Here is a 115,343-nt window from a genome sequence, read left to right on the forward strand (position 1 = left end):
GTAATGCCGTTTTGAAGCTGATATGGTACATGATATTTCTGAGCCAGAATTTCCTGGGCCTTTTGATATATGGATTCTTCTATTATTGCTTCATGTTTTCCATTGCATACAATCCATTCGTCAACAGGTCTGGTATATGTGTCTCTCTTTTTTCCGTATTCTTTTGACTTGCGTATGCATTTTTTCTTCCAGACAACTTTCCCAATGTAAATTGGATTTTTAATAAAATTAGTTATGGTGGATTTTTCCCACTTGACACCTGTATATGATTTTATACCTAGTTGGTTAAGCTCATTTGCAATTTTACTGCAGCCCATGTTTTCATTTATGTACCAGTTAAATATCATTTTAACAACCTCTGCTTGTTCTGCATTTGGTGTTAATGTTCTGGTATTTTTATCGATTCTTAAAATATCATATCCATATGGTGGTCTTGTTGCAATATAATTTCCTTCTTCAACCGAATTAATTCTACCACGCTGCATTCGCCTGTTAATCATTTTGTATTCTTTACGACTCATAAAGGCTTCAAATTCACTATATTCCTCATCAAATTCATCATTTAGGTCATATATTTTTTTAGGTGTAATTATTTTAGTGTTAGATTTTTTAAAGGCCTTTAAAATAAGTCCCTGCTCTTCCATGTCACCACGTCCGAGTCTTTGAATATCCATTACAAGAACACCGTCACAGGCACCGGATTCTACATCTTTTAATGTAGCAAGCATCGCAGGCCTGAAGAATAATTCTTCTCCGGATACAAGCTCTTCATGAATATTTAAAATTGTAAACCCATTTTCTTTTGCATATCTTAATAGGGCTTTACGGTGTCTGGCAAGGGTTTCACCATTTCCTAATGTTTTTTCCAGTTCTTCATCAGATCTTGATTTCCTCAGGTAGATATCAACTATCATTTAAGCACATTCCCTTCCTTTAAGTACCCTGATTTTATTTGATCAGTTTAAATATCCTTACTTCCAGTTTATACAGTTAAAACAATATATAGACTTATAACGACGGCTGAAATAATCATTGAATAATGTACAAACAATTCAAAATAGGTATATAGTGGAGGTGAATTCCAGTGGCGATAGCTGTAATTATCCCACCAAAGATAACACCTGAAGAAAACGAGAAAAGAATTAAAGAACTGGAGAGAGTTTTATCAAACATTTTTAAATATGAGATAGGTATCTCCTTCACTAACAGTAAAAAAAGTCATTCTACATAACAAATTATTTTTATAGAGTTTAAAAAGTATACAACCTGAAGAAGTCAATGAAATAACATTAATAGACTTAATCAGTAATGACTCCGAGTCCGTAGTTGACGAGGTTGAATTGAAAATGCAGGTTAAAAAGCTGTACAGTAAAATGAAAGGTACTTTGAAAAACAGAGAAAAGGTAGTCTTGGAATTAAGATATGGACTTCTTAACGGTTCAAGTAAAACCCAGAGAGAGATAGCTAAAATGTTGGGAATCTCCAGATCCTACGTATCAAGAATTGAAAAGAAAGCAATAAAAAAATTAAGCAAAGAGCTAAAACCAGAGGGCTGCCATTAATGGCAGCCTTTTGGATGTAACGATAGCAATAACCAAATATCACGGCTCAATTAGAAAATATAAGTTTGTATACTGGTATTCAAAAGTTGCATATAATAGTTTTCAGAGTTAGAATATATGTGAAAAATGTCGAAAATTGATTATATTACAAAAGGCCGTGATAATACTTTGTATACCAAAAAGGATTTATTACGCCTCTTTTTTCCTGCTCTTACCGAACAGTTTCTTTCTACGGCAATAGGTGTAGTAAACACTATGATGGTAAGCGGATTAGGGGCATTTGCAGTATCAGCAGTGGGAATAGTCGATTCTATCAACTTTGTAGTTATGAATCTGTTTGTGGCTGTGTCCACAGGTGCCACAGTTACTATAGCACAGCATTTGGGAGCATCAAAGAGGGAAGACGCTTCAAAGACTGCGGCTCAGGCAATTACGGCTGTCCTTTTAATGTCTACAATAGCAGGACTTGGTCTATACATATTCGGAAACCAGGTAATAAATTTCCTTTTTGGAGATGCCGAAAATACTGTTAAATTGGCTGCCAGAACATACATGATTTGTTCAGCTATATCGTATCCCATACTGGGACTCTTTGACGTATGTACAGGTATATCAAGGGCAAGTAATAATTTCAGGGCATCAATGTTTGCGGTTGTTGCATCAAATTTGGTTAATTTTATGGTTGGAGCCCTGTTGATTTTTGTATTTGATTTGGGGGTACTGGGAGCTGGAATTGGCCTAATTTGTGCCCGACTAACGGGAGCAATCATTGTGGGATATTCGTTATTCAAGTCACATCATTTGGATATTTTTCACAGTTCATTCAGAATAACTTCAAAAATATTAAAGCCTGTTTTATATATAGGGCTTCCGGCAGGGATAGACAGTCTTGTCTTTAACGGAGGAAAACTTCTGGTGCAAACAATAGTGGCATCCCTTGGAACCGCCGCACTTGCTGCAAACAGTATTGCAAGCTCTACAAACTCGCTACTTAACATACCCGGGAATGCAATAACAATAGTAGCGGTGACAGTTGTAGGCCACTATGCCGGAGCAGGATTAAAAGAGGATTTAAACAAGATTATAAAAAAACTCATGGTTTATACAATGGTGCTGCTGGGCGCTGTTTCCCTGGCATTTTTCCCGTTTGTACACCATTTTCTGAAACTTTATTCACCTGCACCGGATGTGGCAAGCCTTGCATTGCATATAACATATCTTACACTTATATGTATACCGATTTTCTGGCCAGCTGCCTTTCTCCTGCCGGCATGTCTGAGAAGTACAAGGGATGTGGTATTTGTAACGGTTATTTCTATAATGAGCATGTGGGTTATAAGGGTTTTCGGGGGATATATGTTAGTAAGGTTTACAGGCCTTGGACTTATGGGAATATGGGTAGCATGGTGCTTTGACTGGGTAACAAGGGGAATTCCGTTTCTGGGAAGAGTAGCTGCAAGGCGATATGAGAAATATTTACCAAAAACAGATAATGAGGTATCTTCTTAAAAAAATCATTAAAAAGATTGATAAATATTTTTCAATGTGTTATACTATCAAACGGCAAAATACACACGCATTTTTAAGTTAAGGTGTCGGACAGGTTCCGATGAGACATGAATGCGGAGGTATTAACTTTAACGGAGGTGTTTATATTATGGCAGTTATTTCAATGAAACAACTTTTGGAGGCAGGTGTTCACTTTGGTCACCAGACTAGAAGATGGAACCCTAAGATGGCAGAATATATCTTTACAGAGCGTAACGGTATATACATCATAGACCTTCAGAAAACAGTAAAAAAGGTTGACGATGCATACTTCTTCATCAGAGAAGTAGCTATGAACGGACAGGATGTATTGTTCGTTGGAACTAAGAAACAAGCACAGGATTCAATTAAGGAAGAAGCTGAAAGAAGCGGACAGTTCTTTGTAAACAACAGATGGTTGGGCGGAATGCTTACAAACTTCAAAACTATTACAAAGAGAATCAACAGACTGAATCAGTTAAATGCTATGGAAGCAGACGGAACTTTTGATGTCCTTCCTAAGAAGGAAGTTAGCAAGCTGAAGAAAGAAATGGCTGATCTTGAAAAGAACCTTGGCGGAATCAAGAACATGAAGAAGCTTCCTGGTGCAATGTTTGTTGTTGACCCAAGGAAGGAAAGAAATGCTATTCTTGAAGCAAAGAGACTCGGTATCCCGGTTGTAGCTATTGTTGATACAAACTGTGATCCTGATGAAGTTGATTTCGTAATTCCTGGTAATGACGATGCAATCAGAGCTGTTAAGCTTATTGCTGCTAAAATGGCTGATGCTGTTATAGAAGGACGTCAGGGAGAACAACTTTCAGAAACTCCTGTTGAAACAGTTGAAGTTGCTGAAGAAGCACAAGAAGCTGTAGAAGCAGCAGAATAATTAGAATAAAAAAAGGGTATATTATCAGGCATAGCCTGATAATATCCTTATGTTTATAATAAAACGATAATTAAATATTAGTCTTATTTTAATATAGGATAATACGGTTTGGAGGATTCAAAGATGATTACTGCTGAAATGGTAAAGCAGCTCCGCGAAAGAACCGGAGCAGGAATGATGGACTGCAAAAGAGCACTCAATGATGCAAATGGAGATGCTGAAAAAGCTATCGAATTGTTGAGAGAAAAGGGTCTATCCGCCGCAGCTAAGAAAGCTGGAAGAATTGCTGCTGAAGGTTTGGTTGAAGCATATATACACGGCGATGGAAGAATTGGTGTTCTTGTTGAAGTTAATATTGAAACAGATTTTGCTGCAAGAGGAGACGAGTTCAAACAGTTCGTTAAGGACGTTGCAATGCAGATAGCTGCAAGCAAGCCTGAATATGTTAAGAAAGAAGATGTTCCTGCTTCGGTAATTGAAAGCGAAAAGGAAATATTAAGAGCTCAGGCAAGAAACGAAGGAAAACCTGAAAAGATAATAGATAAAATGGTTGAAGGCAGAATTGAAAAATTCTATGCTGAAAACTGTTTGCTGGAACAATCATTTATAAAAGATCCAGATATGACAGTTGGACAGTTATTGACTGAAAAGATAGCTCATATAGGTGAAAATATTTCAATCAGAAGGTTTGCAAGATTTGAAAGAGGCGAAGGTATCGAAAAGAAAGATGAAAACTTTGCTGATGAAGTAATGAAACAAATAAATGGTTAATATAAAAGGGAACATATTTATTGTATGTTCCCTTTATTCGGGCCTTTTTTGAAAAATAAACTCAAAATATGTAAAAAAAATTACTACAGATATGTACTCACCCAATGATTACATATATTACGAATTGAACGGGGGAAATATCCATGAGTGAACTAAAATATAAGAGAATAATGTTAAAAATCAGTGGAGAAGCACTTGCCGGTGATAAGGGACACGGTATTGATACCGATACAGTAAACGAAATATGTGACAGAATATCAGTAGTGCATAAAATGGGTGCTGAAATAGCTATAGTAGTAGGTGGAGGTAATTTCTGGAGAGGCAGAAGCGGAAAAGGTATGGACAGAACAACCGCCGACCATATGGGAATGCTTGCAACGGTAATTAATTCTCTTGGATTGCAGGACGCACTTGAATCTAGAGATATTCCCGTGAGGGTTCAGACTGCTATTGAAATGAGGCAGATTGCTGAACCTTATGTAAGAAGAAAAGCTGTAAGGCATCTTGAAAAGAAAAGAATAGTTATATTTGCGTGCGGAATGGGGAATCCTTATTTCTCAACCGACACAGCAGCAGCATTAAGAGCAGCCGAGATAGATGCTGAAGTAATATTAATGGCAAAGAATGTAGATGGAATATATGATTCTGATCCGTCAAAGAATGCCAATGCAGTAAAATACAATAAGATTAGCTATCAGGAGTACCTTAACAAAGGACTTTGTGCAATTGATCTGACAGCCGCTTCATTTTGTAAAGATAATGCAATACCTACACTGGTTTTCGGTCTTAATGATCCGGATAACATAATCAGAGCTGTAAAAGGTGAAGAGATTGGTACTACAATATATTGAAATCCTTCATAAATAAATGTATTATATAAGTATTAATTTAAGGAGGAGATTTATGGATAAGGAACTTTACAAGCCAATCGAAGAAAAAATGAAAAAAACCATAAATGTATTAAAGGACAATCTTGCTGGAATCAGAGCAGGAAGAGCGAATCCTGCAATATTGGATAAACTCACAATTGATTATTATGGTGCACCGACTCCTATTCAGCAGATTGCAACAGTGTCTGTACCTGAAGCCAGGGTTATTTTAATTCAGCCATGGGAAGCAAAACTGCTAAAAGACATTGAAAAGGAAATTCAAAAGTCTGATATAGGAATCAATCCTAACAATGATGGTAAGGTTATAAGGCTTGTTTTTCCTGCATTAACAGAAGAAAGACGTAAAGAACTTACAAAGCAGGCAAAAAAAGAAGGCGAAGAATCAAAAGTTGCCATAAGATCAATTAGAAGAGATTCTATTGAAAGCATGAAGGCAAAGAAAAAGAGCGGCGAAATTACAGAAGACGATTTAAAGGATGCAGAAAAGGATATACAGAACCTTACTGACAGATATATTGCCGACATTGACAAGATTATTGAAGCCAAAGATAAGGAAATAATGGAGGTATAACTTCGTTGGGTTATACGGAAATAAATGAAAGCATTGGTTGTACAGGGGATGAAGAGGTTCATTTGACCTCTTTCTGTAACAGCCTTATCGGATATACAGTGGGAGATGCGATGAAAGCAGCCGATGACAGGGGATATTCCATAGACGGTATTTTCATTTCATCACCGCCTAAGATGAGTATTACTGAATATGATGATTCATTCAGAGTAATAAGAGTTAAGACTCTTAACAATAAAAGTTTAAATATACTTGTTTGCAAACCCCTCTAATTTGAGGGGTTATTTTCAATAATCATTACGTTTTTTATGCAAATACATATAAAAATAGGAGTTGGAAAATATATGGGGTTTTTTAAAAAGATATTCCCCCAAAAGAAATTAGACAATGATTTTCAATGTATTCCGAAGCATATAGCTATAATTCCTGACGGAAACGGAAGATGGGCAAAGAAGAGAGGCTTACCCAGAAACGTAGGACATAGAGAAGGCTCAATGACTCTTAAAAAGGTTGTCATTTATTGCTCAAAGGTCGGAGTTAAGCATTTAACGGTTTATGCTTTTTCTACCGAAAATTGGAAAAGGCCCCAAAGTGAAGTTGATGCACTTATGAACCTGCTTTTGGAATTTCTTCGCAATGCAGAAAGAGAACTGGACGGAAGTAATGTAAGAATAAAGGTTATCGGCGATATTAACGGACTTCCAGAAGAACTGCAAAATGAAATTGCAAGAGTTGAAAAGATGACCAGTGTAAATAATGGATTGAATTTAAATATTGCCCTTAACTATGGATCAAGGTTTGAAATATTATATGCAGTTAAAAATATAGCTAGGAAAATTAAAGACGGAAAACTAACAATAAATGATATAGATGAAAATCAAATGGAGCAACATTTGTATACAAAAGGTATACCTGAGCCGGATTTACTCATTAGAACCAGCGGGGAGCAGAGAATCAGTAATTATCTGCTTTGGCAATGTGCTTATACAGAGTTCTGGTTTACCGATACACTATGGCCTGATGTTAACGAGAGTCATATTGCCGAGGCAATAAAAGCTTTTGAGAAAAGAAATCGTCGGTATGGCGGAATAGAAAATTAATCACACTGAACATGAATATAATTATTCATGTAGTGTTTTATAACATGGAGGGTTCTTATGGCAAGAACAAGAATAATAAGCGGACTGGTTGGATTGGTTTTATTAATTGGTGTACTGTATTTGGGGTCTATCGTACTGGGAATCGCAGTAAGTATTATAGCTGCAATCGGTTTGTATGAATTTTATAATTCCATATCCAAAACAAAAGGAATACATCCTATAAAAATAGTTGGATACCTGTCAATTGTTCCATTATTGATTTTGGGACTTGAAAAAACAGGCTGGTATAGTTTGGATCTGGGCACAATGACCGGGATATCTGTTTGCCTTATTATTTTTGCTAGTATGGCAGTTATTGTATTTGGACATAAGAAATACAATATAGTTGATGCCTGTGCAACAGCTTTTGGAGTAGTATATATACCATTTCTCATGAGCTTTTTGATAATGCTCAGAAACATGGACCACGGAAATATACTGATATGGCTGATTTTCATTGGTGCGTGGGGTACAGATACACTTGCTTATACCTTCGGAAGATTATTTGGAAAAAGAAAAATCATACCTGAAATAAGTCCTAAAAAGACATTAGCGGGTGCGATAGGAGGAATATTAGGATGTATTCTACTCATGGTTATATATGGTACAATTGTAAATAATTATTTTGATTTAGATATTAGATATATAGCATTGATTTTACTTGGTCTATTCTGTGGAGTTATATCACAGATAGGTGATTGGGCTGCATCGGCTATAAAAAGGTATGTAGATGTAAAAGATTTTGGCAATATAATGCCGGGACACGGTGGAGTACTTGACAGGTTTGACAGTATATTATTTGTTGCTCCTGTAATATATTACGTATTAGTTCTATTCATAAAATAATTAAGAGCTTTTCTTAGGTTACGGTGGTGTGACAATGGCGAAAATTATATCCATAATCGGTTCAACAGGTTCCATAGGCAGGCAAACCTTAGAGGCGGCAAAAAACCTTGGGGTTAAAGTTGCTGCATTATCAGCCAATTCAAATATAGAGCTTTTGGAAAAGCAGGTACGTGAATTCAAGCCTGATATTGTTTCGGTAGGAAATAATGAGTTGGCAAAAGAAATGTTATATAGATTGAAGGATACCGGAGTAGAAGTGCTATGGGGGCAGGACGGTATGAAAAGAGTTGTGGAGCACTCTGAAACCGATACCGTAGTTACCTCTGTAGTGGGAACAGCCGGTTTGATACCCACAATGCATGCTATCAGGCATAAAAAAAATATAGCACTTGCAAACAAGGAGACACTTGTAACTGCAGGGCAGCTGGTGATGGAAGAGGCAAAAAGGAATAATGTAAATATATTCCCCGTTGACAGTGAACACTCGGCTATATACCAATGTCTTTTAGGAAATAAAGACAAGCAGGTAGAAAAAATAATAATAACTGCTTCGGGTGGCCCTTTTAGGGGTAAGAAAATAGAAGAGCTTAAAAATATAACACCTGCAAAGGCATTAAAACATCCCAATTGGAGTATGGGAAACAAGATAACAATTGATTCCGCAACTCTTATGAACAAAGGACTTGAGGTAATCGAGGCAAAGTGGCTTTTTCAGAGGGATTTGGACAGTATTCAGGTTTTGGTGCATCCTCAAAGCATAATACATTCAATGGTACAATATGTGGATGGATCGGTTATGGCGCAACTTGGTTCGCCTGACATGAGGATACCGATACAGTTGGCATTAACCTACCCGGACAGATGCCAAAATGATTTTAACAAGCTTGATTTTCTTAAATGTCCTCCTTTGACCTTTGAGGAACCAGACATAGATACTTTTAAATGTCTTCGTCTTGCATATATGTCATTGGAGATAGGTGGGACAATGCCTGCGACTATGAATGCTGCAAATGAGATTGCAGTTGCAGCATTTCTGGATAATCGTATAGGCTTTACTGAAATTGCGGAAACAATAGAACAAGTAATGCAAAGACATAATGTGAATATTTGTCCTTGCATGGATGATATACTAGAAGTAGACTGTTGGGCAAGGGAAACAGCAAAACAACTTATAATTTAAATTAATCTGCCGATTCCGGCTTATGGAGGATTGTATGGGAATTTTACTGGCTATATTGGCCTTGAGCTTTTTAATAATAATTCACGAATTGGGTCACTTTTTAGTTGCAAAGGCATTTAATGTAAAAGTTAATGAATTTTCACTCTTTATGGGGCCTAAAATCTTCAGCTTTGTCAGAGGTGAAACAACTTACTCTTTAAGGCTAATTCCATTAGGCGGCTACGTAAAAATGGAAGGAGAAGAAGAAGCTTCTGATGACGATAGGGCGTTTAACAAAAAACCGATTGGAGTAAGGGCAGCAATAATAGCGGCCGGGCCAATAATGAACATAATTATAGCCGTTGTATTTGCATTTATAATTATGGCTCACTCAGGTTTTTATACAAACCAGGTTAAGACCGTATTACCGGGCTCTGCTGGTGAGAAAGCCGGAATTCAGGTTGGTGACGTTCTTGAAAAATATAATGGGAAAAATATATATCAGGTAAATGACCTTGAGATATTCGCTTACCCTCTTACCAATGAGAGTATAGACCTTCAGGTAAGTAGAAACGGTGAAAGTAAGACTATTAGTTTTAAACCCGACAGAATGTCCGGGTATAAGCTGGGGTTTTCACCTAAGGAAGAAAATGGCAGTGAGTCTAATGTAGTTACAAACGTAAGTAGTAAATCTCCAGCCATGAAGGCCGGAGTTAAAGACGGAGACAGAATTGTAAAGCTTAACGGAACACCTGTTAATTCCCGTCAGGATATAGCAAATGCTCTGGACAAGATAAAGTTGAATAATGTTACTATAACAGTCAACAGAAACGGTAAGGATATTGAATTGACTCCTGTAGTGCCTATGCAGGGAAAAAACCCTGAATACTATGCAATAGGGGTTGACTTTAATCATACAAAAAGCGGAATATTCGCAACTTTGGGTCAATCAGTGAAATACAATATATCAATTGCAAGATCAATATATTATTCAATCGGATGGTTGTTTACAGGAACAGTTCCGGCAAGTGACCTTATGGGGCCAGTAGGAATAACTACTACCATAAAAGATGTAGTGCAACAGGGGCCGTCAGTAATGGATAAACTTTTAAATCTCTTATCATTTACGGCTATGATCAGTTTGAACCTTGGACTGGTAAACCTTATACCATTCCCGGCACTGGACGGAAGTAAGCTGGTACTTCTCCTTGTAGAGGGTATACGTAAGAAACCTCTGAGTCCTGAGAGAGAAGCACTAATATCCATGATAGGCTTTGTATTCCTTATTATGCTAATGATATATGCAACATTTAATGATATATTAAGAATAGGAAGAGGATAGGGTTTTAAATTGGAAGATTATATACAAAGAAAACAAACTAAAAAAGTTAGGGTTGGAGATATCTTCATTGGAGGAGATTCTCCAATCTCTGTTCAATCCATGACCAATACGGATACAAGGGATGTTAAGGCTACTATCCATCAGATTAAAAGGCTTGAAGAGGCCGGGTGTGATATAGTCAGATTGGCAATCCTGGACAATGAAGCTGCAACTGCCATAGGCGAGATAAAAAAGCATATAAGAATACCTATTGTTGCAGATATTCATTATGATTACAGACTTGCAGTAGAATGTATGAAAAACGGAGTTGACAAAATACGTCTAAATCCCGGTAATATCGGCGGTAATGACAGGGTCAAAATAGTGGCGGGAATGGCAAAGGAGAGGGGAATACCTATCAGAATCGGTGTTAATTCCGGTTCAGTTGAGAAAGGGATTTTGGAAAAATTCGGCGGTGTAACGGCTGAAGGTATGGTGGAAAGTGCTTTGGCACACGTAGCTATGCTGGAAAATGTTGATTTTAATGACATAGCGATTTCCATTAAGGCCTCTAGCGTACCAATGACAATAGCTGCTTACAGGTTACTCTCTGAAAAATGTTCATATCCCTTACATGTTGGAGTTACGGAAGCAGGTACAGTTTATAAAGGAACTATAAAATCCTCAGTTGGGATAGGCTGCCTTCTTGCGGAAGGTATCGGGGATACCACCAGAGTTTCATTGACGGGAGACCCGGTTGAAGAGATAAAAGCAGGAAAACAGATACTGAAGTCTCTGGGATTATTAAAAGAAGGAATAGAGATTGTTTCATGTCCGACCTGCGGGAGGACTCAGGTTAATCTTATAGAAATAGCAAACAGAATTGAGCCTTTGCTGGAAAAATTGGATAAAAATATTAAGGTGGCAATTATGGGATGTGCCGTAAACGGACCCGGAGAAGCTAAAGATGCCGATATTGGTATTGCAGGCGGTGTAAATGAGGTTTTGCTATTTAAAAAGGGTTGTATAATCAGAAAAATTCCTCAGGAAAACGTTGTTGAGGAATTAATAAAAGAGATAACTCAAATGTAGTTTGGTGCCAGATTAAAACATATAGAAAACATAAATACAAGGCACAAAAGATTTAGATAAAATGGGGTCAAGCTATGGACAGTACAAATAATACAAATAGATTTTTATGTGATTTATTCCCCGGTGAGATGGATTTTTACGGGGAATTTTCTACGCTAAAGCAATTAAAAGTAGAAAGAATGAGTGTCTTTATAAAGGCAAGCAAAATTGAAATACATACTACAAGTTCAGACATTGTCAGTATTGCTCTTATTATGACAGCAGAAGAATGTCTCAAGCAAAAGCTTGGAGTACCAAATCTCACTTTAAAAGTAAGATGCAACAGGAATTGCAGCATTGAGGAGTACCTGAGTAACATGTGGAGTGAGCTCATCCAGATGCTTACATCAAAGGTAGCGCTGTGCAGAGGTATCCTCCCCGGCTCTAAATATGAGATTTCAGGTAACAAAATAATAATAAATCTGCTGACAACCGGGTCTGATATCTTAAAAGCACAAAACTGCCATTCAATGTTAGAACAGCATATCAAGGATACAATAGGCCAAAATGTAAAGGTTGAATTTTGTGATATCCAAGTTGACCATGCTAAAATTGAGGAGTATGTTGCAGAAAAAGTTAAGAATGAGGCAAAAGTAGTGAGTTCCGCCATAACTGCTCCTCCCGCAGATCAGAAACAGAAAAAACAGGATTTCAGATCTTCCGGGTCAGGAGAAATGCCTGTAAGGGGAGTTATAGCAGGAAAGCCTTTTACTGACAGTATAATGAAGATATCCGAAGTAACACCCGATTCGGGTAAGGTCGCTATAGCAGGTGAAGTTTTCAAAACAGAATCCAGGGAAATCAGAGGCGGCAAATTCATTTACATATTTGATGTTACTGATTACACCAGTTCAGTTACTGTAAAAATGTTTGTTGAAAAGAAGGATTTTGCTAATATATCAGAGAGAATAACAGATGGGGTTTGTTTACGTATACGTGGAGATGCCCAGTATGATAAATTCTCAAAAGAACTTGCTATAATGGCGTTTGACATAACTGAAACGGAAAAAGAAATAAGGCACGACGATGCTGAGGAGAAGCGGGTTGAACTTCACCTGCATACTCAAATGAGTTCAATGGACGGAGTAACCCCGGTAAAAGAACTGGTAAAACGTGCTGCACAATGGGGACACAAGGCAATAGCTATTACAGACCACGGTATAGTTCAGGCATATCCTGATGCGTACGCTGCATCCAAGAAAAACAATATTAAGGTTATTTACGGACTTGAGTGTTATCTTCTGGATGATAGTGTACCTATAGTATATGATATGAAAGAACATTCTCTGGAAGATGATTTTGTAGTATTTGACATAGAAACAACAGGCTTAAATCCTCATCAGGACAAAATAACCGAAATTGGGGCAGTCAAGGTTAGAAACGGTCAGATTGTTGACAGGTTCAGCGCCTTTGTCAATCCTGGGGTTTCAATTCCAAGCTTTATAGTTAAACTGACAGGTATCACTGATGATATGGTAAAGGACGCACCTCCCATTGAACAGGTTTTGAATGAATTCATGGAATTTATCCAAGGGAGTGTTCTGGTTGCCCACAATGCAAACTTTGATGTGGGATTTATAAAACAAAATGCAAAATTAATGGGTGAAAAGGTTAGAAACCCATATATAGATACATTAGAGCTTTGCAGAAAAATGTTTCCTGAGCTTGGCAGGTACAAGCTTAACATAGTTGCAAAGCATTTGAAAATTGAATTGGAAAATCATCACAGAGCAGTTGATGATTCAATGGCTACGGCTAAAATATTTATGCATTGTATAAATGTACTTAAAGAAAAAGGCTGTAAAAGTATAAAGGAAATACAGAATGCATTTGATGGGGAGGTCAACCTTAAAGCCAGTTCCTATCATGCCATTATTTTGGTAAAGAACAAGGTTGGCCTTAAAAATCTGTATAAAATAGTTTCTCAATCTCACTTAAAGTACTTTTACAAAAAGCCCAGAGTACCTAAAAAACTTCTAATGGAGTACAGAGAGGGACTTATTTTGGGAAGTGCATGTGAAGCAGGAGAGCTATACAGAGCTATACTAAACAACAAAAGTGAAGATGAGATATCTAAAATAGTTCGTTTTTACGATTATCTTGAAATACAACCCTTAGGAAATAACCAATTTTTGATAAATAATGGAAAGGTTTCATCCCAAGAAGAATTAAAGAAAATAAATAAAAAAATCATCAGACTTGGAGAACGGCATAGAAAGCCGGTGGTTGCCACCTGTGACGTTCACTTTATGGACCCAAGGGATGAGGTGTTCCGAAGGATACTAATGGCAGGACAAGGGTACACTGACGCAGACAATCAAGCACCCCTTTATTTAAGAACAACCGACGAAATGCTTGAGGAGTTCAGCTACCTTGGTGAGGAAAAAGCCCGGGAAGTGGTAATAGAAAATACAAATCTTATCGCCGATATGATTGAGAGCATTGCCCCGGTGCTTGAGGGGACGTATCCTCCGAATATAGAGGGTGCGGAGCAGGATATAGAAAATATGGCGATGACCCGTGCAAAAGAAATTTATGGGGAAGAATTGCCGGAGGTTGTGGCACAGAGACTTGAAAAAGAGTTGAATTCCATTATAAAAAATGGGTTTGCTGTTATGTACCTCATAGCACAAAAGCTGGTTTCCAAGTCACTGAGTGACGGATATCTGGTTGGTTCCAGAGGATCTGTAGGGTCATCTTTTGTAGCAAATATGTCGGGTATAACTGAAGTTAATTCATTGCAGCCTCACTATGTATGTGAGAAGTGCAAATATTCTGAATTCGTTCTTGACGGCACCTATGACTGCGGATTTGATATGCCCGAAAAGGACTGTCCCAATTGTGGCAACAAGCTTAAAAAGGATGGCTATGATATTCCGTTTGAAACCTTCCTTGGCTTTGACGGTGACAAAGAGCCTGATATTGACTTGAACTTCTCAGGGGATTATCAGCCTGTGGCACACAAATATACAGAGGAACTTTTCGGCGAGGGTTACGTATTCAGGGCCGGTACTATAGCATCCGTTGCCGAAAAAACCGCATATGGATATGTTAAGAATTATCTGGATGAAAGAGGAATAGTGGTAACAAACTCTGAAATAAACAGATTGGTAAAAGGTTGTACGGGAATAAAGAGAACTACGGGACAGCATCCCGGTGGAATAATGATAGTACCTAAGGATAAGGAGATATTTGATTTTTCACCAATACAGCGGCCTGCGGATGATACGCAGTCCGAAATAGTAACCACACACTTTGACTATCACTTTCTTCATGGAAGTATACTAAAGCTTGATATTCTGGGCCATGATGATCCTACGGTAATCAGAATGCTTGAAGATTTAACAGGAGTGGATGCAACGACAATCCCAATAGGTGAGGAAAAAACCATGAGTTTGTTCAATTGCACAGATGCGCTTGATGTGAAGCCCGAAGATATAGGAAGCGAAACAGGAACCTTTGCTATTCCGGAGTTCGGGACAAAGTTTGTAAGGCAGATGCTGATGGATACGAAGCCGCAGTCCTTCTCGGAGTTGATAAGAATATCAGGACTTTCACACGGAACTGATGTTTGGCTCAATAATGCGCAGGATTTGATAAGAGATGGTATCACTACACTTTCGCAGAGTATTTGTTGCCGTGACGATATTATGATTTACTTGATGCACGCAGGACTCCCTCCAAAGACTGCCTTCAAGATAATGGAGGATGTACGTAAGGGTAAAGGTGTAAAAGACGAGTATGAAGCCGTAATGAAAGAAAATAACGTTCCCGATTGGTATATTCAATCATGTAAAAAAATAAAGTACATGTTCCCTAAGGCCCATGCCGCTGCGTATGTTATGATGGCATTCAGAATAGCCTGGTTCAAGGTATATTATCCTGAGGCCTTCTATGCAACATACTTTACGGTAAGAGCCGATGATTTCGATGCTGAAATGATGGCTCACGGTCAGGACAAGGTAAGGAATAAAATAAAGGAATTTGAAATGAAAGGTAATAATATTACTACAAAAGAGAAAAATGTCCTTACTATACTTGAAGTTGTAAATGAGATGTACGCAAGAGGAATAAATTTCCTCCCGATAGATTTGTATCTTTCAGAGGCAACTAAATTCAGAATTGAAGATAAAGGCATAAGGCCACCTTTGAATGCACTTCAGGGACTGGGAGGAGCTGCGGCACAGAACATTGTTGAGTCCCGCAAAAATGGTGAATTCCTGTCAATTGATGAGCTCAGGACCAAGGCGAAAATAAGTAAATCGGTTATTGAAATACTGGAAAGAAATAACGTACTGGAAGGAATGCCGGAGAGTAACCAGCTTTGTTTATTTTAATAAAACAAATACGAAAAAGTACCTTAAATAGTAGCAATTTTTTATAAAACAGCAATAAATTGTTGATAATTAGAAATAATAGTGATATAATACACTAGGATAGAGGTTTAATAGACTTGACTACCGAGAGTGGGAAATCCCACTCTTTATTGTTTATCCGATTCTATTGGGTCTTAAAAAGAGTATAACTGGGTAAACTTATAATAAGGACAGTAAGCTGTCTGGTTCATGTTAAAATTATTACAAGGGCACTTATAGTGCCTACGTTTTTGTGTTTCGAAAATTTGTGCCATAAAAAGAGTAAGCGGCAAAACTGAACTGGTCTTTAAACCCTAACTACGGAGGCAGAAAAAAACATGAAGAAAAATATTCAGCAAACTGTAACAGAGCTTGTATCACCGGTAGTAGAAAATTTAAACTATGAGTTGGTGGATGTTGAGTATGTTAAAGAAGGTGCCAACTGGTACCTGAGAGTTTATATTGACAAGCCCGGCGGCATCAGTATTGATGATTGTCAGGCAGTAAGCGAACAGATAAGTGATTTACTTGACAAAAACGATCCGATTGATCAGAGCTATTATTTAGAGGTATCTTCACCAGGCCTTGACAGACCATTGAAAACAGAGAAAGACTTTACTAAATATAAGGGCGAACTTGTTGAAGTAAAGGTTTTTCAACCTATAGACGGCAAAAAAATATTTGAAGGCGAATTGGTTGGCTTAAAGGATAATTTTATTGTAATTAACCAGGATGGTCACGAAGTCCAGTTTGAAAGAGACAAGGTTGCTATAGTAAAAAGGGTCATTAAATTTTAAATATTTGATTAGTAAACGGAGGTTGACAAGAAGATGAGCGCTGAGTTGATATTAGCTCTTGAACAGCTGGAAAAGGAAAAGGGAATTAAGAAGGAAATAATTATTGAGGCTATTGAAGCTGCACTTATTTCTGCATATAAGAAAAACTTTGGTTCAGCAATGAATGTTAAAGTGAATATAGATAGAGTAACAGGTGATGTAAAAGTGTTTGCACTCAGGAAGGTTGCTGAAGACCCAGATGTCGAAGCAATGGACATATCTGTTGGGGAGGCTGCGATACTTAATCCTACACTTGAAATAGGGGATTATGTTGAATTGGAAGTAACTCCAAGATCCTTTGGCAGAATAGCTGCTCAGACTGCCAAGCAGGTAGTTGTTCAAAAACTGAGAGAAGCGGAAAGAGGAATTATATACGATGAGTTCTACAATAAGGAAAGCGACATTGTAACGGGTATAATTCAAAGGATAGAAAAGAGAAATGTAATAGTAGACCTTGGTAAAACCGAAGCTGTTCTTGGACCTACTGAGCAGACTCCCGGTGAGGAATACAGATTTAATGAACGTTTGAAGTCATATATTGTAGAAGTTAAAAAGACTACAAAAGGTCCTCAGATTATGATTTCAAGAACACATCCGGGCCTTGTAAAAAGGCTTTTTGAATTGGAAGTTCCTGAAATACATGACGGTACTGTTGAGATAAAGAGTATTTCAAGAGAGCCGGGTTCAAGGACTAAAATAGCCGTGTACTCGAAAGATGAAAATGTAGACCCTGTTGGAGCGTGTGTCGGACAAAAGGGTACTAGGGTTCAGGCTATAGTTGATGAGCTCAGAGGCGAAAAAATTGATATCATTAAATGGAGTAATGATCCAAGAGATTATATATCCAGTAGTTTAAGTCCAGCTAAGGTTGTAAGGGTAGACGTGGACGAAGATGAAAAATCTGCAAAAGTTGTGGTTCCCGACTATCAGCTTTCATTAGCAATAGGAAAGGAAGGCCAGAATGCAAGGCTTGCTGCAAAGCTTACCGGCTGGAAAATTGATATAAAGAGCGAATCCCAGCTGAGACAGTCAATTGAGAAACAACTGTTTGACGATAGCATAAACAGTGGGTTTTTGGATGAAACTGATGCAGACGGTATAAATTATGATAATAATGGCCATGAAGATATTATAATTGAATGACCCTTTACCACCTTTAGCAAGAATTGAGATATTAAATTAAAATATGGAAGGTGTGGATGGATGAAGCAAAAAAAGATTCCATTGCGTATGTGCCTTGGCTGTAAGGAAATGAAGCCAAAGAGGGAATTAATACGCGTGGTAAAAAATAATGAGGGAGAAATCAGTATTGATCTCGTTGGTAAAAAGCCTGGCAGGGGAGCATACATATGCAGAAGTGCCGATTGTCTTGAACAGGCGATTAAGGCTAAAAGACTGGAAAAGGCTTTTGAGACTACAATTGACATGGACATTTATCATATTCTGAAAAACCAATTGGAGGAAAACGATGGATAAGGTTTATTCCTTATTAGGGCTTGCAAAGAAAGCAGGAAAGCTGTTATCGGGTGATGAAACCTGTGAAAGGACAATAAAGTCCGGAAAAGCTGAACTTGTTATCGTTGCAAATGATGCTTCTGAAAACACGAAGGACAAATTTAAAAGTATGTGTAATTACCACTCTGTTCCGTACAGGGAGTACGGACTAAAACTTGAACTTGGTAAGTATACGGGTAAAGATTTAAGAGCGGTAGTTTCAATTATATCAAAAGATTTTAAAAATGGCCTTCTTAAATTAATAGATAATTCAACAAACGAAACAGGGGGTGAAGGTTTTGGAAAAAGCTAGAATATACGAGCTTGCCAAAGAACTTAATACTACAAGTAAAAGGTTAATGGAAAAGCTTGCTGAGATAAATATAAACGTTAAAAATCATATGAGCCTTCTTGAACCTCATGAATTAGATGCACTATATAAGCATATAGGTGTTATAAGACATGATGATAAAAAGAATGAGGTTGGAGAAAAGAAAACTGTAGCGGAAAGTACTAATACTGTTGCAGAAAAGAAGAAAGAAGTTAAAAAGGAAGTAAAGAAAGATAATAAGAGTGCACCAAGAATTATCAGAACGACTGAAATAATTATTGATAGTAAAACAGATGATTCATCGCAGTCTAACAATTTTTCAAAGAATGAAACAAAAAATGTCCAAAAGAAAAATTATAGAAATGATTATGTCAAAGTGGAATCAAGTACATCAGGTTTAAGACCCGGATTTGTAAGGGATGTTAAATCGGATTTTAAAAATAAACAGAATTTGGCAGGCAATAGGAATGAAGTACAAAAGGTAGTGCCTAAGGAAACGCCGGCACCAAACGAAGAAATTTTAAATAATTCAAAAATAAATCAGGACATTCATAAAGAGGAAAAAATTGTGGCGGATAACAAGGGAAATGAATCTAAAGTATTAAATGATAGCTCAAATGCGGAATCAGCACAGTTAAACAAGGTTGCTGCCGCTGAAAAAGAAGGGCAAAAAAGCATTAGTAAGCCTGAGAGTGCTCAACCATCTGCACAGCCAGAGATTAAGCCACAGCAGAGCGTTGGTACCAAGAAGCCGGAAGAGGCAGGTTCATCTGGTAACGAAGAATCACATGGTAAACCTGAAAAACAGGTGACTGCTCAAAATGACAATTCATCTGTAAACAACGTTCCGGTAACGGAGCAGCCTGTTCAAAGGACAGACAGACCGCAGGGACATTACAACAACCAACGGTCAGACAGACCACAGGGACAGTACAACAACCAGAGGACAGACAGACCACAGGGACAGTACAATAACCAAAGGTCAGACAGACCACAGGGACAGTACAATAACCAAAGGTCAGACAGACCACAGGGACAGTACAATAACCAAAGGTCAGACAGACCGCAGGGACAGTACAATAACCAAAGATCAGACAGACCGCAGGGTCAGTACAATAACCAAAGATCAGACAGACCGCAGGGTCAGTACAATAACCAAAGGTCAGACAGACCACAGGGTCAGTACAATAACCAAAGGTCAGACAGACCGCAGGGACAGTACAATAACCAAAGGTCAGACAGACCACAGGGTCAGTACAATAACCAGAGGTCAGACAGACCACAGGGCCAGTACAATAACCAGAGGTCAGACAGACCACAGGGCCAGTACAATAACCAAAGGTCAGACAGACCACAGGGTCAGTACAACAATCAGAGATCAGACAGACCGCAGTATAATAGGTCAGACAGACCGCAGGGTCAGTCCAGACAACAAAATCTGGATATACCAAAGCCAGATGCTTCAGTAGCACAGGAAGCTTTTGACTCACAGAGAAATGAGGCAAGAAGAGAGTTCCAGGGTAGAGATTTCGACAAGAGTGTTAAGAGGGAAGAAAAGCAAAAGAAAGAAACCCCTAAGAATAACAATTCAACCACAAAGCAAAGATTCAGACCTCAGAAAATAGTTATAGAGAAAAAGGGAGTTTCTGAAATTCTATCTGAAGACTATATTTTTAACGAATTCTATAATGATGATGGGAAGAAGAAGAAGCAAAGAAATAAAAGGAATGAAAGGGTTCAGGAGAAGTACATTCCTCCAAAGGCAGTACTTACTTCCATAACCATCCCTGAGTCACTTACAGTAAAAGATCTGGCTGAGTCCCTTAAAAAGACTTCAACAGACATTATAAAGAAGTTGATGGCTTATGGTGTAATGGCAACACTTAATAACGAGGTTGATTTTGAAACAGCTACAATAGTTGCTGAAGAATATGGAGTAAAGACCGAGAAAGCTATTCAGGTAAGTGAAGAGGATATTCTATTTGATGATGATGAAGTTCAGGATGACTCCAATCTTCAGTCAAGACCACCGGTTGTTGTTGTTATGGGACACGTTGACCATGGTAAGACATCATTGCTAGATGCCATCAGAAGTGCACATGTTATAGACAGCGAAGCAGGTGGAATTACACAGCATATAGGTGCTTATACTGTTAAGGCAAATGACAGGCCTATAACCTTCCTAGATACACCGGGTCACGAAGCATTTACTGCAATGCGTGCCAGAGGAGCTCAGGTAACAGATATTGCAATACTCGTTGTAGCTGCCGATGATGGTGTTATGCCTCAGACAATTGAAGCAATCAATCATGCCAAGGCTGCTAATGTGTCAATTATAGTTGCAATCAACAAGATAGATAAGCCAGGCGCAAATCCTGACAAGGTTAAGCAGGAACTTACAGAGTATGGAATTGTTGCGGAAGAATGGGGCGGAGATGCAATAATGGTTCCTGTTTCTGCAAAAAAGAGAGAAAATATAGATCAATTACTTGAAATGGTACTTCTGGCTGCGGATATGCTTGAATTAAAGGCAGACCCGGAAAGACAAGCAAAAGGTACAGTTATCGAAGCAAAGCTTGATAAGGAAAGAGGACCTGTTGCTACAGTTCTTGTCCAGAGAGGTACATTGAAAACCGGAGATTCATTAATTGCAGGTTCATCATTTGGTAGAATCAAGGCAATGACAAGCGACAAAGGTTATGCAATCAAAGCTGCAGGACCTTCAATGCCGGTTGAAATCCTGGGTATGGATGAGGTTCCGGAAGCAGGAGAAGTATTCTATGCAGTAACTGATGAAAAGGTAGCAAAGCAGCTTGTTGAGAAGCGTAAGTTTAAACAGAAGGAACAACAGTTTAAAGCAACTGCAAAGGTTACCCTTGAAGACCTGTTTACTCAGATAAAAGAAGGTAAAGTAAAAGATTTAAATATTATTATAAAAGCCGATGTTCAAGGTTCTGTTGAAGCAGTAAAACAGTCTCTTGAAAAATTGAGCAATGAAGAGGTAAGAGTAAAGACCATACATGGTGCGGTTGGTGCAATTACCGAGTCAGATGTAACTTTGGCTCAGGTTTCAAATGCTATAATCATCGGGTTTAATGTAAGACCAGGTGCAAATGTTACAGAAGCTGCAAAGAATGCAGAAGTTGACATGAGACTATATAGTGTTATTTACAAGGCAATAGAAGATGTTCAGGCTGCTATGAATGGTATGCTTGAACCAACCTATCAGGAAGTGGTACTCGGACACATTGAAATCAGGCAGACATTCAAGGTTTCAGGTGTGGGAACCATCGGAGGTGCTTACGTAACTGACGGTAAGGTACAGAGAAATTCCGAGGTTAGGGTTGTCAGAGAAGGTATTGTTATTCACGAAGGTAAGCTTGCTTCTCTCAAGAGGTTCAAGGACGATGTTAAGGAAGTTGCTCAAGGTTATGAATGTGGTGTATCTATAGAGCGTTTCAATGACATTAAAGAAGGCGATGTAATCGAAGCCTTCATTATGGAAGAAGTAAAGAGATAACAATAAAAGTACTGTGATTAAAATAGGTTGAAGTTGGAGGTTATCCAATTCAACCTATTTACATATTAAAATGAAATTTGAATATGAATTGACACACTGTATTTAACCACAGATAAATGTCAATAATGGCATTAGTATAATTGTATGATTAGCCTCCTTTATTCGCTGCATGTGAATAAGGGAGAAGTATTAAAAAAATATTCCGCCGATAGCGGCAGATGGAGGCTAATAGTATGGCAGACAGAATAGTTAGAATATCAGAAGAAGTTAAAAAGGAAATAAGCAATATAATTCAAAATGAGATAAAGGACCCTAGACTTCCAAGTATGGTTAGTATAGTTTCCTGCACTGTAACCAAGGATTTAAGATATGCTAAGGTGTTTGTCAGTGTTTTGGGAAATGAAGAACAAAAGAAAAATGCCATTAGCGCTTTGAAAAGTGCCGCAGGTTTCATAAGACGTGAGCTTGGGCATAGAGTGCAGCTGAGGTATACACCTGAAATACATTTTGAACTTGATACATCTATTGAACATGGTATCCACATTAACAAGCTTCTTGATGATGCAAAAAAGGAATTTACGGAATAACATGTTTAATTAAAATTATCGGGGGATAAAACCATGGAAAAAGAATTAATAAAGGCAATTGAAAGGGCAGAAAGCGTAGCTGTTTTTCCCCATATTTCTGCCGATGGTGATGCAATAGGTTCATCTCTTGCATTAGCTTTAGCATTAAGGAAAACCGGAAAAAAGGTAATTGTGTATATGGAAGAAAATATACCTGATACCTACAAATTCCTGCCCGGAATTGAGCTTACGGGATTTATAAATGAAGACGATGAAGTTATGGGCTTGAATATTGCCCTTGACACCGGAGATATCGGTAGACTTGGTACAAGAGCAGACCTCTTTTTTAAAGCTCCGGTTAATATAAACATCGATCACCATATTACAAATACTAAATTTGCTCAGTATAACCATGTTGATGCTTCTTCGGCATCAACTGGTGAGCTTATATTTTTACTTCTTAATGAAATGAAATGTGAAATTGATATTGATATGGCAAAGTGTCTTTATACTGCCATCGCAACAGATACAGGTGGTTTCAAGTACGGCAACACTACTGCTGAAACTCATAAAGCTGCAGCAGAGTTACTTTCAACAGGCATTGATGTTGCTGATCTTTCACAGAAAATATTTGACAATACAACATTTATAAAATTAAAGCTTACCCAGAAGGCAATAGAGCTTCTGGAACTGTATGAAAATGACTTGTTAGCCGTAATAGCAATAACACAGGACATTCTACATTCAACAGGAGCCAAAGATGAAGACTGTGACGGGCTTGTAAATATTGGAAGGTCCATAGTAGGAGTAGAAGTTTCCGTTCTTATAAAAGAAAAGAGTAGTAATGAAATCCGTGTAAATTTAAGGTCAAAAACATATGTGGATGTATCAGAGATTGCAGCCGCTTTTGGAGGCGGTGGACATAAACGGGCTGCCGGGTGTACAATAAAAGGCAGTATTTCAGATGTTAAAGAGCAATTGATAAACACTATCAAGGACAAACTTAAACGGAGATAAATATGAACGGTATTTTAAATGTTTTAAAGCCTGCAGGAATGACATCTTTTGATGTAATTGGATTTATGAGAAGAATAACCGGACAAAAAAAGATAGGGCATGCAGGTACACTTGACCCTTCGGCAGTTGGAGTATTACCTTTATGCATTGGTAATGCCACAAGGGCTTTAGAGTTTATGATAGACAAGGATAAGGTTTACCGTGCAGAACTGACACTGGGAATTTCAACTGATACCCAGGACTCTTCCGGCATTGTGTTGGATTCATATTCCGTAGAAGTTAATGATGATGAAATAAAAAAAGCAATTATGAGCTTTGTGGGTACCATTGAACAGCTTCCTCCAATGTATTCTGCCATAAAAATCGGTGGTAAGAAGCTCTATGAATTAGCCAGACAGGGCCAGACAATAGAAAGGGAATCAAGAACTATTCAAATTTACAACATAGACGTTATCAGAATATGGGATGACAATGTAATATTTGAATCAGAAGGGGTAACACAAGAATTTGCAGCAAAAAAAGTTCTTTTGGATGTTCACTGCTCAAAGGGAACATATATAAGGACATTATGCAATGATATTGGAGAAAAGCTTGGCTGTGGCGGACATATGTCGTTTCTCGTAAGAACAAGGGCGGGACAGTATGACCTTGATAACGCCTTGACAATGGAAGAAATAGTACAATTGTCGGAAACTAAAGCTCTTGAAGGTCATTTATTGCCTGTTGAAAAGATATTTGAAGAGTTTGATATTATAAAATTAAACAAGGAGGAACTTTTCAAGTATAATAACGGAGTATGGCTGGAAGTTGAAAAAAACAAATATGAAAATACTGTTTACAGGGTATACGATAATAATAGTTTTCTTGGGTTAGGAGAAGTTTTTGAAAAAGGAAATACATTATATTTAAAATCAAAGAAGTTCTTTAAATGATGAAAACTAAGGAGACATAATATGCAGGTTATTCATTCAAATGATTCTTACAATACATTCAGTTGCTATACCGGTGTCGGTCTTGGTAATTTTGACGGCTTGCATATCGGACATATGGCTCTTATTAACACATTAATAAGAGAATCCAAATTAAACGGACTATCATCAATGGTTTATACTTTTACAAAACATACAGAAAATATTCTAAGAAAAAAGCTTATTACGCCTCTGTTACTTACTGAAACTAAGAAAATAGAACTTTTAAGTGAAACTACTCTTGATTATCTTTATCTTGACGAGTTCAATGAAGCATTTTCAAGAATGTCTCCCGAAGAATTTGTTGTAAATATTCTTAAAAACAAGCTGAATATAAAGCTTGCTGTTGCAGGCCACGACTACAGATTTGGATATAAGGGTGGGGGAGACATACCTTTACTGGAGGAATTCGGAAAGAAGTATGGATTCAAGGTGGTAGTTATCCCGCCTATTACCTGTGATGGCGAGATAATAAGCAGTACCGGCATCAGACAATCTATTATAAATGGAAATCTTGAAACAGCTTATAAGCTGTTGGGGAGAAATTATTCAATTATAGCTGAGGTTGTGAATGGAAGGCGTGTAGGTAATACAATAGGCTTTCCAACTGCGAATATTCATCCTGAAAAGTACCTTGTACTGCCTCACAATGGTGTATATATTACAAAAACACTGTTAAACGGTCATTTATACAATAGTATGACTAATGTTGGCTATAACCCTACATTTGAGGATGTTAGACAGAAAACGGTTGAAACACATATTATGGACTTCGATAAGGACATTTACGGAGAAAAAATTGAAGTATTCTTTTTGAAAAAAATACGTGATGAAAAGAAATTTAACAATGTAGAAGAATTGATAAATCAGATAACAAAGGACATGAAGATTGCAAGGGATTACTTGAGTATAGTCAGTTAGGAGATAAATTATAGTTGTATATGACAGGTTACAGAATAATCATAACAGGTATTGTACAGGGAGTTGGCTTCAGACCCTTTATTTTTAATCTGGCTGAAAGTTTTGGTATAAAAGGTTGGGTAGGCAACTCCGACAGTAACGTAATAATAGAGATTGATGGAGATTTTCAGATGGCGGCCGATTTTATAGATGAAATAAAAAAATCGGCACCCGTTTTATCAGTAATTGAATCAATAGAATATAATGAGGTAGAATATCAAGGCTTTAGGGATTTTGAAATAAGGCATAGCCAAAAAAATTCCAAGGGGCCTGTTTTCATTTCACCTGATGTTGCCACTTGTGGCGATTGTCTAAGAGAAATGAAAGATAAAAGTGACAGAAGATATAAGTATCCATTTATTAACTGTACCAACTGCGGTCCAAGGTTTACCATAATAAAAAATATCCCTTATGACCGGGATAAGACTACTATGGCCTGTTTTGAAATGTGTGAAAATTGCAGGCAGGAGTACACTAAACCTTCTGACAGACGGTATCATGCACAGCCCGTTTCTTGCCATGACTGCGGCCCTAGTCTAAGTGTTGCCGATGAAACAGGTAAAGTGATACAAGAAATTAAAACCAGCAGTCAATGTATTCGGTACACTGCTGACATGATTAAAAAGGGCTATATTGTTGCTGTAAAAGGAATAGGCGGATATCACCTAGCCTGCGATGGACTTAACAAAGAGGCCGTTGACAGACTCAGAACCAGAAAACATAGAGATGACAAGCCTTTTGCGGTTATGTTAAAAGATTTAAAGACAGCTGAAAAATACTGTTCAATCAGTCCTGCTGAAATGAGTATATTAAATTCACCTGCAAGTCCCATAGTTTTACTTGAAAGAATAGATGTCGGTATACTGCCTGAATCCATCGCTCATCTTAACAGTTACCTTGGGGTTATGCTGCCCTATACTCCCGTTCATCATCTGTTGTTTGAGGAAGAAGGTTTTCCTGAGCTTTTGGTTATGACCAGCGGAAACTTGAGCAGCGAACCGATTTTTTACCGAGACGAGGAGGCAATACAAGGACTTGAAGGAATTGCAGACGCCTACCTAACCAACAACAGGGAAATATATATAAGAACAGATGACTCCGTAACCAGGGTTTTCAAGGACAAAGAATACATCATAAGAAGGGCGAGGGGATATGTACCAAAGCCTGTTTCTATAAATGTACACGAATTGCTTGACTTGGACGAAGATATTCAAATACCTTCGGTTCTTGCCTGCGGAGGAGAACTCAAAAATGTTTTTTGCTTGAATAAAGGAAAGAACTTTTATTTGAGTCATCATATCGGGGATTTAGAAAACGAAAGTACAAATGTTGCTTTTCGTAATGGGATTGAACACTTTAAACGATTGTTTGATATTTCACCCCAATGCATAGCATATGATCTTCACCCCAATTACTATTCATCCCAATATGCACTTAGTCAACCGGATATTAATAAAATTGCCCTTCAGCATCACAAGGCACATATTGCCTCATGTATGGCAGAAAACCGGCTGAAAGGTGATGTAATAGGAGTGTCCTTTGATGGAACAGGCTACGGTGAGGATGGTAACATATGGGGCGGAGAGTTTTTTACGGGAGGCTATTATGGTTTCCGTAGAGCCGGACAACTGGATTATGTTATGATGCCGGGAAGTGATTCGGCAGTAAAACATCCTTGGCGTATGGCTTTAAGCTACTTATATGCCTCAGAGCAGGGTATGTTTGATAACATAATGGAAATAGCGGATAAGCTTCCGGCATTTAAAGATAGAAGTAAGGAAGAGATAATTTTTACAATAAAAATGCTGGAAAAGAGAATAAACAGTCCGTTTACTTCAAGTATGGGTCGTTTTTTTGATGCGGTTTCGGCTTTACTTGGTATTAAAACAGATATCAGCTATGAAGGACAGGCCGCTATTGAATTGGAATATTATGCAGATTTATGCTGCACCGAACCATACCATTTCGATATTAACAATGCTGAATTTGAAGAAGAATTTAAAGTTAACACAAGCTGTATTATTAAGCAGATTGTTAATGATATTCTGACGGGAAACGGTCTGGAGTACATCTCAACCAGATTTCATGCCACAATAGCGGATATTGTACTTCAAGGATGTTTGAATATCAGAAGCAGGAATGATTTGAATAATGTAGTTTTAAGCGGAGGAGTATTTCAAAATGTAACTCTTCTTCAAATAACAGTGGATTTATTGGAAGAACAAGGATTTAAGGTCTTTGTTCATTCCGAGGTTCCTGCAAATGATGGAGGAATCTCATTGGGACAATCAATAATGGCAATTGCACAAATGATGGAAAAGAGATAATAGGACTTTCCAACTCTTGAAGATTGAAATGTAACTCAGCAGGGTATATACTCATTAATGTGTATAAATGGATAAATTCTAATTTATAAAATATAGTTGATAAATATTACAACAGGAGGATTAAGATATGTGTTTGGGATTACCTGCAAAGGTTGTAAGTATTGATGGTAACAGCGGTAATGTTGAAATGATGGGAGTAACAAACAAGGTTTCCATAGAGCTTTTGGACAACGTACAGGTGGGTGACTATGTTCTTGTGCATGCAGGGTGTGCCATACAAGTTCTTGATGAGGAAGAGGCACTTAGAACCATAGACATTTTCAACGAAATAAAGGAGCTAGGCATTAAATGAGAAACTATATAGATGAATTCAGGGACAGCGAGGTTATAGGCAAAATTGTGCAAAGTCTTCAAGGTTACTCTGGACGCAGACTAAAGATAATGGAAGTATGCGGAACTCATACGATGGCTATTTCAAGATATGGACTCCGTTCCCTGCTACCCCCTCAGATAGAACTGATTTCCGGGCCGGGATGTCCTGTCTGCGTAACGCCTACATCATATATTGACAGTGCGACAGAACTTGCAGATAACAAAAATGTTATTATTACAACTTTCGGGGACATGATGAGAATCCCGGGGAATAACAGTACACTGATTCACAAAAAGGCCCAAGGCAGCAACGTCCAAATGGTATATTCTCCGCTTAACGCAGTGGAATTGGCGAGAGAGAATCCAGATAAGGAGGTTGTTTTTTTATCAGTTGGTTTTGAAACAACAACGCCGGTAATAGCACTTTCTGTGTCAAAGGCAAAAAGTGAGGGTATAAAGAATTATTCAGTTCTAACTGCAAACAAGACTATGCCGGAAGCAATAAAAACTCTGGCAGGCGACAATGAATTAATGATTGATGGATTTTTGTATCCGGGACATGTTTCTGCAATAATAGGAACAGACTTTTTTACCTATGTGGCGTATAATATGGAAAAGGCTGGTGTAGTCGCAGGTTTTGAACCTTTGGATATACTCTATTCCATTAAGGTTCTGGTAGATAATATTACAAATGGGAAAAAAGTTTTAGAAAATATGTATTCAAGAATAGTATCAAAGGAAGGAAATGTTAAGGCGCAACAAAAAATGTACGAAGTTTTTGAGCCTGTAGATTCTGTTTGGCGTGGAATAGGAATGATTCCCAAATCAGGTCTTGGTATTGTAAAAGAATATGAAATGTTCGATACTGCAAAAAAGTTTGATATTAAACAAAATGATACACCTGAACCAAAAGGATGTTTGTGCGGGGAAGTTCTTAAAGGGAAAAAACGTCCTGGAGACTGCAAGCTTTTCAAAAAAAGATGTACTCCAGAAAACCCGGTAGGTTCGTGTATGGTTTCTTCTGAAGGAACCTGTGCTGCTTATTATAAATACGGAGGATAAAATGGAAAAAAATATGATAACCATAGCTCACGGTAGTGGTGGGACAGCTACTTCAAAGCTGATAGAGCAGATATTTAAGAAGCACTTTAGTAATGACATACTGTCACAGGGAGATGACAGTGCAAGATTAGATATAGGTGATGCCAGGAATCTGGTATTTACTACTGACAGTTTTGTTGTTACTCCAATCTTTTTTAATGGTGGCAACATAGGCAAACTGGCAGTATGCGGTACGGTAAACGATCTGGCAACAAGCGGAGCCAAACCTCTTTATTTAAGCTGCGGATTCATTATAGAAGAAGGTTTTGGTATGGACGAACTGGAAAGAATAGTTGAAGCTATGAGTGCAACTGCCATTGAATGTGGCGTCAAAATAGTTACAGGCGACACAAAGGTAGTTCAAAAGGGGGCGGCTGACAAAATATTCATAAATACTTCGGGTATAGGGATAATCCCCGATGGATTGAACATTTCCGGCAGAAATGCAAAAGTTGGAGACAAAATAATAATATCCGGTACTATAGGCGACCATGGAAGCAGTATTTTTCTCGAAAGGGAAAGCATAGGCTTTAATGCTGATATTAAGAGTGATTGTGCTCCTTTGTCCGGCATGGTTCAGGATATATTATCTGTTGTCCCGGACGTTCATGTTTTGAGAGACCCTACCAGAGGAGGAGTTGCCACAACCCTGAATGAGATAGCTGTTCAGAGTAATGTTTCCATTTTGATAAGGGAAGACAGCTTGCCTGTTAAGCGTGAGGTTCAGGGAGTCTGCGAGCTTTTGGGCATGGACCCTTTATATATGGCTAATGAGGGAAAAATGCTTTGTTTTGTTGGTGAAGATAAGGCAGATAAAGTATTAGAAGCACTTCATAAGAACAAATACGGAAAAGATGCAAGAATAATAGGAGAGGTGACTGAGGTGGGACAACCCAAGGTTCTGCTAAAGGCACTCAGCGGCGGAAGCAGAATTATCAGTGTTCTTGCAGGGGATCAGCTCCCACGTATATGCTAATAATTGTTTTGAGGGGGCGAGATAACATGATAATATCAATAAAGGATTTAGGCAAGGTCTATAAAAATGGACAGATAGAGGTTGAGGCGCTAAGGAATGTCAATGTAAATATAAACAAGGAAGAATTTGTTGCAATAATGGGGCCGTCGGGTTCAGGAAAATCAACGCTAATGAATATAATAGGCTGTCTTGACAAATCCACAACAGGGGAATACTGGCTGGATGGAGTCAATATTTCTACACTGAACGAAATTGAACTGGCTAAGGTAAGAAACCGTAAAATAGGTTTTGTTTTTCAATCATTCAATCTACTTCCAAGAATTACTGCATTGCAAAACGTAGAACTTCCAATGATATATGCCGGGGTAGGTGCTAAGGAAAGGCGTAAAAGAGCTATGCTGGCATTGGAGCGGGTTGGTCTTGAGAAAAGGGTGCATCACAAGCCAAACGAAATGTCCGGAGGACAGAAGCAGAGGGTTGCTATAGCCAGATCCCTTGTAAATTCTCCCGCCATAATACTTGCCGATGAACCGACAGGTAACCTTGACAGTACGGCAGGGGAAGAAATAATGACGGTATTTCAGGATTTGAACCGTGAAGGAGTTACCATTGTACTTGTAACTCACGAGCCGGACATTGCAGATCATACTAAAAGAGTATTACGATTTAAAGACGGTATGCTCAGAAGTGATGATACAGTCCAAAACCCACTTGATGCAAGAATTGTATTAAGTCAGTACAAAGAGGAAGCCTAGAAGCTTATCCCTTATAAATAAATATTTTTGCCGCAGTCAAGCGGCCATGGAGGTATGACAATGGAAGAAAATACTCAAGTATCTGTTAACGGAGCTGTTAATCTCCCGCAAAGCAGTCAGATGAACTTCTTAAAAAGGGTAGCAGGAATGTTTTTCTGGCCGGGAAAAGCAATGGATAACCTTGCAGAAAGACCTAGAATAGCGTTTCCTTTTATTTTCCTGCCAATTGTTCAACTGGTAGCTATGTTGGCAATGATTCCAATGTACAAGGAGTTTGTTAGAAATAACACACAAGAATTGCTTACCCAAAAAAACCTTGAAATTACAACGGAGCAATTAAACACATCTGTAAATCTTGCAATGATTACAGGGCCAGCCGCAGGGGCTATAGGTGTTGTTATAACCTGGGTTCTGGGTGCCTTGATTTTATGGGGAATCATTAAAATATTCAAAGGACAGGGCAGTTTTAAACAGGTACTATCAATAACAGGGTATGCCGGTGTAATTACAATACTTTCAACCGTGGTACATGTAATTAAAACAAATATTACAGGTGTTTACGACATTTTGAGCTATACCAGCATGGCTGTACTAATGCCTAAGATGGATGGAAACTTTATTTATGGTATGGCCAAATTTTTGGATGTATTCAGTATATGGCAGTATGTAGTTATTGCTATAGGTGTTGCAGCAGTTAGTAAGATGCCTAAAAAGAAGGCGTATTTGATTGTAGCTGCTATATTTGTTATTCAATTGCTCTATGCAGGGATAACTGAATTTAGGATGGCAGGATTAATGTAGAATTTTCATTGAGGGACATGGAGGTTAAAATGAAAAAGAAGATAATTATTGGGGTGAGTCTGGCAGTTGTTATAGTGGCTCTAATTACTGTCGGTATAGTGAAAAATGCTGGATCAGTCGGTTCAGGGGCTGTTTTTACAGTACAGACAGGTGAAATAAAAAAAGGTGATGTCAGTTCATTTATTTCTGCAAATGGTACAGTTTCTGAAATAGAAAAATCTGAGGTGTACATTGATAATCCGGTGAAAGTAACCAAGCTATATGTAAAGCAGAATGACACCGTTAAAAAGGGACAAAAACTTGCAGATATAGATTTAGATGACCTGAATACCCAACTTGAAACTCAAAAGCTCCAAAAGAAAAGTCAGGAATTGCTATTAAGAAAGGCAATGACAGCTGATACAACAATTAGTACAGTAAATAATCAGAATGAAATAAAAGCAGCAGAAAATGATGTTGCTTCAAAACAGAGGGCATATGAACAGGCACTTAAAAACCGCAACGAGAAAAAGGCTTTATATGATGCTGAGGCTATATCAAAGGTTGAACTTGATAGTGCTGAGAATACATTAAAAGATGCCGAGGATATACTGAGTGTTGCAAAATTAACACTTCAGGCAAAGAAAGATGCCCAAAACGAGACCAGTAAAACAAACAGTAAATCAAAAGCAGCACAGCAAATAGATATAGAGTCACAGCAGGTTACAATACAAACAACAGAAGTTGCAATTAAGGACCTTGAAAACAAGATTAAGAAATATAAGGCTTCAATGTTCAGTACAATGGATGGAATTGTATCTCAGGTAAATGTTGCAGAGGGCTCATACACAATGGCAGGCCAGCCTGTATTTGTGGTTATTAATCCTGATAAGTTGGAAGTTAAGCTTAATATAAATGAGTTTAATGCGAAACTTTTGAAGCCTGGGCAAGCTGTGGAACTAAGTGGAGATTCTATTCCTGAAACAGAAGAAGTCACTGGTAAGGTTAAAAGTGTAGCTCCTATGGCAAAAGCAAATACCACCAACACCGGTTCTTCTGAAACAGTTATTCCTGTAGTCATCAGCATTGATAATATTACGCCTTCTATGAAGCCTGGCATTACTGTAAGCTGTGATATTAAGACTGTGGATATTTCAAATGTCCTTACTGTAGATCTTGATATGATGGGTCAGGACAAGGATGATAGCAAGTATGTATTTGTAATAAGCCCTGACAAAAAGACCATGCAGAAAAAGAAAATTGAGCTTGGCACAACTTCTGATATGAAAGCAGAATTGGTAGGCGGCGGATTAAAGGAAGGCGACCTTGTTGTTATGAATCCAAACCCTGCATATAAGGACGGAGCCCGTGTTAAAATTAAAGATTAGTAAACGGGATTGGAGGGTAAACAGAAAATGAATATAATTGAGAGCTTTAAACAGGCTTTATCGAGTCTTAGAGCAAACAAGCTCCGTTCCGTCCTGACGATGATCGGTATAATTATGGGTGTGTTTTCGGTTATAACTATTGTAGCAATCGGAAATGCGACGCAAAGCTATGTGGACAGCGAATTTGCAAAAATCGGAGCAAACATACTAATCGTATCCTATAAGACAGACAGTCTGAGTACAAATGATATGCTGTCTAGTGAGGATTTAAAGGCTATAAGTAAAGGCGTTAAAGATATAAAAAATATCGGAACCAACATTAGCAGATCAGGAACCATCCGGCTTGATAGCAAAACAAGAAATGCAAGTATAAATGGTATATCATCTCAGTATAAGGACATTGTACCTGTGGATATGGCACAGGGAAGAATGATAAATGAGATTGATAACTCTACAAGATCAAATGTTGTTGTAATCGATGAAGAATTTGCAAAAGCCAATTTTGGAAAGCAAAATCCCCTCGGTCAAAAACTAAAGGTAACACTTGGCTCAGGAAGTACTTTGAGACTGAGGGTAGTAGGAGTTACTAAAACTGAAGAAACTCCATTCGGAGGTATGATTGATAATGAAAGCAGACCGGTAAGCCTTACAATACCTATGACTACGCTTCAATCATATTATCCTGATTCAGACCAGTTTAACTACATTTACATTTCGGTAGATGAAAAGGATAAGACTTCTCTGAAAAATATAGCTGATGAAATAATAAAAACCCTTGAAAATAAGCATGGAAATAAGGATAAATATACAATACAATTCTATTCTGATTTTCAGGACGGCTTGAATACCGTACTAAATGTTATATCCTCAGTACTTCTTGTTATAGCTGTAATAACATTGATTGTAGGAGGTATAGGAATAGTAAACATACTTCTGGTTTCTGTTACTGAGCGTATAAGGGAGATTGGTGTAAGAAAGGCTCTGGGTGCCAGAAAACGAGATATAGTAATACAGTTTATAACCGAGTCAATTATACTTACGGGAATAAGTGGTGTAATTGGTATTATTTTAGGCATTTTGGGTGGATTTATAATTTCATCACTTGTAAAAATTCCACCGGTACTGAATATACAAGTAATTGTACTTGCCTTTATGGGATCTATTGCTTTAGGACTGTTGTTTGGAGTTTATCCTGCAAAACGGGCAGCAGATCTTGATCCGATAGAATCACTGAGATACGAATAATAAGGACTTTCTTTTAAGCGGCCAGCCTTTTTAAAGAGCTGGCCGCTTAAAATTTTAGAATATCTGATTTATACCCTTTTGCACATGGAGACCAGTGTTCCTGATACCATTCCGATTAGAAAAGCTCCTCCGACAATTCCTAAAGCCATCGTAGTAGAAAGTGAAAATTCTGTATCCTCAGATGTATCAGGTAACTGCTGGCATTTTTTAGTTGTTCTTGCGTATTTTCTGTTTCGTCCGTTCAATTATAACCCTCCCTTTTACATAGAAACTTTATTTAATCAATTCTATTATTTGCATTTATAACATATTTAATTACTTAATAACCTTGTCTAACTTGAATATATACGAAAATTTTTATTATACTATATAATGATAAGTAAAAATTCTATAATTTGTAATTAAAGGAGGTATTTATGATCGGTACCCATGTAGAGGAAAAGCTATGCAAATTGTTTGAAAAGAACGGAATAGAGGTTTACAATATTAATTCAAATAGATTTAAAACAAATACAATCAACATTTTCTTTCAGGATAATTTGAACAAGGATACAGTTGCTTTAAACGCACTTTTTCCTTCGGTATTGAGAAGAGGCTGCAAGGGGCTTCCTACTATAAAAGAAATTAATTTATATCTTGAAAAGCTTTACGGTGCAGTGTTTGACTGCGGTATTGTAAAAAAAGGCGAAAGACAGATAATACATTTTTATTTTGAATATATTTCAGATAAGTATACTAATGATAGCCAAAGAAACTTTGAAAAGGCATTTGAATTTCTTATTAATATCATTTTCCGACCTGAACTTAAGGATGGTTCGTTTAATGAACAGTATGTAGAACAGGAAAAGCACAATCTGAAAACGATTGTTGAAGGCAGAACAAATGACAAGGTTCAATACAGCATGGAAAGATGCTTTGAGCTAATGTGCAAGGACGAACCCTTTGGTCTGTATGAATACGGTACTGTAGAGCAAATAGATGAGATAACCAATGACAAGCTTTATGACCATTATAAGAAGAAAATAGCATCACTTCCAGCACAAATTTTTATAACCGGAGAAATCGATGATAAAGATGCTGTTTTTGTAAAGGAAAAGCTGTCCCATGTGGAAAGAAGTACACCTCAAAAACTGAATTCCAGTATTATACTTAAATGTGTTAAAGACGTAAGGGAATATGAAGACAAAATGGACGTTAATCAGGCAAAACTGTGTATGGGTTTCAGGACACATGTTCAGCCTGACGATAATGATTATTATGCACTGATGGTCTTTAACGGTTTACTGGGAGGGGGTATGCATTCAAAACTCTTTCAGAACGTCAGAGAGAAAGCAGGGCTTGCGTACTATGTCTATGCCGGGTTGGAAAAGTTTAAGGGTTTGATGGTTATTGCAAGCGGTATTGACATAAATAACAAAAATACCGCTCAGGAAATAATTATGAAACAGTTGGATGAAATACGTTCCGGGAACATAACGGAGTATGAATATGAAGCAACCTTGAAGTCTATAAAAACCGGAATAATGTCACTAAAAGACAGTCAGCTTTACGTGGTTGATTTTTATCTGAGTCAGTTAATTAACGGTACACATGATACTATGGAAAACTTGGTAGAAAAAATAAACAGGGTGACGGTAGACGATATTATCAAGGTGGCAGATAAGGTGCAGTTGGATACGATATATTTCTTGACTTCAAAATCACATGAAAGCAACTAATAAAAAAAGTTATGCAAAGCGGAGGATCTTATGAATTTTGATACCATTGAATATAAAAAGTATAACGAGTTATTTTACAAGTATGAACATCCAAGTGGGTTGAATTGTATTGTAGTTCCTAAAAAAGGCTACTACAAAAAGTATGCCACATTTTCTACTCAGTACGGTTCTGTAGACAATGAATTTATTATACCCGGAGAAAACGAACCGACAAAAGTTCCTGATGGAATTGCCCATTTTCTGGAACATAAGCTGTTTGACCAAAAAGACGGAAGTGTCATGGATAAGTTTGCCGCTTTAGGCTCAAAACCAAATGCATTTACAAGCTTTAACCAAACCGTTTACCTTTTTTCATGTACAGACTTGTTCAGCGAAAATTTCAAGCTATTATTAAATTTTGTTCAAAACCCGTATATTACCGATGAAAGTGTTGAACGTGAAAAGAAGATAATAGGTCAGGAAATCAATATGTACCGTGACGATCCGGGATGGCGGGTAAACTTCAATCTACTTAAGGCAATTTACAAGCACCATCCTGTAAGGTATGATATAGCGGGCACTATTGACAGTATAAGTGAAATTACAAAAGAAACCTTGTATCAGTGTTACAAGACCTTCTACCATCCATCCAACATGATGATAACAGTGGTTGGTGACGTGGATCACATTAAGGTTTTTGAACAGGTTGAAAATTGCATACAGACAACGGAGAAGGCTCCTGAAATTAAAAGAATCTTCCCAAAAGAAAGTACTGATATTAACAAAAGTTACATCGAACAAAATATGCCGGTTCCAACGCCTATATTTTACATGGGATTTAAAGATAGTAATTATGATTTAGAAGGTGCTGAAATCCTGAGGTATGAGATTGCCATTAAACTTCTTCTGTCAATGCTTATGGGTAAAAGTTCAAGACTCTACGAAGAGCTGTATGACAAGGGACTTATTAATTCCAGCTTTGAAATGGATTTTTCATTGGAGAAAAGTTATGCATATTCAATGTTTATGGGGGAATCTGTAAACCCGGAAGAGGTTCAGGATAGGATTACAAAGGAAATTAAAGTAATGAAAAAACAAGGGCTTGACCAGGAGACTTTTAACAGACTTCTTAACGCTTCAAAAGGAAGATTCTTAAGGCAGCTCAACTCACTTGAAAATATATCAAGGTCATTTATAAATTTATATTTCAAGGGTGTTACAATGTTTGATTATTTAGAGGTTTATGATAAAATGAAATTTGATTATATTACAGATGTGTTTGACAGTCATTTTGACATTAGACGCATGGCATTATCTGTCGTTAAGCAGAAATAAAAAGTGTTATTGTGGAGGTTATAAATGGATAGTACATTAGTCAGCTTTCCTGAACTTGGTTGGAGTTTTGATGTACCAAGGGTTGCTTTCAACATATTCGGTAAACCTATATACTGGTATGGAATTATCATAGCGGCAGCCTTTTTGATATGTGTATTATGGGCGATGAAAGATTCAACAAAATATGGTCTTGTTCCGGATACAATAATAGACCTGATGCTTTTTGCAGCCCCGGCAGCAATAATATGTGCAAGGTTATACTTTGTTATTTTCAGTTGGTCTGAGTACATCGACAATCCCATTGATATTTTGAATCTGAGAAAAGGCGGTTTGGCTGTCTATGGAGGAATAATAGGAGCAATAATTACAGCCTATTTTGTTGCAAGATATAAAAAAATTCCTACAATGAAGCTTTTTGATTTTGCAATACCCTATGTGGCTCTGGGACAAGCGATTGGACGTTGGGGGAATTTTTTCAATCAGGAGGCTTTTGGTACAAATACAAGTCTTCCATGGGGAATGACCAGCCCTACAATAACGTCATATTTGACAAATAAAGCAGATTCAATTCAAGAAACGGTGGGTATAACTGTAAATCCCGATTTACCCGTTCATCCAACATTTTTATACGAATCTATATGGAATCTTGTAATATTTGCATTTCTTATGTGGATGCGCAAAAGAAAGAAATTCAGCGGTGAAATATTCTGCCTGTATTTTATAACCTACAGTATCGGGAGAGCATTTATCGAAGGCCTTAGAACAGATAGTCTGATGCTTGGAAATTTAAGGGTATCTCAATTCTTGTCAATAATACTGATAATTGTTTTCGGTATACTGGTAGTAGTTCTGAGAAACAGAGCAAAAAATGCAATCAATGAAGAGGCGGAAGCAGGACCAAGTGCATATGCAAATGTTCTTAAATACATGGAAGAAGAACAAGCAATTGAAAATAATGAGCATAGCACTGAGAAATTGCAGGAAGCAGAGAATATACAGGATGTTCAGGAAGAATCCGGAGAAAGTGAAATTAAGCCTGACAGCAGTGAAAATTCACAAGAAGAAGATAATAATAGAATGACAGACAGCCAGTAATTTAGGAAAAGGTGAAAAATGTATTTTGTTGAAAAGTCGCAAACATCAAATCCTTATAAGAGATTTGACTACATGTTGTTTATATCGGTTATGGTCTTATCAGCAGTAGGGCTTATTGTCCTCAGCAGTGCAGTAAGAACCAGACCGGGTATTCTGAAGTCTCAGATACTTGCTATGATAATGGGAATTGCACTATGCCTTATTTTGAGCATAATAGATTATAAGGATTTAAAAGTTCTCAGTTTGTTTATATTTTTTGGGGCAATGTCTTTGATGGTACTTGTTTTGTTTATCGGTTCCGGTGAGGATCTGGGAAATAAAAACTGGATGAAAATAGCCGGATTCAGCATACAGCCTTCAGAATATGCAAAGATAGCCTATATTATATTGGCTTCGGTCTTTTTAGAAAGAATTAAAGACAGCACTGAAAAAAATAAATCCGATATTATAAAATTTATAGTCTACTCCGGAGTTGCCATAGGTTTTGTGCTATTGCAAAAGGACTTGGGAACAGCCCTTGTATTTGGGTTTATATTCGTTATATTTATATACATTGTTGGCATTCCTTACAGATATATATTCATCTTGGGGGGAACATTGCTGCTTTCATTGCCTTTCATATGGGTTTATGTTCTGAACGGTAATAGAAGGGAAAGAATTCTTACTTTTATATCACCTGACAGAGACCCCCAGGGGGCAGGTTATAATGTAATTCAATCCAAGATTGCGGTAGGCTCCGGACAGTTGTTCGGACAAGGCTACGGAAGCGGTTTGCAAACCCAAAGCAGGAATGTGCCGGTAAATGAGTCTGACTTTATTTTCTCGGTAGTTGGAGAAGAATTTGGGTTTATCGGTGGTATTATTATTATACTATTAGGTTTGATAATTCTTTTAAGATGTATTTATATCGCAAAAAACTCAAGTGATTCCTATGGTTCATTTCTAGTAATAGGTGTGACTGGTATGCTTGCCTTTAATTTTATAGAAAATATCGGAATGAGTATAGGCTTACTTCCGGTAACAGGTCTGCCACTTCCTTTTGTCAGTGCGGGAGGAACGGCGGTACTGGCCAATTATATAGCCATAGGGATTGTGTTAAGTGTTTCATCGAGACGAAAAAAAGTAATGTTTAGTACTTAGTGTATTAAGTGCTTAAAAGACAAGCATAGATTAATATATGCTTGGGAAATAATCAGGCTTTCGGTACTTCATTAAAAAAGTCCCAAAGCTAGTACTACTGGCCTATAAAAGGCAGGATTAACATCCTGTCTTTTATTTTTTTTATTTCAATTGACTGAAATATATTGATAATTTTTAATTTTTGCAATAGAATATGTTTATAAGTGGTGAAAAGTGGTGGGAAGTGGAGGAAACTTATCGGATGTGGGGTGTAAAAATTGTTCTATGGTGAATACCAACATACAATTGACCCTAAAGGAAGAGCAATAGTACCTTCAAAGTTCCGTGAGGGGTTGGGTGAAAAGTTCATACTGACCAAGGGACTTGACGGTTGTTTGTTTGCGTACTCATCCGAAGAGTGGACAAGCCTTGAAAACAAGCTAAAATCCTTGCCATTTACCGATAAGGATGTCCGGGCATTTATCAGATTTTTCTTTTCGGGAGCAACGGAATGTGAAGTTGATAAACAGGGAAGGATATTGATACCACAGAATCTGCGTGAATATGCCGCTCTTGAAAAGGACATATATATAATCGGTGTGTCTTCAAGAGTAGAAATATGGAAAAAGGCGGCTTGGGAAGCGTACAACAGCGACGACAACATCAGTGCGGATAAAATTGCGGAAAAGATGGCATTGCTTGGTATATAGCCGAAAAACTTTGAGGTGAATAATGGAATTTAAACATAAATCCGTATTACTTGATGAGTGCATAGAAAATCTGAATATAAATCAGGAAGGTATTTATGTTGACGGTACTATTGGCGGAGCGGGACATTCATCAGAGATATATAAAAGACTAGGTGAAAAGGGCTGCTTGATAGGTCTTGACCAAGACAGTTTTGCTGTAGAAACATCGGTTAAGAGGCTTGGTGAAATTGAGTCACAGGCAGACTTCAACGTCGTAAATACAAATTTTAAAAATATACGTAATGCCTGTTCTGAGTTGGGAATTTCTGAAGTAGACGGTATTCTTCTGGACTTGGGAGTTTCGTCCCATCAATTGGATGAAGCATCCAGAGGATTTAGTTACCAGCATGATGCACCACTTGACATGAGAATGGATAGAAAATCGGAGTTGTCAGCTTATGATGTGGTAAACAAGTATTCCGAGCAGGATATATACCGTATTATTCGTGACTACGGAGAAGAAAAATGGGCTTCACGGATAGCAAAATTCATTGTCGAAGCCAGACAGAGTAAACCGATAGAGACCACTTATGAATTGGTAGATACAATAAAAAGGGCGGTTCCAAGTTCTGCCAGAAGAGACGGCCCTCATCCGGCAAAAAGAACTTTTCAGGCAATCAGAATTGAAGTTAACAATGAACTTGGAATATTGAATAAAACTATTGAGGATTGTGTAGATTTGCTTAAAAGTGGAGGAAGGCTATGTATAATAACTTTCCATTCATTGGAAGACAGGATAGTTAAGCTGCAGTTTAACAAAATGGTAAATCCATGTACATGTCCGACCTCATTTCCTGTATGTGTTTGCGGAAAAAAGCCCAGGGCAGTGCTTGTAAATAAAAAACCTATTGTTTCGGATATCCGTGAACTGGAGGAAAATCCAAGGGCAAGAAGTGCTAAATTAAGAGTTTTGCAAAAAATTTAATATACAACCTAAAATTATGATAACAAATGAAAAACCATAATATATCAACATATGAAGAAATAATTCAAATACTAGTGACAAAGTTTGGGGAAACAAAAGCTAAAACTTCTAAAAATGAAAACGGGGATCAGCTTTAATGGCTGATTCCCCAATTATCTTTATTATTGACAGGGGTGTTTAAAGTGGCAGAGACCAAAAATGATTATGTACACGGTTCCTTAGCGGAAAAAATAAAATATGATCCATATGAAGACAATGCCATACTCAAGTCAAAAAAGACAGCAAGAGACAACAAAAGAGTAAAAGTAAGAATTATCTTAAACATTTTTCTTGTTTTTGCAATGTTCATTGTTGTTATGTTCAGGTATGCACAAATCAGTCAGTTGAACTATGAAAGCAATATACTGAAAAGCGAGTATACCAAGATACAGAATGAAAATCAATTGTTGCTTATTGATATACAAAATGCCATGGATTTAAAGAATATAAGGCAAATTGCAGAAACAAAGCTGGACATGCACAAGCCTGACAAGTCACAGATTGTATATGTAAGTATACCCAAGAAGGATGTAACAATTACAGCTAACAAGGAGAAATCAAAACTAACTGTATTGTTCAATGGTATACATAAAAGCCTTAACAAGTTTTTAAACATGATTTATTAGGCCTAATCACCTTGGTTGATTCAAAATAACAGACCATGATAATATATTATATATCCGACAATAAATAAATTTGGATACTCATGGGGGGCTAAAAATGAATATAATTAATTATGAATAAGCAGCTATAGATTTTTTAATATAACATTATATTAAGTCTATAGTTTTTATTTTTGGACAATTTATTTTAAATTTAATAATATATTTTATTAATATACAATATTAATTAGTAAACGGGACATTTTACTTAAATAGACAACAAGGGGGAGAATACTTTGGCTGGAGTAAATTTGAAGATTAAGAAACGACTTTTGTTTATACTTGGTACTTTTACCATACTAACACTTATGCTGGTGTTAAGGATTGCTTGGATTCAGATATATAGCGGAAAAGAATATCAGGAATTTGCATATAATCAACAGACAAAGAACCGTACTATAAGTGCAAAAAGAGGCACTATATACGACCGTAATATGAAACCTCTGGCGGTAAGCGGTTCGGTAGACACTGTCAGTGCAAGTCCTCAGGAGATAGGAAAACAAAAACTCGATTTAGACAAGATTTCCGGTGAACTTGCAGCGATGCTTGACATGGACAAGGAAACAGTTAAAAAGAAGCTAACTAAGAACAATCAATATGAACTTATAAAGCAAAAGATAGACAAGGAAATCGGAAATAAGGTGCGTGAATGGAAGAAAGAAAACAAAATTTCCGGCATTTACATTGATGAGGATACTAAAAGATTTTATCCCAACAGAAATCTGGCCGCTCACGTTGTCGGCTTCACCAATATAGACAATGACGGACTTGACGGTGTTGAAAGGATGATGGAGAAATATTTAAAAGGCGTACCCGGTAAAATTCTCAGTGAAACAGATGCAAGCGGAATGGCATTGAGTATGAGCGATGAAAAATTCATACAGCCTCAGGACGGAAATGATGTTATTCTTACTATAGACGAAACAATTCAGTATTTTGCCGAAAAGGCTCTGGAAAAGGCAATTTCAGATAATAATGTGTTAAACGGAGCGACTGCAATAGTAATGGATCCAAGAAACGGCGAAATACTTGCATTAGCTTCTAAGCCGGATTTTGACCTGAATAATCCCAGAGGAGTTCCAAAGGGAAAGGACCCTGAAACCTGGACCGGAAAAAGCAAGGAAGATGTAGAATATCTCCAGCAGACAGTTTGGAGAAATAAGGCAGTTGTTGATACATACGAACCGGGTTCCACATTCAAGCCGGTTACAGCAGCAGCAGGTCTGGAAGAGGGTGCTATTACTCCTGATACACAGGTTACCGATGCTACTGTTAAAGTGGGAGGGTGGAACATTAATTGTTGGAAACCAAATGCCCACTTACATGAAACTTTCAGAGAAGGGGTTTATAACTCCTGTAATCCTGTTTTTGTACGTCTTTCCCAAAAATTGGGAGTACCATTGTTTTTTAAATATGTAAAAGCATTTGGTTTTTATGATAAGACAGGAATTGATTTGCCTGGTGAAGCACGTAGTATAATGTTTACAAACCCTACAGAGATAAACATGGCAACAGCTTCCTTCGGACAGCGTTTCCAGATTTCACCCATACAGTTGATACAGGCATATGGTGCAATTGCAAACGGAGGGGACCTGATAACACCTCATGTTGTTAAAGAGGTAGTAGACGAAACAGGCAGTGTAATAAAGAAATTCGAGCCTAACGTTGTAAGAAAAGTAATATCCAGACAAACCTCAGATACATTGAAATCCATACTCCAAGGCGTTGTAGATGTAGGTACAGGTAAAAATGCAAAAATACCGGGCTACAAAATCGGTGGTAAGACAGGTACGTCGGAAACAATAGTGGACCCAAAACTTCAAAAACTAAATATTGTAGGAAAAAATAAGAGATACATAGTTTCATTTTCGGCCATTGCTCCTACCGACAATCCAAGCTTGTGTGTGCTGGTTGTACTGGATTATCCTGATATGTACAATCCCGGAGGCGGTATGTTAGTTGCTCCTGTTGTAGGAAAGCTTATAGATGATATTCTCAGCTACAAGGGTGTTGAAAAGGAATACACAGCGGAAGACAAAAAGCAGCTGCTTCAGGAGGTTCAGGTTCCAAATGTAAAGGGAAAGACAGTAGAAGAGGCAGTTAAACTGTTGAAACAAAGTAAACTAGAGTATAAAATAGAAGGAAGCGACACTGACAAAAAGGCAATTGTACAGGATCAGACACCTAAATCTGGCGCATTGCTTCACGAAAAATCCATTGTTATACTCTATACATATAAGCCACAAGCGGAGGCAATGGTTAAGGTTCCGGATGTCAAGAACAAGTCAGTCTACGATGCGACACAAGCCTTTAAGAAACTTGGACTTAATATTCGCGTTAACGGTACCGGAACAGCGGTCAGTCAGAACATAGACTCCGGTACAAAAGTCAAAAAAGGTGCTGTTATCGAAGTTATATTCAGGAATGTAGTTTCGGATTAGTTTAGTGGTAAAAAAACAGGGCAATACTTATAGAAAAGTATGGAATTCTAATATTTGGAGGTGTTTTACTTGCAACTAAAAGAGCTTGTAAGGGATTTAAATATCAAAGAAATTAATGGAAGTCTTGATGTGGAAGTTGACAGTATAGCATATGATTCCAGAAAAACAAAACAGGGCAGTCTTTTTGTTTGTATTGAAGGAACTGTGGTTGACGGACACAAGTACATAAATGATGCTATAGAAAACGGAACCAAGGCATTTCTCGTTCAGAAGCATGTAGAGGTACCTGAAGGAATTACAACAGTTGAAACAGATGATACAAGGTTCGGACTTGCGGCAGTATGTGATGCGTTTTTTGACCATCCGTCTTCAAAATTGAACCTTATAGGCATTACAGGAACAAAAGGTAAAACTACAACTACTTATATGGTTAAATCTATCCTGGAGGCTGCAGGGCATAATATGGGCCTTATAGGCACCGTTGCCAATCTCATAGGAAATCAGGTGCTGTATACCTCCAGAACAACTCCGGAATCATATGATTTACAGAGCCTTTTCAATGATATGGTTGAAAAAAAGGTAGACAGTGCGGTAATGGAGGTATCCTCTCAGGGATTGGAACTTCACAGGGTAGCAAAATGTGATTTTGATATCGGAGTATTTACAAACTTTTCAAGAGACCATATCGGGCCAAAGGAACATGCAACACTTGAAGAATATTTCAATGCAAAAGCAAAGCTGTTTAAAATGTGCCGTAAAGCAGTTATTAATATAGACAGTGAACATGGCAGAAAAATGGCAGAACTGGCTGAATGTAATGTGCTAACATACGGCTTGAGCAATAAGGCGGATATATGGGCGTCTGATATAGTAAAGAAAACAGGACACACATACTTTAAACTTAATTCTCCATGGGGCAGTATTGACATTGAAACTGATCTCCAGGGTGAGTTCAACATATACAATGCATTGGCGGCCATCGGTTCTTGTTGCTTGATACCGGGTATTACATTGGAGCATGTAAAAACAGGACTGACAAAGGTTACGGTTCCGGGCAGAATGGAGTCTGTAAAAACGGGTGGTAATTATTCTGTTCTGATAGATTACGCACATACCCCCGACAGCCTTGAACAGGTACTTAAAACAGTAAAAGAGTTTGCACATGGAAGGGTTGTCAGTCTTTTTGGTTGCGGAGGGGACAGAGATAAGGGAAAGAGACCTGCAATGGGTGAAATTTCAGGAAATATAGCTAATTTTACAATTATAACCTCTGATAATCCTAGAACTGAAAACCCCGAACAAATAATTGAAGACATTGAGGCAGGCATTAAAAATACAAATGGAAAATATATTAAAATAACTGATAGAAGGCAGGCAATAAAATTTGCACTTGAAAATGCTCAGGATGGAGATATAATTATTTTGGCAGGTAAGGGACATGAGACCTACCAGCAATTTGCCGAAAAAACAATACACTTTGATGAACGTGAGGTAGTAAATGAGCTGCTGGTAGAACTCGGAAGGAGTGAGTAGCATGATTACTTTTGACTGCGTTGAGCTGGCAGAAGCAGTAGCAGGTAAACTGCTCTGGGGAGAACCTGACAGGACTTTTTACGGTGTAACCACCGACTCCAGAAAGGTCACCAAGGATAGTTTATTTATCCCGCTAATCGGAGAAAAATTTGACGGTCACGATTATATAGAGCAGTGCTTCAAGGCTGGTGCTTCGGTTTGCCTGACTTCTAAACAAATACTGCCCGTTGCAGGCTGCTCTGCGGTTTTAGTGGATGATACCGCCAAGGCGTTACGGGATTTGGCTACATGGCATCGCAGAAAATTTGATATACCTGTGGTAGGAATAACAGGAAGCGTGGGTAAAACCAGTACAAAAGACATGGTATCATGTGTGCTGTCTCAAAAGTATTGTGTTTTAAAGACTCAGGGTAATTTCAATAATGAAATAGGCCTTCCGTTGACTGTTTTGAATATTGATAACAGCCACGAAACGGCTGTAATAGAGATGGGGATGAGCGGTTTTGGCGAAATCAGCCGGCTTACTGCTATTGCCATACCCCGTATTGTAATAATAACAAACATAGGTGTTTCTCATATTGAAAAGCTGGGTTCACAGGAGGGAATTTTAAAGGCGAAGCTGGAAATTCTTGAGGGCCTAAATAAGGATGGATTAGTAGTATTGAACGGAGATGACCCGCTACTTAAGCCTTTGAAGGGAAAGCTTCCTTTCAGGACTGTTTTCTATGGAATGAACAGCGGAAGCGATTACACAGCCTTAAACTATCAAACCATGGGAGAGCAGGGAACTAGCTTTGAAATAACAGTAAACGGTTATGAGTATAATGTTGAAATTCCTGTTCCCGGTATACATAATGTATACAATGCACTGGCTGCTATTGCAGTGGGAATTGAAATGAAGATTCCAATGGAGATAATTCTTGATGGAATTAAACAGTTCAGTCCGGGAAATATGAGACAGAGCATAATAAATCACAATGGCATTAAAATTATAAATGATGCCTACAACGCAAGTCCTCAGTCAATGCAGGCAGCAATCAACGTTCTTGAAGAAATATCTTCAGGTTCACGAAGTATTGCTGTTTTGGGAGATATGTTCGAAATGGGGGATATGTCAAGGGATTTGCACTACTCAGTGGGAGACTTTATAAAAAACAAAAAGATAAACTATCTGGTTACCGTAGGACAGGATTCAGGAATGATATCTCAGGCAGTGGCTGATTCAGGCAATAGTGAGATAAAATTGCGTCATTTTGAGAACAACGAAGAAGCACTTAAATATATTCTGGGAATAGTAATGCCCGGAGATTACATATTGATTAAAGGCTCAAGAGGAATGAAAATGGAAGAAATCGCTGACGGAATAATCAAGTCAGAATGATTTCCATATAAATAAACAGGGGGAAATTGTTTTGCTTACTTTTTCTTTGACATCTGAACATATAATAGCGTTTGCGGCAGCGTTTGTGCTTGCTCTGATTGCAGGCCCGATATTAATTCCGTTTCTGCGGAGGTTAAAATTCGGCCAGACAGTAAGAGACGACGGGCCGCAGACTCATTTAAAAAAAATGGGGACGCCGGCTATTGGGGGGCTTATTTTTATTGTCCCGGTAACGCTTACATCAATATACTTTTATCAAAGCTATCCCCAGATAATACCAGTACTGATGTCAACATTGGGATTTGCTGCAGTTGGATTTATTGATGATTTTATAAAGGTTGTAAAAAAGAGGAAGGACGGACTTTTTGCAGGTCAGAAAACTTTCTTTCAATTGATTGTATGTGTTTCCTTTGCTTTTTATGTCATGAGGTATACAGAAGCCGGAAGCTCAATAGCAATTCCGTTTACAAATATAATTATACAACCTTGGATTTACTTTATATTCATAGTATTATTTATGTACTTCTTTTCTAATGCCGTAAACATTACAGATGGTTTGGATGGACTTTGTGCGGGAGTTACACTGGTTGTAGCCATATTTTTTACAATCGTTTCTCTAACAAATGGTGAGTGGGGGTACATAAAAGTATTTTCTGCTGCTATTGCAGGAGGTTGTCTTGGATTTCTGGCGTTTAACATTCATCCCGCAAAGGTTTTCATGGGTGACACCGGAAGTCTTGCATTGGGGGGAGCATTGACATCCATAGCGGTTATGATGCGTATGCCCCTTATATTATTTCTTGTAGGCGGCATATACCTGATAGAAGCACTTTCGGTAATTCTTCAGGTTGCATCCTTTAAACTAACCGGAAAGCGTATTTTTAAAATGGCGCCTATACACCATCATTTTGAACTAAAAGGGTGGAGGGAAACCAAGGTAGTAGCAGTGTTTATTGTAGCAACGGTACTGCTTGCAATTGCTTCACTGATTGTGATTGGTTCAGACTTATTTTGATAATGGGAATTAATAACATACTTTTTACATATAATCAAAATATACACGGTACAAGGCTGGAGGAATGAAATGAAGAACAAGAACACAAAGCCTTTTGATTTTTGGATATTTGCAGCAGTAATTTTGTTACTTTCATTGGGAACCATAATGGTATTCAGCTCCAGTTATTATTTTTCTACGCAAAAGACTGGGGAGTCATTTTTGCTGTTAAGGCCGCAACTCCTTTACATGGCATTGAGTATTGCGGTTCTGGTAGGGACGATGAATTTTGACTATCGTAAATGGGGCAAGATATCGCCTATTATTCTTATGGTAAGCATAGGTTTACTTATATTGGTATTAATCCCTGGAGTAGGGCAGAGGCAAAACGGTGCACAGAGATGGCTTGGAGTGGGTTCAAAAACTATTCAGCCCTCTGAGTTGGCAAAGCTGGGAATTATTATGTTTTTGTCTTTCAGCCTGTCCAAGAGAAAGGATGTTTTGCAGTCGTTTACTAAAGGACTGTTACCATATCTTCTCTTAATAGGATTTGTCGCCGGACTGGTTGTAGTAGAACCTCATTTAAGCGGTACTCTTATTATCGTAATTACTTCGTTTATAATACTTTTCTGTGCGGGAGCAAAGATATCACACTTTGTTGTTATGGCAGCCCCCGGTGTAGTGGCCATGGTTGGTGCGATACTCATGGCTTCCTACCGATTAGACAGGGTAAAGGCGTGGCTACACCCCTTTGATTTCTACAAGGATCAGGGTTGGCAGACGGTTCAATCTTTGCTGGCTATCGGTTCGGGAGGAATCTTTGGAAGAGGGCTGGGACAAAGTATGCAGAAGTATCTTTGGATTCCCGAACCTTATAATGACTATATCTTTGCAGTGTTGTCGGAGGAGCTTGGATTTATAGGGGCACTTGTGGTAATGCTATTGTTTCTTATATTTATTTGGAGGGGCATAAAGGTTGCCATGAATGCGCCGGATACCTTTGGAAGCCTTATGGCCACAGGTATAACCTGCCTTATAGGTCTGCAATTTCTGTTTAACGTTGCAGTTGTAACAAATTCCATACCGCCGACAGGTATATCTCTTCCGTTCTTTAGTTATGGGGGAACATCACTGGTATTTCTTATGTTTGGAGTTGGAATACTGCTAAATATATCAAGATATTCAAATTATGAACGATTCTGAGGTGAGATCATTTGAAGGTTTTAATAGCAGGAGGAGGAACGGGAGGACATATAAATCCCGGACTGGCGATTGCAAAGTATATAAAGCAAAAGGAAGCAGAAGCTGATATTGCATTTGTAGGGACAAAAAAAGGCTTGGAGACAAAACTGGTTCCCAGAGAAGGTTTTCCTTTGGAAACCATTACTGTGAGGGGTTTCAAAAGAAAGCTTTCGCTGGATACACTAATTGCTATAAAGGAACTGATACAGAGTTTCTTTCAGGCATCAAGACTTTTAAAAAGAATTAAGCCGGATGTTGTTATTGGTACAGGAGGATATGTATGCGGTCCTGTGCTATATATGGCAGCCAAAAAAGGAATACCCACATTAATACATGAATCAAATGCTTTTCCGGGTGTAACCAACAGGCTGCTTGAAAGATATGTCAATTATGTTGCTATAAGCTTCAAAGATGCGGAAAAGTACTTTAAGAATAAGAAAAAGCTGGTTCTCACCGGTAATCCGGTAAGGGAGGAGTTGCTTAAATCCGACAGAGAAATTGTTGTATCCGATTTGGGCATGGTTGAGGGAAAACCTTTGATAGTTGCAATGGGAGGCAGCAGGGGAGCAAGGAAAATCAACGAAACAATTGCCGATATGCTCAACAACTATTTCAAGGGTGAATTTAACCTGATTTTTGCAACAGGAGAAGCTCAGTTCGATGATATAAGTGCAACTGTTAAAGTTGATGAGAAGTACAAGAGTATGGTAAAAGTAGTACCTTACATATATAATGTAGATCAGGTTTATACAGCAAGCGATTTGATGATTTGCAGAGCAGGAGCCATAACAATAAGTGAGCTTCAAGTAATGGGGATACCTTCAATTCTGATTCCATCACCTTATGTGACAGCAAACCATCAGGAGCATAATGCAAGGTCACTGGAGAGAGACGGCGGAGCAGTGGTAATACTTGAAAGCGAACTTAATGCTGATTTGCTCTATAAACAAATTTGCAGTTTAATTTTCAATAAGGATGTATTGAAGAAGATGTCAAAAAATGCTTCGAAAAACAGTGTAACAGATTCAGTTGAAAAAATATATCACCTTATCAAGGAGATAATATAAAAACAGCAGGAGTAAACTCCTGCTGTTTTTCTTACTTTAAGCCTGTGGGTTTTGATCTCTGAAAGAAGAAAAAACCTTCTTTACTATAGTACCACCGATCTTTCCTGCATCTCTGGAAGTGATATCACCATTATAACCTTCCTTCAAGTTGACACCAACTTCTCTTGCAACTTCGTACTTCATGTTGTCAAAAGCTCCACTGCTTCTTCCGCCACTTCTGTTGTTAGCCATAATAAATCACCTCCTTAGTGATTATTATGGCACATAAAGTCCAAAATATAATAAGTAAAAAATGGATTTTTAGCTAAGCAACTAAGAGAAAAAAGATAAAAAATATGTAGACTATTGTTGAAATATGTGATAGAATCATTTCCGGATAAAAAAACTTTTAAATTAGTCCAGAGAGGCTAGTAAGGGTATATATGGGAAAAGTGTATTTTTATGGATAGAGACCCTACCTTACTGCGCCTAGTCAGTAAGGTTTTTTTATTTGCATAAATCAATTTTCGTATGTTGGATATGATTAGAATTATCATATTAAAATATACGAGTTGATTACAAAATTTTTGGAGGGGATTTATACAATGAAAAAAGAAAGACCGGTAATACAAGTTGACCAAAAAGTTCCTTTTTTAAAGGCAATACCTCTCAGTTTACAGCACCTTTTCGCAATGTTTGGGGCATCTGTATTAGTACCGTTTTTATTTAACGGTTATGCAAAAAGCGATTTTCTGAAAAACGTTCTTCACACAACACTTGACAAGCTTACACCGGACCAATTGGTTCAGTACAACAACGTTCAGGTTATAGACCCGGCACTTGTACTTTTACTTAACGGTATTGGAACATTAATTTATCTGCTGCTTTGCAAAGGAAAAGCTCCTGCATTTCTAGGCTCCAGCTTTGCGTTCCTTTCACCTACAGCTTCAATAATTGCAAGTTCAACAAGTTATAACGATAACTTTTCAAAGGCACTGGGCGGGTATATAGTGTGCGGTTTGATATTTGTAATAGTAGCTCTCATAATAGGCAAAGTCGGTACAAGCTGGCTTGATGTAGTTCTTCCGCCTGCTGCGATGGGCCCTATAGTTGCACTTATAGGACTTGAGCTTTCTGGCAGTGCTGCTAACATGGCGGGTCTTCTACCAAATGAAAAAGGTGCTTTTGACACCAAAGCTATAATTATATCTCTGGTAACTCTTGCAATAGTCATAATAGGAAACCTTTGTTTCAGGGGCTTTCTTTCGGTAATACCTGTACTGGTTGCCGTTGTTGCCGGTTACGGTCTGGCAGCTGTAATGGGCTATGTCAATACTGATTCAGTAACATCTGCACATTGGTTCAGTATACCAACCTTTGTAATGCCTTCATTCAGCTTTAATGCCATGTTAATAATGGCACCTGCAGCACTAGTAGTTATGTCGGAACATATTGGACACCTTTTTGTAACCAGCAACATAGTTGGAAGGGACTTGACTAAGGATCCCGGACTACACAGGTCGTTACTGGGAGACGGATTGTCAACAATTCTTTCCGGATTTTGCGGTTCATGCCCGACAACAACCTATGGTGAGAATATGGGAGTAATGGCGATAACACGAGTTTACAGTGTTTGGGTTATCGGAGGAGCAGGCGTTATCTCAATAATAATCGCTTTCATAGGTAAGCTTTCCGGAATTATATCAAGTATTCCGCAACCAGTAATGGGCGGTGTAAGTCTGCTGTTGTTTGGTGTAATTGCGGCTTCCGGTATCAGAATGATAGTTGAAGCAAAAATAGACTACAGCAAATCAAAGAACCTTATACTTACTGCAGTAGTATTTGTAATCGGTATCAGCGGAGCAGCAATAAAGCTTCCCGGAAATGTAGAGCTAAAGGGAATGGTTCTTGCTACTCTGGTTGGAATAGTAATAAGCACAATATTCTATGTCCTTGAAAAATTAAAGTTGACAAACGACTAATAATATAAAAAAGCTTGTTCAGGTTGATATATTCAATCTGAACAAGCTTTTTTTGTTTTAACAAAAATCGTTATATAATCAGGAGCTTCTCCGTGATTGAAGCCTTAATGTAAGAAATTTCTTCCTTCGTCTCAGCTCAGATGGATATATAAAAACATCATTTTTAATAAGTCCCAGAACATGATTAACAATTTTTTCTGCCGAAGCATGGTCGAAATAAATCCTTTGAGACTGCTTTATTTCATTAAGCCCCTTTGCATTATCAGCCAGTAAACCGGATACCACAGCAGCCAAAGATGATAAATCATCACAATATATACCAAGATGATTATTAACCGCAAAATCGGGATTTTCCTGTTCTTGTCCCGGTAATGCGCCTGTTATTATAAGCGGCACGTTGCAGGCAACCCCTTCCATCATAACATTGGGGCTGCCCCTGGTAAAAGCGATATCTGATTTCAGCATAAAATCCTGAATATTGGTTACATAGCCATATACTTCAACTCTCCCCGGAAATTGCTGAGAAAGAGTCTTTTCCAGTTTTTCCTTCATAGATTCATTTCTGCCTGCAATAATGCGTATATTACAATTAAAATTGTCCAGAAGAATTCGGGCAACATTATTCATATCCCCGGAACCTTCTCCACCGCTCATAATAAGACATTCCAACGGTCTGTCCAAAGTATAGTCATTATGCTCGATTTTCTGTGAAATATGCTGTGTAAATCTGGACCTGACAGGGAAACCTATAACTTCTAATTTGTGTGCAGGTACACCGAACCCCATACATCTTTGCTTTGCTTCTTCAGTAGGACAGATTATACAGTCGGCTCTTGAATCGGCCCACATGGGTGATATACTTACCAAATCCGCTACAAAAGTTGCAAAAGGTATATTGATTTTATATTCTTTAAGTATGTTTATAATAGGTGTATTAAAAACTGGATGTACACTTAAAATCAAATCGGGTTTTAGTTTCCTTAATAACTTTATAAAATTTTCCCTAATTGTTAGTTCTGTAAACTCATGAATAAAGGTCGGGTTCCTTTTGGAAATCTTCCATGCAAGCTTCCATATTTCCTTTGCATTTCTGGTTACCATACCATAGGACTTACCTACCTTTATCCACATATTGCCGCCAAGTTCGAATCCATCTATTATATTTAAGCAGACATCTTCATGCATGCAAAATTGCTCCTGTAAAGCTTCGCTGATACTTTTATGACCATGTCCCGTATAATCTGAAGATATTATTACAACATTTTTCATGCTTTTTCATTGCCTCCAATAAAGATTATGTATCATTTACCAAACTAATTATATAATATTACAGTCTTTTAGTAAATTGATAGGTATTTTCAACTCTTTTTATTGTACGTTAATAAAATATAAAAGTTTGATTTATTTTCATATAATTAATATATCCAAACGTTATAATCGCATTACACTTTTCATATATTTATAACGCTTGATATTTGTCCGCTTAATAAAATTCCGGGGATGTGAGGTTTTTGAAAAAAACTGCAAAAGTATTGATAACAGTTATGATTATTTTATCAAACCTGATATGTACTAATATTGTAAAAGCAGATGATACAAATGATGACGGACCCATTACAAAAGACATACTTAAAAATGAGAGCTGGGAGGTAGCCGGAAATCAGCTGCCAAGAGTTTCTGCAGGTGCTGCAATTGTAATGGATGTACAAAGCGGCAGGGTTTTATATGAAAAAAATGCATATAAGAGAAGTTCCATTGCGAGTACAACAAAAATAATGACTGCAATAGTTGCCATTGAAAATGGAAGTGATGATGAAGATGTTATTGTTAGCAAAAAGGCAGCATCTATCGGGGGGTCAAGAGTAAAGCTTAAAGAGGGAAAAACATATAAACTGGGAAACCTTCTCAATGCAATGATGCTCAGGTCAGGGAATGATGCTGCTATTGCAATAGCCGAGCATGTGGGAGGTTCTGTTGAAGCATTTGCTGTAATGATGAATAGAAAAGCCGCTGAAATAGGAGCAACCAATACCAACTTTGTAACACCTCATGGATTGGATGATCCCCAGCATTACTCAACTCCTTACGATCTCGCATTGATTACCCAATATGCTTTAAAGAATGAAAAGTTCTGCAATATAGTAAGCACAAAATCCTCGACCTTTGAAGGGAATCCCATTAATAATACGAACGAGATGCTAAGCCTATACCCGGGAGCAGACGGAGTAAAAACAGGATATACCGGTCAGGCAGGAAGATGCCTTGTAACCTCTGCTACACATAATGGGTGGAAGATTATATCCGTAGTGTTAAATTGCTCCACAAGGTCTGTCAGGGCTCAGAGTAGCAAGATATTGCTGGATTATGCATTTGGCAACTACAATACATACGACTATCTGAAGCGGGGCCAGCAGATATCAGAAATAGGCTTACATAAAGGTTTAAACAATGCAGTTGGAATATGTTCTGATAAAGATATTTCAATTCCATTGAAAAAGGACGAAGCTGACAGGATTAAGGTAGAATATGATATTCCTAAAACACTGGAAGCACCGATACAAAAAGGTAGCAGGATAGGTACCGTTAAATATATTCTGGACGGTAAAGTGCTGGCATCAACTGATGTCAAAGCAACGGATAATATAAAAAGAAAGGACTTCTACTACTATTTTGACCGGATATTTAAAACATGGGCAAGACTTGTACATCAACGTTAAAGATGGCATAATAGTAAGGTATTTTTTACTTTTACGTACGAAGAGGGAATTTTGATGAAAACACTGCTGGTAGGCGCAAATTCAAAATATATTCACACCTGTCTTGCAATATGGTATCTCAAAGCAAGTATACATGAAATTGACTCTATAACTGTCCGGGAGTTTACCATAAATGATATAAAGGATAATATTCTTTCGGAAATTTACAGGGAAAAGCCCGGCATTATAGCATTTTCATGTTATATATGGAATATTGGGATTGTGCTTTCAATATCAAAGGAGCTTAAGAAGCTGTTGCCGGATTGTTGCATAATTCTGGGAGGGCCTGAGGTTTCTTATGATTCTGAGCAAATCATGTGGGCAAATCCGGACGTTGATTTCATTATATGTGGAGAGGGAGAGGACGTATTCCCGGTTTTGGTAAAGGACTTATATACCGGTACGGAGCAGTATAAAACATTACAGGGAATAGCTTACAGAAGCAGCTGCTCTGTAATGTGCAATAAGGGCTTTAATCTGGTTAAAGAGCTTGATAAAATTCCTTCGCCATATAGTAACGAATTAATGAAAACAACATTGAATAGAATTGTTTATTACGAATCATCCAGAGGCTGCCCATTTTCCTGTTCCTATTGTATTTCATCTACCTTCAAAGGGACAAGATTCTTTAGTATGGAACGTGTAAAAAGTGATATATGTAGAATTCTTGAGTATAAACCAAGACTTATAAAATTTGTTGACAGGACGTTTAACTGCCATAGGCAAAGGGCAAAAGAAATATTAAGATTCTTAATATCCTTAAATTGTGAAACGGTTTTCCACTTTGAGGCAGCCGCAGACCTCTTTGACGGTGAGATGCTGGATATACTTAGAAAAGCCCCAAAAGGCAGGATTCAGCTTGAAATAGGAATTCAGACTATAAACACTCAAACATTGAAGGAAATTGACAGAGTAACGGATATAGACGTGTTGACCGAGAATGTGAAAAAAATCCTGAGCATAGGAAATATCCATGTGCATCTTGACCTGATAGCAGGTTTGCCTTATGAGGATTTTGAAGGTTTTAAAAAATCCTTTAATTATGTCTATAACCTGAAACCTCACCAGCTTCAACTGGGCTTCCTGAAAATGCTAAAGGGCTCAAGAATACGGGCAGAATCTGAAAAACACGGTTTCTATTTCAGAGACTATGCACCATACGAAATTTTGAAAAATAAGTATATTTCATATAACGAAATCCTTCTTCTAAAGGACATAGAGGAGGCTTTTGAGAGATATTACAATTCTGGCAGGTTTGATAATTCACTAAACTTTATTGAAGCGGATTGTTTTCCTTCGGATTCATTTATTATGTATGAAAGGTTGGCCCGTTATTGCAGGGAAAACGGATATCTGGATAGACCTGTATCTTATAAAGAAAATATAAAGATTCTATACAGTTTCTATAAAGACATTTGCATAGATAGTACAGACTTTGAAAAGTTCAGGCAATACATGATACTTGATTTTCTCAGCACAGACAGTTCCGGTGCAATTCCGGATTGCCTTAAAAGGGAAGATGATTCTCTGTCTCCCGGTGATATTCACTCTATGCTTAGAAATGGAGAGTTTATTGATAGATATCTTCCTCAATACAAAGGTACTCAGGCAAAAAATATTTTGAAAAGAGTATTCTTTGTTAAATTAAATTTATTATATCCATCTGATGAAGTGCTTTTGTTTGACTATTCATCCAAAGATGAAGTTTCAGGTAAGTATCGGAATGTTTCAGCAAAAATATAAATATCACAATAAGTTTGAGAACCCCGATGTCAGAGATGACCGACATTCGGGGTTTCTTTTTTCCCTCTGTATCCTTTTATAAACTGACAAACAGAAAAGTGTGTATTTAATAATATTTTTAAAATGACCACATATATTTTAAAATGAGAAATGTTTTATAAAATTACTAATTAACTACCACGGCATAAAAGGGAGGGGCTTAAATGACCAAACCGGAATTTGATTTTAGGGAACTGATTAAAAGAGACAGAGAGGAACATATACGCAAACAATTTGATGGAATATTCCTGGATTATTTGCAATTAGTTAAATCCAATCCGGAGATTGCCATGCTGTCTCATCAAAGATTGTATGAGCTTATCAGCTGCAAGGGAGTTGAAGCTGTCAAAACCGAGGAAAATCCAAGGTTAAGAAGAATTTACGGAAACGATATAATTAAAAAATACACATTCTTTGAAGACGATTTTTTTGGAATTGATAAAACAATAATGAAAATTGTAAGGTATTTCCACTCCGCTGCCATGGCCGGAGAAGAGGCCAGACAAGTTTTGTATCTGGTGGGGCCTGTGGGGGCAGGTAAATCATCGCTGATGGAAGCACTGAAAAAGGCTTTGGAATCCGCTCCGCCTGTATATTCCTTGAAAGACTGCCCAATGAGGGAAGAACCACTTCATTTAATTCCAAAGCATCTTCGAAAAGATTTTGAGGAAAAATTAAATGTAAAAATTGAAGGTGATTTGTGTCCGGTTTGCAGATATCGTTTGAAGAATGAATATAACGGTGAGTATGAAAAGTTTCCGGTTGAATCAACAGGCTTTTCAATTAGGTCAAGAAAGGGTGTAGGCGTAGTACCTCCGGTAGACCCTAACAACCAGGATACATCAATACTAACCGGAAGCGTTGATATATCAAAAATAGACCTTTATTCAGAAGACGACCCAAGGGTACTATCGCTCAATGGTGCTTTTAATGCGGGAAACAGAGGTATTGTGGAATTTATAGAAGTATTCAAAAATGAAACTGAATACCTTCACACCATGATAACTGCAACTCAGGAAAAATCCATTCCATCGCCGGGAAAAGGTGCAATGATATATTTCGATGGAGTCATATTGGCTCATTCCAATGAAGCAGAATGGAACAAATTCAAGTCAGACCATACAAATGAAGCAATTCTGGACAGAATTGTAAGAATTGAGGTACCCTACTGCCTTGAACTAAACGAGGAAATAAAAATATATAAGAAAATGCTATCAAAGAGCAAATTCAAGGCACACATAGCACCTCATACCATAGAAATTGCATCCATGTTTGCAATACTGACCAGATTAAGCCCATCCAACAAGGTAGACCCGCTTACCAAGCTTAAAATATACAACGGTGAAGAAATTCTGGAAAAAGGAATGACTCGTAAAATAGATATATTTGAGCTTCGTGAAGAAGCACCCAGGGAGGGCATGACGGGCATATCGACCAGATTTATAATGAAAGCTCTTGATACTGCATTGTCCGAATCGGAGAATGATTGTATAAATCCAATTGCGGTTATGGAAGCTTTGATAAAATCCGTAAAAGAGCTTGGAATCGGGGATGACGAAAAAGAACGTTATTTAAGGCTTATATATGATTCAGTAAAGAAGGAATACAATAAAATTCTGGAAAAAGAGGTTACAAAGGCGTTTATCCATGGATACAGAGAGCAGGCTGAAAGTCTTTTCAACAATTACCTTGACCACGCAGAGGCTTTTGTCAACAAGACCAAGATAAAAGATAAGAACACAGGTGAGGAGCTGGAGCCGGATGAAAAATTTATGCGTTCCATTGAAGAACAGATAGGTATCTCAGATACTGCGGTAAAGGGGTTCAGGTCGGATGTCACCGCATATATGTTCTTTGTTATGAGAAATGGGGGAAGTCTGGATTATACAAGCTATGAGCCTTTGAAGGATGCAATAGAGAAAAAGCTGACTGCATCCGTTCGAGATTTAAGCAGGATTATAACACAGGCAAAAGTAAGGGATAAGGAACAGACCCAGAAATACAACACAATGGTTGAGGAAATGAAGAAGAACGGCTACTGCGACCACTGCTGCAATGTCATATTGAAATATGCTGCAAACAATCTGTGGAAGGATTAATTGGAGGGTCAAGTATGGCTATTTTCAGAGACTGCAGTAACATCGGCAAAGACAGGTCAGCCGAAGATAGAAGGAGACACAGGGAACTTGTTGAGGAATCCATAAAGAAGAATCTAGGCAGTATTATTGCAGAAGAAAGCATAATAGGCAAAAGTAAGGATAAGAAAATCAAGATTCCCATAAAAGGAATAAAGGAATTCCAGTTTATATATGGCAAATCCAAGCCCGGCGTAGGAGCAGGTGACGGTAATGAAAAAAGGGGCGATAAATTTGCGGGAGAGGCACAGGAAGGAAAAGGCAAGGGAGGTGCCGGAAATCAGGAAGGAGAAGAGGTTTTTGAGACAGAGATAACCATTGAAGAGGTAATAAAATACCTTTTTGACGACATGAACCTTCCCGATATTGATAAAAAGCAGCTATCCCAGTTGGAGGAAAAAAGCTACAGAAAGCTTGGTTACCAGCATAAAGGTATTCCTCCGAGACTTGCCAAAAAACGCTCAGTCATTGAAAAAATAAAGCGTAAACAAGCATCCAAAAGGTCTGAAGATGGAGAGGATACTACATATGATAAAGAGGAAGCTGAAGAAAGGTTTCCATTTATAGAAGAGGATTTAAGGTATTACAGAATCAAAGAGGATAACAAAAGGGATTATAATGCAGTTGTGCTGTGTATTATGGATGTTTCGGGTTCAATGGATCAAACAAAAAAATATCTGGCAAGAAGCTTTTATTTCCTTTTGTATCAATTCCTGCGATTGAAATATGCCAACGTGGATGTTGTTTTCATAGCTCACACAACAACTGCAAAGGAAGTAAACGAAAGAGAGTTTTTCCACCGGGGTGAATCCGGTGGAACCTACATCAGCAGCGGATATGACAAAGCACTGGAAATTATTGCAGAAAGATATAGTCCTACCAACTGGAACATTTATGCTTTCCACTGTAGTGACGGAGACAACTGGTCTGAAGATAATAAAAGAGCTGTAGAAAGTGCTAACAAGCTTTGTGAGGTATGCAATCTGTTCGGCTATGGAGAAATAGTACCCGGTTATTACAATATAGGCAGTACCATAAAAAACGAATTTCAGACCAAGATTAAAAGTAAGAACTTTGCAGCTATTAATATCAATAAAAAAGAGGATGTCCTTCCGGCACTTAAAAAGCTCCTTGATAAAGCAAGCGACAGGGACGAGAAGGCGATTTTAAATTAGATTAAATATTAAATAAATCGGGAGGAATAAAAAGCTAATGGCGGATTTTAGTTTAAAGGAGCTGGAATACTGGAATGAGCGTATAGAAAAAATAGCGGTGGAAAGCGGCCTGAACTTTTATAATCAGGAATTTGAAATAATAAACTATGAAGATATGATAGGCTATGAATCATACGTAGGAATGCCATCCCACTATCCCCACTGGAGTTACGGAAAATCTTACGAGAGGATTAAAACTCTACATAAATATAATCTTACAGGACTTCCGTATGAAATGGTTATAAACTCCAACCCGTGTATAGCCTACCTGATGAAGGATAATTCACTTCTTGTTCAGATACTTACAATAGCACATGTATATGCACATAATGATTTTTTCAAAAATAACAGGCTTTTCAATAAAGGAACAAAAGCTGAGTATGCAGTAGAGACCTTTAAAAACCATGCGAACCGTATACGTGATTATATCTCTGATCCGAGCATCGGTTATGCAAAAGTCGAAAAGATTCTTAATGCAGCACATGCTATAAAACTGCAAACGGAAAGGATAATTGACTTCCGCAATAATAAAAAGGAAAAAGAGAAATCAAAATCCGCTTTATCTGAACATAAATCTGATTTTCCGAATCTTGAAAGGTACTCCGGAAATGAAAGGAAGGATGACACTGAGTCTGGCAGTCAGGAAATAAAAATACCGGAGGAGCCTCAGGAGGACATACTAAGCTTTATTGAAGAATATGGCCGTTTGCAGGACTGGGAAAAGGATATACTTTCTATTGTAAGAGAAGAAGCCCAGTACTTTATACCACAGATTGAAACAAAAATAATGAATGAGGGTTGGGCCAGTTTCTGGCATTTTACCATATTAAACAAGCTTGAACTTCCTCAGAATATGCATTTTGAATTCTTAAGAAAACACAATGAGGTAATCAGGCCTTTAAAATCAAGTATAAATCCTTATTTCATAGGATATAAAATCATTGAGAACCTATATAATACACAGGGTATAGATAAAATATTTGAGGTAAGGGAAAACGAGAGAGATCAATCTTTTATCAGAAGATACCTGACGCAGGAATTATGCGGTGAAATGAATCTTTTTGAATATATAGCTACGGGAAACGATTATATGATTTCAGAGGTTTCAGATGATGAGGGCTGGAAAAAGGTAAGGGATACTTTGTGCAATACAGTGGGTATTGGGAGTATTCCTACAATAAAAGTAACTGAATGGAGCACAAAGGAGAATACTTTATTCCTTGAACACGAATTCGACGGGCGTGAACTGGAATTGAGCTACGCTTATGAAACCCTTAAACATCTTGTGGATTTATGGAAGGGAAAAGTCGTATTGACTACACACCTGGAAGAAAAGAAGAAAAATATATCATGTGATGAAATGAAAAGGATATCGCTGTACACTTGAGATAGAGCCACTTTCATAAAACTTGTTAGCACTCTTATTGGTTGAGTGCTAAAAAATACTTGAAACTTTACACTATTCGAGTTATATTATTAATAGTGTAAAAAATGAAGTGGAGGTAATATTATGAAACACGAAAGCGGAAGTATTTCAATAAATACGGAAAACATATTTCCAATAATTAAAAAGTGGTTGTACTCTGAAAAGGACATATTTATAAGGGAACTTGTGTCAAATGCAAGTGATGCCATTAGCAAAATGAAAAAACTTGATGCTATGGGAGAAGCCGAACTGCCCGAAGGTAATAAATTTGAAATAAAGGTCATTGTCAATAAAAATGATAAGACCATAAAAGTAATAGATAACGGATTGGGAATGACAGAGGAAGAAGTAAAAAAATATATAAATCAGATTGCTTTTTCAGGAGCAGTCGATTTTCTTGAAAAATACAAGGACAAGTCAGACGACGGGCAAATCATAGGTCACTTTGGACTTGGATTTTATTCGGCATTTATGGTATCACAGCGCGTTCAGATTGACACACTTTCATATCAAAAAGATGCAGCTGCTGTAAAGTGGGTAAGTGATGGAGGAACAGAATTTGAAATGTCAGATTCCGACAGGAATGAGAGAGGAACAACAATAACTCTCTATCTGGCTGATGACAGTCTGGAATTTACGGAAGAATTCACAATGAGAACTACCCTCGAGAAATATTTTGCCTTCCTGCCATATGAACTATATCTTGAGGATGCTGCAAAGGTAGAAGAAAAGAAAGAAGAAACAAAAGAAGGCGAAGAAACGCCAGATTCAGAGCCTAAAAAGCCTGAACCTTTAAATGATACACAGCCTCTTTGGCTGAAAAATCCAAAGGACTGTACAGACGAAGAGTATAAGCAGTTCTATTCAAAAGTGTTCCATGACTTTAATGAACCGCTTTTCTGGATACATTTAAATATGGATTACCCATTCAACCTAAAGGGTATACTTTATTTCCCTAAGCTCAAACACGAATTTGAGACTAACGAAGGGCAGATAAAGCTTTACTATAATCAGGTATTTGTTGCGGACAATATAAAAGAGGTAATTCCTGAATTTTTACTGTTATTAAAAGGTGTGCTGGATTGTCCTGATTTGCCCTTGAATGTTTCAAGAAGTTTCTTGCAGAACGATGGTTATGTAAACAAGATTTCCACTCACATAACAAAGAAGGTTGCAGACAAGCTTACATCCATATTTGAGAATGACCGGGAAAACTATAATAAATACTGGGATGACATAAATCCATTCGTTAAATATGGCTGTTTACGTGAAGAAAAATTCTATGACAGAGTCAAGGATGTACTTATATTCAAGTCAACCAAAGGAGGATACACTACTCTCAAGGAATATCTCGAAAACAATAAGGACAAACATGAGAACAAAGTATTCTATGTTTCAGATGAAAATCAGCAGGCTCAGTATATCAAGCTTTTTAATGAAAACGGAATGGAAGCGGTAATACTTACAAATATGATTGACAATCACTTTATGTCTCTCCTTGAAAGCAAAGGCGCAGGCCTGCAGTTTAACAGAATAGATGCTGATATTTCTGAAAGCATGAAGCACGAGAACACAGGTATTCCTGAAGCTGAAGTCAGCTATCTTGAAAATTTATTCAAGGAAACTGTAAATGATGAAAAACTTAAAATACAGGTTGAATCCTTGAAAAATGAAACTATACCGGCTGTAGTACTGCTGTCAGAGCAGTCAAGAAGAATGCAGGAAATGAGTAAGATGTTCGGGGGAATGGATATGGGTCATATGTTCCCAAAAGAACAGACTCTTGTGTTGAACTCTTCAAATAAACTCGTAAAGGCATTACTTGATTTAAAAGAAAAGGATGAAAGAAAAGAAGATGTGAAACTGGTAAGCGAACATATATATGATTTAGCCATGATGAGTCACCAGACTTTGGGGCCTGATGCAATGGCCAAATTTATACAAAGAAGTAATGAAATATTGATAAAAGTTCTTTAATATAAAAAAACGGCAAGCAAAAACCCGGATGGCATTAAATGGCTATCCGGGTTTTATATATGATTTTCTATTTATCTTTATCTGTCTGTCTTATTTCAACACGTCTTATTTTTCCACTTATGGTTTTAGGAAGCTCATTTACAAACTCAATGATTCTTGGATATTTGTAAGGTGCCGTAACCCTCTTTACATGATCCTGAAGTTCCTTAACCAGTTCGTCACTTGGAGTATAGTTCTTAGCAAGTATAACCGTAGCTTTAACAATCTGACCTCTGATAGGGTCAGGAACAGCAGTTATGGCACATTCCAAAACTGCAGGATGTTCAAGCAAAGCACTTTCAACCTCAAAAGGCCCAATTCTGTAACCTGAGCTTTTAATTACATCATCAGCTCTGCCCACAAACCAGAGATAGCCGTCTTCATCACGCCACGCCATATCGCCTGTATAATAAATACCATCATGCCATACGCTCTTAGTAAGTGCCTCGTCTCTGTAGTAGCCACCGAACATACCGGCAGGTTTCCTTTTGGTAGTCCTAACAACAATCTGGCCTTCTTCACCATCCTGACATGAATTTCCGTTGTCATCAAGAAGGTCTATATCGTATCCCGGAGACGGCTTACCCATTGACCCCGGCTTTGGCTCCATCCAAGGGAAAGTACCTACTGTAACAGTCAATTCTGTCTGACCGAAGGCTTCCATTAGCTTTATGCCAGTAGCCTTGTAAAATTGGCTGTATACCTCGGGATTAAGAGGTTCTCCTGCAACAGTGCAATATTTCAGACTGCTTAAATCAAACTTGGAGAGATCTTCCTTTATAAAAAATCTATAAATTGTAGGAGGAGCACAAAAAGAAGTAACATGGTGCTTTGAAATAACCTCAAGAAGTTCCTTTGGAACAAACTTATCAAAGTCATATACAAATACGGCACACCCTGATAACCATTGGCCATATATTTTGCCCCATACGGCTTTAGCCCAGCCTGTATCGGCAACAGTCAGATGCAGGCCGCCTTCAGAAACATTCTGCCAGTATCTGGCTGTAAGGATATGTCCCAAAGGATATTCGTAATCGTGCTGAACCATCTTTGGCATACCTGTAGTACCCGACGTAAAGTATAGCAATGATATGTCGCTGTTGTGAGAGCCTGAATCTCCCTGAGGCCTTTGAAATTCACTGGAAGCTTCTTCAATGCCGGATGAAAAATCCAACCAGCCATCCTTGGTACCATTAATCAATGCCTTATATTTTACGGTTGGTGTTTTACTTGCGGAATCTTCTATATGCTTTACAACCTCTGGTTCGTTAACACAAACGATCATTTTTATATCTGCTGCATTAGCTCTATAAACTATATCCTTTGAAGTGAGCAGATGAGTAGCCGGAATTGTAACGGCACCCAGCTTGTGCAAAGCCAGAATACAGAACCAGAACTCATAGCGTCTTTTTAGTATAAGCATTACAGGGTCGCCCCTTTTAATACCCAATGACTTAAAAAAGTTAGCTGTCTTATCGCTATACTCTTTTAACTGACCGAAGGTGAACGTTTCTTCGGCTCCCGATTTATCACACCATACTATTGCTACCTTATCTGGTGTTGTCCTTGCATATTCATCAACAACGTCATATGCAAAATTAAAGTTCTCAGGTACATTTATTTTAAAGTTCTCGTAAAAATCCTCATAAGATGTAAAGTCTACCCGAGATAAGTATTTTTCCAACATTACTTACTCCCCCTGATACCTAAAGAATAATTGCCAGAAATCTGGCTTTTTTACCATTCATAGCTTTCATTCCGTGACTTGCTGAAGAATCAAAATAAACTGAGTCACCTTCATTCATAACAAGCTCACGTCCATTAATTATTATTTTAAGAGTTCCTTCTATAATATAGTTAAATTCCTGTCCTTTATGGGAATTAAAGTGTACAGGTGAATCAGAAGCCTCCGGCTCAACAGTTACAATAAAAGGCTCAGCCTTTTTCCCGACAAAATTGTAAGCAAGGCTGTGATATTTATAATGTTCGCGTCTTTCAACACTTACACCTTTTCCATCCCGAACAAGCTGATAAGTATGAAGTTTTGGAGCATCTCCCGTAATTATTGCTGAAAGTTCGACATTAAACTTATTTGCTATTTGATAAAGAAAACTTACCGGAATATCGGTTTCACCGCTTTCGTATGACCTATAAGCTTCTTCAGAAATTTTAAGCTCTGCTGCAAGTGCTTCAACAGTAATTTCAGATATTTCTCTTAACTCTTTTATTCGTGAAGCAATTAATCTGATTTGTTCAGACATATAATCACCTTCCCATGTTTTATGTAGTTAAATAAATAGTCTTACAACAAAATAATATCATAAAAACAGTGAATAGTTGCAAAAAAAGCTGGAAGATATGTACTAAATTCAATACATCGATCATTAAGCTATGTTAGCACATTTGATTTGGTAAATATATATCGTAAAGAACCTTTCGGTTATAAATTTTTAATGTTTTCTGCTTTTTTTCATACAAAATTCCATCATAGTTGAAAATAGTAAAAGTATCTTTAATAATATGGAATTTATTCAAATAATATGTTACTATGAACTTGTGTTTTATTTTATTTTATAAACTTACTGGGGGCGAAAAACATGTCTATAGGCAAAAAGATACTGTGTATTGTTATCGGTTGCATAATTATTGTCGGCGGTGGGACAGCCTTATATAGTATTTACGATTTTCCTGTTTATATAATTACGGCAATATTCTGTATATTTGCTGTTGCGGTAGGGTTGTGGCTTACTTTTTCTCTTACCATGCCTATCAAAGTGCTTTCACGTGTTGTTGAACGAACTGCGAATTTTGATTTATCACATGACAAAACATATAACCAGATAAAAGGCAGAAAGGACGAAATAGGTTTTCTTGCAAGAAACCTTTCAACTATGAGGGGTTCGCTGAGAGAAATACTTGGACTTATGGCTAATGCATCTGAAAAAGTTATTGAAAATTCTCAGCAAGTAGAAAGAATGACCGAAAACTTAAAAGAAAAAGCAGATGATACATTAGCAACTACAGAGCACATATCGGCGTCAATGCAGGAATCAGCCGCTACATCTCATCAGATTAATTTCAGTACTCAGGAAATAAAGAAAAATATTAACCTTATTGCCCAAAACTCAGAGGAAGGGGCACAAACAGCAAATGAAGTCAGCGTTAAGGCAAGTGAAATAAAGGAAAGTGCAGTTTTATCAGCAGAGAACGCTAATAATGTATACCTTGAAGTTAAACAGCAGCTTCAGGGAGCAATTGATAAGGCTGGAGAGGTTTCTCACATTGATCAGCTTGCTCAGGCCATACTCCAGATAACGGAACAGACAAACCTGCTTTCACTTAATGCGGCTATAGAAGCAGCAAGAGCAGGCGAAGCAGGAAAAGGTTTTGCTGTAGTAGCAGATGAGATAAGAAAGCTTGCAGACCAGTCTTCAAAAACTGCAGCTGATATTAAAAATATAGTAAAGACTGTAAATGAATCAGTAGGCGCATTGACTGACAGTGCAGGAGTACTTCTGGAATTCGTAGACAAGGAAGTATTAAACGACTATAAGAAGCTTATTGATACAGGCGAGCAGTACTATAACGATTCAGCACAGTTCAGCAAGATAATGAATGAATTTAATGACTCTGCAAAGGCTATGAACAATTCCATTACAAACATTGTTACTGCGTTGGAACAGGTTACTTCCAGTGTAAATGAAAGTGCAGAAGGAGTTGAAGTTATTACAGTTAAAACAGCTGAGGTTGTTGAACACTTTGTAAATGTCAAAGTTTCTACTCAGGATAATCTTGTTGCTTCCAAGAAGCTAAAGGATCAGGTATCAAAGTTCACATTATAAATGAAAATAAAATTTAAAAGCCGCATCTGATAAAGGTTACCATAATACTATTGTCAGTGCGGCTTTTTTGGGAAATATGACAGGCTAAAACCGCTGTAAATAGCCTTAAAAAAAACTAGCTGACTATTTTGTAAAATGATAGTATAATATATAGAGGTTTCCTTACTTAGAATTTTATACCCTTATAAATAAATAAAAGTAGGTGCTAATGTGGAAAGAGAATATGTTAAAGTAAGTAAAGACATTATGGATAGTATTTTGGCTGATGATGTTTATACCCGTGGAGGGAACATGATAGTTCCGTCTGATACATTGATATCAGAGCATATTATTAAAAAGCTAAAAGCCTTTAGAGTTGAAAGAGTAACCATATACAGGTCTCATTCTATTCTTGGCAACGAATATCTTTCAGATATGATTATTAGCGACAGCCAGAAACAATATATTGAGGATGTTAATGCTACCAAGGCAATATTGCGTAACCTGGCAATAGGTAAGGAATTGGATATTGATAATGTAAAAACCATTACAGATAATATCTATGAGAGACTGGGTGACGTAAATTCAATAATTGAATGTATTAATTCAATTAAAGTTGCCGATCAATATACATATTCACATTCAGTAAATGTTGCATTTTATGCAATGCTATTGGGTAAGTGGATGAACCTGAGCAAATTGCAGATTAAAGATCTTGCCATGGCAGGACTTTTGCATGATATAGGCAAATCCAAAATATCCACTGAAATTATAAATAAAAAGGGACCACTTAACGACAGCGAGTTTGAGATTATAAAAAGGCATCCCATTTACGGGTATGATATTATTAAAAACATTCCTGAAATTTCAATGGAAATAAAAAGAGCAGTTATATTGCATCACGAAAAGGAAAATGGTACAGGTTATCCATTTGGTATTCAGGGCAATAAAAAGAATCTTTATGCAAAAATAATTACTGCTGCAGATATATTTGATGCAATAACGTCCGAAAGGGTTTACAAAGAAAAGCAGACACCATTCTCGGCATTTAAGGAGATGGAGAAAATAGGGTACGATATTGTTGACCCTATGGTAATGGGTATAATGTTTGATAATATGCCAAGGTATTATATCGGTTCAAAGGTAAAGCTTGACAACGGCGAAATTGGGGAAGTAGTCTACGTTCCAAGTTCTTGTGCCTATGCCCCCGTTGTAAAAATAAACGAGGACTTTGTTGACTTTGCAAAAGAAAAAGAAGCACTTATAAGTGAACTGCTGTAGTTTTATATCAGTTCACTTATAAAAGTTTTGACTGCTTTAGATAACACCACGTTTTTCATGGTGACAACCCCTATACTTCTTGGTGGTAGGGGTTCTTTTGATATAATCTGGAATAATTCGCCTGATTTTATTGCATCTACTGCACTTTCCTTTAGTACACAGGCTATTCCTGTACCTATTTTTGCGAATTCAACCAGAAGGTCTAGACTTTCCAGCTCTATTTCAGGAGAACATGTTAGGCCTTGGCTTTGGAAGAAACGATCAACAGATTTTCTGGTTGAACTGTCCGACTGTAACAATACAAGAGGATATTTGTTCAATTCCTGCAAGGTTATTTCCCTTCCCTTTAATTCTTTAAACTTATCTGATGCTACAAAAATATCCTGAACAGAAATAAAAGAAACAGCATTAAACATATCCTGGTTAACCGGCAGGGTAGAAATGGCAATATCTATAAGGCCCCCTTTTAAAACGTCCAGTAGTTGGGGAGTTGTTCTATTGATAACCTTAACCATAATATTCGGGTACATTTGTCCGAATTTTTTTATATATGGCATTATGAAGTATTTGCAGATTGAATCGCTTACTCCTATTCGGATTTCACCGGCAGTGAGGCCTTCAAATTCCTGAAGCTTTTCTTCCGCAGTTTTCAAAAAATTATAGGCCTGTGAAACATAACTGAAAAGAAGCTCGCCTTCATTTGTTAGCTGGATATTTCTCGACTTTCTGTAGAATAATGTTACTCCAAGCTGCTTTTCAAGACCCTTAACAGACTGGCTTACGGCCGACTGTGTTATAAAAAGTTTACGTGCTGCCTCTGAAAAGCTTTTATTTTCAGCACACTGATAAAATATTTTATATAACTCAAAGTTAATATCCATAAGTACTCCTAATACAACGTATTAAATATATTAATTTTACTAATATATTTTATCATAATATAATTACAATTAGAAAGATTATTCGAATGAATTTATATATATTAGGAGGACTGCCAAATGAAAAGTACTGTAAAGAGATTATTTGTTGTAAAGAAACATCCTTATGACGTTGAAGCACAGGGACTTTTAAAGGATTTGAGAGAAACGCTGGGAATAAAGTCATTGAATTCTTTAAAAATAGTAAACAGATATGATGTGGAAGGTATAAGCGATTCTGAATATCAGTTGGCAAGAAATACTATCTTTTCCGAACCAACAGTTGATTTTGCGTATGATGAGGAGTATGAAATTCCTTCAGAATGCAGAGCTTTTGCTGTTGAATATCTTCCGGGACAATACGATCAAAGGGCTGATTCTGCTGCCCAATGCATACAGCTTTTGACACAAGGCGACAGACCTGATATAAACACTGCCAGAGTAATAGTTTTAGAGGGCAGCATTAATGAAGAAGAATTCAATTCAATAAAAAAGTACTATATAAATCCCGTTGAAAGCAGGGAAGCAAAGTTGGCAAAGCCTGAAACTCTTAAATCTCAGGCTGAACAGCCGGAAGATGTTTCTACTCTTGACGGCTTTATATCCATGGATGAAAAACAACTTTCCGAGCTTTTAAGGGAAATGGGTTTTGCAATGTCTTTTGACGACATAGTTTTCTGCCAGAGCTACTTTAAAAATACTGAGAAGCGAGACCCTTCTGTAACAGAAATGAGAATGATAGACACTTACTGGTCGGATCACTGCAGACATACAACCTTTCTTACCTGTATTGACAGTGTAAAGTTTGAAAAAGGCAGATTTACTGAAATCATTGAGGAAACCTACAAGGACTACATAGAAAAAAGAGAGGATATCTACAAGGAGCGTAACGACAAAGACATATGCCTTATGGATGTAGCTCTTATGGCAATGAAAGCACTGAAAAAACAAGGAAAACTAAACGACCTTGACCTCTCTGATGAAATAAATGCATGCAGTATTGTTGTTAATGCTGATGTAAACGGAAAAAATGAAGAGTGGCTCGTAATGTTTAAAAATGAGACACATAACCATCCTACAGAAATCGAGCCTTTTGGTGGAGCTGCAACATGTCTTGGAGGTGCTATCAGAGACCCGTTATCAGGAAGAGTTTATGTATACCAGGCAATGAGGGTAACCGGAAGTGGCGACCCAAGAACAAAGCTCGAAGATACTATACAAGGCAAGTTGCCTCAGAAGAAAATAACCACCGGAGCAGCTTTGGGATACAGTTCCTACGGAAATCAGATAGGTCTTGCTACCGGACAAGTAGCTGAAATTTACGACGAGGGCTATGTTGCAAAAAGAATGGAAATCGGTGCCGTAATCGGTGCAGCACCAAGAAAAAACGTTGTAAGGGTGCAGCCGGAGGCAGGAGACAAGATAGTGCTTCTAGGAGGAAGAACAGGACGAGACGGCTGTGGAGGAGCAACCGGTTCATCAAAGGCACATACTGAAGAATCTCTCATGACATGCGGTGCTGAGGTTCAGAAGGGTAATGCTCCTACAGAGAGAAAAATACAGCGTTTATTCAGAAATCCTGATGTAAGTACATTGATAAAAAGATGTAATGACTTTGGTGCAGGCGGTGTTTCCGTTGCAATTGGAGAATTGGCTGACGGACTTGAAATAAATCTTGACGCAGTACCAAAGAAATATGAAGGTTTGGACGGAACAGAACTGGCAATTTCAGAGTCACAAGAGCGTATGGCAGTTGTTGTTGAAGCTTGCGATGTGGAAAAATTCATAGCCCATGCAGCAGAAGAAAATTTGGAAGCAGTTGTTGTTGCGGAAGTAAAGGCAGAACCAAGACTTAAAATGTCATGGAGAGGAAATCAAATAGTTGATTTAAGCCGTGAATTCCTGAATTCAAACGGTGCAAAGCAACGAATAGACATAGAGATTTCAGCACCAAAAGAAATAACATATTTTGATGAATGTAATGAAATAGAGATAGACAGTATAAAAGAATACTGGGTTAAAAATCTGCAAAATCTTAACAGATGCAGCCAAAAAGGATTGATTGAAAGATTTGATTCAACAATAGGTGCAAATACAGTACTTATGCCTTTCGGTGGAAAAACTCAGCTTACTCCTGCGGAAGGTATGGCTGCAAAGCTGCCTCTTATGGAAGGTGATACAACAACCGGAACACTTATGTCCTTTGGATACAATCCTGATATATCAAAATGGAGTCCTTTTCATGGAGCAGTATATGCTGTTGTAGAATCAATTGCAAAAATTGTTGCTATGGGTGGTGATTACAGCAAAGCAAGGCTGACACTACAGGAGTATTTTGAAAAGCCCGGAAAAGATGCAAAGCGTTGGGGAAAACCTCTTAGCGCTTTACTTGGTGCGTACTATGCACAGATGAAGCTGGGAACGGCAGCTATCGGCGGAAAGGACAGTATGTCAGGAAGCTTTATGGACATGGATGTTCCGCCGACATTGGTTTCCTTTGCTGTAAACACAGTCAATGTAGAAAATGTAGTTTCAAATGAATTCAAAGCTGTAGGAAGCAAGGTTGTACTCCTAAAAGTAAAACTTGACGATAATATGCTTCCTGATTTTGATGAGCTTGACAAAGTATACAGTCGTGTCAATAAGCTTGCCAAAGAAAAAGCTATACTCTCTGCAAGCTCTGTAAGATCAGGCGGTATTGCTGAAATAATCAGCAAAATGGCATTTGGAAATATGATAGGATTCAAGCTTGAAGGGATAGGGGATGTTTCACTTCTGTTTAAACCTTTCTATGGTTCTTTAATCCTTGAAATACCTGAAAACATAGATTTGACAAAGGTTCTTGAAGGACTTAGATACACTGTATTGGGTGTTACAACAGGCAATTCTGAAATTAATATAAACGGAACTTTAATTGAACTTAATGAACTTGCATCTAAATGGCAGGAGCCTTTAGAAAAGGTCTTCCCTACAAGGGTAACGGAAGAACAGAAAAATGTAGTTGCATATAGTTATGAGGCAAAAACAAAAGTAAAACCTTCTGTAAAGCTTGCAAAGCCAAGAGTATTTATTCCTGTATTTCCGGGAACAAACTGTGAATACGATACCAGAAAGGTATTTGAAAATACCGGAGGAATCGTAGAAACACTGGTAATAAAGAATATGACGCATAATGACATCGAAGAGTCTATAAAGAGAATGGAAACACTGATAGATAATTCTCAGATAATCATGATTCCCGGAGGTTTCAGTGCCGGCGACGAACCTGAAGGATCAGGCAAGTTTATTGCCACTGCTTTCAGAAATCCTGTTGTCAGTGAAGCTGTCATGAAGCTTCTGAAAAACAGAGACGGATTGGTTTTGGGTATTTGTAACGGATTCCAGGCACTTGTTAAGTTAGGTCTTCTTCCATTCGGTGAAATAAGAGAAATTGACGAGGCATGTCCTACACTGACCTTTAATACAATAGGACGACATCAATCCAGTCTAGTTAAAACAAGAATAGCATCAAACCTTTCACCATGGCTCAATAACGTAAAGGTTGGTGATATTCATACAGTAGCAATATCTCACGGTGAAGGACGGTTTACTGCAAGCAGTGACGTTCTGGCTGCACTGGAAGCAAATGGACAAATAGCGACACAGTATGTTGATCTTGATGGAAAGCCCACTTATGATATATCATACAATCCTAACGGCTCAATAAATGCCATAGAAGGTATTACAAGCCCCGATGGTAGAGTTTTCGGTAAGATGGGACATTCCGAAAGAATAGGTACAAACCTGTACAAAAATGTACCAGGTGAAAAAGATCAGAAAATTTTCCAAGCCGGAATCGAGTATTTTGGGTAATAGTTGAATAAATCATAGCTGGTACAAATAATGGCAAAACTGATGACAGCCCAAAGAAAACATGTTATCATGAAAAAAAGCGGTTATATTCGGAGGTGGCTATTTATGAAGATTTCGTTTTCCACATTGGGCTGTCCGGGATGGAGTTGGGAGGATATGCTTTCAACTGCAAAGGATATAGGTTTTGACGGTATTGAAGTAAGGGGTATCGGCAATGAACTTTATGTACCTAAAGAAAAACATTTTTCAAACGATAACATAGAACTTACAAAGAAGAAATTGACTAAAATAGGTCTTGAATTACCTTGTTTGACTTCAGCGTGTTTTTTATTTGACAAGGCCAATATAGATAAACATATAAAAGAAGGTATTGATTATATTGATTTGGCTCAAAAGCTGGGTACGCCTTATGTAAGGGTTTTAGGAGATGCTCAGCCGCAACCTTCTGAAATAGATATTGATTTTGTTGCTGAAAGCCTTAAAATTCTTGCAGTCGAGGCAAAGGGGAAAGGTGTTAAATTATTAGTTGAAACCAACGGTGTATTTGCCGATTCAAAGGTTATGAAAGCATTGCTGAATAAAGTTAACTCAGACAGTGTTGGAGTACTTTGGGATATACATCACCCTGTCAGGTTTTTTAATGAATCGTTGGAATACACATACAGTAATTTGAAGGAACACATATGTTTCGTACACATCAAGGATTCAATAGTTGTTGATGGTACCATTAAATACAAAATGACCGGTTACGGTGATATTCCGGTGAAAGCTGCTGTTGAACTTCTCAAAGAGAACGGCTATAACGGATATGTCTCCCTTGAATGGGTAAAAAGATGGTGTCTTGACCTTGAGGAACCGGGTATCGTTTTTGCTCACTTTGCAGGGTATATGAAAAGTATAATATAAGATTTATAAAATCAGGGGTTGTTGCAAAACAAATTAGTTTTGTAACAGCCCCTTTTATAATGCAAATAGGAAATAATTGTTTAAATGTAAGGTAATATGTTATTATTCTTACAACATTATGACTTGCAGGAGTGATATCATGAAAAGAATACCCTTGTGTCTGGTAATGGCTGCATTTATTATATTAAGCAGCTGCGGCAGTGACAACACAGTGTTTCCTAAACACAGTACATATAGCTATAATAATGGTTCGGTAAAGGTAAATAAGTCAATAAAGACACTTAATATCAACATAGATTCAGGAAATTTACAAATATACTGCTGGGATAATGATGAAATTAAATATGAAGCAAAACATGTTGTCCGTGGGAATAAGTCCGATGAAGCTCTGCAGAAACTTTTGAAGAAATATTCTATTAAATCAAGTCAAAAAGAAAAAACAACATTTATTACAGTCTCTTACGCCGGTAAAATTAAAAAACCTCAGGATTTTTATAGTGAAATAAAGTTAACTGTTCCCCGGACTATTAAAAATATATCTATAAAACAAGATGTAGGATCTATACTAATTGAGGACAAATTTGAGGGGGATATCACAGGAGACGTGGATTCTGCTAACACTGAAATTAAGGCAATGAACGGAAAACTCATTTGGAAATGTGATACAGGAAACTTTCGCCTTGATTCGGGAAAGCTTTTGAGGGATTCCACAATAAATATAACAGCCGGAAATATATCATCAAATGCCGAGTGCCAGGATAATTCACAGTATGTATTTAAGACAGGTGCGGGCAATGTAGAATTAAGCTTTCCTAAGGATTCGGATGTTACAGTAGACAGTTACGGTACACTACAAAATAATCAGTTCACGGGTATAGATGGTAGCATAAAAATCAAAGCATCCACGGACATGGGTAAAATATCAATTAATGGATATTGATACACACCTTTTACAAAATTAATTAAAAAAAGTCTTTACTAAAAATTACTATATATTGTATAATAAGGATGATTGAGAGTCTCTTAATGATAACAAATAAAAAGGAGGTGAATACAGAGTAGGAGGAATCCGTCTACAAATTTTTTCACTGGATAAATTTCAAAGTGGTTATATGATGGGAACAGTAGCACCATTTATAAATGTACGAAATTGTAATAAAATCACTTCATTTAAGTTCTCGGAACATAAATAAAACAAATTTATGGTACCGATAACAGCCTAAAATATTAAATATAGCCAATATAATAAAATTTCCATTTAAATTGCTGAATAATGCTAAATATTTTTACAATCGTATGTGATCAGGCAGGTGTTGTGTAAAACAGCTGGCCTTTTGGGTTGTTTATAATACGGTTGGAAGAAGCTATAAATATTGACCCTTGGAAGACATCTGTGATTAGTATGTAAACGTCACTCCGGGAGAAAGTTATATCAAAATATAACAGAAGACTATAATAAAGAGGGGGAAAAGATATGAAAAAAGGAATTTCCTTTTTAGTATGTTTATCAATTTTTGTTTGTATTTTTGCAGCTGCAGGCGCTGTCAACACGTCAGCTGCAACAACACCGGCTTTTATTTACGGTGACGTTAATGGAGATAGAACCGTAGATGCTTTAGACCTTTCCTTGATGAAAATGTATTTACTTGGAACAATAACTACTTTCCCTAGTGACCAGGGAAAAAATGCTGCTGATGTTGATAAGAGTGGCTCTGTAGATTCACTTGATTTGTCAATGATTAAAAAATACCTGCTAGGTCAAGCAACTTTACCTGACCCTGATGTTGAACAACCACCTGTTCTTGAACCCATAACAATACCTGCATTTTCATCCTTGCAGGCAAATGCAAAACTTCCTGATCCATTTATGTATAAGACTGGAGCCAAAAAAGGTACTCGTATTACAACAAAGAGCCAGTGGGAACAACGTCGTTATGAAATCAGTCAATTGGCCCAGGCCTTTGAATACGGAGTAAAACCGGGTAAGCCCGAATCAGTTACTGCTTCATACAGCAGCAACAAAATTACTATAACATGTAAACAAGGCAGTAAAACAATATCATTTGCATGTTCAATCCAATACCCTACTACAGGTAAGGCTCCATATCCAGCAATGATAGGTGTAAATATGAATACTCTTAATACCAGTGAAATACTTAAACTGGGAGTTGCTTTGATTACTCTTCCTGCTGATGAAATTGCACAGGAAGTTGACGGAAGCTCAAGAGGAAAAGGAAAGTTCTTTGATCTTTACGGAAGTACATACGATGCCGGAGCATTGATTGCATGGGCATGGGGTACTGACCGTCTTATTGATGCACTTGAAATGACACCTGCAGCCAATATAAATCCAACAAAATTAGGTGTAACAGGCGGTTCACGTAACGGAAAGGGTGCACTTGCAATTGGTGCATTCGATGAGAGAATCGCTCTCACCATTCCTCAGGAATCAGGTAACGGAGGAGCTTCTGGTTGGAGAACAGCTGATGCTCAGATGGCAGCAGGACAGAACGTTCAGACACTTTCAGAAATTGTTGGTGAGAACGTTTGGTTTGCAAAGGCTCTAAACCAATTTGTTAATAATACAACAAAACTTCCTTATGACCATCATGAAATAGAAGCTTTGTGTGCACCTAGAGGATTGCTTGTTATAGAAAATCCAGATTTTGAATGGTTAGGCAATTTCAGCTGCTGGAACACTGCAACAGCAGGCCGTATGATATACCAAGCTCTTGGAGTACAGGACAACATGGGTTATTCCTCAATAGGCGGACACGGACATTGCCAGTTCCCTGCATCACAGCAGCCAGAAGTAACAGCATTTATTCAGAAATTCCTGCTTGGTCAAAACGTAAGCACCAATGTATTCAGGTCAGACAAAACATATACTTTTGACAAGGCAAGATGGGTTGATTGGACTGTACCAACCCTTCAGTAAATCTTACTCATTTAAGTTTAAATAAGATAAAAGGCATGGAGGACTTAATATCTTTCATGTCTTTTATTTATACTTAAAATAATTACAAAAAAACTTGACAAACGTAAAATATGTAATATAATGGTTGTGTTAGTAAATTCTAATTTGTTTTTGTCTTTATATTTTCTTTTAAAAATTTAAAATCTATTGGAGATATTTCATGGCACTCATAAAACTCTTAATTATTGATGACGACAATGAGTATTCAATCAACTTATGTAATTTTCTTACTCATAGTTACTCAGAAACTTTTGCGGTATACTACTGCAGAGATCACAATGACATTAATAATAATATAAAAAAAATTGCCCCCAATGTTATACTTTCTTCAGAAAAATACTACAGTGAAATAAAAAAACATACTAATATTGATTTAATTCTATTATCATCTTTAAAAAACCCTGAAACAACAAGTGAGACCGATTACATATACAAATACAAAGATGTTAATCAAATTGCGGTGGAAATAATAAATATACATACCACAACAGGAAATAAAATATATAGCACCGGGGGAAAGAATACTAAAGTGATTTCAGTTTTTTCAGCTGCCGGAACTGTAGGTAAAACTTCTTTGGCATTGGCAGTTAGCAGTATATGTTCATTCACAGGTCTATCAGTCTTTTACCTGAATCTGGAGCAATTCCAATCAACCGGTATCTTTTTTAACGGTAATACTCAGTATTCCTTTTCTGATATTATATATTTTGCCAAGGAAAAGGATAAAAACCTTGTAACAAAAATCCCTGCTATCTGTTCCAGAGAAAATGATTCAGGTGTCTACTATTTTAGTCAGACAAACAATGTATTTGACATAAAAGAAATGCTGCCGGAGGATATTGACTTTATTGTTTCTGCTATAAAAGACTGTGGATATTATGACCTTGTAATGATAGATATGGATTCACAGCTTAATGAAAACACAATGAAGGTTTTTGAAAAGTCCGATGAAATTCTGTACGTTATAACAAAGGAAGAAAGTTGTTTACATAAAACTAAGCTGTTTATTAACAGCATAGATATACTTTCAAAAAGCTTTCAAAATAAAGCTTTATTGAAAAATAAAATAAAATATATTGCAAACAAAGTATCTCAACAGGCTCTCCTGTCTGATAAATTCTGTCTTGAGCAGGAGCTCATGTCCCAAATCGTTTACGATTCTGATTTCCCTTCTTTAAATAACCTTTCCAAATTCAACGGAGGGTCTGAAATGATACTTAATTCATTCAGAGATATCGCGGGAAGATATACAAAACATAAAATGGAGGGTACGGTGTGAAACAGGAACTCATCAATGAAATAAAAGCCTCAATTAATGAAAAAATTGACTTAAAGAGGAATTTCACAGATCACGAGATTAGTGAGTTAGTAGTCCGTACTGTATTGGATAAATCCAAACAAGTTTTTCTGAATACGGTTGAAAAAAAGCAAATAATTGAAGCCGTTTTTAATTCTCTGCGCAGGTTGGATATATTACAGCCCATTCTCGACGATAATGAGGTAACAGAAATAATGATCAACGGCCCTAACAATATATTTGTTGAAAAGAAAGGAAAAATAAGCCGCCTTGAAATTTCCTTTGAATCCCAGCAAAAATTGGAAGATATTATACAGATAATGGTAACAGCGGTAAACAGGACAGTGAACGAATCAAATCCTATTGTTGATGCCAGATTAAAGGATGGGTCAAGGCTTAACGTAGTACTTTCTCCTATTGCATTGAATGGCCCTATTGTAACTATAAGAAAATTCCCAGGGCAACCCATTGATATGGAAAGCCTTATTGAATTAGGATCTTTGACCGTTGAGGCAGCGGAGGCACTAAAAATGCTGGTAACGGCAAAATATAACATCTTTGTGGCAGGTAGTACCGGTTCCGGAAAAACAACTTACCTCAATGCACTTTCAAACTTTATACCAATAGATGAAAGAATAATAACTATTGAAGATTCTGCGGAACTTCAAATAACAAATATATCAAATCTTGTGAGTCTTGAAACCAGAAATGCGAATGTAGAGGGAAGAGGAGAAATAACTATAAAAAATCTTATAAAAACAGCCTTACGAATGAGACCAAATCGTATAATCGTTGGAGAGGTAAGGGGTGAGGAAGCAATAGATATGCTGGCTGCAATGAATACAGGGCATGACGGATCACTTAGTACGGGACATGCAAATTCTACTCAAGATATGTTTTCACGACTGGAAACAATGATTCTGAGTGCTGCAATTTTACCACTGGAGGCTGTAAGAAAACAGATAGCTTCGGCGATAGATATTATCATATTTCTTTCAAGGCTTAGGGACGGGTCCAGACGTACAATGGAGATTTCAGAAGTATTAGGAATAGAAAATGGATTAGTAAAACTAAACCCGCTATTTATATTTGAAGAAACATTTCAAAAAGATCAAAAAGCCATTAATACTGTCTCAGGAAGCTTGAAAAGAACATTAAATCCATTAATTAATAAACATAAAATGATAAATTCGGGGATTTATGATGATTTTTAGGAGGGATTTCAGTGGTTGATTATAACGAATATTCGATTCCACTTCAAATAAAATTATTATATGCACTATCAGCTGCAGCGGTTGTCTTTGCCGTTTCTTACATGTTTTACAGGAGCATTGTTATTTCAATGGTAATAAGCCCGTTAGGTATATTTTACTTGAAGTACAAAAGAAAGCAGATAATACATAAAAGAAAAAGAGAACTTAATTTGCAGTTTAAGGATTTACTCATATCTCTAGCCTCTTCTTTGTCAGCAGGAAAACCTTTGGAAAAGTCTTTTGTAGGAGCCCTTTCAGACCTCTATGTTTTATATCCCAGCGATGATGCACATATAGTTCGGGAAACGAAAATAATTATTAATAAGTTGTCTCTGAATGTAAGCATAGAAGATGCAATTTCAGACTTTGCAGACCGCTCTGATATAGATGACATAAAAAACTTCTCAGATGTAATTATAATATGCAAAAGGACTGGTGGAAATCTCGTTGAAGCAATTAAGAACTCATCAAGAATAATAAGTGAAAAAATCGAAATGAAACAGGAAATAGAGACATTACTTTCATCCAGAAAATTTGAACAGAAAATTCTAAATATTATGCCTATTGCAATGATTTTTATTTTGTCAACAACTGCGGCAGAATATATAAAGCCAGTATTTATTACTACTACCGGCAGAATATCCGTAACACTGTGTCTGATTCTTCTGATAGTTGCATATTTTATTTCAAATAAAATAATGAATATAAAATTGTGAGGTATTATGTTAAGAATATGGATTTTAACTGGAATTGTTTTAATTGTTTACATAATAACTATTATCGTCATTTTAATTAAAAATTATTCTAATTATTCTGAATACTGTGGTGTTTTAAATTCAAAGGAGTATCCGCTAAAAAGATTACTGCCTTTTGGGCTGTTTATATTGGATAAATTCAGCTATTCCTTTAATTCGGCCTATGACAGAAGGACTATTGTAAAGATTAGTGAAATATATGGACAGGAATATTCAGCATTTTATATACGAATATTTCATGCAAAGAAAATTGTACTTATGGCTTTAATTATTCCCGGTGAATTACTTGTGGGGATTTTATCTAATTACCAGGCTGTATTTAATATTTACATAACGTTTTTATTCGGGATAATGATAATTCTGGATGATACCAGGCTAACCAGCCAGGTTAAAAAACGTCGTCTGGAAATACAGTTAGAGTTTCCTGATTTTATAAATAAACTTACATTGTTACTTAATGCAGGACTGACAATGTCAAAGGCCTGGGAAAAAATTTCTTTGGACAGCAAAAAGAAGTGTGCTTTCTATAAAGAAGTGGAAAAAACAGTATCTCAGCTCAAAACAGGGGTAAGTGAATCAGAGGCATTCGGAGAATTTGCAAAAAGATTAAAAACACCTGAAATATCAAGAGTTATGTCAACAATTATTCAAAACACAAAAAAAGGAGGGAGCGAACTTGTAATGACGTTAAAGCTTCAGTCTAATGAAAGCTGGGAAATTCGAAAAAATGCAGTAAGGAGACTTGGAGAAGAAGCCTCTACAAAGCTTCTGTTTCCAATGATGATTATGTTTTTTGCAATAATTATCATTGTAGTTACACCTGCATTAATATCTATGCAGGGAATATCAAATTTTTAGAAAATCAATTTTAACGGTATAAACGGATAAGGAGGATTAAAATGATTGCAGCATTAAAAAGATTTATAAGAGAAGAAGATGGCATGGTTATACTACAAAATATTTAATTGTCTTAGTTATTATTATTATACAAAAATTATTTTTGACTTATTTATTAACATAGTTATTATATATAGAAAAATAAAGACAATAAGTATTAATGTACATATAATCATTTATAAAAAAATTTATTATAAGCACGATTTGAAATGTCTGGATTAGAGTATTCTTAATTTATTATCAGGGTATATTGAAAGTTACAAAACTTAATAATCAAATACTGATGTAGTCTTATTTAATAAAACTAATGAAGGAAATGGATAATTAATTGATCTTTCCTGGGGGGAATGTTATGAAAACTAAAACGATTATGGGAGTTGACTTTGGAGTCGCAAATATCATGTATATAGCCTTTAATAATAATTATTATCACTACTCATTTGTATCTGCACCAGTAATAAAAAAAGGAAGGAAACTAATAAAAACCGGAGAAAATCCTTATGAAATACTTGATAGGTACAATTATAATATAGCTCTAAAAGTTTTATATATTGCAATAAAACATCAAGTGCGAACCATCCATATGGAAGACTTAACAGGTACAAGCTTTACTAATAACATGTTCTATTATGAACTACAGAGAGGTATACAAACATTAGCTCAGGACAAAAATATTAAGGTAAGGTACGTTAATAGACATATGACAAGTCAAAAGTGTTCTTTGTGTGGTTATATTGATAAAAGAAATAGAATAAATCGAAAAACTTTTATTTGCTTAAAATGTGGGAATACAATGAATGCAGATTATAATGCTGCAAAAAATATTGCAAATCCGAATATTCAGTCAATTAAAACTTCGAGTCCTCTATAGACAAAAAAATGTTCAAATATATTACCAGATAATTATACATTGTATACCTATAAAATTTTATGAGTTCTTCGTTTTATTGCTGATAGGTCCTAATATTAGGTGATTTTAGTATAAATAAATACTAGTACTTAATTAAAACTAAGATATGATTAAATAATCTTACATAAAATAAAAAGGCAGAAGAGTTTAACATTACAAAATAAACAGCTTATAAAAACGCTATAAGCGATATGTTTTAGTATAAAACGGTACTACGATATATGGCTATTTTTTATGTTCATGCAGTCGGATAACAATATTCAATAAAGTATGATATAATATAAATATTTGGATGAAAGTGTTAATTGTGGCTATAATGTGCAGTTAATAATTTAGGAAGGAAGGACTATTTTGTGATTAATATAGATGCTTTACTCTCAAATTTGGTAAATGAAACAAGAGTTCATGGGGCTATTGCTATTCTGGGTGCAGGAATTTCTTTTGAAGCTGGTCTTCCTTTATATAATCAACTTGCTCCATTAATATGGCAAGTTGTAGATGAATTTCCTGATATTAAGGACAAGTATAAATGCGACCGAACTCTACCTGCAAAATTAATTATTGGTGATGAAACGGAAAACCTAAAAAACACGTTTAACTTTATTGAAATTAATCCGCAAGCAGCGTTACGATTTAAAGAGCTATTTAAAATACTGAATGATAATCACCACAGTAAACCTTCTATATCACACCAATATCTATGCCAATTAATCCATGCGGGATACTTTAAAATTGTTGTCTCTTTCAATTGGGATGATTTATTAGAAATGGCTTGGAAACGTCTGTATGGTACGCACATTAATGACAACAGGTATAACTTGTTAAAACCTCATGGTGACGTATGCAACCTTAATACAAAATGGATATTTCCGAATAGTCCTGGTGAATTGAATGGATCATATAAGGAACTAATCCATTTGGCAGTTACAAATTCTCCATCTACCCTTATTATTGTAGGTTATTCTGAATCTGACTCAAATATTGTTGACCAACTTATTGAACCAAATGAAACAAAAAATAAAGTGTTTCGAATATCTCCATCAGCAACCGATTCTATTCCATTAAGAGCGTCCGAAGCTCTTAATTCTATTGTTAATAAATTATTGCCAAAAGAGACTAATCCGTGGACCCGTTTGGATTTCTCAAATCAAGTTGGTTTAGAGCACGCTATAATGGGTTACCGTCTTCAGTCATCTGATGTATTAGCTTGTCCTAGACTTCCTCAATTCAGTGAGGCTAAATGTAAACTGGAGCAAGCGCATAGTGTCATTATTGAAAGTGATCCTGGTTGCGGGAAATCTATAACAGCGTATCAACTTGCATATGATTTTTTAATTTCAGGATGGGAAGCAGTCAAATTTGATAACACAAAACTCATTTCTTGCTCTGATGTAAAGCTGGACAACGATGGGTATAAAACAGTATATATTATTGATGACGCACAGCAGTTAGATAGAAATATAATTAATAAACTTTTAGGATATGCAAACAGTACCCAAAAAGTGATTATCGCACAAACACATACATTCGAGTTTCCATTTGAAAGCGTGACAATTTCAAAAGAGCAATCAGTCAAAGCAATCTATGATTTTTATTTGAAGAATAAAAGCACAGTGATTTCAATAGTTGCGCAGTCCAATGAAAACATTGGCCGGAAAATCGGTGACTTTTATATGGATACACCTTTTGAATACGTTTTGAACTTAGCCTCACAAGAGCAAACTCCATGGCTGTTTAATTATTCTATTAGAGGCGGATGGGAAAATACAAAAACTCAGTATAGTATAGCAAAGGAACACAAGTGTTCAGATCTTCTCTTAACTTTAATAGCATTTAAACAAATTATTTCATTGGATAAACGAGTAGAAAAAAATTGGTTGATTGAATCTGCCCAAAAATGGGAGTATAGCTCTGAGTGGTGTAATGATTGTTTGACTTTTATATTTCAGAAAAAAATGATTTTATCCTTAGATGAAATCCGTACTATGCATTTGCAAGCAGCTATACGTGTTATAGTCTGTTTTGTCATAAATCATTCCATTGAAGAATGTCAACTCCTATATGAACTTATTAAAAGCGAAATGCTAAATAAAAGAACACCGCTACAGGGAGTTCTTTGGTTTTTCAATTTACTATTCGCTTTTGAAACAGGAGATCAAATCCGTTACCATATTCTTAAAAGTGAATATTGCTATTTATTGCTTGATAGATGTATTAAACAAACTGGTTCATCTTCAATTTTATATGCAGCCTATGTAATAGATAATGTAATACATAGAGACGGACATATAAAATACAGAGAAATCTATGAAAAGTATGGAGATATTTTAAAAATTTGGATGGAACAAGTGGATAATGATACTGCTTACCCTTTATCACTAATTTTAAATAATATGATAAACGAAGATGTAAATTGGAAAATTAAATGGGTTGAGTCTATAAATACCACTTCAATTCTTAGAAAACTAAAAGATATAAACACTAAATATCTTTATGATTGGGCACAGTTTATTAACCGTTTTTCAGTTTTACAAAATAGAGGGTGGAAAAATAAATTTTATTCAGAATTACCAAAACAAGAAATAGAATCATCACTTTCGAAAACCGATTATAACCATATAGGTGGAATGCTAAAAATGATATATACTTTATTGCAATTTGATAAGGTATATGGTCACAAAAAATTTATGGATAACCTAGCAATTATAAATCAGGCTTTAACATATAATTTTTCAGAGACATTAAGTAACCTCGGATTAGATTTCTTAATCTATATTTGCGGTGAAAATCTTTTCGATATTGGCCACCCAGATAAATTGCAAAAACAGTCGGCAAAAGCTTTTATTAATTGTATTACACCTCAAATGATTACCGATTGCTTAATAACAGGAACTCCTAGAGACTACGAACGATTATATAGATTTATTTATGAAATACATCGTTATGATCCTGAAAAAATGAAAAGCGCTATCTACGCTATTGACTTTAAAATATTAGATAAACAAACTATAGATTTGTGGAAAGTACAGCCGAGGGAGTTTATTATGCTCATTAATATGCTTTCGATTTATAGGTTAAAGGAAGTGGATAGTTGGATTTTTTCTCATTGCAAAGATATGGACTTTTTGCGACCGGTTTTGGTAGCATCTTCACCAAAATCAGTTGAACAATTTTTAAGTGAAGAAAAGGATGTCCTCCTTGTCGAAGATAGAGAAAATCGATGGGATTCATGTGCTTTTGCAGTTAAAAAAATAAAAGCATATAATAAAGGTATATGCAAGGAAGTATTACATAAAAATGGAGACCGTATCAAAAAAAGCATACTAGAGTTGACCCCACTTGATTGGGAAGATTACTTTAAATTTTTCGACCAACTTATCAAAGCTGATTCATCGTTTGTAAAATCTTTATTTGAGGAAATAAGTTTAGTAAATTTGATGAAAAGTTGGACAGATAAAATCAATTCTCCACGATACCCAGCTAATAAACAGAAAAAAGCTTTGCATGGATTTCAAAGATTACTTTTAATAATAGAGAAGTTTACTGATGATGCAGAGTTAAAGGAGATTATTATATGCATCAAATCCATGGTTATGATATAACAATTTCTAAAGCAAATAAGTTGGAGAGTTATATAATGAAGACTATTATTAAAATTTTTATGTATGGGAAACAGGCGCCAAGGAGGTATATATGCTAGAGCTAAATGATTTGATTATTAAAATTAATACTGAAACGTCAATACTTTTTTTAGGACAAGAGTATGAAAAAGGTTTGTATGTTGCAGAATTAAAAAAATTGCTGCCAGATAGTATAATTAAAAAAATATTTGTGAATGAGGAATTTTTATTATACTCAAATTTAATTGACTCAATTATTGACTATTGTGAAGAAGAACCCCACCAACAAGAGGTAGTTCTTGATTGTATGATAAGGGCAGAAGAAACGATTGCTGACAATAGATTTACTTTGTTAAGTTCAATGGGGTGGTGTGGGGTTGTTACATCATTAATGAACCAATTGCCTGGTTTTTCTGATTTACGATTGGTTCTATCTAGATTGGATATTAAGAATGATTATTTTTCTCGGAAAAAGCCATATATAACTTACTTGTTTGGTAAAGCTGGAAGTGATAAAGTTAGTATTCCCATAACATATGAAAATAAAATGGCCGCTCTTGCTAGAAAAAATGAGTTTTGGAGTAAAATAACTACTCGTTTAAAAATGAGTGGGGTACTAGTTATAGATGGATGGAATCCACAAAACGATTGGATAACTGATGATGATTTAAATACGTTTATAACTTTTCCAGAGAATAGTATATATTTTTTTAGCGTAACTGAATATATAAAAAGTCTCAAATCAATAAAAAAGCTTGTATCAAAAAAAATCGTTAACTTGTATGATGAAAACTTATATGACGTATTATGTAAATCTGGTTATGAGACTTTCGGTTCTTTGCAGTCTGACGATAATACAGAAGTTAGCGGAGTAGAAATAACAATTGATTCTGTTAATGATAAAATGGATAGCTCAATTCAATATTTAAGTTATCAAACTATTAATCAATTAGATGCTTCTGTAAATATATTGGATAATACGATTTTAGATAATCCAGATTATATAAATAGAGAAGAGTATTTTATGAGGTTTTTATCAACAGAGAATGGTGTGCCACTTTGGGGCGGATATGCATCAGGATTTTATTTTAGGAGAGACATAGATGATGAATTGTTTGAAAAAGTTGAAAAGCAACTAAGAAATACTGATCCAGCTAAAAGCCACGTTGTGTTATTGGAGGGAAGTAATTCTTCTGGAAAAACGACGACTTTAGGTAATTTGGCATATCGTATTCGTATAAAGAAAAAGTACCCAGTTGTTTATATTACTTCAAGGATGAAGGAAGAAGAACAATATGAGGATTTAGAACGATTAATAAAAAACCATATCAATGCTAAAATGGGAGCACGTAAGACCGTAATTATTTGGGATAAAAATACCTATGCAAAAGATGATGTATATGAAAATATGCGAAAAAATTTAGAAGAATGCAATGTTGTAATTGTAGGAAGTAGATATATTGTTAATGATAAGTCCGTAGAATCAAATGATAATTTTGAAACAGTTTCCTTAGATGATTATTTACATGAGGCAACAGAATTAATTGCTCTTCGTCAATCGTTAAAAACAATTTCGACCAGATGTGCAGATAACTTTGAGCAGATTGTGAAAAAAATCAAGTGCGTTTCAGATCAAGCAAGAGAACCTGAATATATGTATAAATTCAACTCCTATAGTAATAAAGGTAATTGGTTTTTGTTGATATTTTACAGATTGTTTGAGGAATTACATGATATCCAAAAAAGATCAGTTCGAAATGAGGCAAGTTTGGCTCAGGAAAGTTTTGTAAAGCTTTTAAAAGATTATTCCCTTAAAAAATTTAATGAAGGTACATTTTCTAAAATGTATGAGATATTAGGATTTAATAGACCTGATAATACGGGATACTATACGGAGAAGGTTTCTGAAATCTTTAATATGATAGCGGTGGCTGGAAAGTATGGATTGGAACTTCCAGCTATGGTGGTATATAGAGCCTATAAAAGTTTAGTTGGTGATTGGCAGAATTTTATTCAGAATATTGAGCGTAATAGTGTTATAGATATCAATTTGCATGAAGACGGTATAATGATGATCTATTTTCGGAGAGCATTAGAAGCATCATTATTTTTGGAACAGCAAGCGGCTAGTTATGAAGAACTTTTAGAATTAGAAGTAAATAGTTTACTTTTGGTAATCCGTAATACAAACTTTTATGATATGGATGGTGTAGATAGTGAGGCACTGCAAATTGTAAATTTAATAAGAAGATTTGGACCCAATGGGCCTGAGCCTACTAGATATAAAAAGTATTTTTATAAAATTGCAGAGGTAATTAATGAGGTAAATAGTGAAGTAAATGACGAGGCAATATTAGTAGCTAGTCACATGGTAAGAGAAGCATTTTGTGGGGATCCTAGGGATAATAGTGAAAACGTAATATTATTAAATGCAAGAACTAGGCTTCGTAAAGCAATTAATAAATATGGTAATAAAACTAAGTCGCAACAATTGGTAAGATTGAAGGTTGAAATATCTGCGAATTTATTAAAAAGCATTCCTAATGAGGGTTGTATTACTGAAATTGAACGCGAAATTTTCAATGAATTGGAGATGCATCTTGAATCAGTAATGGAAATTAATATTACAAGATTTTCAGTAGGCGTGTTTCTGGATGCTTTGTTAAGAGTGTATGATATTGAAAACAATAATAGAATAAAAGCTAAAATTTTAAGCCGTATGTTACAAATAGTTGATACTGTAAACGATAGTCAGTTTACTATATTTGGAGATAATATCCATAATAAAATATTAACTGTACTATCATATGCTCAAAAATATAGTGAGATTGAGGAAGAAAATAAGAAATTACTAGAAGAAGGCTCAGATGTTGGAATATATAGGCAAGTTATGAAGATATTAAAAGACTATTCTCCTATAACTACTCCAAATGAGGATGAAAAGATACGTATTTTAGCAGCAATAAAAATTCTAGAAGAGAACTTTCAAATTGTAAGAAATAAACCAAGATCACTTTATTTATATATTAGACTATTATGGATAGAATTTACAGGATTTCCACCTTTTACGGAAAAGCAATTTATAGCTTTAGATAATGAAAGATGGAGGAAACTTAGTAATTTATGTGAACTTTACATTGGTAATGAGGAGTCTCAAAAGAAACCATTTCCATACTTTATATTAGAGATGTATAATTTTAATAATGGCAGTATAAAGCCTTTTAAAGAAGTCACTGAGATAACACGTGAGTTTAGAAATCATTATTCTGCATATGTTACATATGCCATAATGTGCGATGAATATGGAAATCCTATAAAAGAAAATATAGAATTAAAAAGAAGTACAAACAGAAGATCTGAATATTCTGCAGTTTTTAATAATATAAAGTATCAAGGAATTGAGGCATATTTTAAGGATTCTAACTTTAAAGAGATAATTGATATAAGTGATGGTAGAAAGATAAAATCAGCATTAATTGGTTTCAATCTATATGGTCTTGTTGTATATGGTGAAAATGACTTGTATAGTCAGATAGGAGGGAGGAAATAATGGATACTCCTATCTATTCAGATGATCAATTTATTGATAAAGATGACGCTTTACAAAAATATATTATAAAGTTACTATCTGAATCTACTATAAAAGATATTAATAGTAGATTAACCTTTGTCAATCACGGAATATATATTTTTTCACAATACAGAGAAAAAAGATATATAATTAATGGTTTTGCAGAAGATCTTTTTTGGACAATGACAAGTAGGCTTTATGTGTTACTACATGACTGTGGTACTAGAGTTATAAAGTGTATTTTACAGGTAATCCATAATGATGGAAAACAGATATTAAAACCGTTCTTAGTGACTTCTGATACAGATATCGTACTCTTTGATAGGGCTAATAAATTCATTGATGATATAAAGATATTGAGGAATTCAGAACAGCATTGTATGAAGTTAGATAGTATAGTAGATGAGGCAAATGAACGTAAGTGTAAAATAATATTAAAGAAAATATGTGGAAATGAGATCCCAAAAACTCAAAATGAATGGGGAAAATGTATTCATTGGATTTTGGATAACTGTAATAATATGTATGTCCTGCTAAATGAACGATTGTTGTTTGCAGAAAAAAATGCAACCGAGTCACAAAAACAATATCTATTGGGAGGATATTATAGTTGTTTAGAAGAATACTACGAAGGTAATCAAGTTATGTTTAATGTTATTTGTGAAATTTTTCGTACAAGGCATAAGCCTTTCAACAAAATTTATATACAAGCGATAGTTAGTAGAGATACCCACCAAATCATAAATAAGTTTATGGAATTGATCAAATCTTCGCCTTTGAGAGTAGATCCTTATAAAGTTGTTTTGCAAGCGGCGGATTTTTACATAAAAATATAGGTAAATATTCAGCACTGCTATTTTATTAAAAATTTAGCTGTAATTTAAAGATTATTATTCAAATACAGTATAGAATATTTAGACTCTAGTCCTTATTTATAAATATTAAAAATTATAACATTATTAGAAAACATACGAAATAGAGGTGATCTTATATTAGATATTTTAAATATTTTTCCAGATATTCAGATGAAAGAAAAATTTATGATACTATTAAAGCCTCAATTTAATGAGCATAGATATATTATTCAAAAATGGGTCGATGGAATTAGTGATAGAGACAATAAAATAGTCAAATAATTTCAAATTACATTTCACTCGAGTTTTGGGAATTTTTTTATTGGCTCTATTTAAAGAGTTTGGATTTGAATTAGATCAGACACATGCTAGACCTGTTTTTATTATTAAAAAACCAGAAGAATATACATTGAAGCTGTTGTATCAAATATCAAGGCAGATTGGAGTCCCAGAAGAAACGAGGGGCTTGTTAACTTGGTCGTATGAACTTAGTGCCACTACATAAGGCTTATCATTATTAATCCAATCACATTTAACATAATTCTGAACATATTTATTTCTCTTTGATAAAATGGCATTAGCTTGACGAATTATAGCTTCATCCAAAACTTTATAATAATCGGTCTGTTCCTACGGTGGTATAAACATGGACATAAATCTAACTATGGAAGAGAGTACATCTATCCGATGATGGCTTTATTATACGGAAAGTATTTTTGACCGGAAAAGAAAAATATGAAGTAAGAGATTCAATTAAAAAGGTTGGGAGAGATGAAGATATTCCTATCGGAATTTTTAATAATCCTGAATACACAATATTTCGGCTATTTTATATACAAGCACAGTTTCTGTTGGGAAAATAACTTCTTTAAATGTATCAAACGGTGGAAGCTCGCTTAATAATGTATACAGCCTATACAGAGATTATGAAGGTAAAATGTGCCATATAAATTGAATATTGTTTGTTCACAATCACCAGAATATTTATCTGATGGAATTTCCATCTTTCATAAACCAAATGCAAAAAATATTCTTCCATTAGCTATTTGCTATTTCATATATTACACAATACTATGGAGATGTAGCTGGAATAGTAACGTTGTCAAACTCACCTACACTGGTTGTTAGGACGAATTTTCCAAAGGTTTTGTATGAGGTTTTATAAAATAGTTGTAAAATTTATGCCTTCGAATTATATATAATGTACTTATCGTTTTGTATTATTAAAATAAAGTTGTAAAATTTCACATGAAATACTCGCTACTTTAACACCTAAATTGATAAAAATGTTGTGAAATTTGACTATTAACTTGTGATTAAGGAGAAGTGTATGGAAACAAAAAACCCACTCCAACAAATTCTATTGGAACTTTAAGGATTCCAAATCAATTAACTTGACAAATATATTATACTTTCCACTTGACAAGTAAATACTTAATATATATACTGTAATTGAGGTGACAAATTATGGGAAATAGCTTTAGGAAAAAATTGATGGATAACGTTATAACTTCTGCAGAAGCAGCGGAAATGTTAGAAGTTACTAAACAGGCGGTTAACTTGTACGTTAAAGAGGGAAAGATTGAAAGTTTAAGAAATACTCCAAATGGTACTTTGTTTTTTAAACCTGATATCGAAGCATTTAAAGAAAGGATTAAAAAGCCTGCAGGAGTTAAAAAATATAAAAGTGACTCAGGCATTACAGTTAAAAGTTTGAAGTTTTTTGATGAAAATATCGGTAAACTATCTGAAATAGCGGCTGTATTCATATTCTTCAATGACTTCGATGCGATTTTAGATGGATTCTTTGATGTGGAAGAAGAGTTTGAATTAAATGGCTTGAAAAGAGTTGTGAACCCAACATGTGTAATTAGAGATATAAATGGGGATGAGATTTGGTTGGCCGGTGTGACATGTGGTTATGGTGGTGAAGGCCCTAGGGGTACAAAGACTATCTTTAGAAGCCTTGGTGTCGGTGAAGATATTATTGAAAAAGTAAGTTATCATCATGTTATAAAACTGTTTAGGGATGGTAGTGATTGGGAAGTTGTTTGTCATGGTTCAAGGTTAAACAATGTAGTGTCTTATTTTGAACCTAGTGCTGAAATATATTATTTCGCTAACAGGCTTGTCCTCGTTGAGACTGGGTTTAAAAGGTGGGATGAAAACCCAATCGTACTACTTGATAAATATGGTTCCTTTATTCCTGATCCTAAAGAAATTAATATTTTTGAAACTGATAAACAAGCTATAGAATATGGCTATTTTATTAATGAGATCGTAACTGCTAGAAGAACAGCTTATAAAATGATTATTACAGATCAGAGCGGAAGACAGCTTTGGCTTAATACACATATAGACGGTAAAGTATCTATTGGAAAGCAGGAAAAAGTTATTAATGCCATTAAATATCTTGGGTTTGATGACATAAAGGAAGATGGACTTCCTGATAAAATAAAAGCCTGGTTGAAAAAAGACATTTTGAAAATACCACCTCAACCATTATCCCTAATTAAATAGATGACTACTAGGGAACTTGAAGATGTTAAGCATGAATATAGGCTTCAAGTTTTAACTTTTGATAAATGTGAATGGGATTGGGTATATGCAAAAGACTTCATTCCTGCCACTTAAAGTTCTAATACATTATTATAGTTCTACAACTTTAATATTAATTTTAGAACTTTTTTTATGAATCAACATTGTACGAAGGTTTTAATTTACTAATAAAGGAATACGTAAGACACTACAATAAGCTGGTAATGAAAGAATTTTATGATTACCAGTTTTCAGATGGTACAACAAAAAAATTAAAGATATTGATTTTTTGAATAATTGTTGTGTATTTATAATAAGTAAGAATAAAAATATTGATAAGGATGAAGATAGTGTCTTGATATATAATTACTAAAAACCTAATGTAATGCCAGATGAGATGTTGCATAATGAGGCAATAAGAATGGACTGCAAAAAGAGGCTATAATCTCAGAACTTATCGGGTCTATATTGCACGCAATTATACTCAATATAAACACATAAGTAATTTTATTAAAAATATTTTAAAGCTATAGAGCAAAAAGACTGAAAGAATATGATTTCTAGTAATAGAACATGAGCTTCCAATTATGTTTATGACGTGTTGTAAAAATAGCTTTACATTAGGCTATAATTAACAGTTCAACCAAGGTGTTAAATGGAATCATTTGAAAACAGTTAGTTAATATGATTGTATAAGAATCATATGCTGATCAGCAAAAAAGATTGTAGGACTATATAGATGGAAATACAACGGGGAAAATTATCATCTCTAGAAGTCAGAGGATTACTACTAGACACCCTTTCATACGAAGAAAACGATATTGATTCTGGAGGAAGAACATTTAAAATGTATGGGGATCAAGGAACACAAGGCAATCTGTACAATTTAGCTGAAAAATTGGCTATAAAACTAGGTATGATACCACATGCAATTGATGTTTCTTTAGTAGCATGGGGAGCATAAGGATATACGCTACATGCAGGAAGTACTACTAATTTTAGTATAGATGATATTAATAAAATATTCGAACGTTCCATCTACTTTTAAATCAAGGTATTATTGCTCCGGGAGCAGTTGGAAGTTATGCTTATTATAATGAGTAAGAGTACTGAGCTTTAGGTAACGCTAATGATAGGCAGTTCAAGTAACTGAATGCTTTGGCAATTAGTATAATGTTAACACTAATCACAAAGCGTAGGATGGTTTCAGGAAATATGTCGACATTATAAACAGACTTTGCGTAGGGAGAGTATGAAAGGTAACATATATGATGAAATATAAGAATAAAGATTTAAGGGCTATAGCGCGATTGCTTTCGGGGTATGGGAGTATTGATTTACCTAAGAGTATAAAAATCAATGAAACAGATTTATATGAATGTTGCTATGATATGAAGTTCAATACATTAATCCTAGATGAAAATGATTATGGGGTGGATGTATTCGCCAACTTCTTAAATCAGTTGGCTGATGAAGATAAATTTGTTTTATTTCTCGATTATTATTTTAATAGATATATTGATAATCGAGCCCTTGATTTAACAGCGGCTGGATATAATATATTTCAATTAAAGGATAACATCCTATTAGCACTTAATAAGCTGTGGAGCATGTCTAATCAGGAATTCGGGATAGATAACAGCAAGATTTCTCTGAAGTCTGTAGATTTTAAAGAGTATGACAAGATGGGAGAAGGTGGATTTTGCACGGTATATCAGTGCCCCACTGATATATCAAGAGTATTTAAAGTACTAAATACTGTTGAAAAGGCAGACTCTGGTTCAGTACACAGGTTTAAAAGAGAATTCGAGATTATGAGAGAACAAAATAATAGCGGTTATACGCTAAAAGTATTCGATTACAATCAGAATGCTCTTCTTTACTCAATGGAAAGGGCAAACATCTCATTGGATGATTTTATTAAAAAAGAAGCATTGTCGGATAAAGAAAAAGATGAAATTGTTATTAGATGTGGTGAATGCATGAGATATCTGCATAACAAAGGCATTATACATCGGGATTTCCACCCAGGCAACATATTACGGGCACATTCTGGACTATGGATGGTTTCAGATTTCGGCTTGGCCAAAGAAATCTCAAAAAAGTATTCACATCAGACAACAACCACACATGCGCTTGGAAGAGCATGGTTCACAGATCCTACTCAGTTGTTTGCATTAATAGATGGAACATATAAAACGGACATGTTTTCGTTGGCGAGGACAATCGATTACATAATGAATGCAAATATGACAGGAATGCCACATAAATATTCTTCAGTAGTGTATAAAGCCACAGCACCCGATTCAAATAAAAGATATGAAGATATTAACAAAATGCATGAGGATTTAACAGTTATCTGCGGTAGACCGGAATATGAATCTCCTGAGGAAATAGTACAGAAATTACTTGTGCAGTATGGAAGGGATCAACAGCTGGACGTAGTTCAACTTATTGGTATTTTAGATAAAGATACAGAAGGAACACTAATGTGGAACATAATAGTTGAGTTCGGAAATGAAATCTGCTCACCGTTTATTAAGATAATTGATATTTCTTTCGAAGTTGCTTTGCGTGAAATACGAAAAGTGTCAAGCACAATGAAAGGGAGCTACCAAAATTGGGATGATTACGATGTTGTAGCGTACTGGGCCATTAGCATATTAAAAAATAGAAAAAACAAAAATGATGAAATAAATGTTGAAGCAGCTAGGATAATTGAATATGTGGCATCAAATGTCGGAAGATTTAAGATTAAAACTGAATCCAACAATCTTAAAAACAATTCAGCGATTGATGGTCATATACGCACACAATTAACATATCACGATGGATATTAATCTGTATTTGTATATTCACAATTATTAACAGTGGACATATTATTTGTTTTTTGTAATCTCTATAAAAAATAAGTTATTGATACTACTTACGTAAGCGATGGAACAAATCCCGTAGTGTAAAAATCCTTCCAGGCTGATATTCTTAAAGAATAAATATTGGTTAGGAGGAATTTCTTTATATGAAATGCAGTGGAAAATAACTATTTGAAATATTTAAGAAATTTTTATTTGCCACTGGTGTAGAGATCCATAATTGATTTATCTGCGAGGGTTTAAATCCCTTTGGGAATTAACAATATCACGGCTTTTTAGCGACAAAAATATGATAATGTGGTAATATGTAGAAAAGACAACTATAAATGTAGGTGATGATTGTGGAAGATAATCGTAGGGAATTTTCTGATAATGAAAAAATGCTGCTATATAATGAAATTAATGGTAGATGTCCGATTTGCGGTGGGGTATTAGTTTACACAAAAAACGGTAAGATAAATAAATCTTTTGAAATTGCACATATATATCCGGCTAATCCAAGACCAGAAGAGAAAGAACTTTTAAAAGATGAGGAAAGATTAAGCGACGACGTAAATGATTTAAAGAATGTTATCGCTGTTTGTAGAATATGTCATAAAAAGTTTGATACGCCAAGAACAGTTGAAGAGTATAGAACATGGGTTCGCCTAAAAAAGAAGCTTATTCAAGAAGCTGAACTGAAGAACACTTACTCGATGTTTCATGTAGAAACTGAAATACGAAAAGTATTAGAGGGTCTGAATGATGCAGATATAGATGAAGAACTTGTTCCATTAAGTTATGAATCTCTTAAAATCGACCAAAAGTCCAACGATACGTTACCATACGTAATTAAAAGATCAATCAAAAGAGATGTTGTCGATTATTTTGATTATATTCATCGTTTATTCATAGATATTGATCAAATCACGCCATATAAGTTTGATACATTAGCTTCTCAAATTAAAGGATTCTATTATAAATGTATGCAGATTAACCCTAGCCAAGAAAATGTTTATACAGCACTTGTTGACTGGCTAAATGAAAAAACCAACAATTATTCAAGAAGAGCTTGTGAAATAGTAATCGCTTATTTCATACAAGATTGTGAGGTGTTCTCATGATACTTCCAAATAAATTAATAAAATTTCAAGATAGCATTCTTGCAAAAACGGTTTTTATCCTTGATGAAGTTAGCCAAAATAGTAAAAGTGTCAGTGAGTTGTATTGTCTGGTTAAAGAGCATTTTGATGATATAAATCAATACATATTAACTTTAGATGTGCTTTTTACCCTTGAAAAAATAAACTACAATGAAGAAATGCAGGTGATGGAATATGTTGAAAAAGATTTACTGTGAGAAATTTCTACAAAAAGAAGTTGAGTTTCATAGTGGATTAAATGCAGTAGTAGGCGATGATGTTGCATCAAACTCAATTGGCAAGTCTACTATGTTAATGATTATCGACTTTGTATTCGGCGGAGAAGACTATATAAAGAAAAATCATGATACGGTTGATCAACTTGGTCACCACGAATTTCGGTTTATTTTCGAATTTTTAGGTAAAGAGTATTTTTTTATTAGAAGCACTAGCGAATATAAATCCGTTTCCACATGCAATGAAAAATTTGAAATTATTAATACTGATAAAGTAGAAAAATTTACAGCTTGGTTGCAAGAGCAATTTATGTGTCAGCTAGAAGATTTATCATTTCGGAATATTGTTGGTAGATATTTTAGAATATATGGTAAAGAGAATCTTAATGAAAGAAAGCCGATACAATATTTTGAAAAAGAATCAGCAGCCATGTCTATATCAGCCTTGCTAAAATTATTCGACAAGTATAAGGCATTAAAGGTTTTTGAAGTGCAAATAGAAGCATTAAAAAGTGAGAAAACCACGTTAGTAGATGCTGCAAAAAAGGATTTAATACCTCATGTAGTTACAAAAACTTTATTTGGAAAGAATGAAAAGAAAATTATTGAACTTACTCAGCAGCTAGAATTGCTTAAAAAGGATATTGTAACAGCTTCTACAGATATTGAAGCCCTTGTATCCAAGGAGATACTAAAACTTAGAAGGGAAAAAAGTGCCCTTGTAACTAAGAAAAACGGATTGGAGAGTAGACTGATTAGGACACAGACCAATCTTAAGAATAGAAATGTTAATATACAGATCGAATTAAATCAATTTGTACATTATTTCCCGAATTTTAATATCGAACGTGTTCGAGAAGTTGATGGGTTTCATAAAACGATAACTCAAATATTAAAAAGTGAGCTTCAGGCTGCTGAAAAAGATTTAAAAACTGAAATGGCGGAAATAGAAAAGCAAATACTTTCAATCGATAAAGAAATTGAAGAAAAACTTTCTATAAAAAATGCTCCTAAATTTGCAGTAGATAAAGTGGTGGAGTTGGTCGCGGAAATCAAGCAATTAAATGATGAAAATGGCTATTATAAAAAGAAGAAGAGTATTGAAGAAAATATAACATCTGCGGTGGATAATTTAGATATTCTAAAAGAAAAAGTTTTGGATGAGATATGTAATCAAATAAATGTAAAGATGTATGAATTGAATAAAGAGATATATACAGACGGACGGAGGCCGCCGACATTAAATATTCATGGTAACAAGTACACATTTAATACTTATGGAGATACTGGTACAGGCACAGCATTTGCTAATCTCATATCATTTGATTTAGCATTATTAGAATTAACCTGTTTACCCGCCGTAGCACACGATCTTCCATTGCTGAAAAATATTGAAAACCTTGCTTTGGAAAATATAATTGAGCTATACAGTATAAAAGACAAACAGATTTTTATAGCCATAGATAAGCTTAATTCATATAGTAAAACAGCCGCTGATACCATAGAAAAATATAAAGTGTTAAAACTGTCAAAGGATAAAGTTTTATTTATAAAGAATTGGAAAAAGGCTGAGTAAAGAAAAACTAAGAATGGCGAATACAACAAAGAAATGCTCACTTGCGACTTATGAACAAAAGTGAGCATTTCTTTGTTGCCGTCTTGTCACAAGCAAATGAAAAGTACACAGGAAATGTCCAGATGTTGGATGGTGGAACGAATAACGCACATTATCTGGCAAAGAATAACAATGTAGCTACTATGTCAAATTATTGGTAACCATATTTACACAAAATTTTAAACGCACCCCCTTTTACTTCGGACTACTAAAATTTATTATAATATTTAAAATAGAAGATATAACGACAAATTATTTTTTTGTTCCTTGCAATGGGTCTAGAATTAATGTTGTCCTTCCACCAATTGCTTTAAAATGGTTCGATTGTTACCATAAGAAAGTTCCCGAAAAAGCCTATAGATATCGAAAAGCTCATAGAACTTGGCTCATTAACTACAGAAGCAACAACACTTTAAAGTTCTTTGTCAGAGCAAAGTATAACATATTTGTTTCGGGAGGAATCTTTCTAACTTTACTTGATGATATCGTTCTTAAATAAAAAAAAGCCTTATAAGATGTTTATAAAAGAAAGCAAACACACTACTTTTAAGCTTCTTTTTATTTTTTTCCTAATAACCAAAGTACACTTACTCCTAGTGCATCTGCTATAGCCATCAATTCTATATCAGTAACTGGTCTAGTTTGAGCCTCGATCTTTGAAATAGATGTTTTTTCTAAATCAACACCCCTAACAGCCAATCGGGCTAATAAGTCAATCTGAGTAATTTTGGGTTTGGATTTCATTCTCGCAAGCTTTACTCTTTTACCTATTAAGTTGCGATTATTCTTAATATTTTCATTCATAATAATCCTCTATGAAAGGGAATGCAACCATATATAGGAAGAGTATAATTTATAAAATTGGTTATAATTTGCTTAATAAGCAAATTAAAAAAATATTGACTTATTTCGAAGTTCTATAATAAAAAAAGGATGAAGTTGAATGACTATTTCCAAAAATATTGTAACTGCTTCAGTTAAGATAAAAGGATCTAGGGCTATTTTATGGCATAGATTTGGCCCAGAAGTATTGTCTCTAGAAAAAAAAGAAAAATGCGGTGTAGCTGGTAACAACCCAGATGAATGGAAAAGTACAGTATTAAAGACTGAGGAAAATCAACTTTTTGTTGAACCTAGTTATATATTTGCTTGTATCAGGGATGGAGCAAAATATACCCGAAAAGGAAGGGGGACACTGCAAACATCAATATCTGCGACACTGCAGGTCTTAGAGGAAAGGATTCTATTTGATAGATATTTACCTGAGATCCTGACAACTGATCAGAATAATTTAGTATATTTGGATGTAAGGAGTGTTAGAAACCCAGTAACAAAAGCTCGGAATATAAGATATCGGGTTTGCTCTTCTCCGGGGTGGTCAGCTATATTCAAGATTGCTTGGGATAAAACAGTTATTAGTAAAAATGAAATGAATGCAGTATTAATAGATGCAGGTATGTTTTCCGGTTTAGGAGATGCAAGGAACATTGGGTTCGGAAGATTTGAAGTGGAGGAGTTTATGGTGACAGAAAATGCCTAAGAAAAGATTACCGAAAGAAGTATGGATGGAAGTTAGGAGAGTGGTATGGCAGCGAGATCTATATAAATGTGTTCACTGCTGTGTTGCTGTTAGTTTTAATGACTGCAATATCGATCATATAATAAGTGGAAAATTAGGGACTAACAGGCTTGATAATTTAAGAACCTTATGTAAGAGATGTCATATTCTTAGATTAGATTATAGGCATAGAGGTATGATTGCTAAAGGATTAAAAGATGGTATTATACCACCAAACTGGCGTGAACTGGTCTGGGATGGATAATTAATAATTTGGAACGGTGAGGTAATGCGAGTTGGGGCGGGCTTTGGTATGGAAGGGTAGGGCAGGGTATATTATTCATAAAAAGAATCAGACAAGCAAATACCTTGAATTTTATAATCAAATAATATAATATTAATTTACGTGGATATAATATTTGATATTTAAATACATAGCCATTGCGCCGATAATGAAGGATATTTTTTAATTTCTTAGGATAAATTGCTTTGCTACTTTTTTAATCCTAAGAGTATGCCTCACTTTTAATACGATGAGGCTTATTAAAAGTATCCTTCTTTTTATTGGAAAAATTTATGATTTATTTCCAGCTATATGAAATACTGGTTCTCGAATAAAGCGATACTAAAAAAATAAAGGGGCTATTGGTAAAACAAAAGGTAGGGGCAATTAAAATGGGTACTAGGCTAAACTTATATTATGATAATTGATCCTGTTTAATAAGTGAGGTAGCTTAGTGCCTAGATTTTATTTAAAAATTCTATTTTTGAAATTTTAGTCATACAAAAAAATACTCTATTGTAAAAGGGGTTAACATTACTTTTTACATAGAAAATTACTCCCATAGAAAATTACTCCCTATGTTTAATAATGTTTTAGAATAGCAAACGGAGATATATAATGGCCAAGAAAATCTCACTAAAAAGCGAAATGGGTAAAAAAGTAACCTATCTAGTAAATTCTAGTAAACATCAGAAGTTAGATATTTCTGAGGAAGGATTGCTATTTAGAGCTAAGTCAAGAGATTATATGCCCCCTGCATCATACGTAAATGTTTATCAGGTAAAGCAAATGACAATAGATTCTAATTTTAAGGTTAACCTAACTGAACTTAAGGAAAAATATCCACAAAATGAAAGAATATTTGAGCAGCTTATAGTCGGTGCTAATGCAATAATAAAACCTGGTAATAGTATAACTTATATAAGAACAATTTTTGATGGATTGAATTGCTTTCTTGAATTTTTGAATAGTGAGAGAAATCTTAGCAATATTTGCGTAAGCAACGTCGCTGATATAGATATCTTGGTTGCTAAATCTTTCTGTAATTACTTATTATGTGTATATCCTAAACTTACTAGTAATCGTAAAAGGTATAATGTTATTAAACGGATTGTTAATAGATTACAAGAACTATATCCAAATGACCCTCTTATAGGAAGTAGCCTTAACTGGCCCAAAGGACCAAGCGTTAATGAAGTTGTGGTAGAAGGTTACCATCCTAAGGAAATGAAAGAGTTATGGGAAGCGTGTATTGAAGACATTAAAGAAGTAGTTTGTTTTCATCAAAATTATATCAGCATTGAACATGAGTTACTATTAGAAGAATGGAATCTTGAAAATATTATGTATTATCTTAATGTACGTTGGGAACAACCTAATGTTGTAAGAAATTCAAAACCAACCCCTAGTAGGGTTAGATTTATATTAAGAAATTTGCCAAATGCTCAAGAATTTTTAAAACAATATGGGTACACTTATAATGATATATATAATATATATCTGAAAAATGGCTTGGAATTAGCTTTACGTGGAAGATTACCATTCAAAACGATGATAAGTCAGACGCCAGACCAAGAAAGAGCTACGTTACAGTTTAATTTAGTATTAGCAACTTTAAAAAAGCAATACCCTTTAGTTCCGTTTTATTGCGATATTGGTGAAGCAAGAAATATATTGTCTAGTAAAAAGGTGTTAAATAATGACCCCATTGGTGAGATGATAAATAGTATATTACGTATCAGCGCTACAAAAATTAATTTCATGAACGGGACATTAGGAAAAATGGCAGTATATGCCGCAAAACACTTTGTCTTTGATACTATTTACCCATTTTTACTCCTAGCTCTTATTAATACAGGATGGAACTTAGAAAGTATGTTATCTATCAGTGATGATGTCGATGCACATATAACACCAGATTTAATAGACCCAGAAAGCTATGTATTAATACATAGCCAAAAAGTTCGTGGCTCAAAAGATGGGAAACAACTAAAAAAAATTACTCACCGTTCAAGTAAAAAGAATAGATTTGGTACTTATAGATTACTCAAATATGTAGAAAGCATTATCACTCAATATAAGGATAGTCCTTATTATAAGAACTGTTATTTGTGGCAATACATTACAAATAATAAAAAAACCTCAATAATAAGAACAATTAATAATATAGAAGTTAGTTTTACTAAAGTAAGTCAGAGATTTCTTGAACGCCATAGATTAAAATATGTCTCAGGAAAAACCATCTCACACCCTAAGATTAGGTCTGGATATGCCGCCTTAAGGCAGCTTTTAGGTTCAACTGAATGGGAAATTGGGGAAGAATTTGGGCACAGCAATAAAGAGACTATTATACATTATACATCTGATGAAAGCAGTAACTTGGTTCAGGACTTAGTAATTAAAAAAATTCAAAAACAATTTATAAACGATTTAAAAAATTTTAAAGTTAGAGTTGTTGAATCTAAAACTTTAAAGGAACTTAGCAAAGCTATAAATGAAGCTAAAACAGAGTCTGATAAAAATAAAATGATAAAAAATGAAGCAACTAAACTTGGGTTGTATGAAAAAACTATTGTAAATATAATTGATGCTGGTTCACAGAAATATATTCTTGTATGCGAAGATTCTACGAAACCATCATGGCCTGGATTTGCTGAACTTGTTAAGGAGGGCCAGAAGTGCAGATACTTTAATAAATGTGCGCTATGTTCTCAATCAATTGTCTTCCCAGAGGCGTTACAATATATCGCTAGACGTATATTGGATTTGGATAAGTTAAAATCTTCACTTATATCAAGTGAATGGATTTTACAGTATGGTGATGAATACGAGGCATGGTTGCAGATACTACATAGTTGGTCTAATCAAGAGCAAGTAGAAAATGCTTGGGAATTAGCCAAAACAGGCTGTGTAATTTTACCACAAATAATGAGGGGTGTATGAAGTGTGCGAGGATAAATATATTCATGCTGTTGAGTTTTTAGCAAAAAAATATAAGACGGTACTCAATGAAGAAGATAGTTATATTTTTGAAAAAATCGCAACTCAAAATGTTGAAGAAGAGATTGAGCAAGTGGGAGTAACTTTAATTAATTTATCATCACTCCCTTATGATAATATAGGGAAATTAAAGGTTAGCCGAATAAGCTTTTTTCAAGATTCTAAATGGGATTGGAGACAAGAAGGGAGTCCAATTTACAGGAAAGCTTTTTTTTCTTGGGATAAAAATGTATCAAATGGAGTCTCGTTGCTTAACAAAGAAAACTTTCACTTGTGTCACTTGTTAAAAATGATTGCATTTTATTATTTACCACAAAATGCTTGCTTTAACAATGTTAAGTCTTATAATACTACAAAAGCACAGTTGAGTTGTTTAATTAATTTGGGTAAGTTTCTTTTCAAAAATAGGTTTTTTGTTGATATACAAGGGAATGGAACTTTTATAAATACAGCTTACTTAAGAAAGGAGCATTTTTTGGATTATTTAGAAAATGATTTAAAAGATCCTAATTCTAAGTATAATTTTTCTAAACAAGTTAAGCAATGGAGAATAATATCCCAAAATGGACTTATTCCAGTTGAATACAGATTAGATTTTGACCCTTTCGAAGCTGATATGTACAAGAAGTTATTTTATGATATGGAAGAAAATAAAGGGACATATATGCCAATATCCCTTGAAACATTATCAGAATTAATACCTCTGTGCATCAAATTAATTGAAACACACTCTGATGAAGTACTAAAACTTTATAATGTGCTTTGGCCAATTATTGCTGGTGGAAAGGTTCGTAAAACTCAAAAATTTAAATGGAGTAATGCAATAGATGAATTATTGAGAATGAACCTAAAATCTTTGGATTTAAAAATGTTTAGATTTGTTAAATACGAAGATATTACAATGAGTATGAAAGATTCAAATAAACTGATACATGCCATTTATAATCATCCAAACTGGAATAAAGAAACATTAAAATTTAAGGATGTTAAGAATTTAAGTCGACATGAGAGATTAAAGATTGCCTCTAAATTAGGTATTGATTTAGAATTATTTGATAAATCAACTATGTATGACCTTTTAAAAATTAAACGTGAAGCAACAAATCTTGTGATTGAATTAAGAAATGCATGTGTTGTAATTCTTTTTCTGGTTACTGGAATGCGATGTAGTGAAATGTATCTGCTTGAATATGGTGGTTGTTGGCAAATTAAAGGGTCTGAAGACGATTTTCGTATTAGAATTTCAGTTTCAAAAACTTCTGATGCCTCATCCGGGAACATAGTTGTGCTCCCTATACCAGAAATAGGGTATAAAGCATTTAAGTGTTTAGAATACTTAACAGAAAAAGCTCGGATTTGGGGTAAAACAGATAAATTGATGGTTAGTCCCACTGTGTTTTTTGGTAAAGAGATTCAACAAGAAACTATAAATCTGTTTATACAACGTTGGTGTGAAGATTTGGAAATAGAGCATATCCATCCACACCGGTTTCGAAAAACGCTTGCAATGTTTGCAATATATCAAAACCCTAATTATATTGGTATTATTAAAAGGCTTTTTTCTCATAAAAGTTTAGCTATGACGCTTGCATATATTGTAAAGTTACCTGGGATGAACGAAGAAATTAAGCTATCTGTAATTGAACAAAACAAACAACTGCTTAGTGAGTTGCTTGAAGCTATAAATAGAAAATGCATAGGTGGTAAAGCTGGAAATAGGATAAAGGAGGTTCTAAGTGAGTCTAAGATATTTAAAGCTAATTTATATGACTATGGTTGGGAGAGCCTTGAACAGTATATCGAGATTTTATTGCAGGATGGACTTAAAATTTTGCATCGTACATCATTTGGGGCTATCTGCACAAACACTCATTCGGGGTTGGCATATCTAGGACCAGAAACATGTAATTGTAATGTAGTAGATTGCGAATGGGCTGTTTTTACAGGTAATTCAATTGAAGATTTAGAAAATGATATTAAATTTCACAGTAATTTACTTACAAAAGATTGTTCGGAAGAACAAAAGCAGTTTTCGATGTCGTTTATTAAAAATTGTATTGAAAGATTATCTGAACTAAAAGGATCGGAAATTGTTAGTAAGAAGTACCATGAATTAATAAACATGAGGGCATAGACATGAAAAATAAGTTTTTAACCCATAATGATGCACTGGATTTAGTTTATAATGTGATAGCAGCATTAAGAAAAGAAGGGAGAACAAAAATCAAAGTAAGTGAAATTGCAAGAACAGCAGGTGTTAGTCGATCAACTATAAATTCTAATCATAAAGATTGGGCTGAAGTACGAGATGTTATAAGAAATAATAAGCCTTCAGTAAGGGTTAATTTGGCTTTAGATGAAATTCGTGAGAGAACCAAGTGGCAAATTGAAGCTTCAAGGCTCGATAAAGAATTACTAAGTTGCCATGAAGATTTAAAAGAACTAACTGAATTTGTTGAAAATGTCTACAAGAAGCTACTAAATCAACTTCACAAATATGTATATCAAGCCAAAAAAGTACCTGGGGAAATGGAAAGAGAAGCTAAAGTCCTATTAGAACTTCAAGAACTAAAAAAAAGAGTAGAATATTATGAAGCTGAAATTAGAAATTTAAAGGCTGACTCGGTTAATAATGCAGCTGTGTTGCCCTTCATAAAAAAGGAAATAGTTGAAGTATTTACACAAGATCAAAGAGCTGATTTATTAAATAAGGATCTTCTGGGATTATCATTTGATGCGCTAAGTAAGTTGGATTATTATTTTACAAAACACAATTATCCTAAAGTCGTTTATGTGTTGTGTGGAAATTTCGCCAGTGGAAAATCAACTTGGATTTCAGAACATAGACCCTCACATGAAGGAACAACTATTTACTTTGAAAGTACGAATCATAGTAAAGACCTTCGAACAATAACTTTAAAATATATTAGTAAACTAAGCTCAGATTGTAAGGTAATTTGTGTTAGAACAATGTGTGATGTTGAGCAATGTCTAGTGAGAAATTCAAATGATACTAGACTCAGATTTAAAAATGTTATATCTGAGGAGTTAATTAAAGTTATTGAAAAAAACTTCGAAGAAGTTTCTGTTAAAGAGGGTTTTGACGAAATAATTATTGTAGGAGGTACCTAATGGCTGAATCAGGTAGAGTCAAAGGCATAATAAATGTAAAAAAGTTCATTGAATTTGTTAATTATCATAATCTGGAGAATGATTGGTATAAATATGTTAGTCAAAATAGTAATAAGATACATCGAGGCCTGATTTGTGAAGAATGTGGCTTTAGTAAAAGTGTTATTGTTCAAAATCCAAAACTTAAGGATGAATTCGAAAAATTAGTACAGGATTTGATAAGAAAAGGTATTTTATCTAACCAATCATCTAATCCGACTAACATTGACTATGATGAACAAGAGATTTTTATTAAGACTTATAAAGAAAAGATTATTAAATTTAAAGACGGTGTTGATAATCTTAAAAAATTAGTTACTTTATATTCACAGGAAATAAATTTATTAGTACATACTGATGTCTTGAAGGATAAATGAATAAAAAAGTTGTTTAAATATGTATTCTTAACTTTAATAATTAATTGTTAGGTGGTGTAAATATGAAATTCATCGAGACAGACGGTTTGAAGAATACAATTGTAAGACTTAAAGGAGGTGTACCAATATATTTGACGGATGACTATGAAGTTATAGAAGGACCAACCTACTGGGCTATGGCGATTGCACAAACAAGATCTCGGAGTATAGAAACGCTAAAACAATATACTTCGATTTTAGCAAGATATCTACAATGGAGAGATAATGAAGGTTATAAAGCAGAAAATTGGCAATACGTTGACGAAGACATAATAAACGAATATATAGGATACCTAAAAGAAAATAGAGATGAAAAGGGAAGGCCCAATGATTCAGCGATTAAATTTTACATAGCGAGGTTACAAGCCTTTTATAAATGGGCAAGTGAAAATAGTTATACGCATTATTGGAAAATGGATATGGACAAGGTTTCAATTACTATAAAAAATAGGTTAATGGTTAATAAAAATATAGAGATAGATGCACTTTGTTTTCAAATACAAAATGGTAAACCTACTCATGTTGATTCATATAGAGATAAGTTCATACATAGAGAGCATATTCCCCAAATTTTATGTTTATTTGACGATGTAGTTTATGCAATAATTGCACTTATAATTTGGAGAACTGCTTTAAGACCAAAAGAACTGTTTCAATTACCTTATAGAGGTATTGGACTTAATTCAGGACTTAGACGTTATCAAGATTATGTGTTAGAAACCCTCTCTCCAATCTTATTTGAATTTGAATCAAAAGGAAAACGGAGAAGTATAAACTTTCCACCTGATCTATGGGCATTTATTTGTAGAATATGGATGCCAAAAAGAGTAGAACGCGCAACCTTATTCCGCGAAAAGCATGGTGTTATGCCACCAAATAGTGCGTTGTTTATATCAAAAAATGGTATTATTGTTACTAGAAAAATGCTTCGTGATAACTTTTTAAAAGTAACTGAAATTGACGAATGCCCTGAGAAGAAGATTACCCCATATATGCTTAGACATTCCTTTGCTACATATTTTGTATTTAATGCATTAAAACAGTGTGATTTATTGGGAAAAGCTTATGCATATAATGCTATAATAGACCAATCATTACGTGAGTGGATGGGTCATACTGATATTGATACAACATACAAGTATTATGTGCATTTAGTGAATCGTTATTTTTATAATGATTTACTAGAAGACTTAAATAAAGACGAAAATAAGGCTCATTTCAAAATTATAGAAAGCTTGTAACTTTCTCAATATAAGGGTATAGGAGTGAATCATTATAACTGGTTGTTGCGGTTTTCAAAATCGAATAAAGCAGTATTAGAGGAGTAGCAAGAAAAATATCGAGCTTATGAGACTGCAACCATTTTGAGAGTGCCGAAAAAGGATATAATTCACGTTTTATATTATACTAGTTAAAATGTTGTAGGTGTTTCCATAAACAAGAAGAAACACAATGTACGTTTTGTAAAAAGAAGTGATATTTTTGATTTTATCTGGCTCGGCAAGGAATTGGGTGTTGGAGTAAAGGATATTGTATTTAACAAATATCCTGTATTATATGAGATGTATGCTTCAGTAAGAGAATTCAGAGAAATAATTACTAAGAAAAGCATTACATATCTTAATTTATACATTGAGAGTTATAAATTAAGATAACAAAAATCTAAAGTCTTTCGCGAATGGTTTGTTAAAAGATATTGAAGCGATTGAAAATGTTGTATCAAGGACATTCAGTAATGGTTATGTCTAAGGTAATAATAATCGTTTGAAGATGATTAAACGAATTATGTACGGGAGAGCCGGGCTCCCATTACTAAAAGCTAAGATTATATATTAGCTTTTTATTACTGTATACTCAAATAAGCGTAAGAACCTCGGATGTGGCCGAAATATGCATACACTTTTAGCAAATAGTATTAAAAATGTTGAACAATACTATCACAAAGCTTATACATACGTGTTTAAATATGATTAGACATTTTAGTTTAAGTTAATCATGTTAAAAATATTGATATATAAAAGATATAGAGCAGTCAAACGTTTATGTGTGACTTATAACAAGTAATATAAAATCAGGAACAGTTGAAGTTATTATTATCATCGCAGTTCTTGTGGGTGTGGCTCTGCTTTTCAGAAAGCAACTGATTACCTTTGTAAATGGTATAATAAAAAATCTATTTCCGGATGCAAGCAAGCTTGAGGACAACAGGAATGGTGCTGATATAAAGCTTGTAGGTTAGGTATATAAATATGAAGAATACTAAAGGAAGTTTTACTGTTGAAGCTTCACTGGTTTTTTCCGTAGTTTTTCTTATGGTGGCTGCATTTGTATACATATTTGTAATTATGTATCAATATGTATACGTACAAAGCATAGCTGATGAGGCTGCAACCAAAGGAGCTTACTATTATGTTAATCAAACAGGAGAAAATTACTGCTCAAATAAAATGAATGAACTGTACTGGAGAATTTATGATAAAAATAAAAGCAAGAAATTATCAGGGATTAGTAATTATGTAAATAAATTATTGGGCAAGTCTATTCTTCCGACTGAAAATAATATCTCTGTAAATACAAATAACAAAATTCTTATGAAAAATCTCAAAATAGAAATTCAAGAGAAATATCCTCTCCCTGTCGGCAACATGTTTGATATTTTTGGTCTGTCTCCAGTACTAAGTCTTAAAGCTGTGTCTAATTCACCACTGGATGACAATGCAGAATTCATAAGAAACATGGATATTGTGAAAGACATCTATAATTGTATTCAGAACAGCGATAACAAATGGATTGGAGAGGATTCACAGTTGGAAGACATACTTGAAAAACTGTTGAAGAAAAATTGAAGGAGAAATTATGGTTAGACATCATAAAACTAAAGGTGCAATAACAGTGTTTTTAAGCATCGTTCTGTCTGCTGTATTTCTGGTTATTGGAACATTTACTGATGGAGCCAGACTCAGGCTTGCTCATTCACATGTGCAAAGGGCAAACAAATCTGCCCTTTCCTCAGTACTTGCAAATTATAACAATGAATTAAAAGACGAGTATGGACTATTTGGAGTTTATTTGGATGAGGACTCAATACAGGAAACATTTGAAGAGTATTTCCGTAAAAACCTTGGAATTGTTGGTGAAGGAAAATCTATGTATGATTTTTGTATAGATGACATTAAACTTGACAATCTATACAGTCTTGAGAATAAAGATGTATTCGATAAACAGATAATGGAGTTCATGAAGTACAGGGCACCGTACGAATTGGCGACTGAACTTATTGAAAAGGTAAAAGGAATTAAGAACATTTCAAAAGGGTCAAATTTATACAGCCGAAAACTACAGACAGACAAGTATGCAGCAGAAATAGGAGAAATGCAACTTTTACTTGAGAACAAAACAAAGAGAATAAATGAATTAAATTTACCGGTTCAATTATCAATGCTTAACAATGATTTTAAAAATCAAAATGAAGTTCTTAATGAAAAAAATAAAAGTTTACAAAATCTCGAAATTACTTTTAACAGTGAAACTGATATAAAGAAAAAACAGGATATAGGGAAATTACTACAAAATGCACGGGAGGAAATCCAAAGTATAAATATCACAAAAAATAATATAAAAAATATTATTCTTGATGGAGTAAATCAATTCAAAACACTAAATTCCGAAGCTGTTTTGGAAGCTGATGCTATTGCTGCTAAGAAAAAAGTACTCTGCGACAGGATTAATGGAGAAATGAAACAATTAGAAGAAAATGGGGAGGGGATCCCTGAACTTCAGAATTCTTATAAAAACAGCATGGATGAGATGAAAAGCTTGGTGGGACAAGACAATTCAGAGACTCTACTTGCGAGTTTCAATCAGAATATTGAAAAATGTAATAAAATATTAAGCTCTGCGGACAGAGAACAAGAATTTCTAAATTCACTTGATAAATTTTCAACCACAGATATTAATAAGTACTTATTTGGTAAAACACAAGCTTCCTATTCAAAAGATAAGGACAACCGTAAAATAGCCTCAAAAGCGCTAAAGGATGCGTTTGAAACGGACGGAGATTCAAAAAGAATACCCCAGAACCTGTTAGAGTACCTACCCTCACAAAAGTCCGGTTTCCAAGAGGAAACCGAAGCTCGAGCCTGGGATAGTATGGACTTTGAAGATGAAAGCTGTTCGGTAGACAATTTTGATTATATTGCAGATAAAGAAAATATTTTAAGTAACATAATTAATAAAATATCAGAAGAACTTTTCTTTAACGAATACATTATGGGAACCTTTAAGCATGGTGTACCAATTTTAAAAGGTCAGACGGAGAAAGATGCTTACAATCTAAGGTCAAAAGAAAAATCAAAGAGAACATCGTTTTTTACAAACTTTGAGGTGGAATACATAATAAACGGTCATAAAGAGGAAGCAGTAAATTCAATGTTAACAAAATCAGAAATAATGTCAATACGACTCATTGCAAATGTACTTAACATATATGCCGACAGTTCAAAAACTGCTAGGGTTACAAGTCTCGCAGCAGCATTAAGCGCCTGGTGTGCCGGTCTGTCAACTCCATTGATTCAAACAATGCTGATTTTTTCATGGGCTACTTTCGAGTCCCTGTATGACATTAACATACTTGAAAAGGGAGGAAAAGTCCCACTGTTTAAGACTAATGACCAATGGATGACTGATATTTCAGGAGCTGTAGGAAAAAAAGAAGCAAATAAAGCTGACAATGACACCTTATGCCTTAGTTATCAGGACTACTTAAAAATATTTCTTGTGACTATGAATAAAGACAAAAAGCTTACCAGGGTGCAGGACCTTGTCCAGCTAAACAAAAGTGTTAAAAGTCCCGGATTTCTTCTGGAAGATTGCAAGGTATTTATAAAAGCTGATACAAAGGTTTCCATAAAACATCTCTTTGTATCATTTCCAATGTTTAATGCTGATTCCAGAAGAAATATTAGCCGGTCATGTATTAATGAAAGTATGTACCTTGGGTATTAAAGGGGGGCTTTGTCTGTGAAAAGGAAAGACTTGCGGGATAGAGGGTCTATTACAGTGGAAGCTGCAATATGTTTACCATTTTTTATAATTGTTGTAATTTCATTTGTTTTTTTAATAAAGGTATATTTTGCACATGAGATAATTCAGCATGCTATAACAGCGGCTTGTGATGAAATGAGTGTATACAGTCTCATGTATTATAGTACAAATGCAGAGGAGCTGGTAGTAGGACTACAAAAATTCTACGATTCTGAAAAAGTAAGTAATGAACTGGAAAATGCAGGGTTATTACAGTATATCCGGGAATTTGGAAAGGATGCGACAGATTACCTCCGGGCACAGGCTGTACTGGTTCCCATTACAAAAATTCTTGTAAGAGAACACCTTGGTAATTCATTAGATAAAGCAGATTTAAGATTGAAAAATTTAAACATCCCTAAAGGGTTGGAGGGAATTGACTTTACTCACAGCAAATTGCTTGCTGATGGTAGGAGCATAGATATTGTTGCTGAATACAAGTTGGAGTTTCCGTTTCTTTCACAATTGCTGCCCGGGATTAAAATAACTCAGACCGCATCGGCTTGTATTTGGGCGGGAGAAGACGGTGTAAGTTCATTAAAAGGTGACAGTCAAGAAAATGAACAATGTGTATGGAACTTGGACAAGATTAAAAGAGGTCGAGAAATACGCAGACTTCAGGGTGCAAACCTGCCCTTCAATTTTCCTGTAATATCAAAATATGCAAATGGAACAGCTACCAGTATTAAAAGCCTCAATCTTGATGAAATATATTACCATAACACCGATAATCTTAACAATAAGATAAAGGAGTATATCAGAAAACTTCAAGAGTTTAATGGTGGGAAAAGCGGTTCAGTCACAATAGACGGTAGCCAAATATATAGGAAAGAGCTGATATTGGTTGTACCGGAAACAGATATTACGAATGCTCAGCTGCAAACCCTCAATAAATGTATAGATATTGCCAAAGAAAAAGGAATAAGTTTAAAAATTGTAAAGGCTTATGGTAAACAAAATAATATAAAAAATGGGGTGGACAATGGAAAGGGTTACTGAGACAAAGAATATAAAATTAAGAAAAATAACAGCAACTATACTTTGTATAGTTGTATGGACAGCAGGGACTATTGTAACAGTCGGTTTTTTGAATAAGTCAAAAGTGGCAACTGTTATAGAGGTACTGTTGGTTGTTCAGCTTTTGGCAGCCCTCTGGGATATAAACAGCATGACAATCCCGGTGAAAATCACTGTTCCGGCAATTCTTGTGGGTGTAGGTATTATGGCCTTGACAGGGCGAATTCTAGAAGGAATGGCAGCTTCAATTGTTTCATTTATACTTATGAAGCTTTTGACTGTCATATCCCGAAATCAGGTTGGGGGTGGAGATATTGCAATCATGACTATAACGGGCCTTTATAGCGGAATCAGTACTTTGATTTCCATACTGTTTACCTCTGTAACTTTAGCGGGGCTATTTTCTTCAATTTTTATTTTAAGTGGGAAAGCTCATAAGAAAACGGAGATACCTTTTGCTCCGTTTATACTTTCTGCAACAGTAATGTTGATTTTAATCGGTTATGTACAATATTTATAAATAAAAAACTGTCGGGGTGATATAAATTGATCGATATGCTTGAACAAAATTACAACATTCATTATGAGAATGATTCAACTTCAAATTATCTGGTTTTAAGGCCTAAAAATTATAGAAAATTAATAGACTATCAGGTTCAAATGTTGCTGAATAACAGGATACACGGGCTTCTAGGCTTTCATATAAATTCTGTTGGAAATCAAATAAATTGTTTTTATGATACTACTTCAAAATGCACTCTTGTTAACATAATGAACCGTAAAAAGTACAACCGCAACGAATTTCTGATAACAATGCTAATGATTACAAAAAGCATAATAGGAATTAAGAATTATTTATTAAATGATAATAACATACTTTTGGATGAAAATAATATTTATGTAGACCCGGAAACAATGAATTTATTTTTTGTATATTTACCTTTCGAAAACAACACAAACGACATCAAAATGTTTTTGCTTAATATAATTATAAAACTAGCCAAATTTCAAGAGGAAGACTGTGATAATTATATACAAAAAATTCTGGAAAACATAAAAAGTGAAATGTTTAACCTAATCAGTCTAAAAGAACTATTGGAAAACCTGTTAGGACAGAATATCAAAAGAAATATACCCAATGAAAGCTCTGATACTACAG

At 35.6% G+C, this 115,343-nt stretch carries 92 protein-coding genes and 2 pseudogenes (2 of these 94 running past the window's edge); 86 read left to right on the forward strand and 8 right to left on the reverse strand.

The features are described 5' to 3' along the window. A protein-coding gene (locus tag CLO1100_RS06930) for a recombinase family protein (protein WP_014313048.1) crosses the window boundary here: on the reverse strand, nt 1–914 show its 5' portion. The gene continues 658 nt to the left of window position 1, outside the view; 914 of the gene's 1,572 nt are visible here — the first part of the coding sequence; its start codon is at nt 912–914; its stop codon lies off the left edge, out of view. 170 nt (nt 915–1,084) lie between these two features. Between CLO1100_RS06930 and CLO1100_RS20740 the strand changes: the two genes are divergently transcribed. The 31 genes and pseudogenes from CLO1100_RS20740 (at nt 1,085) to CLO1100_RS07080 (ending at nt 34,794) form a co-directional block, all read left to right on the forward strand. Continuing rightward, nucleotides 1,085–1,231: a hypothetical protein gene (locus tag CLO1100_RS20740; RefSeq protein ID WP_014313049.1), complete on the forward strand. Its 147-nt coding sequence runs from the start codon at nt 1,085–1,087 to the stop codon at nt 1,229–1,231. A gap of 46 nt (nt 1,232–1,277) precedes the next feature. Continuing rightward, nucleotides 1,278–1,562: pseudogene (locus CLO1100_RS06935) on the forward strand (sigma-70 family RNA polymerase sigma factor); the annotation flags it as partial. A 126-nt stretch (nt 1,563–1,688) separates the two neighbouring features. After that, complete coding sequence (locus CLO1100_RS06940; protein ID WP_014313050.1) at nt 1,689–3,071, forward strand: MATE family efflux transporter; 1,383 nt, start codon at nt 1,689–1,691, stop codon at nt 3,069–3,071. Nucleotides 3,072–3,219: 148 nt separating this feature from the next. After that, nucleotides 3,220–3,978, forward strand: a complete 759-nt coding sequence (gene rpsB / locus CLO1100_RS06945) for a 30S ribosomal protein S2 (protein ID WP_014313051.1) — start codon at nt 3,220–3,222, stop codon at nt 3,976–3,978. Between the two features lie 123 nt (nt 3,979–4,101). Continuing rightward, nucleotides 4,102–4,749 (forward strand): translation elongation factor Ts, encoded by a 648-nt coding sequence (gene tsf, locus CLO1100_RS06950; protein ID WP_014313052.1) that lies wholly within the window; start codon nt 4,102–4,104, stop codon nt 4,747–4,749. A 143-nt stretch (nt 4,750–4,892) separates the two neighbouring features. Further along, on the forward strand, nt 4,893–5,600 hold the full coding sequence (gene pyrH / locus CLO1100_RS06955; RefSeq protein WP_014313053.1) for a UMP kinase: 708 nt from the start codon (nt 4,893–4,895) through the stop codon (nt 5,598–5,600). A 52-nt stretch (nt 5,601–5,652) separates the two neighbouring features. Then, on the forward strand, nt 5,653–6,210 hold the full coding sequence (gene frr, locus CLO1100_RS06960; RefSeq protein ID WP_014313054.1) for a ribosome recycling factor: 558 nt from the start codon (nt 5,653–5,655) through the stop codon (nt 6,208–6,210). A gap of 5 nt (nt 6,211–6,215) precedes the next feature. Then, nucleotides 6,216–6,479 carry a hypothetical protein gene (locus CLO1100_RS06965; RefSeq protein ID WP_014313055.1) on the forward strand — a complete coding sequence of 88 codons (264 nt, stop codon included), beginning with the start codon at nt 6,216–6,218 and terminating at the stop codon, nt 6,477–6,479. Between the two features lie 72 nt (nt 6,480–6,551). Next, nucleotides 6,552–7,307, forward strand: a complete 756-nt coding sequence (locus CLO1100_RS06970; RefSeq protein ID WP_014313056.1) for an isoprenyl transferase — start codon at nt 6,552–6,554, stop codon at nt 7,305–7,307. 57 nt (nt 7,308–7,364) lie between these two features. Further along, nucleotides 7,365–8,192: a phosphatidate cytidylyltransferase gene (locus tag CLO1100_RS06975; protein ID WP_014313057.1), complete on the forward strand. Its 828-nt coding sequence runs from the start codon at nt 7,365–7,367 to the stop codon at nt 8,190–8,192. A 34-nt stretch (nt 8,193–8,226) separates the two neighbouring features. Next, complete coding sequence (locus CLO1100_RS06980; RefSeq protein ID WP_014313058.1) at nt 8,227–9,372, forward strand: 1-deoxy-D-xylulose-5-phosphate reductoisomerase; 1,146 nt, start codon at nt 8,227–8,229, stop codon at nt 9,370–9,372. Between the two features lie 34 nt (nt 9,373–9,406). Continuing rightward, nucleotides 9,407–10,693 (forward strand): RIP metalloprotease RseP, encoded by a 1,287-nt coding sequence (rseP, locus tag CLO1100_RS06985; protein ID WP_014313059.1) that lies wholly within the window; start codon nt 9,407–9,409, stop codon nt 10,691–10,693. A gap of 9 nt (nt 10,694–10,702) precedes the next feature. After that, nucleotides 10,703–11,764 (forward strand): flavodoxin-dependent (E)-4-hydroxy-3-methylbut-2-enyl-diphosphate synthase, encoded by a 1,062-nt coding sequence (ispG, locus tag CLO1100_RS06990; protein ID WP_014313060.1) that lies wholly within the window; start codon nt 10,703–10,705, stop codon nt 11,762–11,764. Nucleotides 11,765–11,838: 74 nt separating this feature from the next. Beyond that, nucleotides 11,839–16,140: a PolC-type DNA polymerase III gene (locus tag CLO1100_RS06995; protein WP_014313061.1), complete on the forward strand. Its 4,302-nt coding sequence runs from the start codon at nt 11,839–11,841 to the stop codon at nt 16,138–16,140. Between the two features lie 356 nt (nt 16,141–16,496). Next, a complete protein-coding gene (gene rimP / locus CLO1100_RS07000; RefSeq protein ID WP_014313062.1) occupies nt 16,497–16,955 on the forward strand; it encodes a ribosome maturation factor RimP in 459 nt (152 codons plus the stop codon). A gap of 33 nt (nt 16,956–16,988) precedes the next feature. Further along, nucleotides 16,989–18,137 (forward strand): transcription termination factor NusA, encoded by a 1,149-nt coding sequence (gene nusA, locus CLO1100_RS07005; RefSeq protein ID WP_014313063.1) that lies wholly within the window; start codon nt 16,989–16,991, stop codon nt 18,135–18,137. A gap of 60 nt (nt 18,138–18,197) precedes the next feature. Next, nucleotides 18,198–18,470, forward strand: a complete 273-nt coding sequence (locus tag CLO1100_RS07010; protein ID WP_014313064.1) for a YlxR family protein — start codon at nt 18,198–18,200, stop codon at nt 18,468–18,470. Next, nucleotides 18,463–18,801, forward strand: coding sequence for a ribosomal L7Ae/L30e/S12e/Gadd45 family protein (locus CLO1100_RS07015; protein ID WP_014313065.1), 339 nt, complete (start codon nt 18,463–18,465; stop codon nt 18,799–18,801). The genes CLO1100_RS07010 and CLO1100_RS07015 overlap by 8 nt, the downstream gene beginning before the upstream one ends. Beyond that, the gene (infB, locus tag CLO1100_RS07020) at nt 18,788–22,339 is read left to right on the forward strand and encodes a translation initiation factor IF-2 (protein WP_014313066.1); all 3,552 of its coding nucleotides are present in this window, start codon (nt 18,788–18,790) and stop codon (nt 22,337–22,339) included. The genes CLO1100_RS07015 and infB overlap by 14 nt, the downstream gene beginning before the upstream one ends. Before the next feature lie 233 nt (nt 22,340–22,572). Further along, nucleotides 22,573–22,926 (forward strand): 30S ribosome-binding factor RbfA, encoded by a 354-nt coding sequence (rbfA, locus tag CLO1100_RS07025; protein ID WP_014313067.1) that lies wholly within the window; start codon nt 22,573–22,575, stop codon nt 22,924–22,926. A gap of 33 nt (nt 22,927–22,959) precedes the next feature. Beyond that, nucleotides 22,960–23,922 (forward strand): bifunctional oligoribonuclease/PAP phosphatase NrnA, encoded by a 963-nt coding sequence (locus tag CLO1100_RS07030; protein ID WP_014313068.1) that lies wholly within the window; start codon nt 22,960–22,962, stop codon nt 23,920–23,922. A gap of 2 nt (nt 23,923–23,924) precedes the next feature. Next, nucleotides 23,925–24,854, forward strand: coding sequence for a tRNA pseudouridine(55) synthase TruB (gene truB / locus CLO1100_RS07035; RefSeq protein ID WP_014313069.1), 930 nt, complete (start codon nt 23,925–23,927; stop codon nt 24,852–24,854). A 21-nt stretch (nt 24,855–24,875) separates the two neighbouring features. Then, nucleotides 24,876–25,811, forward strand: coding sequence for a bifunctional riboflavin kinase/FAD synthetase (locus tag CLO1100_RS07040; protein WP_014313070.1), 936 nt, complete (start codon nt 24,876–24,878; stop codon nt 25,809–25,811). Nucleotides 25,812–25,831: 20 nt separating this feature from the next. Next, nucleotides 25,832–28,177 (forward strand): carbamoyltransferase HypF, encoded by a 2,346-nt coding sequence (gene hypF, locus CLO1100_RS07045; protein ID WP_041700399.1) that lies wholly within the window; start codon nt 25,832–25,834, stop codon nt 28,175–28,177. A 127-nt stretch (nt 28,178–28,304) separates the two neighbouring features. Then, nucleotides 28,305–28,529: a HypC/HybG/HupF family hydrogenase formation chaperone gene (locus CLO1100_RS07050; protein ID WP_014313072.1), complete on the forward strand. Its 225-nt coding sequence runs from the start codon at nt 28,305–28,307 to the stop codon at nt 28,527–28,529. Beyond that, on the forward strand, nt 28,526–29,611 hold the full coding sequence (gene hypD, locus CLO1100_RS07055; protein WP_014313073.1) for a hydrogenase formation protein HypD: 1,086 nt from the start codon (nt 28,526–28,528) through the stop codon (nt 29,609–29,611). Before CLO1100_RS07050 ends, hypD begins: the two co-directional genes overlap by 4 nt. 1 nt (nt 29,612) lies before the next feature. Beyond that, a complete protein-coding gene (gene hypE, locus CLO1100_RS07060) occupies nt 29,613–30,626 on the forward strand; it encodes a hydrogenase expression/formation protein HypE (protein ID WP_014313074.1) in 1,014 nt (337 codons plus the stop codon). Nucleotides 30,627–30,652: 26 nt separating this feature from the next. Continuing rightward, nucleotides 30,653–31,381, forward strand: a complete 729-nt coding sequence (locus tag CLO1100_RS07065; protein WP_014313075.1) for an ABC transporter ATP-binding protein — start codon at nt 30,653–30,655, stop codon at nt 31,379–31,381. Between the two features lie 60 nt (nt 31,382–31,441). Then, nucleotides 31,442–32,182, forward strand: a complete 741-nt coding sequence (locus CLO1100_RS07070) for a Yip1 family protein (protein ID WP_014313076.1) — start codon at nt 31,442–31,444, stop codon at nt 32,180–32,182. Between the two features lie 29 nt (nt 32,183–32,211). Continuing rightward, nucleotides 32,212–33,549, forward strand: a complete 1,338-nt coding sequence (locus tag CLO1100_RS07075; RefSeq protein ID WP_014313077.1) for an efflux RND transporter periplasmic adaptor subunit — start codon at nt 32,212–32,214, stop codon at nt 33,547–33,549. Nucleotides 33,550–33,576: 27 nt separating this feature from the next. Then, on the forward strand, nt 33,577–34,794 hold the full coding sequence (locus CLO1100_RS07080) for an ABC transporter permease (protein ID WP_014313078.1): 1,218 nt from the start codon (nt 33,577–33,579) through the stop codon (nt 34,792–34,794). A gap of 68 nt (nt 34,795–34,862) precedes the next feature. On the opposite strand, the gene CLO1100_RS20745 is transcribed toward CLO1100_RS07080, so the two are convergent. Beyond that, nucleotides 34,863–35,039 (reverse strand): hypothetical protein, encoded by a 177-nt coding sequence (locus CLO1100_RS20745; RefSeq protein WP_014313079.1) that lies wholly within the window; start codon nt 35,037–35,039, stop codon nt 34,863–34,865. Between the two features lie 171 nt (nt 35,040–35,210). Between CLO1100_RS20745 and CLO1100_RS07085 the strand changes: the two genes are divergently transcribed. The 13 genes from CLO1100_RS07085 (at nt 35,211) to murG (ending at nt 51,073) form a co-directional block, all read left to right on the forward strand. Beyond that, complete coding sequence (locus CLO1100_RS07085; protein ID WP_014313080.1) at nt 35,211–36,512, forward strand: pitrilysin family protein; 1,302 nt, start codon at nt 35,211–35,213, stop codon at nt 36,510–36,512. A 30-nt stretch (nt 36,513–36,542) separates the two neighbouring features. Further along, complete coding sequence (locus CLO1100_RS07090; RefSeq protein ID WP_014313081.1) at nt 36,543–37,826, forward strand: pitrilysin family protein; 1,284 nt, start codon at nt 36,543–36,545, stop codon at nt 37,824–37,826. A gap of 24 nt (nt 37,827–37,850) precedes the next feature. After that, complete coding sequence (gene lgt, locus CLO1100_RS07095) at nt 37,851–38,921, forward strand: prolipoprotein diacylglyceryl transferase (RefSeq protein ID WP_014313082.1); 1,071 nt, start codon at nt 37,851–37,853, stop codon at nt 38,919–38,921. Between the two features lie 18 nt (nt 38,922–38,939). Further along, nucleotides 38,940–40,061 (forward strand): rod shape-determining protein RodA, encoded by a 1,122-nt coding sequence (rodA, locus tag CLO1100_RS07100; protein WP_014313083.1) that lies wholly within the window; start codon nt 38,940–38,942, stop codon nt 40,059–40,061. 257 nt (nt 40,062–40,318) lie between these two features. Next, a complete protein-coding gene (mraZ, locus tag CLO1100_RS07105; RefSeq protein ID WP_014313084.1) occupies nt 40,319–40,750 on the forward strand; it encodes a division/cell wall cluster transcriptional repressor MraZ in 432 nt (143 codons plus the stop codon). Nucleotides 40,751–40,772: 22 nt separating this feature from the next. Continuing rightward, a complete protein-coding gene (rsmH, locus tag CLO1100_RS07110; RefSeq protein ID WP_014313085.1) occupies nt 40,773–41,714 on the forward strand; it encodes a 16S rRNA (cytosine(1402)-N(4))-methyltransferase RsmH in 942 nt (313 codons plus the stop codon). Nucleotides 41,715–41,896: 182 nt separating this feature from the next. Beyond that, a complete protein-coding gene (locus CLO1100_RS07115) occupies nt 41,897–42,379 on the forward strand; it encodes a cell division protein FtsL (RefSeq protein ID WP_014313086.1) in 483 nt (160 codons plus the stop codon). Nucleotides 42,380–42,651: 272 nt separating this feature from the next. Continuing rightward, the gene (locus tag CLO1100_RS07120) at nt 42,652–44,856 is read left to right on the forward strand and encodes a penicillin-binding transpeptidase domain-containing protein (RefSeq protein WP_014313087.1); all 2,205 of its coding nucleotides are present in this window, start codon (nt 42,652–42,654) and stop codon (nt 44,854–44,856) included. 69 nt (nt 44,857–44,925) lie between these two features. Then, complete coding sequence (locus CLO1100_RS07125) at nt 44,926–46,389, forward strand: UDP-N-acetylmuramoyl-L-alanyl-D-glutamate--2,6-diaminopimelate ligase (protein WP_014313088.1); 1,464 nt, start codon at nt 44,926–44,928, stop codon at nt 46,387–46,389. A 1-nt stretch (nt 46,390) separates the two neighbouring features. After that, on the forward strand, nt 46,391–47,770 hold the full coding sequence (murF, locus tag CLO1100_RS07130; protein WP_014313089.1) for a UDP-N-acetylmuramoyl-tripeptide--D-alanyl-D-alanine ligase: 1,380 nt from the start codon (nt 46,391–46,393) through the stop codon (nt 47,768–47,770). A 31-nt stretch (nt 47,771–47,801) separates the two neighbouring features. Further along, nucleotides 47,802–48,785, forward strand: a complete 984-nt coding sequence (mraY, locus tag CLO1100_RS07135) for a phospho-N-acetylmuramoyl-pentapeptide-transferase (RefSeq protein WP_014313090.1) — start codon at nt 47,802–47,804, stop codon at nt 48,783–48,785. Nucleotides 48,786–48,854: 69 nt separating this feature from the next. Next, entirely contained in the window at nt 48,855–49,967 is a 1,113-nt protein-coding gene (gene ftsW, locus CLO1100_RS07140; RefSeq protein ID WP_014313091.1) for a putative lipid II flippase FtsW, read from the forward strand. A gap of 11 nt (nt 49,968–49,978) precedes the next feature. Next, nucleotides 49,979–51,073 carry an undecaprenyldiphospho-muramoylpentapeptide beta-N-acetylglucosaminyltransferase gene (gene murG, locus CLO1100_RS07145; protein ID WP_014313092.1) on the forward strand — a complete coding sequence of 365 codons (1,095 nt, stop codon included), beginning with the start codon at nt 49,979–49,981 and terminating at the stop codon, nt 51,071–51,073. A 36-nt stretch (nt 51,074–51,109) separates the two neighbouring features. Here the strand turns inward: murG and CLO1100_RS07150 are convergent, their stop codons facing one another. Further along, entirely contained in the window at nt 51,110–51,304 is a 195-nt protein-coding gene (locus tag CLO1100_RS07150; RefSeq protein ID WP_014313093.1) for an alpha/beta-type small acid-soluble spore protein, read from the reverse strand. Nucleotides 51,305–51,657: 353 nt separating this feature from the next. On the opposite strand from CLO1100_RS07150, the gene uraA reads away from it, so the two are divergent. After that, nucleotides 51,658–53,034: a uracil permease gene (gene uraA, locus CLO1100_RS07155; protein ID WP_014313094.1), complete on the forward strand. Its 1,377-nt coding sequence runs from the start codon at nt 51,658–51,660 to the stop codon at nt 53,032–53,034. A gap of 78 nt (nt 53,035–53,112) precedes the next feature. Here uraA and CLO1100_RS07160 read toward each other — a convergent pair whose 3' ends face one another. Next, the gene (locus CLO1100_RS07160; RefSeq protein ID WP_014313095.1) at nt 53,113–54,303 is read right to left on the reverse strand and encodes a glycosyltransferase; all 1,191 of its coding nucleotides are present in this window, start codon (nt 54,301–54,303) and stop codon (nt 53,113–53,115) included. A gap of 233 nt (nt 54,304–54,536) precedes the next feature. On the opposite strand from CLO1100_RS07160, the gene CLO1100_RS07165 reads away from it, so the two are divergent. The 6 genes from CLO1100_RS07165 to htpG all read left to right on the forward strand — a co-directional run bounded on the left by CLO1100_RS07165 (nt 54,537) and on the right by htpG (nt 64,324). Next, nucleotides 54,537–55,751 (forward strand): D-alanyl-D-alanine carboxypeptidase family protein, encoded by a 1,215-nt coding sequence (locus tag CLO1100_RS07165; protein WP_242836695.1) that lies wholly within the window; start codon nt 54,537–54,539, stop codon nt 55,749–55,751. Between the two features lie 54 nt (nt 55,752–55,805). Beyond that, the gene (locus CLO1100_RS07170; protein ID WP_014313097.1) at nt 55,806–57,533 is read left to right on the forward strand and encodes a B12-binding domain-containing radical SAM protein; all 1,728 of its coding nucleotides are present in this window, start codon (nt 55,806–55,808) and stop codon (nt 57,531–57,533) included. A gap of 203 nt (nt 57,534–57,736) precedes the next feature. Beyond that, entirely contained in the window at nt 57,737–59,671 is a 1,935-nt protein-coding gene (locus CLO1100_RS07175; RefSeq protein WP_014313098.1) for a PrkA family serine protein kinase, read from the forward strand. 14 nt (nt 59,672–59,685) lie between these two features. Beyond that, nucleotides 59,686–60,882 (forward strand): sporulation protein YhbH, encoded by a 1,197-nt coding sequence (yhbH, locus tag CLO1100_RS07180; RefSeq protein WP_014313099.1) that lies wholly within the window; start codon nt 59,686–59,688, stop codon nt 60,880–60,882. A gap of 37 nt (nt 60,883–60,919) precedes the next feature. Then, nucleotides 60,920–62,308 carry a SpoVR family protein gene (locus CLO1100_RS07185; RefSeq protein WP_014313100.1) on the forward strand — a complete coding sequence of 463 codons (1,389 nt, stop codon included), beginning with the start codon at nt 60,920–60,922 and terminating at the stop codon, nt 62,306–62,308. A 123-nt stretch (nt 62,309–62,431) separates the two neighbouring features. Then, entirely contained in the window at nt 62,432–64,324 is a 1,893-nt protein-coding gene (gene htpG / locus CLO1100_RS07190; RefSeq protein ID WP_014313101.1) for a molecular chaperone HtpG, read from the forward strand. A gap of 67 nt (nt 64,325–64,391) precedes the next feature. Here htpG and CLO1100_RS07195 read toward each other — a convergent pair whose 3' ends face one another. Together CLO1100_RS07195 and CLO1100_RS07200 are read right to left on the reverse strand one after the other, a co-directional pair. After that, nucleotides 64,392–66,050, reverse strand: coding sequence for an AMP-binding protein (locus CLO1100_RS07195; RefSeq protein ID WP_014313102.1), 1,659 nt, complete (start codon nt 66,048–66,050; stop codon nt 64,392–64,394). A gap of 19 nt (nt 66,051–66,069) precedes the next feature. Further along, nucleotides 66,070–66,624 carry an XRE family transcriptional regulator gene (locus CLO1100_RS07200; protein WP_014313103.1) on the reverse strand — a complete coding sequence of 185 codons (555 nt, stop codon included), beginning with the start codon at nt 66,622–66,624 and terminating at the stop codon, nt 66,070–66,072. A gap of 336 nt (nt 66,625–66,960) precedes the next feature. On the opposite strand from CLO1100_RS07200, the gene CLO1100_RS07205 reads away from it, so the two are divergent. Then, nucleotides 66,961–68,205, forward strand: coding sequence for a methyl-accepting chemotaxis protein (locus CLO1100_RS07205; protein WP_014313104.1), 1,245 nt, complete (start codon nt 66,961–66,963; stop codon nt 68,203–68,205). Nucleotides 68,206–68,415: 210 nt separating this feature from the next. Next, a complete protein-coding gene (locus CLO1100_RS07210; protein WP_014313105.1) occupies nt 68,416–69,465 on the forward strand; it encodes an HD-GYP domain-containing protein in 1,050 nt (349 codons plus the stop codon). Between the two features lie 2 nt (nt 69,466–69,467). Here CLO1100_RS07210 and CLO1100_RS07215 read toward each other — a convergent pair whose 3' ends face one another. Further along, entirely contained in the window at nt 69,468–70,346 is an 879-nt protein-coding gene (locus tag CLO1100_RS07215) for a LysR family transcriptional regulator (RefSeq protein ID WP_014313106.1), read from the reverse strand. A 117-nt stretch (nt 70,347–70,463) separates the two neighbouring features. Between CLO1100_RS07215 and CLO1100_RS07220 the strand changes: the two genes are divergently transcribed. The 20 genes and pseudogenes from CLO1100_RS07220 to CLO1100_RS21005 form a co-directional block, all read left to right on the forward strand. After that, on the forward strand, nt 70,464–74,234 hold the full coding sequence (locus tag CLO1100_RS07220; protein ID WP_014313107.1) for a phosphoribosylformylglycinamidine synthase: 3,771 nt from the start codon (nt 70,464–70,466) through the stop codon (nt 74,232–74,234). A 105-nt stretch (nt 74,235–74,339) separates the two neighbouring features. After that, complete coding sequence (locus tag CLO1100_RS07225; protein WP_014313108.1) at nt 74,340–75,140, forward strand: sugar phosphate isomerase/epimerase family protein; 801 nt, start codon at nt 74,340–74,342, stop codon at nt 75,138–75,140. A gap of 139 nt (nt 75,141–75,279) precedes the next feature. Next, nucleotides 75,280–76,080, forward strand: a complete 801-nt coding sequence (locus CLO1100_RS07230) for a hypothetical protein (RefSeq protein ID WP_014313109.1) — start codon at nt 75,280–75,282, stop codon at nt 76,078–76,080. A gap of 534 nt (nt 76,081–76,614) precedes the next feature. Further along, nucleotides 76,615–78,078 (forward strand): dockerin type I repeat-containing protein, encoded by a 1,464-nt coding sequence (locus CLO1100_RS07235; protein ID WP_014313110.1) that lies wholly within the window; start codon nt 76,615–76,617, stop codon nt 78,076–78,078. Between the two features lie 199 nt (nt 78,079–78,277). Then, on the forward strand, nt 78,278–79,396 hold the full coding sequence (locus CLO1100_RS07240; protein ID WP_014313111.1) for an ATPase: 1,119 nt from the start codon (nt 78,278–78,280) through the stop codon (nt 79,394–79,396). Continuing rightward, nucleotides 79,393–80,628 (forward strand): CpaF family protein, encoded by a 1,236-nt coding sequence (locus CLO1100_RS07245; RefSeq protein WP_014313112.1) that lies wholly within the window; start codon nt 79,393–79,395, stop codon nt 80,626–80,628. Before CLO1100_RS07240 ends, CLO1100_RS07245 begins: the two co-directional genes overlap by 4 nt. A gap of 11 nt (nt 80,629–80,639) precedes the next feature. Beyond that, on the forward strand, nt 80,640–81,383 hold the full coding sequence (locus CLO1100_RS07250) for a type II secretion system F family protein (RefSeq protein ID WP_014313113.1): 744 nt from the start codon (nt 80,640–80,642) through the stop codon (nt 81,381–81,383). A 6-nt stretch (nt 81,384–81,389) separates the two neighbouring features. Then, nucleotides 81,390–82,280 carry a type II secretion system F family protein gene (locus CLO1100_RS07255; protein WP_014313114.1) on the forward strand — a complete coding sequence of 297 codons (891 nt, stop codon included), beginning with the start codon at nt 81,390–81,392 and terminating at the stop codon, nt 82,278–82,280. Nucleotides 82,281–82,671: 391 nt separating this feature from the next. Then, entirely contained in the window at nt 82,672–83,190 is a 519-nt protein-coding gene (locus CLO1100_RS19970; RefSeq protein WP_050814137.1) for a zinc ribbon domain-containing protein, read from the forward strand. Between the two features lie 392 nt (nt 83,191–83,582). Next, nucleotides 83,583–86,831 (forward strand): hypothetical protein, encoded by a 3,249-nt coding sequence (locus tag CLO1100_RS07265; RefSeq protein ID WP_014313116.1) that lies wholly within the window; start codon nt 83,583–83,585, stop codon nt 86,829–86,831. A 91-nt stretch (nt 86,832–86,922) separates the two neighbouring features. Further along, nucleotides 86,923–90,399, forward strand: a complete 3,477-nt coding sequence (locus tag CLO1100_RS07270; protein ID WP_014313118.1) for a hypothetical protein — start codon at nt 86,923–86,925, stop codon at nt 90,397–90,399. Further along, nucleotides 90,399–91,256: a hypothetical protein gene (locus CLO1100_RS07275; protein ID WP_014313119.1), complete on the forward strand. Its 858-nt coding sequence runs from the start codon at nt 90,399–90,401 to the stop codon at nt 91,254–91,256. Before CLO1100_RS07270 ends, CLO1100_RS07275 begins: the two co-directional genes overlap by 1 nt. A 1,485-nt stretch (nt 91,257–92,741) precedes the next feature. Next, nucleotides 92,742–93,794 (forward strand): helix-turn-helix domain-containing protein, encoded by a 1,053-nt coding sequence (locus tag CLO1100_RS07285; protein ID WP_014313120.1) that lies wholly within the window; start codon nt 92,742–92,744, stop codon nt 93,792–93,794. Between the two features lie 757 nt (nt 93,795–94,551). Next, nucleotides 94,552–94,776 carry a hypothetical protein gene (locus CLO1100_RS07290; protein ID WP_014313121.1) on the forward strand — a complete coding sequence of 75 codons (225 nt, stop codon included), beginning with the start codon at nt 94,552–94,554 and terminating at the stop codon, nt 94,774–94,776. A 304-nt stretch (nt 94,777–95,080) separates the two neighbouring features. After that, complete coding sequence (locus CLO1100_RS07295; protein ID WP_014313122.1) at nt 95,081–96,652, forward strand: protein kinase; 1,572 nt, start codon at nt 95,081–95,083, stop codon at nt 96,650–96,652. Nucleotides 96,653–97,020: 368 nt separating this feature from the next. Continuing rightward, nucleotides 97,021–97,788 (forward strand): ABC-three component system protein, encoded by a 768-nt coding sequence (locus tag CLO1100_RS07300; protein WP_242836696.1) that lies wholly within the window; start codon nt 97,021–97,023, stop codon nt 97,786–97,788. Then, entirely contained in the window at nt 97,785–98,024 is a 240-nt protein-coding gene (locus CLO1100_RS07305; RefSeq protein ID WP_014313124.1) for an ABC-three component system middle component 7, read from the forward strand. The genes CLO1100_RS07300 and CLO1100_RS07305 overlap by 4 nt, the downstream gene beginning before the upstream one ends. Then, nucleotides 98,002–99,618 (forward strand): DUF2326 domain-containing protein, encoded by a 1,617-nt coding sequence (locus tag CLO1100_RS07310; RefSeq protein WP_014313125.1) that lies wholly within the window; start codon nt 98,002–98,004, stop codon nt 99,616–99,618. Before CLO1100_RS07305 ends, CLO1100_RS07310 begins: the two co-directional genes overlap by 23 nt. 41 nt (nt 99,619–99,659) lie before the next feature. Further along, nucleotides 99,660–99,818 carry a hypothetical protein gene (locus CLO1100_RS20750; RefSeq protein WP_187288915.1) on the forward strand — a complete coding sequence of 53 codons (159 nt, stop codon included), beginning with the start codon at nt 99,660–99,662 and terminating at the stop codon, nt 99,816–99,818. Between the two features lie 110 nt (nt 99,819–99,928). Further along, nucleotides 99,929–100,117, forward strand: a pseudogene (locus CLO1100_RS21005) (CpaF family protein); the annotation flags it as partial. Between the two features lie 98 nt (nt 100,118–100,215). On the opposite strand, the gene CLO1100_RS07315 reads toward CLO1100_RS21005, so the two are convergent. Further along, complete coding sequence (locus CLO1100_RS07315) at nt 100,216–100,461, reverse strand: transcriptional regulator (protein ID WP_014313126.1); 246 nt, start codon at nt 100,459–100,461, stop codon at nt 100,216–100,218. A 139-nt stretch (nt 100,462–100,600) separates the two neighbouring features. Between CLO1100_RS07315 and CLO1100_RS07320 the strand changes: the two genes are divergently transcribed. The 13 genes from CLO1100_RS07320 to CLO1100_RS07380 all read left to right on the forward strand — a co-directional run. Beyond that, nucleotides 100,601–101,197, forward strand: coding sequence for a hypothetical protein (locus CLO1100_RS07320; RefSeq protein WP_014313127.1), 597 nt, complete (start codon nt 100,601–100,603; stop codon nt 101,195–101,197). Nucleotides 101,198–101,237: 40 nt separating this feature from the next. Further along, a complete protein-coding gene (locus CLO1100_RS07325) occupies nt 101,238–101,480 on the forward strand; it encodes an HNH endonuclease (RefSeq protein WP_242836698.1) in 243 nt (80 codons plus the stop codon). A 636-nt stretch (nt 101,481–102,116) separates the two neighbouring features. Next, complete coding sequence (locus tag CLO1100_RS07330; RefSeq protein ID WP_014313129.1) at nt 102,117–104,441, forward strand: hypothetical protein; 2,325 nt, start codon at nt 102,117–102,119, stop codon at nt 104,439–104,441. A gap of 1 nt (nt 104,442) precedes the next feature. Further along, the gene (locus tag CLO1100_RS07335; RefSeq protein ID WP_014313130.1) at nt 104,443–106,632 is read left to right on the forward strand and encodes a site-specific integrase; all 2,190 of its coding nucleotides are present in this window, start codon (nt 104,443–104,445) and stop codon (nt 106,630–106,632) included. 2 nt (nt 106,633–106,634) lie between these two features. Next, nucleotides 106,635–107,630, forward strand: a complete 996-nt coding sequence (locus CLO1100_RS07340; RefSeq protein ID WP_014313131.1) for a hypothetical protein — start codon at nt 106,635–106,637, stop codon at nt 107,628–107,630. Continuing rightward, the gene (locus CLO1100_RS07345; RefSeq protein WP_014313132.1) at nt 107,630–108,046 is read left to right on the forward strand and encodes a hypothetical protein; all 417 of its coding nucleotides are present in this window, start codon (nt 107,630–107,632) and stop codon (nt 108,044–108,046) included. Before CLO1100_RS07340 ends, CLO1100_RS07345 begins: the two co-directional genes overlap by 1 nt. A gap of 62 nt (nt 108,047–108,108) precedes the next feature. Beyond that, the gene (locus CLO1100_RS07350; protein ID WP_014313133.1) at nt 108,109–109,326 is read left to right on the forward strand and encodes a site-specific integrase; all 1,218 of its coding nucleotides are present in this window, start codon (nt 108,109–108,111) and stop codon (nt 109,324–109,326) included. An 824-nt stretch (nt 109,327–110,150) separates the two neighbouring features. Then, a complete protein-coding gene (locus CLO1100_RS07355; protein WP_278244409.1) occupies nt 110,151–110,324 on the forward strand; it encodes a Flp1 family type IVb pilin in 174 nt (57 codons plus the stop codon). A 10-nt stretch (nt 110,325–110,334) separates the two neighbouring features. Further along, nucleotides 110,335–110,931, forward strand: coding sequence for a TadE family protein (locus CLO1100_RS07360; RefSeq protein WP_014313134.1), 597 nt, complete (start codon nt 110,335–110,337; stop codon nt 110,929–110,931). A gap of 10 nt (nt 110,932–110,941) precedes the next feature. After that, on the forward strand, nt 110,942–113,089 hold the full coding sequence (locus CLO1100_RS07365) for a DUF5702 domain-containing protein (protein ID WP_014313135.1): 2,148 nt from the start codon (nt 110,942–110,944) through the stop codon (nt 113,087–113,089). Between the two features lie 15 nt (nt 113,090–113,104). Further along, nucleotides 113,105–114,166 (forward strand): pilus biosynthesis protein TadE, encoded by a 1,062-nt coding sequence (locus CLO1100_RS07370; protein ID WP_014313136.1) that lies wholly within the window; start codon nt 113,105–113,107, stop codon nt 114,164–114,166. Continuing rightward, entirely contained in the window at nt 114,150–114,704 is a 555-nt protein-coding gene (locus tag CLO1100_RS07375; protein ID WP_014313137.1) for an A24 family peptidase, read from the forward strand. Before CLO1100_RS07370 ends, CLO1100_RS07375 begins: the two co-directional genes overlap by 17 nt. A gap of 35 nt (nt 114,705–114,739) precedes the next feature. Continuing rightward, nucleotides 114,740–115,343: the beginning of a DUF6382 domain-containing protein gene (locus tag CLO1100_RS07380; RefSeq protein ID WP_014313138.1), read on the forward strand. The gene runs 785 nt beyond the window's last position; the window shows 604 of its 1,389 coding nt (coding positions 1–604); it begins with the start codon at nt 114,740–114,742; its stop codon lies beyond the right edge, outside the window.

Source organism: Clostridium sp. BNL1100 (assembly GCF_000244875.1).
In the GTDB taxonomy this organism is placed as follows: domain Bacteria; phylum Bacillota; class Clostridia; order Acetivibrionales; family DSM-1351; genus Ruminiclostridium.

Bases quoted from the DNA above. Each gene is read 5' to 3' on its own strand.
- rimP (WP_014313062.1), top strand. From the start codon at position 16,497: ATGAAGAAAAATATTCAGCAAACTGTAACAGAGCTTGTATCACCGGTA.
- CLO1100_RS07230 (WP_014313109.1), top strand. From the start codon at position 75,280: ATGAAAAGAATACCCTTGTGTCTGGTAATGGCTGCATTTATTATATTA.
- htpG (WP_014313101.1), top strand. From the start codon at position 62,432: ATGAAACACGAAAGCGGAAGTATTTCAATAAATACGGAAAACATATTT.
- CLO1100_RS07375 (WP_014313137.1), top strand. From the start codon at position 114,150: ATGGAAAGGGTTACTGAGACAAAGAATATAAAATTAAGAAAAATAACA.
- CLO1100_RS19970 (WP_050814137.1), top strand. From the start codon at position 82,672: ATGAAAACTAAAACGATTATGGGAGTTGACTTTGGAGTCGCAAATATC.
- CLO1100_RS07340 (WP_014313131.1), top strand. From the start codon at position 106,635: ATGAAAAATAAGTTTTTAACCCATAATGATGCACTGGATTTAGTTTAT.
- rsmH (WP_014313085.1), top strand. From the start codon at position 40,773: ATGGAATTTAAACATAAATCCGTATTACTTGATGAGTGCATAGAAAAT.
- CLO1100_RS07310 (WP_014313125.1), top strand. From the start codon at position 98,002: ATGTTGAAAAAGATTTACTGTGAGAAATTTCTACAAAAAGAAGTTGAG.
- truB (WP_014313069.1), top strand. From the start codon at position 23,925: ATGAACGGTATTTTAAATGTTTTAAAGCCTGCAGGAATGACATCTTTT.
- rodA (WP_014313083.1), top strand. From the start codon at position 38,940: ATGTATTTTGTTGAAAAGTCGCAAACATCAAATCCTTATAAGAGATTT.
- CLO1100_RS06995 (WP_014313061.1), top strand. From the start codon at position 11,839: ATGGACAGTACAAATAATACAAATAGATTTTTATGTGATTTATTCCCC.
- CLO1100_RS07365 (WP_014313135.1), top strand. From the start codon at position 110,942: ATGGTTAGACATCATAAAACTAAAGGTGCAATAACAGTGTTTTTAAGC.
- CLO1100_RS07275 (WP_014313119.1), top strand. From the start codon at position 90,399: ATGGATACTCCTATCTATTCAGATGATCAATTTATTGATAAAGATGAC.
- CLO1100_RS07080 (WP_014313078.1), top strand. From the start codon at position 33,577: ATGAATATAATTGAGAGCTTTAAACAGGCTTTATCGAGTCTTAGAGCA.
- CLO1100_RS07160 (WP_014313095.1), bottom strand. From the start codon at position 54,303: ATGAAAAATGTTGTAATAATATCTTCAGATTATACGGGACATGGTCAT.
- yhbH (WP_014313099.1), top strand. From the start codon at position 59,686: ATGGCTATTTTCAGAGACTGCAGTAACATCGGCAAAGACAGGTCAGCC.
- CLO1100_RS06940 (WP_014313050.1), top strand. From the start codon at position 1,689: ATGTCGAAAATTGATTATATTACAAAAGGCCGTGATAATACTTTGTAT.
- CLO1100_RS07360 (WP_014313134.1), top strand. From the start codon at position 110,335: ATGAAGAATACTAAAGGAAGTTTTACTGTTGAAGCTTCACTGGTTTTT.
- CLO1100_RS07225 (WP_014313108.1), top strand. From the start codon at position 74,340: ATGAAGATTTCGTTTTCCACATTGGGCTGTCCGGGATGGAGTTGGGAG.
- CLO1100_RS07150 (WP_014313093.1), bottom strand. From the start codon at position 51,304: ATGGCTAACAACAGAAGTGGCGGAAGAAGCAGTGGAGCTTTTGACAAC.
- CLO1100_RS07075 (WP_014313077.1), top strand. From the start codon at position 32,212: ATGAAAAAGAAGATAATTATTGGGGTGAGTCTGGCAGTTGTTATAGTG.
- lgt (WP_014313082.1), top strand. From the start codon at position 37,851: ATGGATAGTACATTAGTCAGCTTTCCTGAACTTGGTTGGAGTTTTGAT.
- CLO1100_RS07315 (WP_014313126.1), bottom strand. From the start codon at position 100,461: ATGAATGAAAATATTAAGAATAATCGCAACTTAATAGGTAAAAGAGTA.
- CLO1100_RS07030 (WP_014313068.1), top strand. From the start codon at position 22,960: ATGGAAAAAGAATTAATAAAGGCAATTGAAAGGGCAGAAAGCGTAGCT.
- CLO1100_RS07240 (WP_014313111.1), top strand. From the start codon at position 78,278: ATGGCACTCATAAAACTCTTAATTATTGATGACGACAATGAGTATTCA.
- CLO1100_RS07185 (WP_014313100.1), top strand. From the start codon at position 60,920: ATGGCGGATTTTAGTTTAAAGGAGCTGGAATACTGGAATGAGCGTATA.
- CLO1100_RS07330 (WP_014313129.1), top strand. From the start codon at position 102,117: ATGGCCAAGAAAATCTCACTAAAAAGCGAAATGGGTAAAAAAGTAACC.
- CLO1100_RS07050 (WP_014313072.1), top strand. From the start codon at position 28,305: ATGTGTTTGGGATTACCTGCAAAGGTTGTAAGTATTGATGGTAACAGC.
- rpsB (WP_014313051.1), top strand. From the start codon at position 3,220: ATGGCAGTTATTTCAATGAAACAACTTTTGGAGGCAGGTGTTCACTTT.
- frr (WP_014313054.1), top strand. From the start codon at position 5,653: ATGGATAAGGAACTTTACAAGCCAATCGAAGAAAAAATGAAAAAAACC.
- CLO1100_RS06970 (WP_014313056.1), top strand. From the start codon at position 6,552: ATGGGGTTTTTTAAAAAGATATTCCCCCAAAAGAAATTAGACAATGAT.
- CLO1100_RS07195 (WP_014313102.1), bottom strand. From the start codon at position 66,050: ATGTTGGAAAAATACTTATCTCGGGTAGACTTTACATCTTATGAGGAT.
- tsf (WP_014313052.1), top strand. From the start codon at position 4,102: ATGATTACTGCTGAAATGGTAAAGCAGCTCCGCGAAAGAACCGGAGCA.
- CLO1100_RS07345 (WP_014313132.1), top strand. From the start codon at position 107,630: ATGGCTGAATCAGGTAGAGTCAAAGGCATAATAAATGTAAAAAAGTTC.
- CLO1100_RS07305 (WP_014313124.1), top strand. From the start codon at position 97,785: ATGATACTTCCAAATAAATTAATAAAATTTCAAGATAGCATTCTTGCA.
- CLO1100_RS07090 (WP_014313081.1), top strand. From the start codon at position 36,543: ATGAATTTTGATACCATTGAATATAAAAAGTATAACGAGTTATTTTAC.
- CLO1100_RS07170 (WP_014313097.1), top strand. From the start codon at position 55,806: ATGAAAACACTGCTGGTAGGCGCAAATTCAAAATATATTCACACCTGT.
- CLO1100_RS07350 (WP_014313133.1), top strand. From the start codon at position 108,109: ATGAAATTCATCGAGACAGACGGTTTGAAGAATACAATTGTAAGACTT.
- CLO1100_RS07215 (WP_014313106.1), bottom strand. From the start codon at position 70,346: ATGGATATTAACTTTGAGTTATATAAAATATTTTATCAGTGTGCTGAA.
- CLO1100_RS07220 (WP_014313107.1), top strand. From the start codon at position 70,464: ATGAAAAGTACTGTAAAGAGATTATTTGTTGTAAAGAAACATCCTTAT.
- CLO1100_RS07295 (WP_014313122.1), top strand. From the start codon at position 95,081: ATGATGAAATATAAGAATAAAGATTTAAGGGCTATAGCGCGATTGCTT.
- pyrH (WP_014313053.1), top strand. From the start codon at position 4,893: ATGAGTGAACTAAAATATAAGAGAATAATGTTAAAAATCAGTGGAGAA.
- CLO1100_RS07270 (WP_014313118.1), top strand. From the start codon at position 86,923: ATGCTAGAGCTAAATGATTTGATTATTAAAATTAATACTGAAACGTCA.
- CLO1100_RS07040 (WP_014313070.1), top strand. From the start codon at position 24,876: ATGCAGGTTATTCATTCAAATGATTCTTACAATACATTCAGTTGCTAT.
- CLO1100_RS07015 (WP_014313065.1), top strand. From the start codon at position 18,463: ATGGATAAGGTTTATTCCTTATTAGGGCTTGCAAAGAAAGCAGGAAAG.
- CLO1100_RS06975 (WP_014313057.1), top strand. From the start codon at position 7,365: ATGGCAAGAACAAGAATAATAAGCGGACTGGTTGGATTGGTTTTATTA.
- CLO1100_RS07085 (WP_014313080.1), top strand. From the start codon at position 35,211: ATGATCGGTACCCATGTAGAGGAAAAGCTATGCAAATTGTTTGAAAAG.
- rseP (WP_014313059.1), top strand. From the start codon at position 9,407: ATGGGAATTTTACTGGCTATATTGGCCTTGAGCTTTTTAATAATAATT.
- CLO1100_RS07065 (WP_014313075.1), top strand. From the start codon at position 30,653: ATGATAATATCAATAAAGGATTTAGGCAAGGTCTATAAAAATGGACAG.
- uraA (WP_014313094.1), top strand. From the start codon at position 51,658: ATGAAAAAAGAAAGACCGGTAATACAAGTTGACCAAAAAGTTCCTTTT.
- nusA (WP_014313063.1), top strand. From the start codon at position 16,989: ATGAGCGCTGAGTTGATATTAGCTCTTGAACAGCTGGAAAAGGAAAAG.
- CLO1100_RS07235 (WP_014313110.1), top strand. From the start codon at position 76,615: ATGAAAAAAGGAATTTCCTTTTTAGTATGTTTATCAATTTTTGTTTGT.
- CLO1100_RS07285 (WP_014313120.1), top strand. From the start codon at position 92,742: ATGGGAAATAGCTTTAGGAAAAAATTGATGGATAACGTTATAACTTCT.
- CLO1100_RS07205 (WP_014313104.1), top strand. From the start codon at position 66,961: ATGTCTATAGGCAAAAAGATACTGTGTATTGTTATCGGTTGCATAATT.
- hypD (WP_014313073.1), top strand. From the start codon at position 28,526: ATGAGAAACTATATAGATGAATTCAGGGACAGCGAGGTTATAGGCAAA.
- hypE (WP_014313074.1), top strand. From the start codon at position 29,613: ATGGAAAAAAATATGATAACCATAGCTCACGGTAGTGGTGGGACAGCT.
- CLO1100_RS07255 (WP_014313114.1), top strand. From the start codon at position 81,390: ATGTTAAGAATATGGATTTTAACTGGAATTGTTTTAATTGTTTACATA.
- rbfA (WP_014313067.1), top strand. From the start codon at position 22,573: ATGGCAGACAGAATAGTTAGAATATCAGAAGAAGTTAAAAAGGAAATA.
- hypF (WP_041700399.1), top strand. From the start codon at position 25,832: ATGACAGGTTACAGAATAATCATAACAGGTATTGTACAGGGAGTTGGC.
- CLO1100_RS06980 (WP_014313058.1), top strand. From the start codon at position 8,227: ATGGCGAAAATTATATCCATAATCGGTTCAACAGGTTCCATAGGCAGG.
- CLO1100_RS07010 (WP_014313064.1), top strand. From the start codon at position 18,198: ATGAAGCAAAAAAAGATTCCATTGCGTATGTGCCTTGGCTGTAAGGAA.
- CLO1100_RS07200 (WP_014313103.1), bottom strand. From the start codon at position 66,624: ATGTCTGAACAAATCAGATTAATTGCTTCACGAATAAAAGAGTTAAGA.
- CLO1100_RS07320 (WP_014313127.1), top strand. From the start codon at position 100,601: ATGACTATTTCCAAAAATATTGTAACTGCTTCAGTTAAGATAAAAGGA.
- CLO1100_RS07175 (WP_014313098.1), top strand. From the start codon at position 57,737: ATGACCAAACCGGAATTTGATTTTAGGGAACTGATTAAAAGAGACAGA.
- CLO1100_RS07290 (WP_014313121.1), top strand. From the start codon at position 94,552: ATGGAAATACAACGGGGAAAATTATCATCTCTAGAAGTCAGAGGATTA.
- CLO1100_RS07300 (WP_242836696.1), top strand. From the start codon at position 97,021: ATGATTGTGGAAGATAATCGTAGGGAATTTTCTGATAATGAAAAAATG.
- ftsW (WP_014313091.1), top strand. From the start codon at position 48,855: ATGAAGAACAAGAACACAAAGCCTTTTGATTTTTGGATATTTGCAGCA.
- murF (WP_014313089.1), top strand. From the start codon at position 46,391: ATGATTACTTTTGACTGCGTTGAGCTGGCAGAAGCAGTAGCAGGTAAA.
- CLO1100_RS07070 (WP_014313076.1), top strand. From the start codon at position 31,442: ATGGAAGAAAATACTCAAGTATCTGTTAACGGAGCTGTTAATCTCCCG.